General features: G+C 65.7%; 110 protein-coding genes, 2 tRNA genes and 9 pseudogenes (2 of these 121 only partly in view). 73 read left to right on the top strand and 48 right to left on the bottom strand.

The genetic code is table 11. From position 1 onward, the window contains the following. From gspL to LRS12_RS17795, 5 genes and pseudogenes are all read left to right on the top strand, one after another. Positions 1-628, top strand: the 3' portion of a protein-coding gene (gene gspL / locus LRS12_RS17815; protein WP_257845840.1) for a type II secretion system protein GspL. Its footprint begins 449 nt before the window's first position; the window shows 628 of its 1,077 coding nt (coding positions 450-1,077); its start codon lies beyond the left edge, outside the window; the stop codon is at positions 626-628. Between the two features lie 10 nt (positions 629-638). After that, positions 639-1,136, top strand: a complete 498-nt coding sequence (locus tag LRS12_RS17810) for a type II secretion system protein M (RefSeq protein ID WP_257845839.1) — start codon at positions 639-641, stop codon at positions 1,134-1,136. An 11-nt stretch (positions 1,137-1,147) separates the two neighbouring features. Beyond that, positions 1,148-2,608: a type II secretion system ATPase GspE gene (gene gspE / locus LRS12_RS17805; protein WP_257846182.1), complete on the top strand. Its 1,461-nt coding sequence runs from the start codon at positions 1,148-1,150 to the stop codon at positions 2,606-2,608. Between the two features lie 89 nt (positions 2,609-2,697). Next, a pseudogene (locus LRS12_RS17800) lies at positions 2,698-3,131 on the top strand (type II secretion system F family protein); the annotation flags it as partial. A 15-nt stretch (positions 3,132-3,146) separates the two neighbouring features. After that, positions 3,147-3,830: a type II secretion system F family protein gene (locus LRS12_RS17795; protein WP_374581694.1), complete on the top strand. Its 684-nt coding sequence runs from the start codon at positions 3,147-3,149 to the stop codon at positions 3,828-3,830. Positions 3,831-3,903: 73 nt separating this feature from the next. On the opposite strand, the gene LRS12_RS17790 is transcribed toward LRS12_RS17795, so the two are convergent. After that, entirely contained in the window at positions 3,904-4,593 is a 690-nt protein-coding gene (locus tag LRS12_RS17790) for a hypothetical protein (protein ID WP_257845837.1), read from the bottom strand. 77 nt (positions 4,594-4,670) lie between these two features. On the opposite strand from LRS12_RS17790, the gene LRS12_RS17785 reads away from it, so the two are divergent. The 5 genes from LRS12_RS17785 to LRS12_RS17765 are packed head-to-tail and all read left to right on the top strand — an operon-like array spanning position 4,671 to position 7,654. Beyond that, the gene (locus LRS12_RS17785; RefSeq protein WP_257845836.1) at positions 4,671-5,723 is read left to right on the top strand and encodes a penicillin-binding protein activator; all 1,053 of its coding nucleotides are present in this window, start codon (positions 4,671-4,673) and stop codon (positions 5,721-5,723) included. Continuing rightward, complete coding sequence (locus tag LRS12_RS17780; RefSeq protein ID WP_257845835.1) at positions 5,720-6,139, top strand: type II secretion system protein J; 420 nt, start codon at positions 5,720-5,722, stop codon at positions 6,137-6,139. The genes LRS12_RS17785 and LRS12_RS17780 overlap by 4 nt, the downstream gene beginning before the upstream one ends. Further along, the gene (locus LRS12_RS17775; protein WP_257845834.1) at positions 6,070-6,336 is read left to right on the top strand and encodes a type II secretion system protein GspJ; all 267 of its coding nucleotides are present in this window, start codon (positions 6,070-6,072) and stop codon (positions 6,334-6,336) included. Before LRS12_RS17780 ends, LRS12_RS17775 begins: the two co-directional genes overlap by 70 nt. Further along, positions 6,333-7,208, top strand: a complete 876-nt coding sequence (locus LRS12_RS17770) for a general secretion pathway protein GspK (protein ID WP_257845833.1) — start codon at positions 6,333-6,335, stop codon at positions 7,206-7,208. Before LRS12_RS17775 ends, LRS12_RS17770 begins: the two co-directional genes overlap by 4 nt. A gap of 47 nt (positions 7,209-7,255) precedes the next feature. Continuing rightward, complete coding sequence (locus LRS12_RS17765) at positions 7,256-7,654, top strand: MerC domain-containing protein (RefSeq protein ID WP_257845832.1); 399 nt, start codon at positions 7,256-7,258, stop codon at positions 7,652-7,654. Between the two features lie 44 nt (positions 7,655-7,698). On the opposite strand, the pseudogene hutU reads toward LRS12_RS17765, so the two are convergent. The 4 genes and pseudogenes from hutU to hutI all read right to left on the bottom strand — a co-directional run bounded on the left by hutU (position 7,699) and on the right by hutI (position 12,828). Then, a pseudogene (hutU, locus tag LRS12_RS17760) lies at positions 7,699-9,358 on the bottom strand (urocanate hydratase). Continuing rightward, positions 9,355-10,155: an N-formylglutamate deformylase gene (hutG, locus tag LRS12_RS17755; RefSeq protein WP_257845831.1), complete on the bottom strand. Its 801-nt coding sequence runs from the start codon at positions 10,153-10,155 to the stop codon at positions 9,355-9,357. Before hutG ends, hutU begins: the two are co-directional and overlap by 4 nt. Continuing rightward, a complete protein-coding gene (gene hutH, locus LRS12_RS17750; protein ID WP_374581512.1) occupies positions 10,152-11,645 on the bottom strand; it encodes a histidine ammonia-lyase in 1,494 nt (497 codons plus the stop codon). The genes hutG and hutH overlap by 4 nt, the downstream gene beginning before the upstream one ends. Next, positions 11,642-12,828: pseudogene (gene hutI, locus LRS12_RS17745) on the bottom strand (imidazolonepropionase). Before hutI ends, hutH begins: the two are co-directional and overlap by 4 nt. A gap of 46 nt (positions 12,829-12,874) precedes the next feature. Between hutI and LRS12_RS17740 the strand changes: the two are divergent. From LRS12_RS17740 to LRS12_RS17725, 4 genes are read left to right on the top strand one after another with little or no spacing between them, the layout of a single operon-like run. After that, a complete protein-coding gene (locus tag LRS12_RS17740; RefSeq protein ID WP_257845830.1) occupies positions 12,875-14,218 on the top strand; it encodes a formimidoylglutamate deiminase in 1,344 nt (447 codons plus the stop codon). Continuing rightward, positions 14,215-14,910: a UTRA domain-containing protein gene (locus tag LRS12_RS17735; protein WP_257845829.1), complete on the top strand. Its 696-nt coding sequence runs from the start codon at positions 14,215-14,217 to the stop codon at positions 14,908-14,910. Before LRS12_RS17740 ends, LRS12_RS17735 begins: the two co-directional genes overlap by 4 nt. 20 nt (positions 14,911-14,930) lie before the next feature. Further along, positions 14,931-15,197, top strand: a complete 267-nt coding sequence (locus LRS12_RS17730; protein ID WP_257845828.1) for a DUF6356 family protein — start codon at positions 14,931-14,933, stop codon at positions 15,195-15,197. Positions 15,198-15,201: 4 nt separating this feature from the next. Continuing rightward, positions 15,202-16,557 carry an FAD/NAD(P)-binding protein gene (locus LRS12_RS17725; protein WP_257845827.1) on the top strand — a complete coding sequence of 452 codons (1,356 nt, stop codon included), beginning with the start codon at positions 15,202-15,204 and terminating at the stop codon, positions 16,555-16,557. Here the strand turns inward: LRS12_RS17725 and LRS12_RS17720 are convergent, their stop codons facing one another. The 3 genes from LRS12_RS17720 to LRS12_RS17710 all read right to left on the bottom strand — a co-directional run bounded on the left by LRS12_RS17720 (position 16,558) and on the right by LRS12_RS17710 (position 18,751). Continuing rightward, positions 16,558-17,157, bottom strand: coding sequence for an alpha/beta hydrolase (locus LRS12_RS17720; RefSeq protein WP_257845826.1), 600 nt, complete (start codon positions 17,155-17,157; stop codon positions 16,558-16,560). 109 nt (positions 17,158-17,266) lie between these two features. After that, positions 17,267-17,343: transfer RNA gene (locus LRS12_RS17715), tRNA-Pro, on the bottom strand. Positions 17,344-17,452: 109 nt separating this feature from the next. Further along, on the bottom strand, positions 17,453-18,751 hold the full coding sequence (locus LRS12_RS17710) for an FAD-dependent oxidoreductase (protein WP_257845825.1): 1,299 nt from the start codon (positions 18,749-18,751) through the stop codon (positions 17,453-17,455). Positions 18,752-18,873: 122 nt separating this feature from the next. Between LRS12_RS17710 and LRS12_RS17705 the strand changes: the two genes are divergently transcribed. Continuing rightward, positions 18,874-21,438 carry a glycoside hydrolase family 2 protein gene (locus tag LRS12_RS17705; RefSeq protein ID WP_257845824.1) on the top strand — a complete coding sequence of 855 codons (2,565 nt, stop codon included), beginning with the start codon at positions 18,874-18,876 and terminating at the stop codon, positions 21,436-21,438. A 56-nt stretch (positions 21,439-21,494) separates the two neighbouring features. Here the strand turns inward: LRS12_RS17705 and rpoD are convergent, their stop codons facing one another. The 13 genes and pseudogenes from rpoD to purM form a co-directional block, all read right to left on the bottom strand. Then, positions 21,495-23,519, bottom strand: a complete 2,025-nt coding sequence (rpoD, locus tag LRS12_RS17700) for an RNA polymerase sigma factor RpoD (protein WP_257845823.1) — start codon at positions 23,517-23,519, stop codon at positions 21,495-21,497. Between the two features lie 53 nt (positions 23,520-23,572). Then, positions 23,573-25,422, bottom strand: a pseudogene (dnaG, locus tag LRS12_RS17695) (DNA primase). Between the two features lie 55 nt (positions 25,423-25,477). Then, positions 25,478-26,117 (bottom strand): annotated as a pseudogene (locus tag LRS12_RS17690) (phosphoribosylanthranilate isomerase). Positions 26,118-26,232: 115 nt separating this feature from the next. Beyond that, complete coding sequence (locus tag LRS12_RS17685) at positions 26,233-27,795, bottom strand: M17 family metallopeptidase (protein ID WP_257845822.1); 1,563 nt, start codon at positions 27,793-27,795, stop codon at positions 26,233-26,235. Between the two features lie 56 nt (positions 27,796-27,851). Then, positions 27,852-28,370 carry a GNAT family N-acetyltransferase gene (locus tag LRS12_RS17680; protein ID WP_257845821.1) on the bottom strand — a complete coding sequence of 173 codons (519 nt, stop codon included), beginning with the start codon at positions 28,368-28,370 and terminating at the stop codon, positions 27,852-27,854. 99 nt (positions 28,371-28,469) lie between these two features. After that, positions 28,470-29,141, bottom strand: coding sequence for an orotidine-5'-phosphate decarboxylase (gene pyrF / locus LRS12_RS17675; protein ID WP_257845820.1), 672 nt, complete (start codon positions 29,139-29,141; stop codon positions 28,470-28,472). Further along, a complete protein-coding gene (locus LRS12_RS17670; protein WP_257845819.1) occupies positions 29,138-29,485 on the bottom strand; it encodes a hypothetical protein in 348 nt (115 codons plus the stop codon). Before LRS12_RS17670 ends, pyrF begins: the two co-directional genes overlap by 4 nt. 64 nt (positions 29,486-29,549) lie before the next feature. Continuing rightward, a pseudogene (locus tag LRS12_RS17665) lies at positions 29,550-31,843 on the bottom strand (patatin-like protein). Next, the gene (locus LRS12_RS17660) at positions 31,843-32,544 is read right to left on the bottom strand and encodes an endonuclease/exonuclease/phosphatase family protein (RefSeq protein WP_257845818.1); all 702 of its coding nucleotides are present in this window, start codon (positions 32,542-32,544) and stop codon (positions 31,843-31,845) included. The pseudogene LRS12_RS17665 and the gene LRS12_RS17660 overlap by 1 nt, the downstream one beginning before the upstream one ends. Before the next feature lie 43 nt (positions 32,545-32,587). Then, positions 32,588-32,788: a hypothetical protein gene (locus LRS12_RS17655; RefSeq protein ID WP_257845817.1), complete on the bottom strand. Its 201-nt coding sequence runs from the start codon at positions 32,786-32,788 to the stop codon at positions 32,588-32,590. Positions 32,789-32,884: 96 nt separating this feature from the next. Continuing rightward, positions 32,885-33,262 carry an MmcQ/YjbR family DNA-binding protein gene (locus tag LRS12_RS17650; protein WP_257845816.1) on the bottom strand — a complete coding sequence of 126 codons (378 nt, stop codon included), beginning with the start codon at positions 33,260-33,262 and terminating at the stop codon, positions 32,885-32,887. After that, a complete protein-coding gene (gene purN / locus LRS12_RS17645) occupies positions 33,259-33,780 on the bottom strand; it encodes a phosphoribosylglycinamide formyltransferase (RefSeq protein ID WP_257846179.1) in 522 nt (173 codons plus the stop codon). The genes LRS12_RS17650 and purN overlap by 4 nt, the downstream gene beginning before the upstream one ends. Before the next feature lie 75 nt (positions 33,781-33,855). Continuing rightward, positions 33,856-34,950, bottom strand: coding sequence for a phosphoribosylformylglycinamidine cyclo-ligase (purM, locus tag LRS12_RS17640; protein ID WP_257845815.1), 1,095 nt, complete (start codon positions 34,948-34,950; stop codon positions 33,856-33,858). Positions 34,951-35,084: 134 nt separating this feature from the next. Here purM and LRS12_RS20145 point away from each other — a divergent pair, with 134 nt between their 5' ends. The 3 genes from LRS12_RS20145 to LRS12_RS17625 are packed head-to-tail and all read left to right on the top strand — an operon-like array spanning position 35,085 to position 40,620. Further along, a complete protein-coding gene (locus LRS12_RS20145) occupies positions 35,085-36,911 on the top strand; it encodes a DnaA ATPase domain-containing protein (RefSeq protein WP_308223055.1) in 1,827 nt (608 codons plus the stop codon). An 11-nt stretch (positions 36,912-36,922) separates the two neighbouring features. Beyond that, a complete protein-coding gene (locus LRS12_RS17630) occupies positions 36,923-39,115 on the top strand; it encodes an RNA degradosome polyphosphate kinase (protein WP_257845814.1) in 2,193 nt (730 codons plus the stop codon). A gap of 35 nt (positions 39,116-39,150) precedes the next feature. Beyond that, positions 39,151-40,620, top strand: a complete 1,470-nt coding sequence (locus LRS12_RS17625) for a Ppx/GppA family phosphatase (RefSeq protein ID WP_257845813.1) — start codon at positions 39,151-39,153, stop codon at positions 40,618-40,620. 88 nt (positions 40,621-40,708) lie between these two features. Here the strand turns inward: LRS12_RS17625 and LRS12_RS17620 are convergent, their stop codons facing one another. Both LRS12_RS17620 and rnd read right to left on the bottom strand, forming a co-directional pair. Next, positions 40,709-40,993, bottom strand: a complete 285-nt coding sequence (locus LRS12_RS17620) for an I78 family peptidase inhibitor (RefSeq protein ID WP_257845812.1) — start codon at positions 40,991-40,993, stop codon at positions 40,709-40,711. After that, on the bottom strand, positions 40,990-42,168 hold the full coding sequence (gene rnd, locus LRS12_RS17615; RefSeq protein ID WP_257845811.1) for a ribonuclease D: 1,179 nt from the start codon (positions 42,166-42,168) through the stop codon (positions 40,990-40,992). The genes LRS12_RS17620 and rnd overlap by 4 nt, the downstream gene beginning before the upstream one ends. A gap of 98 nt (positions 42,169-42,266) precedes the next feature. On the opposite strand from rnd, the gene aspS reads away from it, so the two are divergent. The 4 genes and pseudogenes from aspS to LRS12_RS17595 all read left to right on the top strand — a co-directional run bounded on the left by aspS (position 42,267) and on the right by LRS12_RS17595 (position 47,293). Continuing rightward, positions 42,267-44,066, top strand: a complete 1,800-nt coding sequence (gene aspS, locus LRS12_RS17610) for an aspartate--tRNA ligase (protein WP_257845810.1) — start codon at positions 42,267-42,269, stop codon at positions 44,064-44,066. Between the two features lie 124 nt (positions 44,067-44,190). Further along, positions 44,191-44,964, top strand: a complete 774-nt coding sequence (locus LRS12_RS17605; protein WP_257845809.1) for a polyphosphate kinase 2 family protein — start codon at positions 44,191-44,193, stop codon at positions 44,962-44,964. Between the two features lie 66 nt (positions 44,965-45,030). Then, a pseudogene (locus LRS12_RS17600) lies at positions 45,031-46,420 on the top strand (L-serine ammonia-lyase). 93 nt (positions 46,421-46,513) lie between these two features. Then, on the top strand, positions 46,514-47,293 hold the full coding sequence (locus LRS12_RS17595; protein ID WP_257845808.1) for a DUF1206 domain-containing protein: 780 nt from the start codon (positions 46,514-46,516) through the stop codon (positions 47,291-47,293). On the opposite strand, the gene greB is transcribed toward LRS12_RS17595, so the two are convergent. From greB to LRS12_RS20140, 4 genes are read right to left on the bottom strand one after another with little or no spacing between them, the layout of a single operon-like run. After that, the gene (gene greB, locus LRS12_RS17590; RefSeq protein WP_257845807.1) at positions 47,290-47,778 is read right to left on the bottom strand and encodes a transcription elongation factor GreB; all 489 of its coding nucleotides are present in this window, start codon (positions 47,776-47,778) and stop codon (positions 47,290-47,292) included. The two genes, LRS12_RS17595 and greB, sit on opposite strands and share 4 nt — an antisense overlap. Beyond that, positions 47,775-48,188: a GNAT family acetyltransferase gene (locus LRS12_RS17585; RefSeq protein ID WP_257845806.1), complete on the bottom strand. Its 414-nt coding sequence runs from the start codon at positions 48,186-48,188 to the stop codon at positions 47,775-47,777. Before LRS12_RS17585 ends, greB begins: the two co-directional genes overlap by 4 nt. Next, the gene (locus tag LRS12_RS17580) at positions 48,185-49,807 is read right to left on the bottom strand and encodes a lytic transglycosylase domain-containing protein (protein WP_308223054.1); all 1,623 of its coding nucleotides are present in this window, start codon (positions 49,805-49,807) and stop codon (positions 48,185-48,187) included. The genes LRS12_RS17585 and LRS12_RS17580 overlap by 4 nt, the downstream gene beginning before the upstream one ends. Before the next feature lie 32 nt (positions 49,808-49,839). Continuing rightward, complete coding sequence (locus LRS12_RS20140) at positions 49,840-50,199, bottom strand: hypothetical protein (protein ID WP_308223053.1); 360 nt, start codon at positions 50,197-50,199, stop codon at positions 49,840-49,842. Positions 50,200-50,270: 71 nt separating this feature from the next. Here LRS12_RS20140 and dapA point away from each other — a divergent pair, with 71 nt between their 5' ends. The 6 genes from dapA (at position 50,271) to LRS12_RS17550 (ending at position 57,271) form a co-directional block, all read left to right on the top strand. After that, complete coding sequence (gene dapA, locus LRS12_RS17575) at positions 50,271-51,152, top strand: 4-hydroxy-tetrahydrodipicolinate synthase (protein WP_257846177.1); 882 nt, start codon at positions 50,271-50,273, stop codon at positions 51,150-51,152. Positions 51,153-51,298: 146 nt separating this feature from the next. Further along, positions 51,299-51,781, top strand: a complete 483-nt coding sequence (gene smpB, locus LRS12_RS17570; RefSeq protein ID WP_257845805.1) for an SsrA-binding protein SmpB — start codon at positions 51,299-51,301, stop codon at positions 51,779-51,781. Position 51,782: 1 nt separating this feature from the next. Next, complete coding sequence (locus tag LRS12_RS17565; protein WP_257845804.1) at positions 51,783-52,355, top strand: DUF2062 domain-containing protein; 573 nt, start codon at positions 51,783-51,785, stop codon at positions 52,353-52,355. Positions 52,356-52,411: 56 nt separating this feature from the next. Beyond that, positions 52,412-54,454 (top strand): M13 family metallopeptidase, encoded by a 2,043-nt coding sequence (locus LRS12_RS17560; RefSeq protein ID WP_257845803.1) that lies wholly within the window; start codon positions 52,412-52,414, stop codon positions 54,452-54,454. Positions 54,455-54,492: 38 nt separating this feature from the next. Further along, on the top strand, positions 54,493-56,880 hold the full coding sequence (locus LRS12_RS17555) for a response regulator (protein WP_257845802.1): 2,388 nt from the start codon (positions 54,493-54,495) through the stop codon (positions 56,878-56,880). A 40-nt stretch (positions 56,881-56,920) separates the two neighbouring features. Next, entirely contained in the window at positions 56,921-57,271 is a 351-nt protein-coding gene (locus LRS12_RS17550) for a response regulator (protein WP_257845801.1), read from the top strand. A gap of 4 nt (positions 57,272-57,275) precedes the next feature. Here LRS12_RS17550 and LRS12_RS17545 read toward each other — a convergent pair whose 3' ends face one another. Both LRS12_RS17545 and LRS12_RS17540 read right to left on the bottom strand, forming a co-directional pair. Further along, positions 57,276-57,794, bottom strand: a complete 519-nt coding sequence (locus LRS12_RS17545; protein WP_257845800.1) for a phosphoribosyltransferase — start codon at positions 57,792-57,794, stop codon at positions 57,276-57,278. Further along, positions 57,794-58,804, bottom strand: a complete 1,011-nt coding sequence (locus LRS12_RS17540; RefSeq protein WP_257845799.1) for an adenosine deaminase — start codon at positions 58,802-58,804, stop codon at positions 57,794-57,796. The genes LRS12_RS17545 and LRS12_RS17540 overlap by 1 nt, the downstream gene beginning before the upstream one ends. A gap of 171 nt (positions 58,805-58,975) precedes the next feature. Here LRS12_RS17540 and recA point away from each other — a divergent pair, with 171 nt between their 5' ends. The 8 genes from recA (at position 58,976) to LRS12_RS17500 (ending at position 69,294) form a co-directional block, all read left to right on the top strand. Further along, the gene (gene recA, locus LRS12_RS17535; protein ID WP_308223052.1) at positions 58,976-60,046 is read left to right on the top strand and encodes a recombinase RecA; all 1,071 of its coding nucleotides are present in this window, start codon (positions 58,976-58,978) and stop codon (positions 60,044-60,046) included. 309 nt (positions 60,047-60,355) lie between these two features. After that, positions 60,356-60,820: a GNAT family N-acetyltransferase gene (locus LRS12_RS17530; RefSeq protein ID WP_257845798.1), complete on the top strand. Its 465-nt coding sequence runs from the start codon at positions 60,356-60,358 to the stop codon at positions 60,818-60,820. A gap of 81 nt (positions 60,821-60,901) precedes the next feature. Continuing rightward, positions 60,902-61,540 carry a glutathione S-transferase family protein gene (locus LRS12_RS17525; RefSeq protein WP_257845797.1) on the top strand — a complete coding sequence of 213 codons (639 nt, stop codon included), beginning with the start codon at positions 60,902-60,904 and terminating at the stop codon, positions 61,538-61,540. A 25-nt stretch (positions 61,541-61,565) separates the two neighbouring features. Then, positions 61,566-62,876 (top strand): dicarboxylate/amino acid:cation symporter, encoded by a 1,311-nt coding sequence (locus LRS12_RS17520; protein WP_257845796.1) that lies wholly within the window; start codon positions 61,566-61,568, stop codon positions 62,874-62,876. Beyond that, positions 62,873-64,123, top strand: coding sequence for a Xaa-Pro peptidase family protein (locus tag LRS12_RS17515; protein ID WP_257845795.1), 1,251 nt, complete (start codon positions 62,873-62,875; stop codon positions 64,121-64,123). Before LRS12_RS17520 ends, LRS12_RS17515 begins: the two co-directional genes overlap by 4 nt. A 322-nt stretch (positions 64,124-64,445) precedes the next feature. Then, complete coding sequence (gene alaS, locus LRS12_RS17510; protein ID WP_257845793.1) at positions 64,446-67,103, top strand: alanine--tRNA ligase; 2,658 nt, start codon at positions 64,446-64,448, stop codon at positions 67,101-67,103. After that, entirely contained in the window at positions 67,078-67,455 is a 378-nt protein-coding gene (locus LRS12_RS17505; protein WP_257845792.1) for a hypothetical protein, read from the top strand. Before alaS ends, LRS12_RS17505 begins: the two co-directional genes overlap by 26 nt. Positions 67,456-67,473: 18 nt before the next feature. Next, positions 67,474-69,294: a DUF885 family protein gene (locus LRS12_RS17500; protein WP_257846175.1), complete on the top strand. Its 1,821-nt coding sequence runs from the start codon at positions 67,474-67,476 to the stop codon at positions 69,292-69,294. A gap of 4 nt (positions 69,295-69,298) precedes the next feature. Here LRS12_RS17500 and LRS12_RS17495 read toward each other — a convergent pair whose 3' ends face one another. Then, positions 69,299-71,077 carry a cation:proton antiporter gene (locus LRS12_RS17495; RefSeq protein ID WP_257845791.1) on the bottom strand — a complete coding sequence of 593 codons (1,779 nt, stop codon included), beginning with the start codon at positions 71,075-71,077 and terminating at the stop codon, positions 69,299-69,301. Positions 71,078-71,124: 47 nt separating this feature from the next. Between LRS12_RS17495 and LRS12_RS17490 the strand changes: the two genes are divergently transcribed. After that, positions 71,125-72,318: an FAD-dependent oxidoreductase gene (locus LRS12_RS17490; RefSeq protein ID WP_257845790.1), complete on the top strand. Its 1,194-nt coding sequence runs from the start codon at positions 71,125-71,127 to the stop codon at positions 72,316-72,318. Positions 72,319-72,382: 64 nt separating this feature from the next. On the opposite strand, the gene LRS12_RS17485 is transcribed toward LRS12_RS17490, so the two are convergent. Beyond that, positions 72,383-73,606, bottom strand: coding sequence for an NADP-dependent isocitrate dehydrogenase (locus LRS12_RS17485; RefSeq protein ID WP_257845789.1), 1,224 nt, complete (start codon positions 73,604-73,606; stop codon positions 72,383-72,385). 146 nt (positions 73,607-73,752) lie between these two features. Here LRS12_RS17485 and LRS12_RS17480 point away from each other — a divergent pair. Both LRS12_RS17480 and pssA read left to right on the top strand, forming a co-directional pair. Continuing rightward, positions 73,753-74,485 (top strand): annotated as a pseudogene (locus LRS12_RS17480) (phosphatidylserine decarboxylase). Between the two features lie 10 nt (positions 74,486-74,495). Then, on the top strand, positions 74,496-75,287 hold the full coding sequence (pssA, locus tag LRS12_RS17475; protein ID WP_257845788.1) for a CDP-diacylglycerol--serine O-phosphatidyltransferase: 792 nt from the start codon (positions 74,496-74,498) through the stop codon (positions 75,285-75,287). Here the strand turns inward: pssA and LRS12_RS17470 are convergent. Continuing rightward, positions 75,232-75,447 (bottom strand): hypothetical protein, encoded by a 216-nt coding sequence (locus tag LRS12_RS17470; RefSeq protein WP_257845787.1) that lies wholly within the window; start codon positions 75,445-75,447, stop codon positions 75,232-75,234. The genes pssA and LRS12_RS17470 overlap by 56 nt on opposite strands. 278 nt (positions 75,448-75,725) lie before the next feature. Between LRS12_RS17470 and rpsB the strand changes: the two genes are divergently transcribed. The 21 genes and pseudogenes from rpsB to LRS12_RS17365 all read left to right on the top strand — a co-directional run bounded on the left by rpsB (position 75,726) and on the right by LRS12_RS17365 (position 93,205). Beyond that, positions 75,726-76,568, top strand: a complete 843-nt coding sequence (gene rpsB / locus LRS12_RS17465) for a 30S ribosomal protein S2 (RefSeq protein ID WP_257845786.1) — start codon at positions 75,726-75,728, stop codon at positions 76,566-76,568. A gap of 103 nt (positions 76,569-76,671) precedes the next feature. Further along, entirely contained in the window at positions 76,672-77,607 is a 936-nt protein-coding gene (tsf, locus tag LRS12_RS17460) for a translation elongation factor Ts (protein ID WP_257845785.1), read from the top strand. Positions 77,608-77,750: 143 nt separating this feature from the next. Then, positions 77,751-78,455 (top strand): TonB-dependent receptor, encoded by a 705-nt coding sequence (locus tag LRS12_RS17455; protein WP_257845784.1) that lies wholly within the window; start codon positions 77,751-77,753, stop codon positions 78,453-78,455. A gap of 104 nt (positions 78,456-78,559) precedes the next feature. After that, the gene (gene pyrH / locus LRS12_RS17450; RefSeq protein WP_257845783.1) at positions 78,560-79,291 is read left to right on the top strand and encodes a UMP kinase; all 732 of its coding nucleotides are present in this window, start codon (positions 78,560-78,562) and stop codon (positions 79,289-79,291) included. A gap of 29 nt (positions 79,292-79,320) precedes the next feature. Further along, positions 79,321-79,878 (top strand): ribosome recycling factor, encoded by a 558-nt coding sequence (gene frr, locus LRS12_RS17445; RefSeq protein WP_257845782.1) that lies wholly within the window; start codon positions 79,321-79,323, stop codon positions 79,876-79,878. A gap of 68 nt (positions 79,879-79,946) precedes the next feature. Next, a pseudogene (gene uppS, locus LRS12_RS17440) lies at positions 79,947-80,614 on the top strand (polyprenyl diphosphate synthase). Beyond that, positions 80,614-81,393: a phosphatidate cytidylyltransferase gene (locus LRS12_RS17435; protein ID WP_374581691.1), complete on the top strand. Its 780-nt coding sequence runs from the start codon at positions 80,614-80,616 to the stop codon at positions 81,391-81,393. The pseudogene uppS and the gene LRS12_RS17435 overlap by 1 nt, the downstream one beginning before the upstream one ends. Beyond that, complete coding sequence (locus LRS12_RS17430) at positions 81,393-82,550, top strand: 1-deoxy-D-xylulose-5-phosphate reductoisomerase (protein WP_257845780.1); 1,158 nt, start codon at positions 81,393-81,395, stop codon at positions 82,548-82,550. Before LRS12_RS17435 ends, LRS12_RS17430 begins: the two co-directional genes overlap by 1 nt. Continuing rightward, positions 82,547-83,683: an RIP metalloprotease gene (locus tag LRS12_RS17425; RefSeq protein ID WP_257845779.1), complete on the top strand. Its 1,137-nt coding sequence runs from the start codon at positions 82,547-82,549 to the stop codon at positions 83,681-83,683. Before LRS12_RS17430 ends, LRS12_RS17425 begins: the two co-directional genes overlap by 4 nt. Positions 83,684-83,754: 71 nt before the next feature. Further along, positions 83,755-86,511, top strand: a complete 2,757-nt coding sequence (gene bamA / locus LRS12_RS17420; RefSeq protein WP_257845778.1) for an outer membrane protein assembly factor BamA — start codon at positions 83,755-83,757, stop codon at positions 86,509-86,511. Continuing rightward, positions 86,511-87,122 (top strand): OmpH family outer membrane protein, encoded by a 612-nt coding sequence (locus LRS12_RS17415; RefSeq protein ID WP_257845777.1) that lies wholly within the window; start codon positions 86,511-86,513, stop codon positions 87,120-87,122. The genes bamA and LRS12_RS17415 overlap by 1 nt, the downstream gene beginning before the upstream one ends. After that, a complete protein-coding gene (gene fabZ / locus LRS12_RS17410) occupies positions 87,119-87,598 on the top strand; it encodes a 3-hydroxyacyl-ACP dehydratase FabZ (RefSeq protein ID WP_257845776.1) in 480 nt (159 codons plus the stop codon). The genes LRS12_RS17415 and fabZ overlap by 4 nt, the downstream gene beginning before the upstream one ends. A gap of 99 nt (positions 87,599-87,697) precedes the next feature. Next, the gene (gene rpmE, locus LRS12_RS17405) at positions 87,698-87,928 is read left to right on the top strand and encodes a 50S ribosomal protein L31 (protein WP_257845775.1); all 231 of its coding nucleotides are present in this window, start codon (positions 87,698-87,700) and stop codon (positions 87,926-87,928) included. A gap of 121 nt (positions 87,929-88,049) precedes the next feature. Then, positions 88,050-88,376 carry a PilZ domain-containing protein gene (locus LRS12_RS17400; protein WP_257845774.1) on the top strand — a complete coding sequence of 109 codons (327 nt, stop codon included), beginning with the start codon at positions 88,050-88,052 and terminating at the stop codon, positions 88,374-88,376. A gap of 68 nt (positions 88,377-88,444) precedes the next feature. Continuing rightward, entirely contained in the window at positions 88,445-89,161 is a 717-nt protein-coding gene (gene ccmC / locus LRS12_RS17395) for a heme ABC transporter permease CcmC (RefSeq protein ID WP_257845773.1), read from the top strand. Continuing rightward, positions 89,158-89,289 (top strand): heme exporter protein CcmD, encoded by a 132-nt coding sequence (ccmD, locus tag LRS12_RS17390; protein ID WP_257845772.1) that lies wholly within the window; start codon positions 89,158-89,160, stop codon positions 89,287-89,289. Before ccmC ends, ccmD begins: the two co-directional genes overlap by 4 nt. Further along, positions 89,286-89,720, top strand: coding sequence for a cytochrome c maturation protein CcmE (gene ccmE, locus LRS12_RS17385; RefSeq protein ID WP_257845771.1), 435 nt, complete (start codon positions 89,286-89,288; stop codon positions 89,718-89,720). Before ccmD ends, ccmE begins: the two co-directional genes overlap by 4 nt. Continuing rightward, positions 89,717-91,654: a heme lyase CcmF/NrfE family subunit gene (locus LRS12_RS17380; protein ID WP_257845770.1), complete on the top strand. Its 1,938-nt coding sequence runs from the start codon at positions 89,717-89,719 to the stop codon at positions 91,652-91,654. The genes ccmE and LRS12_RS17380 overlap by 4 nt, the downstream gene beginning before the upstream one ends. Next, positions 91,651-92,178, top strand: coding sequence for a DsbE family thiol:disulfide interchange protein (locus tag LRS12_RS17375; protein ID WP_257845769.1), 528 nt, complete (start codon positions 91,651-91,653; stop codon positions 92,176-92,178). The genes LRS12_RS17380 and LRS12_RS17375 overlap by 4 nt, the downstream gene beginning before the upstream one ends. Then, complete coding sequence (locus tag LRS12_RS17370) at positions 92,175-92,552, top strand: cytochrome c-type biogenesis protein (protein WP_257845768.1); 378 nt, start codon at positions 92,175-92,177, stop codon at positions 92,550-92,552. Before LRS12_RS17375 ends, LRS12_RS17370 begins: the two co-directional genes overlap by 4 nt. Further along, positions 92,552-93,205 carry a tetratricopeptide repeat protein gene (locus LRS12_RS17365; RefSeq protein ID WP_257845767.1) on the top strand — a complete coding sequence of 218 codons (654 nt, stop codon included), beginning with the start codon at positions 92,552-92,554 and terminating at the stop codon, positions 93,203-93,205. Before LRS12_RS17370 ends, LRS12_RS17365 begins: the two co-directional genes overlap by 1 nt. Before the next feature lie 2 nt (positions 93,206-93,207). On the opposite strand, the gene cmk is transcribed toward LRS12_RS17365, so the two are convergent. Next, positions 93,208-93,846 carry a (d)CMP kinase gene (gene cmk / locus LRS12_RS17360; RefSeq protein ID WP_257845766.1) on the bottom strand — a complete coding sequence of 213 codons (639 nt, stop codon included), beginning with the start codon at positions 93,844-93,846 and terminating at the stop codon, positions 93,208-93,210. Then, positions 93,843-95,177, bottom strand: a complete 1,335-nt coding sequence (gene aroA, locus LRS12_RS17355; RefSeq protein WP_257845765.1) for a 3-phosphoshikimate 1-carboxyvinyltransferase — start codon at positions 95,175-95,177, stop codon at positions 93,843-93,845. The genes cmk and aroA overlap by 4 nt, the downstream gene beginning before the upstream one ends. 110 nt (positions 95,178-95,287) lie before the next feature. On the opposite strand from aroA, the gene LRS12_RS17350 reads away from it, so the two are divergent. The 4 genes from LRS12_RS17350 to LRS12_RS17335 all read left to right on the top strand — a co-directional run bounded on the left by LRS12_RS17350 (position 95,288) and on the right by LRS12_RS17335 (position 97,562). Beyond that, entirely contained in the window at positions 95,288-95,608 is a 321-nt protein-coding gene (locus LRS12_RS17350; RefSeq protein ID WP_257846174.1) for a TIGR02300 family protein, read from the top strand. 60 nt (positions 95,609-95,668) lie between these two features. Further along, positions 95,669-95,745 (top strand) — tRNA-Ala (locus LRS12_RS17345). Positions 95,746-95,978: 233 nt separating this feature from the next. Then, positions 95,979-96,587 (top strand): helix-turn-helix domain-containing protein, encoded by a 609-nt coding sequence (locus LRS12_RS17340; RefSeq protein WP_257845764.1) that lies wholly within the window; start codon positions 95,979-95,981, stop codon positions 96,585-96,587. A gap of 216 nt (positions 96,588-96,803) precedes the next feature. Further along, positions 96,804-97,562 (top strand): sce7726 family protein, encoded by a 759-nt coding sequence (locus LRS12_RS17335; protein WP_257845763.1) that lies wholly within the window; start codon positions 96,804-96,806, stop codon positions 97,560-97,562. On the opposite strand, the gene LRS12_RS17330 is transcribed toward LRS12_RS17335, so the two are convergent. Together LRS12_RS17330 and LRS12_RS17325 are read right to left on the bottom strand one after the other, a co-directional pair. Further along, a complete protein-coding gene (locus LRS12_RS17330) occupies positions 97,559-98,629 on the bottom strand; it encodes a beta family protein (RefSeq protein WP_257845762.1) in 1,071 nt (356 codons plus the stop codon). The two genes, LRS12_RS17335 and LRS12_RS17330, sit on opposite strands and share 4 nt — an antisense overlap. Further along, on the bottom strand, positions 98,619-99,017 hold the full coding sequence (locus tag LRS12_RS17325) for a hypothetical protein (protein ID WP_257845761.1): 399 nt from the start codon (positions 99,015-99,017) through the stop codon (positions 98,619-98,621). The genes LRS12_RS17330 and LRS12_RS17325 overlap by 11 nt, the downstream gene beginning before the upstream one ends. Before the next feature lie 201 nt (positions 99,018-99,218). On the opposite strand from LRS12_RS17325, the gene LRS12_RS17320 reads away from it, so the two are divergent. Then, a complete protein-coding gene (locus LRS12_RS17320) occupies positions 99,219-99,560 on the top strand; it encodes a nucleotidyltransferase family protein (RefSeq protein ID WP_257845760.1) in 342 nt (113 codons plus the stop codon). A gap of 44 nt (positions 99,561-99,604) precedes the next feature. Here the strand turns inward: LRS12_RS17320 and LRS12_RS17315 are convergent, their stop codons facing one another. The 7 genes from LRS12_RS17315 to LRS12_RS17285 all read right to left on the bottom strand — a co-directional run bounded on the left by LRS12_RS17315 (position 99,605) and on the right by LRS12_RS17285 (position 102,323). Further along, a complete protein-coding gene (locus tag LRS12_RS17315) occupies positions 99,605-99,856 on the bottom strand; it encodes a hypothetical protein (RefSeq protein WP_257845759.1) in 252 nt (83 codons plus the stop codon). Positions 99,857-99,877: 21 nt separating this feature from the next. Next, positions 99,878-100,399 carry a hypothetical protein gene (locus LRS12_RS17310; protein ID WP_257845758.1) on the bottom strand — a complete coding sequence of 174 codons (522 nt, stop codon included), beginning with the start codon at positions 100,397-100,399 and terminating at the stop codon, positions 99,878-99,880. Continuing rightward, positions 100,396-100,791 carry a hypothetical protein gene (locus LRS12_RS17305; RefSeq protein WP_257845757.1) on the bottom strand — a complete coding sequence of 132 codons (396 nt, stop codon included), beginning with the start codon at positions 100,789-100,791 and terminating at the stop codon, positions 100,396-100,398. Before LRS12_RS17305 ends, LRS12_RS17310 begins: the two co-directional genes overlap by 4 nt. Positions 100,792-100,975: 184 nt before the next feature. Further along, positions 100,976-101,275: a hypothetical protein gene (locus tag LRS12_RS17300; RefSeq protein WP_257845756.1), complete on the bottom strand. Its 300-nt coding sequence runs from the start codon at positions 101,273-101,275 to the stop codon at positions 100,976-100,978. Next, the gene (locus LRS12_RS17295) at positions 101,272-101,478 is read right to left on the bottom strand and encodes a hypothetical protein (RefSeq protein WP_257845755.1); all 207 of its coding nucleotides are present in this window, start codon (positions 101,476-101,478) and stop codon (positions 101,272-101,274) included. The genes LRS12_RS17300 and LRS12_RS17295 overlap by 4 nt, the downstream gene beginning before the upstream one ends. Beyond that, entirely contained in the window at positions 101,475-101,720 is a 246-nt protein-coding gene (locus LRS12_RS17290; protein ID WP_257845754.1) for a hypothetical protein, read from the bottom strand. The genes LRS12_RS17295 and LRS12_RS17290 overlap by 4 nt, the downstream gene beginning before the upstream one ends. Before the next feature lie 3 nt (positions 101,721-101,723). Continuing rightward, positions 101,724-102,323, bottom strand: a complete 600-nt coding sequence (locus LRS12_RS17285) for a hypothetical protein (protein WP_257845753.1) — start codon at positions 102,321-102,323, stop codon at positions 101,724-101,726. On the opposite strand from LRS12_RS17285, the gene LRS12_RS17280 reads away from it, so the two are divergent. Together LRS12_RS17280 and LRS12_RS20450 are read left to right on the top strand one after the other, a co-directional pair. Continuing rightward, complete coding sequence (locus LRS12_RS17280; protein ID WP_257845752.1) at positions 102,310-102,651, top strand: hypothetical protein; 342 nt, start codon at positions 102,310-102,312, stop codon at positions 102,649-102,651. The two genes, LRS12_RS17285 and LRS12_RS17280, sit on opposite strands and share 14 nt — an antisense overlap. Positions 102,652-102,934: 283 nt before the next feature. Next, positions 102,935-103,174: a multiprotein-bridging factor 1 family protein gene (locus LRS12_RS20450; RefSeq protein ID WP_374581469.1), complete on the top strand. Its 240-nt coding sequence runs from the start codon at positions 102,935-102,937 to the stop codon at positions 103,172-103,174. On the opposite strand, the gene LRS12_RS17275 is transcribed toward LRS12_RS20450, so the two are convergent. Continuing rightward, a complete protein-coding gene (locus LRS12_RS17275; RefSeq protein WP_257845751.1) occupies positions 103,171-103,440 on the bottom strand; it encodes a hypothetical protein in 270 nt (89 codons plus the stop codon). The two genes, LRS12_RS20450 and LRS12_RS17275, sit on opposite strands and share 4 nt — an antisense overlap. Positions 103,441-103,663: 223 nt before the next feature. On the opposite strand from LRS12_RS17275, the gene LRS12_RS17270 reads away from it, so the two are divergent. The 5 genes from LRS12_RS17270 to LRS12_RS17250 all read left to right on the top strand — a co-directional run bounded on the left by LRS12_RS17270 (position 103,664) and on the right by LRS12_RS17250 (position 108,713). Further along, positions 103,664-105,124: a hypothetical protein gene (locus LRS12_RS17270; RefSeq protein ID WP_257845750.1), complete on the top strand. Its 1,461-nt coding sequence runs from the start codon at positions 103,664-103,666 to the stop codon at positions 105,122-105,124. Then, entirely contained in the window at positions 105,121-107,667 is a 2,547-nt protein-coding gene (locus LRS12_RS17265; RefSeq protein ID WP_257845749.1) for a hypothetical protein, read from the top strand. The genes LRS12_RS17270 and LRS12_RS17265 overlap by 4 nt, the downstream gene beginning before the upstream one ends. 158 nt (positions 107,668-107,825) lie before the next feature. After that, positions 107,826-108,101 (top strand): hypothetical protein, encoded by a 276-nt coding sequence (locus tag LRS12_RS17260; RefSeq protein ID WP_374581464.1) that lies wholly within the window; start codon positions 107,826-107,828, stop codon positions 108,099-108,101. Next, positions 108,098-108,391, top strand: a complete 294-nt coding sequence (locus LRS12_RS17255) for a hypothetical protein (RefSeq protein WP_257845748.1) — start codon at positions 108,098-108,100, stop codon at positions 108,389-108,391. The genes LRS12_RS17260 and LRS12_RS17255 overlap by 4 nt, the downstream gene beginning before the upstream one ends. A gap of 1 nt (position 108,392) precedes the next feature. Next, positions 108,393-108,713 carry a hypothetical protein gene (locus LRS12_RS17250; RefSeq protein ID WP_257845747.1) on the top strand — a complete coding sequence of 107 codons (321 nt, stop codon included), beginning with the start codon at positions 108,393-108,395 and terminating at the stop codon, positions 108,711-108,713. Between the two features lie 7 nt (positions 108,714-108,720). Here the strand turns inward: LRS12_RS17250 and LRS12_RS17245 are convergent, their stop codons facing one another. Genes LRS12_RS17245 through LRS12_RS17235 form a run of 3 tightly spaced genes read right to left on the bottom strand, consistent with a single transcriptional unit; the run spans position 108,721 to position 110,458 of the window. After that, complete coding sequence (locus LRS12_RS17245; RefSeq protein ID WP_257845746.1) at positions 108,721-109,518, bottom strand: hypothetical protein; 798 nt, start codon at positions 109,516-109,518, stop codon at positions 108,721-108,723. Beyond that, positions 109,515-109,799, bottom strand: coding sequence for a hypothetical protein (locus LRS12_RS17240; protein WP_257845745.1), 285 nt, complete (start codon positions 109,797-109,799; stop codon positions 109,515-109,517). The genes LRS12_RS17245 and LRS12_RS17240 overlap by 4 nt, the downstream gene beginning before the upstream one ends. 14 nt (positions 109,800-109,813) lie before the next feature. Then, positions 109,814-110,458: an SOS response-associated peptidase gene (locus LRS12_RS17235; protein ID WP_257845744.1), complete on the bottom strand. Its 645-nt coding sequence runs from the start codon at positions 110,456-110,458 to the stop codon at positions 109,814-109,816. 534 nt (positions 110,459-110,992) lie between these two features. Here LRS12_RS17235 and LRS12_RS17230 point away from each other — a divergent pair. Continuing rightward, positions 110,993-111,523 (top strand): hypothetical protein, encoded by a 531-nt coding sequence (locus LRS12_RS17230; RefSeq protein ID WP_257845743.1) that lies wholly within the window; start codon positions 110,993-110,995, stop codon positions 111,521-111,523. Positions 111,524-111,648: 125 nt separating this feature from the next. Here the strand turns inward: LRS12_RS17230 and LRS12_RS17225 are convergent, their stop codons facing one another. Beyond that, positions 111,649-111,787, bottom strand: the 3' portion of a protein-coding gene (locus LRS12_RS17225) for a hypothetical protein (protein ID WP_257845742.1). The gene runs 47 nt beyond the window's last position; 139 of the gene's 186 nt are visible here — the last part of the coding sequence; its start codon lies off the right edge, out of view; the stop codon is at positions 111,649-111,651.

Below are 111,787 nucleotides of genomic sequence, written 5' to 3'. Positions count from 1 at the left end.
ATTCGCGATGCCGAGCGCGCTGATCGGTTCGGCGTGGGAGCGGGCGGGGCGTCCGCGCATCTGGACCACCGGCCCGGTTCCGGTCGGCGAGCTGCCGCAGAGTCCTTGGACGGGTGGCGGCGGGGGGCTGGCCGAGCGGCTGGCGAGTCCCGCGATCGATTTGCGGCAAGGTCCTTATGCGCGCCGCGCGACGGCAGGGAGCAGCTGGAGAAAGCGCCTCGCGTGGATCGCGGCGGCGGGGATTGCGGCGCATGTCGTGATCGCGGCGGCGGATGTGGTGATGCTGCGGGTGATCGCGGAGCGGCGGGCCGACGATGTGCGCACCGCGGTTGCGCAGGCTGCGCCGGGGGCCAATCTGTCGGGCGATCTTGAGGCGAGCGTCGTCGGAATGCTGCCGGTATCGGGGCCACCGCCGGGTCGTCTCATCCCGCTTGTCACTGCCGCCGCGCGGGCGCTCGCGCCGCTGTCGAGTGCGGTGACCGCGCGGGCGATGCGGTTCGAGGGGGCACGCTGGTGCTCGATCTCGAGCCCGGCGCGCCTGATCTGCCCGATCGCATCCGCGCGGCATTCCGCGCGGCGTCGGTTCCGGCGCAAATTTCGGCAGGGGCCGATGGTGCAATTCGCGTGACGGTGACGGCATGAGGATCGAACGTTCGCCGACCATCGACGCGGCGCTGGTGAGGCTCCAGCTGTGGTGGAGTGGCCTTAGCCCGCGCGAACGCGTGCTGGTCGGCACGCTGGGTGCGATCCTAGCGGCGGCGATCCTCGTCTTCGGCATTGTCCAGCCACTGCAGGCGGCACGGGCGGAGGCGATCGCCGATATCCGCAGCCATGAAACGCTGGCGGCGCGGGTGCGTGCCGCGGGGACGTTGGTTGCGCCGGGCACCCAGCCCAGGCTCAGCGACGGCCCGCCGATCGAGGCAGCACAGGTGGCAGCGAGCGCAGCGGGCCTTACCGTGACGCTTACCCCCGGCGGCGCGGGCGCGACCGGGCAGGTGGCCGAGGCCAGCTATGAAGCCGTGGTCGGCTGGATCGCGACGGTCGAGCGCACCACGATATTGCGCGCGCGGCGGGTCGAGATGACCAAGGGTGGCGCGCCCGGCCGGGTCGTCGCGAGCGTGGAGTTCGGCCAGTGAACGCCGTGACGATGGGCGTGCCGACGCTTCCCTATAGCTATGCGCGCAACCATGGCGTGGTGCTGCGCGTGGGAACGGGCGGCTTGGAATGCCTCCACCGCAGCGATGCGGGGCTGGATGCATTGCTCGAGGTACAGCGGATCGCGCCCGGCATCCATTTCGTCGCGGTCGCCGACGCCGAGTTCGACCAGGCGCTCGCCGCCAGCTATTCGGGCAGCGCCGGGGCTGCGGCAGAACTGGACCTTGGCGGCATGGACCTTGCCGCGCTCGCCGACAGTGCGGCGGCGGTCGACGATCTGCTCGACTCGCGCGACGATTCACCGGTGATCCGCCTGATCAACGCGCTGTTGCTGGAGGCAGTGAAGGAAGGGGCTTCGGACGTGCATGTCGAGACGCAGGAAAAGCGTGTCGTCGTGCGCTTTCGCATCGACGGCGTGTTGCGCGACAAGCTCGAGCCGCGCCGCGAGCTCGCACCGCTGCTGGTCAGCCGGATCAAGGTGATGGCGAAGCTCGACATTGCCGAGAAGCGCGTGCCGCAGGACGGGCGCGTGACGCTGCGCATCGGCGGGCATGACGTTGACGCCCGTGTATCGACCATTCCGACCCAGCATGGCGAGCGGGTGGTGATGCGCTTGCTGGAGAAGGGCTCGCTCAAGCTCGACATGGAGGCGCTGGGGATGAGCGCGCGCGACCGGGCGGTGTTCGCGCGGTTGCTCGAACGGCCGCACGGGATGCTGCTGGTCACCGGTCCCACCGGGTCGGGCAAGACGACCAGCCTCTATGCCGCGCTCCAGCGGCTCAATGACCGCAAACGCAACATCATGACGGTGGAAGATCCCATCGAGTATGAACTTGCCGGGGTGGCGCAGACTCAGGTGAATGCGCGGACGGGCATGACGTTCGCGCGGGGACTACGCGCGATCCTGCGGCAGGACCCGGACGTTATCATGGTCGGCGAAATCCGCGATCAGGAGACCGCCGAGGTTGCGGTGCGATCGGCGATGACCGGGCATTTCGTGCTGTCGACGCTGCACACCAACAGCGCGGTCGGATCGGTCACGCGGCTGATCGACATGGGGGTCGAGCGCTACCTGCTCGCACCGATGCTGGTCGGTGTGGCGGCGCAGCGGCTGGTGCGGCGGCTGTGCCCCACTTGCCGGACACAGGATATCGCGAGCGATGCCGATGCGGCGCTGCTCGGCGGCGCGCTGAAGGCGGGCGACCCGGTGTGGCGTGCGGTCGGGTGCGAGGCATGCCATGGCGACGGCTATCGCGGGCGCGCTGGCCTGTACGAGGTGGTCGCGGTGGACGACGTGTTTCAGGCGATGATCCATGACGGCGCGTCGGAAGCGGAGATTGAGGCGCATGCGCGGCGCGAGAACCCGTCGCTGCTCGACGATGGCGTGGACAAGGTGAGGTCCGGGGTGACGACGGTCGAGGAAGTCGCGCGGGTGGTGAGGGACGAGGGCTAGTGGCCGCCTTCGCCTATCGCGCCGCCGACCGGACCGGCGCGCAGAAAAAGGGTGTCGTCGAGGCCTCGAGCCCCGCTGCGGCGCGCGCGATGCTGCGCGATCAGGGGCTGTTGCCGCTGGCGGTCGAGGCGGCGGGCGAACGGCGGTCGGTCGGGAGCATCCAGCTGCCCCGGCTCGGCCGCTCCGGCATGAATGCGCGCGAGTTGGCGACGGCAACGCGGCAGATTGCCACCCTGGTCGGATCGGACATTCCGGTCGAGGAAGCGCTGCGGCTCGCGGCGAGCCAGTCGGAAACGCAGCGCGTGTCGGCAATCCTGATGGAGGTGCGCGGCGCGATCCTCGACGGGCGCAGCTTTGCGAGCGCGCTGTCGACGCATCCCAAGACCTTTCCCGAATTCTACCGCGCATCGGTCGCGGCGGGGAGGCGTCGGGGAAACTGACTGACGTGCTCGGCCACCTCGCGCATTTCGTCGAGAACCGTCAGGCAAATGCGCAGAAACTGCAGCTGGCACTGCTCTATCCCGGACTGCTGGCGACGGTGTCGCTGGGCGTGATCGTGCTGCTGCTGGTCTATGTCATCCCGGATATCGTCAATGTGTTCGTGTCGCGCGGGACCGATCTGCCGCTGCTGACCCGCGTGCTGATCGCGGTGTCGGGCTTTTTGCAGGATTGGGGGCTGTATATCCTGATCGCGGGATTGATCGGGATTGTCCTGTTCAACCGCTGGGCGGCAATCCCGGCGAACAAGTTGAGGGTGCATCGCGGCTTTACCGAGCGCTGGCCGTTCAGGCGCTTCTCCCGCCAGCATAACGCCGCGCGCTTCGCCGGGAGCCTCGCGACCCTGGTCGAAAGCGCGGTGCCGCTGGTCGAGGCGCTGCACGCCGCTGCAGCGGTGACGCCGAACCTGTGGGTGCGCGATCGCGCACTCCATGTCGCGGCACGGGTGCGCGAAGGCATAAGCCTGCGCGCGGCGATGGCCGAAGCCGGGGTGTTCCCGCTGATGCTGACCGCGATCGTCGCCTCGGGTGAGGCATCGGGCAAGCTCGGCCCTGCGCTGTCGCGTGCCGCGGATGAACTCGACCGCGAGCTCGACGCGGTGACGACCGCGCTGGTGGCGCTGGTCGAGCCGATGGTGCTGCTGCTGATGGGCGGCATCGTGCTGATGATGGTGCTGGCGATCCTGCTGCCGATCATCAATCTGAACGATCTGGTGACGTTGTAAGGCGGACTTGCCCGCCCAGTGCTCGTCACCCTGAACTTGTTTCAGGGTTCACCGCTTCCGGGGTGACCCGTCGCTAGTGGCACGGTGGATGCTGAAACGAGTTCAGCATGACGGATTGGGGAGGGGGAGCGCTTAAAGCTCCCCGGCGATGCTCGCCCCGGCGGGTAGCCCGGCGAAGGGCAGGATGCGCGCGCCTTCGGGCGTCATGCGGATCGTGAGCTGGCCGTCCTCGCTGAGCGTCGCGGTCATCAGGATCTGGCGACGCTGGGTGCGGGGGGGTGAGGCGGATCTGGGTGGTGGTGCCGATCTTTTCGGAAGTCAGCAGTAGCGGGGGGACGGGAACTGCTGCGCCACCGCCCTTGGGCGTGCAGGTGCCGGCGTCGGTGGTGAGGCGGCCGTCGATGCCCTGGCTGGAGCCGCCGACCGCGATCCGGTCGAACTCGAGCTGCATGACCATGTCGCAGGTGAAGGGGAGATTGGGCTGAAGCGCCTGAAGCAGCGCGGCGTGGCTGCTGCCGCTGACCTTGTCGAGCACGGTGCTGGAGAAGCCCGCCAGCGCGCGACCGCCCATGTCGGTATCGGGGCCGGTCGCGGTCCAGTCCGCCGCGAACCCGAGGCTGGTGAGCGAGCGCAGCGGCGCCCAGTGCCACTCGAACTTGCTGCCGCCCGAAACGCCGACCTCGCCATTCCACACCGTTCCGGCGACGCCGGTGCGCCACGGGCGGTTCTTGACGAACACGCTGGCGGGCATGGTCGCGACCATGGCGAGGGCATAAGCCGCTATGCCCAGCACCACGAAGACGGTAAGACGCCGCCGAGCCGACCAGGATGCCCGTGACAATGCCGCCGATTCGACGCCGTGCGCTACTGACCGCTCTGGGATCGGGGCTGATAGTGCCGTCGGCATTGGTCGCTGGTCCCTCTGTCTTCGCGGCCGACAAGGTCAAGCGTGACAAGCGGCCGGTGGCGTTGCTGCTGCCCCTGTCGGGGCCGCGTGCCGCGCTGGGCCATAGCATGCGTCAGGCAGTGTTGCTCGCTGATTCTGGGCCGGAAATCACCGCTTATGATACCGGCGGGACGCCCGAGGGTGCGGCGCTGGCGGCGCGCAATGCGCTCAAAGCCAAGGCTGCAATGATCCTGGGGCCGGTGACTGCCGAGGAGCTCAACGCGGTGACGACGGAGGTGGCGCGGCGGGTGCCGGTGATCGCCTTTACCAATAACGCGGTCGCGCGCGGGCCAGGCAGTTTCGTGTTCGGGATCACCCCGGCCCAGGTGACCAGCGCGGTGCTGCGCTATGCCCGATCGCGCGGGGTGCGCAGTGTCGTGGTGGTCGATGACGGATCGCCGTGGAGCGTTGCGGCGGCGCTGGCGGCGGGGAAGATGCAGAGCGAGGTCGGGCTGGACGTGCGGTCGCTGACTGTGGTCGAGGGACAGCCTTTGCCGGCCGCAGGCGATGCGCCCGATGCGGTGTTGCTGCCGGGGAGCGGCGAAGCGGTGCTGGCGGCGGCGCGCAACCTGAAAGGGACCGGCGTGCAGCTGCTCGGCACGGTGCAGGCGCTCGACCACCGGCCTTCTGCGCTCGAGGCACTGGACGGTGCGTGGATCGCCAGCCCCGATCCGGCGGCGTTCGGACGCTTTGCGGGCGAATACCGATCGCGTCATGGCGATACGCCGGGGGCGCTGGCGGCGCTCGCCTTTGACGCGGGCGGGGTGGTCAAGACGTTACGCGACAAGGGGTCGCTGGACGAGGCGGCGCTGCTGGCGGAGACGAACTACACCTGCGTGACTGGCAATGCGCGGTTCCGGAGTGATGGCAGCGTGGCGCGCGAGCTGGCGATCCTGGTCGCCGGGGCACAGGGCTATGCACCGGTGGCGGTGAGCCTGGGGGCGTGAACGCGCCTATGCCGTCGCCCCGGCGGAGGCCGGGGCCGCTAGAGGCATCGCAGGACGACCCATCGGGCGGCCCCGGCCTGCGCCGGGGCGACGATGGGTTTACGTTGCTCGAACTCATCATCTCGCTGGGGTTGTTCGCGCTGATCGCGGTGGCGGGGCTGACGTTGCTCAACAGCGTGATGACGACGCAGGAGCGGACCGAAGGGCGGCTCGACCGGACGGCGGCGATCCAGCGGACGATGTTCGTGCTGCAGAGCGACCTCGATCAGATTACGCGCGGCGCGGTGAGCGGTGGGGGAGCAATGTCGCCTTTACGCGTGTCGCTGCGGGAATGGGCGGGCCGCCGGTGCCGCTGCGCTATGCCGCGACCGGGGGCGCCTTGGTCCGTGCCGCGCCGCAGCCGCAGCTGTTGCTGACGGGGGTGAGCGGCGTGCGCTGGCGCTTTCTCGACGGACAACGCTGGGTCGATCGCTGGCCGCCGAATGCGGAGCGCAAGGACGAGTGGCCGCGCGCGGTGCAGGTCGAGATGCAGCTGGCGGGTGAGCGCGGGCCGCAGGGGACGCTGCGTCGCGTGGTGGCGCTGCCGGTCCGGCCGCAGGATGAACCGCAATGACCCGGCGCGACGACGAGCAGGGCATGATCCTGGTCAATGTGCTGATGTTCGTCGCTATCGCCAGCGGGCTGGTGCTGCTGATGATCGGACGCGAGGAGCTGGCGCTCGACCGGGCGCTGCGCAGTCGCGAGGCGGCGCGGGCGGCGGCGATCGTGCGCGGGGGCGAGCTGTCGGCGCTTGCCGCGCTCCAGCGCGATGCGCTGGCCGCGCCGCAAGTGGACCATGCGGGCGAGGAGTGGGCGTCGATCGGGGCCAATGGCGCGACGATCGACGGGGGCACGTTCGATTTGGCGGTCAGCGATGCCGAGGGGCGGTTCAACGTCAACATGCTGCGCAGCGGTGACGCGGTCCCGGTGATCCTGTTCCAGAAGCTCGCGCGGATCGCCGGGCTGGACGAGCAGCATACGGTTGAGGCGATCGCCTATATCCGAACGCAAGGGCCGGTCAGCGATGTGCGGCCGATCCGGCTGATCCCCGGCGCGGACCCGGCGGCGATTGCGCGGCTGGAGCGGATGGTGACGGCGCTGCCCGGCAAGACCACGATCAACCTGAATGCCGCGGATCAGGAGCTGCTGGCGTTCCTGATCGGCGATCCGGTCGCGGCCGAGCGGATCGTCGCGATCCGCAAGCGCAACGGGCAGATCACGTTGCGCGACCTGTCCGATCTCAAGGTCAGCCAGCCGCCGGGGACGGCGTTCAGCTCCAACACCTATTGGACGCGGGTGCGCGCGAAGATTGGCGATACGACTCAGCAGGGGGCAACGCTGATCCAGCGGCGGCGGACGCCTGAGGGCAAGGTTGAGACTGTGCCGGTGGCACGCTGGCGCAACGCGGCGGTGCCGCCCGAGGCTCCAGCGCTCGCGGGCGGTTGAAATTTATGTGATAAAGTATCATTTGCCCGCGAGCGAAGGAGTTTGCGATGCGGGCAATGGTGGCGAAATGGTTTGACGGACTGGCGGTTGGCGCTTCGGCGCTGTGCCTGATCCATTGCCTGGGGCTGCCGTTGCTGATCGCCGCCTTGCCCGCGCTGGCGGGGCGGCTCGATCTGGGCGAGGGGTTTCACCTTGGCGTGCTGGCGTTTGCATTGCCGGTCAGCGCGGTCGCGCTGGTCGACGGATGGCGGCGGCATCGCGGGCTGACGCCGTTGTTCGTCGGGGCCGCCGGTCTGGCGCTGTTGGCGGCGGGGCTGGCGTTCGAGGAGTGGGTTGCGGTCGAAACGGGTGTGACGGTGGCGGGGAGTTTGTTGCTGGCCGGGGCGCATGTGGCGAACTGGCGGGGGCGGGGTTTGGTCGCCCCCTCGGCACCTCGGTCTCGGTGAGACTTCGCGGCCCCACCCCAACCCCTCCCCTGAAGGGGAGGGGCTTATAGGATCCCCGGCAGGTCTAGTCCCATCTCCCCGGCGCAGGTCTTGGCGATTTCATAGCCCGCGTCGGCGTGGCGCATCACGCCGGTTGCCGGGTCGTTCCATAGCACGCGCTCGAGCCGTTTCGCCGCTTCAGGGGTGCCGTCGGCGACGATGACCATGCCGCTATGCTGCGAATAGCCCATGCCGACGCCGCCGCCATGGTGGAGGGAGACCCAGGTTGCGCCGCTGGCGGTGTTGAGCAGGGCGTTGAGCAGGGGCCAGTCGGATACCGCATCGCTCCCGTCCATCATCGCTTCGGTCTCGCGATTGGGGCTGGCGACCGATCCGCTGTCGAGATGGTCGCGACCGATGACGATGGGGGCTTCGAGTTCGCCGCTCGCGACCATCTCGTTGAATGCCAGTGCAAGGCGATGGCGGTCGCCTAAGCCCACCCAGCAGATGCGCGCGGGCAGCCCCTGGAACGCGATGCGCTCGCGCGCCATGTCGAGCCAGTTGTGGAGGTGGTGGTTGCCGGGGAGTAGTTCCTTCACCTTCTGATCGGTCTTCCAGATATCCTCCGGGTTGCCGGACAGCGCCGCCCAGCGGAACGGGCCGATACCGCGGCAGAACAGCGGGCGGATATAGGCGGGGACGAAGCCGGGGAAGGCGAAGGCGTCGGCGACGCCCGCGTCCTTCGCGACCTGACGGATATTGTTGCCATAGTCGAAGGTGGGCACGCCCATTTCCTCGAACGCGAGCATTGCGCGGACATGGGTGGCCATCGAGGCGCGGGCGGCGGCTTCGACCTCGTGCGGGGCGGTTTCGCGCTTGGCAAACCACTGGTCGAGCGTCCAGCCGGCGGGAAGGTAGCCGTTGATCGGATCATGTGCGCTGGTCTGGTCGGTGACCATGTCGGGGGCGAATCCCGCGCTTGACCAGTTCGGGGAGCACTTCGGCGGCGTTGCCGAGCAGGCCGACCGAGATGGGTGTGTCCGATGTGTGAATGATTTCAAGCGCTTCGTCGATGCTGTTTGCAGAGCGATCGAGGTAGCGGGTGCGCAGGCGCATCTCGATGCGGCTCGGCTGGCATTCGATCGCGAGGCATGACGCGCCCGCCATCGTCGCCGCGAGCGGCTGTGCGCCGCCCATGCCGCCGAGGCCGGCGGTGAGGATCCAGCGGCCCGACAGATCGCCGCCATAATGCTGACGCCCGGCCTCGACGAAGGTTTCGTAGGTGCCCTGAACGATGCCCTGGGTGCCGATATAGATCCACGACCCCGCAGTCATCTGGCCGTACATCGCCAGCCCCTTGCGGTCGAGTTCGTGGAAATGCTCCCAGGTTGCCCAATGCGGCACGAGGTTGGAATTGGCGATCAGCACGCGCGGGGCATCGGGATGCGTGCGGAACACGCCAACCGGCTTGCCCGACTGGACGAGCAGGGTCTGATCGGCGTCGAGGCGGCGGAGCGTCTCGACGATCTTGTCATAGGCTTCCCAGTTGCGCGCCGCCCGGCCGATCCCGCCATAGACGACGAGGCTCTCGGGCGCTTCGGCAACATCCGGGTCGAGATTGTTCATCAACATGCGCAGCGCGGCTTCGGTGAGCCAGCTTTTTGCGGTGCGATCGGTGCCGGTGGGTGCCTTGATGCGGCGGCTATTGTCGGTGCGGGTGGTCATGCTTGGGCTTTCGCGAAGTCGATGGCGGCGGTGAGGATCGGGCGAAGCGTGGCGTGTGCCTGCGCGGCGTGGATGCCATCCCAGCGTGGCGGCCAGTTGGCGGCGGGCACTTCCTCGACATAGGTGCGCATCGCCAACTCCATCTGGATGGCGTGGACGCCCTTGTCGGGTTCGCCGTAATGGCGGGTGGTCCAGCCGCCCTTGAAGCGGCCGTCGACGACATGGCTGCGTTGCTGATCGGTACAGATCGCGGCGATGGCGGCGGCGAGTTCGGGGGCGCAGGCCGCGCCGCTGTTGGTGCCGATGTTGAATTCGGGCAGGCGTCCGTCGAACAGTTTGGGCACCACGCTGCGGATCGAATGCGCTTCGTAGAGAACGATGGTTGGGTGAAGCGCGCGGAGGCGGTCGATCTCGGCGCGCAGTAAAGCGTGATAGGGGTCGAAATAGGCGCTGCGGCGGCGCGCGATTTCGGCGTCGTCGGGTTCCTTGCCCGGGTGGTAGAGCGGGTCACCGTCGAACGTCTCGACCGGGCAGAGGCCGGTGGTGAACTGGCCCGGATAGAGTGTCGCGCCGCTGGGATCGCGGTTGACGTCGATCACGGTGCGCGAGGTGGTGGTGCGCACGATCGTCGCGCCGAGCTTGAACGCAAAGGCGTAGAGCTGGTCGACATACAGATCGGCGTCGTAGCGCGCGCGGTTGAGCGAGACGAGCGACGGGGCGATGTCGGCGGGGATTTCGAGGCCCGCATGCGGGATGCTGACGATCAGCGGGCCTTCGCCCCGGACGGTGACGATCATCCCGTAACTCCCGGCAGATCCGCGCCCAGCGCGCCGCTGGTGACCAGCGCCGTCGCCAGCGCCATGTCGGGGGCGAAGTGGCGGTCGTCCTCCAGATGCGGCACCTGATCGCGGAGCAGCGCGCGGGCGGCTTCGAGCGGTTCGCTGGAGGTGAGCGGCGAATGGAAGTCGCAGCCTTGGGCCGCAGCAAGATACTCGATTCCGAGGATGTGCGAAAGGTTGGCGGTCATGTCGAGCAGGCGGCGGGCACCGTGCCCGGCCATCGAGACATGATCCTCCTGATTGGCGCTGGTCGGGATCAGATCGACGCTGGCCGGGTGAGCGCGCTGCTTGTTCTCGCTGACCAAAGCGGCGGCGGTGACCTGCGGGATCATGAAGCCCGAATTGAGCCCGGGGCGGGGGGTCAGGAAGGCGGGGAGGCCCGACAGCGCCGGATCGACCAGCATCGCGATGCGGCGTTCGGCGAGGCTGCCGATCTCGCAGATCGCCAAAGCGAGCATGTCGGCGGCGAAGGCGACCGGTTCGGCGTGGAAATTGCCGCCCGACAGTGCTTCTCCGGTGTCGGAAAAGATAAGGGGGTTGTCAGTAACGCCATTCGCCTCGATCGCCAGTGTTGCGGCAGCCTGACGGATCAGGTCGAGACATGCGCCCATCACCTGGGGCTGACATCGCAGGCAATAGGGGTCCTGCACGCGCTCATCGCCCTCGCGGTGTGAGGCGCGGATCGCGGAACCTTCCATCAGCCCGGCGAGCGCCTGTGCGACCTCGATCTGGCCGCGATGGCCGCGCACCTGATGGATGCGGGGATCGAACGGGGTGTCGGAGCCCTTGGCCGCCTCGGTCGATAGCGCGCCGGTGACGAGCGCGGCGCGGAACAGCTTTTCGGTCTCGAACAGCGCGGCGAGGGCGTAGGCGGTGCTGAATTGCGTGCCGTTGAGCAGGGCCAGCCCTTCCTTCGGCCCGAGGGTGAGGCCGCCGAGCATGGTGCGGGCGGGGATGCGACGCGGGCCCATCTCGACCTCCCCCACGCCGATCATCGCGGCGGCGAGATGGGCGAGCGGGGCGAGGTCGCCGCTCGCGCCGACCGATCCCTGTGAGGGGATGATGGGGGTGATGCCGCGGTCGAGCATGTCCTGAAGCATCGCGATCGTCTCGGGCTTCACGCCGCTTTGCCCCTGGGCGAGGCTGGCGAGCTTGAGCGCGATCATCAGGCGCACGACGGGCGCTGGCATGGGGTCGCCGACGCCCGCCGCGTGGCTGAGCACGATGTTGCGCTGGAGCGTTTCGAGGTCTTCGTCGCCGATGCGGACGCTGGCGAGCTTACCGAAGCCGGTGTTGATGCCATAGACGGGCTCGTGGCGGGCGAGGATGGCCTGTACCGCATCGGCGCTGGCCGCAACCTTAGGGTGGCAGGACGGGTCGAGCGGGGCGGGTTCGCCGCGATAGATGGCGTTCCAGGTGCTGAGCGGGGTGTTGCCGGGCGTAATCATTGGCCTGCAAATACTCGGGAATGGAGGGGTTCGCGCCGATGCGATAGACCAGCTCGGCGGGGTCGGAGATGTTCCAGATGGCGAGATCGCACGGGCTGCCGGGCTCGAGGACGCCAAGCTCCAGTCCAAGCGCATGGGCCGCGTTGATCGTGACGCCGCGCAGGCATTCCTCGACCGTGAGGCGGAAAAGGGTCGCGCCCATGTTCATAGCCAGCAGGATCGACGCCATCGGGGAGGTGCCGGGGTTGCAGTCGGTGGCTAGAGCGATCGGCACGCCGGCGTCGCGAAGTGTCTGAACCGGCGGGCGGCGTTCCTCGCGGGTGAAGTAGAAGGCTCCGGGGAGCAAGGTGGCGATGGTCCCTGAACGCTTCATCGCGGCGATACCGGCGTTGTCGAGATGCTCGAGATGGTCGGCCGACAGCGCGCCATGGCGGGCGGCGAGCGCAGCGCCGTTCAGGTTGGAGAGTTGTTCGGCGTGGAGCTTTACCGGGAGGCCATGGACCACGGCGGCGGCGAAGACGCGACCGGTCTGTTCCGGGGTGAAGCCGATGCCCTCGCAAAAGGCGTCGACCGCGTCGGCAAGGCCGACGGTGGCGGGGATGATCTCGCGGCACACCAGATCGACATAGCCATCGGCGTCGCCGCGATATTCGGGCGGCACGGCGTGGGCGGCGAGCAGGGTTGTGCGGACGCGGATGTTGCGCACGTCACCGAGGCGGCGGGCGGCGCGGAGCATTTTGAGTTCGTCGTTCAGGGTCAGGCCGTAGCCGGACTTGATCTCGACCGTGGTGACGCCCTCTGCGATCAGCTGGTCTAGCCGGGGTAGGGCGGTGGCGATCAGTTCGTCCTCGCTCGCCGCGCGGGTCGCGGTGACGGTGGAGAGGATGCCGCCGCCGGCGCGGGCGATCTCTTCATAGGTCGCGCCCTCCAGCCGTGCCTCGAACTCCTTGGCGCGGTTGCCGGCATGGACGAGATGGGTGTGGCAATCGATCAGTCCGGGGGTGATCCAGCGGCCGTCGCAGTCGATGATCTCGGCGGCGTCGGGAGCTTCGGCACCGGGGCCGACATAGCTGATCGTATCGCCGGTTGCTGCGACCGCACCATGCTCGACAACGCCCAGCCCGCCGCCGGTCATCGTCGCGAGACGGGCGTTGCGCCAGAGTTTGTCTGCGGGAGTCGCCATGCGTTTAGTGTTGGACAGTGCGGTCATTATGTCTAGACATATTCGCATGGCGCTTTGGTTCGAAACTGCGTTGCTGGATCATGGCTGGACCGATCGGGTCCGGTTGACGCTGGCGGGCGGGCGGATTGAGCGGGTTGAGGTCGGGGTCGATCCTGAGCGCGGTGACGAGCGGCACTTCGCGGCGTTGCCGGGGCTGCCGAACCTGCACAGCCACGCATTCCAGCGCGCGATGGCGGGGCTGGCCGAGGTCCGCGGGGCGTCGAACGACGACTTCTGGTCGTGGCGGGAGTTGATGTACCGCTTCGTGGCGCGGATCGGGCCGGAGCAGTGCGAGGCGATTGCGGCGCTGGCCTATGCCGAGATGCTGGAGAGCGGCTTCACCCGGGTCGGCGAGTTCCATTACCTGCATCACGCCCCGGATGGGTCCCGCTATGCCGATGTCGCCGAGATGAGCGGGCGGATCGCGGCGGCGGCGGAGATCGCCGGGATCGGCCTGACTCTGCTACCGGTGTTCTATGCGCATGGCGGGTTTGGCGGACAGCCACCGGGCGCGGCGCAGGCGCGGTTTATCAATGATGTCGACGGCTTTGCCGATCTGGTCGACCGCGCTGGAGCGAAGCTGTCGCATGACGGGGTGATCGGAATCGCGCCGCACAGCCTGCGCGCGGTGACGCCCGACGAGCTGGGTGCGCTGCTGCCGATTGCCGATGGCGGGCCGGTGCATATCCATATCGCCGAGCAGGTGAAGGAAGTGGACGACTGCATTGCGTGGAGCGGGCGGCGGCCGGTACGCTGGTTGCTCGACGCGGCACCGGTCGATGCGCGCTGGACGCTGGTGCATGCCACGCATGTCGATCCGGGCGAGGTCGCCGAGCTCGCGGCGCGCCGGGCGGTGGCGGGGCTGTGTCCGATTACCGAGGCCAATCTGGGCGACGGGCTGTTTCCTGCGGGCGCATTTCTCGATAGCGGCGGGGTGATCGGCGTGGGGAGTGATTCCAACGTCCGGATCGATGCGGCGGAGGAGTTGCGGTTGCTCGAATATGGCCAGCGGCTGACCCTGCGCGGACGCAATCAGCTGGCGAGCGATGTGCAGCCATCGACCGGGGCGCGGTTGTTCGACGTCGCCGTGGCGGGGGGTGGGCAGTCGCTGGGTGTCGAGACGGGCCTTGCCGCAGGACGCCCGGCCGACATCGTATCGCTCGATCGCAATGACCCGGCGTTCGAAGGGCGCAGCGGCGACGCGCTGATCGACAGCTGGATCTTCGCCAGTCGCCGCCCGATCGACAGCGTGTGGCGCGGGGGCGTCAAGCAGGTCGAGGGTGGACGGCACCGGCATCGCGATGCGATCGAGGCGCGTTACCGCGTGGCGCTCCGGGAATTGCTCGCATGAGCGTCGAGGCGCGCATCCGCAGCGAGATCGAGGCACGCATCCGATCGGGCGAATGGACTCCCGGAACGCGGGTGCCGACCGAATATGAGCTGATGGAGGCGTATCGCTGCGCCCGCGCCACCGCAAACAAGGCGCTGAGCCGCCTCGCGCGCGAGGGGCTGATCGAGCGCAAGCGGCGCGCGGGAAGCTTTGTCGCGCCGCCCGCGATCCGCACGCCGGTGGTAGGCGTGCCCGACATCGCCGCGCTGATCGCCGATCGGGGTGAGGCGTATCGCTGGGAGCTGCTGACGGTGAATTTGCACCGCCGCGCGCCGGCGGGCTTCCCGGTACGCGGGTCGGGCAGCGGCTGGCTCGTGCTGACCGGGGTGCATCATGCGGGCCGCGCGCCGTTCGGGTGGGAGGAGCGCTGGCTGGACCTTGCCGCCGCGCCGGGGGCGGCCGAGGCGGATTTTTCGGCGACCGCGCCGGGCAGTTGGTTGCTCGCCAACATCCCGTGGACCGATGCGCGGCACCGGATCGCGGCGGTCGGGGCGAGTGCCGAGGCGGCAGGGCGGCTCAAGCTCAAGGAAGGCGCACCCTGCCTTCAGGTCGAGCGCTGGACGTGGCGCGGCAAGGCACCTGTCACATTTGCGCGCCAGATCTTTCCGGGCGAGCATTATCAGCTGGTCGAGGATTTCACGCCGCGCGGGTAGCGGCATGCACGGAGACGAAGATGTTCAACCGCCTGTTCCTGAGCCACCCACGCGACGTCGGCGAAAGCTATGGCGAGCATTTCGCGACCGCAGCGGGGTTTGGCGTGCGGATGGTCGTGGGTGGCGTCGCGTGCATCATCCACGCGCTGATCCCGGCGCTGTTCGTGCGCACCGCGAGCGACACGGTGAAGTCGCTCTATGCGACGATGAAGGCGCGGCAACCGGCTTTCGCCAAGGAACGACCGGCGTTCGAAGCGCCCGAATGGCAACTGGATTACGAGATCTAGCGGCGTGCGGATCGAGCATGTCGCGATCGTCGGCGCAGGCTTTTCGGGGACGCTGCAGGCGATCAACCTGTTGCGGCACAAGGGGCCGCGCGCGACGCTGATCGAGCGGGCGGCGACGCCGGGGCTGGGGCTGGCCTATGGCGCGGCGCATCCCAGCCATGTGCTCAACGTGCGCGCGGGGAATATGAGCGCGTTTCCTGACCAGCCGGGGCATTTTGCCGACTGGCTGGCGGCGCGCGGGGTTACGGATGCGGGCAATGCGTTTGCGGCGCGGGTGACCTATGGAGAATACCTGCGCGAGCTGCTCGACGCGGCGGTTGCCACCAGCGGGGACAGGCTGAGCGTTGTGCGGGGCGAGGTGACTGCCTTGGATCAGCCGGCTGATGGCGTTGCGCTGGCGATGGCGGACGGAAGCGTGATCGCGGCGGACGCGGCGGTGCTGGCGGTTGGCAATCTGCCGCCACACGACCCGCCAGGGCTCGACCCCGCGGCGTTGCCGGAAGATCTCTACAAGGGCGATCCCTGGGCGGGAGATATCGCCGACGGGCTGAGCGATTCCGACACGGTGCTGGTGATTGGTACCGGGCTGACGATGGTAGATGTCGCGCTGATGCTGGAGGCCCGCGGCTTTGGCGGGCGAATCGTCGCGCTGTCGCGGCGCGGCCTGCTGCCCCGGCGGCATGAGAGCGGCGCGGCATGGGACAAGATCGACGAGCGGCCCGCGACGGTCGCCTCGGCGTTGGTGCGTCGTGTGCGGGCGCGGGCTGCGGAGATCGGATGGCGCAATGCGGTGGACGAACTGCGCCCGTTCACTCAGCCGATGTGGGCCAATGCCAGCGCAGCAGAGCGCGGGCGATTCCTGCGGCATCTGCGGCCGTGGTGGGACGTGCATCGCCACAGGCTCGCGCCGCAGGTTGCCGACCGGCTAGTAGCGATGGAGGCACGTGGGCAACTGCGGGTGGTGGCCGGGAAGACGTTAGGCTTTGACCCGGTCGATGGTGGGGTGACGGTGAACTGGCGACCGCGCGGTCAAGGGAATGCAGAGGTGATGCAGGTCCGTCGCGTAGTCAATTGCACCGGGCCGCTCGGCGATCTGGGGCGTACTATCGATCCCCTGCTCGTCGCACTGCGGGAGTGCGGAGCGATCCGCCCGGACGCCGCGCATCTTGGCATCGACGTCAACGGTGCTGGCGAGGTGATCGGCGCGGACGGATGCGCCAATCGCCGCATCTTCGCGCTCGGCCCGATGACGCGCGGAGCGTTCTGGGAGATCGTCGCTGTACCGGACATTCGCCGCCAGACCTGGGATGTCGCGCGGCGGCTGTCCAACGCGCACTGGGTGGGCGGCGAGGGGCTCTAACTACTCCCCGCGCAGTGCCATACCGCGGTCGATATCGCGCGCGACGACGGCGGCGGTCATGCGCGACAAAAGCCGTTGTGCTGCCTGCCAAGCGCCTGGCGCACGGTGGCGGTCGGCGATCATCAGGCGGCTGCCCCAGCCGTCGATCAGATCCTGCATATCCCCGGGCGCGGCGACACGGTTCCGCGCGGTGACCACCATCGAAGGGAAGGGAAGCACGACGCCGGGAGAGGCGAACAGTGCGCCGGTTTCCCCGGTCGGTGCGACCGGATCGAACAGCAGCGCCCCCGCTACCCGATCGGCATAGTGGCGCGGCGAGAGGCGCGCCCACCACGCGGCGGCCGCACATCCGACCCCTTCGGCAACCATCAGCACCGCGCGGTCAGCGTGCAGTACGGCATCGTCGATGCGGCTGGCCCAGACATTGCGGCGCGACGCATCGCGCGCGTCGAGCGCTACGTGGTTGTCCCCATGGAGCGGCCAGCCCAGCCGGTCGCTCCACACGGGTGCCCCGGCATGGCGGTCGGCGATGGTGAGCACCGAAAATCGCGATGTGGGGGCAGCTAGGGTCAGCGCGGTCATCTGCGGAAGGTCTCCCATTCGAACGCAAAACGCTCTGGCGCGCGGCAATGTTGCATGGTGCGCGCACGAGATCGCGATAGCGGTTCTTTCCGCCAGGAAACTATTCCTACTGCTGCGATAGGTGAAATGGTCGGGGAAAGAGGATCTGAACCTCCGGCCCCTGCCTCCCGAAGGCAGTGCTCTACCAGGCTGAGCTATTCCCCGACTGAGCGGCGAAGTCCTTGTCAAAGGCCCCGGGTGGGCAGACCGCGTCGCTTGGAGGCGCGCCTATAACCGGCGCCATCTGGCCTTGCAAGCGCCCCTGCGCGCTTTTTTACCCGCCGCGCGCCTCGAGCATCCCGGCGACGCTGGTGAACTTCTCACGCGGGGAATCGGTGCGCGCCGCGGCGATCTCGGCAGCGTCGATCTTTTGCCAGTCGCGGAAGGTGACGACATCGACGTTGCGCGATGCAAGCAGCGCGTCGAGGCCAGGGCGCCCCGCCTTGCCACTGCCGCCGGGCGCGTCTTCGGCGATCTTCTCGGCGATCGCGAAGCCGTCGGGGCGGTTGGTGCCGATCGTGCCGGTCGGCCCGCGCCGCGCCCAGCCGACCGCGTATAGGCCGGGCAGGATGCGCCCCTCGTCATTGGCAAATCGACCGGCGCGATCGTCATAGGGCACGCCTTCGATCTTGGGGGTGCGGTATCCGATACACGAGACGACGAGACTGGCAGGTACCGCATAGGTTTCGCCGGTTCCGACCGCCGCGCCACGTTCGTCGAGGCGGGTGCGCTCGACGATCACCCGCTCGGCGCGGCCATCGCCCTCGATTCGGATGGGCTGCGCGAAGAAGTCGAAGATGATGTGCACCGGCTTGTCGACGCTGGCGGCGGCGAAGTTGCGCAAATGCGTCACTGACTTGCGGTGGCCGGGTTCGAGCATTGCGTCGTCGAGAAGCGGCGGAAAGTCGGCGGCATCGACCACGGGCGCGGCGCGCGCCAGCTCGGCCAGTTCACCCAGTTCCTTGGGCGTCATCGCGATCTGGTGCGGGCCGCGCCGACCGAGCAGGGTGATCGTCTCGATCCCCGAACTGGTCAGCGCGTCGAGCGCAGGAGAAACGATGTCCGATCCCGCAAACTCCGCGCGCGTCTTGGCGAGCAGGCGCGCGACGTCGAGTGCGACGTTACCGTTGCCGATCACCACCGCACCGGGGCCACCCAGCGGCGGGTTGAGTTCAGCGAAGTCGGGATGGCCGTTATACCAGCCGACGAACGCCGCCGATCCGGTCACGCCGGGCAGGTCCGCGCCGGGGATTTCGAGCGGGCGGTCGAACGGCGCGCCGGTCGCGAGGACCACGGCGTCGTACAGGCCCATCATCTCGGGGATGGTGACGTCCTTCCCGACCGTGACATTGCCGACGAAGCGGACATTGTCGGTGAGCGCGACTGCTTCATAGCGGCGCGAGACGCCCTTGATCGACTGATGGTCCGGCGCGACGCCGCTGCGGATGAGGCCGAAGGGGACGGGCAGCCGGTCGATGATGTCGACCCGGACATCCTCCCCGAACTGCTTCTGGCATGCCTCTGCGGTGTAATAGCCCGCCGGCCCCGATCCGATCACCGCGATATGCCGCATGCCCGGTCCTTATTCTGTTGTGGGTGGGAGGCTAGCGGCGAATTGCGGAAGCGCAAGCGGGCCGCGTTCGATGGCGCGCAGCAGGGCTGGTTTCGGGAATGTAACCGGTTTAGCTTCGTGCGATGCGCATCCTCTCCGCCTGCTTCGCCCTGATTGCGATCCTGCTTTCCGCCTGTGCACCGACCGCCAGGCCAGGGGAGCGGGTGCGCGTGGTGACAGCGTTGACTGAAGAATGGCGGTTCCTCGATGGCCCGGCGTCGGTTGCGCAGGCGAGCAGCCCGGAGTTCGACGACAGCGCGTGGAAGCCCGTCTCGTTGCCGCATAGCTGGAACCGGCTGGGCGAATATCGCACGACGCGCAGTCGACCTGCCGACGATCGGCAGGGCGAGGGGTGGTATCGTCTCAAGATCGATGGTGTGCGGCTTCCGCGACGCGACCGGCACGTGCTGGCGTTCGAGGGGGCGGGCAACGTCGTCGATGTGTGGGTCAATGGTGTGCATGTGGGGCGGCATGCCGGCGCATTCTCGCGCTTTCGGTTCGACATCACCGATCATCTGAAGCGCGACGGCATCAATGTGATCGCGGTGCGCGCCGACAACAGCAAGCCGGCGCCGGGCAGCGTCACCGAACATGTCGCGCCGCTGCTGGGGGATTTCTTCATTCATGGGGGACTGTACCGGCCGGTATCGCTGGTCAGCGTTGACGCGGCGCATATCGACCTGATGGATCATGGCAGCTCGGGCGTGTTCGTTCGGACGGCGTCGGTCAGTGCCGAGCGTGCCGAGCTTGAGTTGAGGATCAAGACCGACGTACCGCGCGGCACCGATATCCGCACCACCGTGACCGACCGGGACGGGCGCATGGTGACGGCAAGCCCGATCGAGAAGGTGATCGAGGGACGCAATACTCATCGCCAGTCGCTCGCCATCGCGCAACCGCGGCTATGGGACGGCCGGCGCGATCCGCACCTTTATACCGCGCGGGTCGAACTGCTGCGCGGCGGCCAGGTGGTGGACCGTGTGGACCAGCGGTTTGGCGTGCGCAGTTTCCGCGTCGATCCGGCGCAGGGTTTCTTCCTCAACGGCCGCCACATGCCGTTGCAGGGCGTGTCGCGGCATCAGGACATGCTCGATCAGGGCTGGGCGCTCAGCCGTGCCGATCACGAACGCGACATGCAGCTGATCGAGGAGCTGGGCGCGAACACCGTCCGCTTCGCCCATTATCAGCATGCGCAGGAATGGTTCGGTCTTTCGGACGAAAGCGGGATGATCGTGTGGGCGGAGATCCCGTTCGTCAACAAGGTGTCGTTCGGCGACATGCCGGCAAGTCCGGAGTTCACCGCCAACGCGCGCCAGCAGCTGATCGAGATGATCCGCCAGCATTACAACAGTCCGGCGGTGGTCACCTGGGGCATCGGCAACGAGATGGACATCGACCTGGCCTTCAATCGGCTGGGGCCAAAGGCCGATCCGCGCCCGCTGCTCGACGAACTGCATGCACTGAGCAAGGCGGAGGACCCCGATCGCCCTACCGTGCTCGCCGATTGCTGTGAAGCGACGCCGGGGGACAAGGCACCGTACCTGCCGATTTCGACCGGTCACGCCGATCTGGTCGGTTATAATCGGTACTTCGGTTGGTACTATGGCAAGCCCGCCGATCTGGGGCCGCACCTCGACGCGATGCACAAGCGACACCCCAAGGTTCCGATCTCGGTCAGCGAATATGGCGCGGGCGGGGCGACCAGCCAGCATAGCGACAATCCGGAAGGCGGCCCGATCAGTTCGGGCGGACGGCCGCATCCCGAGGACTATCAGGCCTGGTTTCACGAGCAGAGCTGGCCGCAATTGAGGGCGCGCCGCTATGTCTGGGCGAACTGGATCTGGAACATGTTCGATTTCTCGTCGCCGATCCGGCAGGAGGGGGACGCGAGCGACATCAACGACAAGGGGCTGGTGACGTTCGACCGCGCAATCCGCAAGGATGCGTTCTTCTATTACAAGGCGAACTGGTCCGACGTGCCGGTGCTGCACATAGCGCAGCGGCGCTATGTGGAGCGGGCCTATCCGGTCACCGATGTGCGGCTGTACAGCAATGCGGCCACAGCGCGGCTGATCGTGAATGGCCGCGATCTGGGCGAACGGCCATGCAAGGGTGGCATCTGTGTCTTCGCCGCAGTGACGCTGGATGCGGGGGCGAACCGGATCGAAGCGCGCGCGGGTGCCCTACGCGACAGCGTCGAATGGCGCGCGCCTGATGCCGCGGCGGGCCTGGCGATGAACGTCGGAAGTCTGACGGGCTATGTCGACGTGACTGGGCAGCGGGTGGGATCGGACAATTGGTTCATCGGCGGCGCGGCGAAGCGCCCCGGCAATGCGCTGCGCAAGACGCTTGCCGCGCGGGTCGATACACCGTCGCTCGACGGATATCGTGACGGCGCATTCCGCTATTCCATCCCCGTTCCAAACGGTCGGTGGCGCGTGACGCTGCTGCTGGGCAATCCCGACGACAAGGCATCGCGGCGCTATGGCGTCGATGTGGAGGGAAGGGCGGTGCTTCGCGACGTGAGCGAATTGCCGGCCGGCCTTACAAAGCGCGCGTTCGACGTCGATCTGCGCGATGGCGTGCTCGACCTCAACTTCACGGGTCAGGCTGCTCTGTTCGGCATTGAGGTGCGCCCGGCGAGCTGACCAAAAAAAGGGGCCGCTCTTTCGGGCGGCCCTTTCGATAATCCGGCTTGTACCCCTTACTGGTCGAGGAACGAGCGCATCTTGCGGCTGCGGCTCGGATGCTTGAGCTTGCGCAGCGCCTTGGCCTCGATCTGGCGGATGCGCTCGCGGGTCACGCTGAACTGCTGGCCGACCTCTTCGAGCGTGTGATCGGTGTTCATGCCGATGCCGAAACGCATGCGCAGCACGCGCTCCTCACGCGGGGTCAGGCTGGCGAGCACGCGGGTGACCGTTTCCTTGAGGTTTGCCTGGATCGCGGCGTCCACAGGGATGATCGCGTTCTTGTCCTCGATGAAGTCGCCGAGGTGGCTGTCTTCCTCGTCGCCGATCGGCGTTTCGAGGGAGATCGGCTCCTTGGCGATCTTCATCACCTTGCGCACCTTCTCCAGCGGCATGGAGAGGCGTTCGGCCATCTCTTCCGGGGTCGGTTCGCGGCCCTGTTCGTGCAGGAACTGGCGGCTGGTGCGGACGAGCTTGTTGATCGTTTCGATCATGTGGACCGGGATGCGGATCGTGCGCGCCTGATCGGCGATCGAACGGGTGATCGCCTGACGAATCCACCAGGTCGCATAGGTCGAGAACTTGTAGCCGCGGCGATACTCGAACTTATCGACCGCCTTCATCAGGCCGATATTGCCCTCCTGAATGAGGTCCAGGAACTGCAGGCCGCGATTGGTGTATTTCTTGGCGATCGAGATCACGAGGCGGAGATTGGCCTCGACCATCTCCTTCTTGGCGATACGCGCCTCGCGCTCGCCCTTTTGCACCATGTTGACGATACGGCGGAATTCGCCGAGCGCCATGCCGGTCTGCTGGCTGATCTCCGACACTTCGACCCGGATGCGATCGACGGCGGCGGCTTCGTTCTCGACGAACGCCTTCCACTTCTTGTCGAGGCCGGCGACCGATTCCAGCCAATTTTCGTCCATCTCATGATCGACATAACGATCGAGAAAGTCCTTGCGGCTGACCTTGTGCCGCTCGGCGAGGCGCAGCATCTGGCCGCCCAGCGCGGTCAGGCGCCGGTTGTAGCTGTAGAGCTGATCGACCAGATATTCGATCTTGGCGTTGTGGAACTGGACGCTCTCTACCTCGGCGGTCAGTTCCTCGCGCAGCTTGTGGTATTTCTTCTCGTCGCCCGACGAAAGCTCGCCGCCCGCCGCCATCGCGTCGAGCCGGTTCTGCTGGATCTTGCTGAACTTCTTGTAGATCGCAGTGATGTTGGCAAAGCGCTCAAGCGCCTGCGGCTTCAGCGTCTCTTCCATCTGGGCGAGGCTGAGGGTGTTGTCCTCTTCTTCCTCATCCGAGATGCGCGGTGCGCGCCGCTCGGTCAGTTCGTCATCCTCGTCGGCGGGGGCCTCTTCGGGCTCTTCCTCTTCCTTGAAGCTGGCGCCGGCGGTCTTTTCACTGATCTCGCCCGAATCGTCGTCCTCGGCGCCCTCGACCTGCTCGGCCGACGGACCCTTGGACAGCATCGCGTCGAGATCGAGGATCTCGCGCAGCTGCATCGTGCCTTCGTTGAGCGCGTCGGACCAGCCGATGATTGCGTTGAAGGTGATCGGCGATTCGCACAGGCCGAGGATCATCGTGTCGCGACCGGCCTCGATCCGCTTGGCGATCGCGATCTCGCCCTCGCGGCTGAGCAGCTCGACCGCGCCCATCTCGCGAAGATACATGCGGACGGGGTCATCGGTGCGATCGACGACCTCCTTCTTCTTCGCCATTTCAAAGGCGGGTTCGTCGTCCTTGCCCTCGGCATCGACCTCGTCGGGCGTGTCGTCCTCGGGCTGGTCGTCCTCGCCGACATCCTCATTTTCGACGACGTTGACGCCCATGTCGCTGAGCGCGGACATGACGTCTTCAATCTGTTCGGAGGTGAACTGGTCCTGGGGCAGCATCTCGTTGAGCTGGTCCACGGTGATGTAACCGCGCTTTTTCGCGCGGGCGACCAGCTTCTTGATCGAGCCTTCGTTGAGATCGATCAGCGGGGCGTCACCAGATTCCGTGGGTTCCGCACCGTCTGCCATATTTGCCTTAGCCATCGACTGCCTTTGAAATCATATGGCGGCAATTATACGCCGCCCTAATCACCTAATTACGTCTCGTCCGCAAGCATCAGATTGGCGAGCCGCATTTCCAGCTCTGCCTTGCGTCGAACCAGGGCCACCTGACGCTCGAAAGCCTCGTCGCTGAAACGCGCCTGAACCGCCGCAGTTGCCTCCGCCAGCGCCGCCTCGACCTGAGGCCGTGCCGCCAGTACCGCAATCGCTTCGCCGAGGTCGAGCGCGGCCCGTCCCGCGTCCCATTCCTTCTGGGTGAAGGTGAAGGGAAGCTGGTCGGCGCGCAGCAACTCCGCTGCCTGTGAATCGAAACCGGACGCCGCCAATATGGTACGAAGGCGTGCGGTATCAAGCGCCCGGTCCTCCAGCGCGACATCGACCACCGCCTCGAACAGTCGGCCAAGGGCGCCGTCGGCATGGGCGAGGCTGGTCAGCGTTTCGACATGGCGGGCAATCTCCGCCGGGTGGCGGATCAGCCCCGCGAGCACGGCTTTTGCCAGTACCCGGTCGATCCCGCCTGCGCCGACCGCCTGAAGCGCGGGGCCGGGGGGCGGTTCGGGTGGTTGCCAGCGCTGACCGGGCTTGAACGGGCCGCGGCTTTGGGTTCGCGGCGTGAAGGCGCGTGGGGCCGGGGCGAAGTGCTCGTCGACGCGGCGGCGGAACTCGTTGATATATTCGTGGCGGACATTGCCGTCCTGAATCGTGGCGGCGAGATCGGACAGGCGACGCTTGAGCCCGGCGCGGGCTTCGGGCGTATCGACCGGCTCGGCGGCGAGTTCGTGTTGCCAGAGGCGATCGGCCAGCGGCTGGGCCGAGGCGAGCAGCGCCTCGAACGCCTGGGGTCCCGATGCGCGGACGAGATCGTCGGGGTCCTGACCCGGGGGCAGGGTGACGAAGGCGAGGCTGCGGCCCGGTTGGAGCAGGGGGAGGGCGCGATGCGCGGCGCGGATCGCCGCCTTTTGCCCAGCATTGTCCCCGTCGAAGGAGAGATAGGGGATGTCGGCCATCCGCCACAGCCGTTCGAGCTGATGCTCGGTCATCGCGGTGCCGAGCGGGGCGACCGCCTCGCCGAACCCGGCTTGGGCCAGCGCGATCACGTCCATATAGCCTTCGACTGCGATCACCCGGTTGGCCTTGCGCGAGGCGGCGGAGGCGCGGTCGAGATTGTAGAGCGAGCGGCCCTTGTCGAAGAGCGGGGTTTCGGGGAGTTGAGATATTTGGGCTCGCCCTCGCCGATGATCCGCCCGCCAAAGCCGATGACGCGACCGCGCGCATCCTTGATCGGGATCATGAGACGGCCGCGGAAGCGGTCATAGGGCTCCTTGCCTTCGACCTGGATCAGCAGCCCGGCTTCGACCAGCATGGCGTCGCCATAGGATTTGAGCGCCTCGCGCAGCTTCGTGCGCGAATCCGGCGCATAGCCCATGCCGAACGTCCGCGCGGTCTCGGCGGTGACGCGGCGGCGCTCGAGTAGCGCGCGCGCCTCCGCCCCGGCGATGCCGTGGAGCTGTTCGGTGTAGAATTTGGAGGCGTCGGCCATAACCTCGTGCAGCCCCTTGGCGCGCTCCGCCCGCTGCGCCGCGCGCGGGTCCGCCTCCGGCATGTCGAGGCCGGCGGCCTGCGCCAGCTCCTTGACCGCATCGATGAAGGGCAGGCCGTCATGCTCGGTCATCCAGCGGATCGCATCGCCATGCGCGCCGCAGCCGAAGCAGTGGTAGAAGCCCTTTTCGTCGTTGATCGTGAACGACGGGGTCTTCTCGTTATGAAAGGGGCAGCACGCCTTGTACTCGCGTCCCGCGCGCGTGATCTTCACGCTGCGCCCGATCAGGGCGGACAGGGTGGTGCGGGCGCGCAGCTCGTCGAGAAAGGCGGGGGTCAGACTCATGGGGCTGAATCGGACATGCCGAACCCCGGCCCGGGTCGCAAGCGCGGCGGACGGCCTAGAGCGATGCGACGGTCTTCAGGAAGGCGGCGATCCTGGCCGCGTCCTTCACTCCCGGCGCGCTTTCGATGCCGGAGGAGACGTCGACCAGCCGTGCGCCGCTGATCGTAACGGCTTCGGCGACGTTGGCGGCGTCGAGGCCGCCGGACAATGCCCAGGGCAGCGGGTGGTCGAAGCCCTGAAGCAAGGTCCAGTCGAAGCGGAGACCCATGCCCCCGGGGGAGCTTTGCGTCCTCGGGCACCTTGGCGTCGTAGAGGATGCGCTGGGCCGCGCCGCGAAAGCTGTGCGCGGCGTCGAGATCGGCGCGGGTCTTGACCGCGACGGCGGCCCAGACGGGCAGGCGGGTGCGCGCGCCGATCGCGGCGGCACGCTCGGGGCTGGCACGGTGGAGCTGGATCGCGTCGAGCCGGGCGGCGCGAATCGCCTGATCGAGCAATGCGTCCTCGGGATCGACGAATACCCCGACCCGGCCGGCGCCATCGGGCACGCGTGCGGCGAGCGCGGCGGACTGGTCGAAGGTGACGTGGCGTGGGGAGGGGGGGAAGAAGACGAAGCCGATATGGCTTGCCCCGCCCGCGACTGCGGCGTCGAGCGTCGCGGCGGTGGACAGGCCGCAAATCTTGGCTGAGACGGGCATCGCGGCTGGCAATCGGCTGCGCGGGGCGCTTTGGCAAGCGGAAGTTGGGGCGTGATGCCCTGAGCTGTCCGCAATCCTCCCCCGCGCGGGGAGGATCGTTAAGCCGCTTGCCGGTCTACCGCTCGAATTCTCGGACCAGTGCGTCGAACAGGCGGACGCCATAGCCGCGCGCGCCCTTGGGTATCGTTGGGAGTGATTCCTCGGCGCCATCGACCCCGGCCATGTCGATATGCGCCCAAGGCGTCGGCTGGGGCGTGAGGAAGCCGATGAAATGCGCGCCGCGCCCCGCGCCGGGGCCGGACTTCGTAGTGCCGTTGGCGATGTCGGCGACCTGTGACTCCATGTCCTTCGCGTAGCTGGGGTGGAGCGGAAGCCGCCAGACCGCCTCGCCCGATGCGGTCGCGGTAGTCTGGACACGGGCGGCCAGCGCTTCGTCGCGGGCGAACAGGCCGGCATAATCGTCGCCCAGCGCGGTGCTGACTGCGCCGGTCAGCGTGGCGAGATTGACCAGGGCAGCGGGCTTGAACCGTTCGATTGCGTATTGGTTGGCGTCGACGAGGACCATGCGGCCCTCGGCGTCGGTGCTGATGATCTCAATCGTCTGGCCGTTCATCGTGCGCACCACGTCGCCGGGGCGCGAGGCGTTGCCGCCGGGCATGTTTTCGGCCAGCGCAGCGATGCCGACTACGTTCGCCTTCGCGCTGCGCTTGGCCGCTGCCAGGACACTGCCCATGACGGCGGCGGCGCCGGCCATGTCGCCCTTCATCGCCCCCATGCCCGAGCCGGGCTTGAGGCTGATCCCGCCAGTGTCGAAGGTGATGCCCTTGCCCACCAGCGCGAGCGGAGCGGCATTACCGGCGCCAGTATATTCGACGATCAGCATCCGTGCTGGATGGCGCGATCCGGCGGAGACCGAGAGGATCGATCCCATGTTGCGGCGGCGCATCTCGGCTTCGTCTAGGACGGTGATGCGCACATTGGGCACACCGGCGAATTGCGCACGAACGGCGGCGACGAAGCTGTCGGGCGTCTTGGCGTTGGAGGGGAGGGTGATGAGGTCGCGGGCCATACGCGCACCATCGGCGACACCGGCGAGCTCGCGCGCATATGTCGCCTCTCCGCTCGTCGCCACGATGGTCAGCGGCTGAACGGCGGGGGCATCGACGCTGCTCTTGAGCTTGTCGAAGCGATACTGACCAAGGCTGGCTCCGAGCGCGACATGCGCAGCAGGGTCGGTGGCGGCGCTCGACAGGGTGCCGGCGAGGATTGCGACTGGCTGGCGATTGTCGCGGGTCTCCTGCGCGGCACGACCCCCGAAATCGGCGAGCGCGGCGGCATCGAGCTGGCCAGCGGGTACGCCGATCAGGACGATACGGTGGTAGCCGCCGACGCCGTAGAGCGAGAGCGTCTTGTCGGCGGCAGCCTTGAACGCGGCAGTATCGACCGCGCTGGTGACGGCAGCGCGGAGCGCGGTGGGGACGTGGCTGAGGTCGCCCGGTCCCGCCATCGGGATGACGAGGACCCCGTCGGCGGGGGCGGTGGCGGCGAAGCGGATCGGCCGTTCGGCGCTGTTCTGCCGGTCGCTGGCGCTGACCCCGGTGCCGATCGCGGCGCGCTCCGACTGGGCGAGCGCGGGGGTGGTGGCTAGAATCGTGGCGGCAAGCAACAGGACACGCATCGGCAACAACTCCCTGGTCGGTGTAATATGGTCACATGGTTAACCGGCTAGGGCGATCAGGGCAATTGTCGTTGGTCGAACAACGGTTTGACCAGCACGGTCATAGTCAGCGGGGGATCGACCAGGACCGGGAAGGGGCGGGTCTCGCCCGAGCGGGTGTAGCCGTGGCGTTCGTACCAGGCGATCAGTTCGACGCGACGGTCGATCACCGTCATCTCGATCCGGTCGGCGGCGAAGCTGTCGCGGGCAGTGGCTTCGGCGGCTGCGATCAGCTGCTTGCCGATCCCGCGTGCCTGGATTTCGGGGTCGACGCAGAGCAGGCCGAGATAGGCGAGGCCGTTGCCCCGGCTGGCGACGTTGACGCAGCCGAGGATGGTGTCGCCGTCGAGCGCGATCAGCAACCGGCTGTTGCCTTCGATCAGCGTCGCGAGCGTGTCGAGATCGGTACGCGCGTCGCTGAGCATGTCCGCCTCATGCGTCCAGCCCTGGCGCGCGGAATCGCCGCGATAGGCGCGCTCGACCACGGGGTGGAGGCGGGGGAGGTCGGCGGCGGTGGCGGGGCGGATGATGGTCATTTCTACTCCATCACTCCGGGCTCGATCTGCGGTCCCGTTGTCCTCGCGACGAGGGAGAAGAAGCTGGGCCCCGGGTCGAGCCCGGGGCGACGAATGCGGTCAGAGCGTCGCCTCGATCTCGCGTGCGGCGAGGTCAGGGTCTTCGGCTTGCGTAATCGGGCGCCCGATGACGAGGATCGAGGCGCCGGCGTCGAGCGCGGCGCGTGGTGTGACCACGCGCTTCTGGTCGCCGATCTGGCCGTTCGACGGGCGGACGCCGGGGACGACGAAAAAGCCGTCCTTCCAGGCGGCATGCGCGGCCTTCACTTCTTCGCCCGAGCAGACGATACCGTCGACGCCGGCCGACTTGGCGAGTTCGGCGAGGCGAACGACCTGTTCGTGCGGGTCGGGCGACAGGCCGATCGAGGTGAGGTCATTGGCGTCGAGGCTGGTGAGCATCGTCACCGCGACGACCTTGGTCCCCGTCGGTGCCGCGGCCTTCGCATCCTCCAGCATGGCGCGGCCACCCGCTGCGTGGACCGTGATGATCGCGGGTTCGAGCGGGCGGAGCGCCTGAACCGCCTTGCCCACGGTATTGGGGATGTCGTGGAATTTGAGGTCGAGGAAGATCGGCAGGCCGATGTCCGCCATTTCGTGCACGCCGTGGCGGCCATTCGCCATGAAGAATTCGAGGCCGAGCTTGATCCCGCCGACATGGTGGCGGACGCGGGTGGCGATCGCCTTTGCGCGGGCGATGTCGGGGGTGTCGAGGGCGACGTAGATCGGGCTCATGGCATGACCAAAGGCGGAGCGGAAGGCGTTTCAGCGGCTGCTTCGAGGTCCCCGGGATCGCCCGCCACGACGGGCGCGGGCGGCACGGCGGGAGCCGGGCGGAGATCGTCGACGGTGCGCTCCAGCATCGCGATCCGGCTGCGCATCCGCCAGCGGACGGTGTGGTAGATCGCCAGCATGGGCAGCAGCCCGCCGAGATAGACGACGAACAGCAGGAACGGCAGATTTACGTCAGCGATCAGGCCGCTCCACAGGTGAATCTCGACCGGATGCCAGTTGGTGACTGCGAACGCGGCCGCGAGACCGAGAAGCAGGAACCAGAACAAAGCCTTCAGAAACTGCATCCGCCGCGATCACCCTGTTACCTTGGACCCCCGTCTTAGGACGCGGGGGAGCGCTTGGCCAGACTCAGCCGATTTCGGCGCGCAGCTGGGCGAACAGGCCGGGCACGGCCTTGAGCCGCGGCTCCTCCTCGTCGAGGATCGCGTGGAACAGTTCGCGCTTGATCGTGGTCACGCGGCCGGGTGCGAGGCGCGCACCGGGGGACAGGGTGGAGAGGATAATATCCACCAACCGGTCGGCTCCGTGGAGGCGGCCCCAGAGATAGTCATTCTCACGATAGGCCCGGCTGAAAAAGGCACCGAAATTGTTGAACTGGATGCCCTTGAGCGTCGCTTGCGCGCCGCCGCTGCGGATCGCTGTGGCGTCGTCGGGCGAGATGCGGTCGACGCGGACCGGGTCGAATTCGTTAAGTCCCTCGCCGCGCAGCAGCGGGAGAGTGGCGATGTCGAAGAAGGGGAAGCCAAGATAGGCGAGCAGCATCGGGCGGCGCAGGTCACGCGGTAATTGGCTGAGTCCTTCGGACAACCGCGCATCGGTATCGTCGTCGAGCGTGCGCAGGTCCATTCGTGCGGCGAGTTCGTCCATCAGCGCGCCAGCGTTGCAGTCGGTCGCGCGGATCGATTCGCGCATACCGAGGAACGGGTCGGCGCGCTGACATTCGAGATAGCCGGCCAGCGATTCGTAGATCGCGGTGCGGATCGGCATCAGTTCGGCGCGGCTGTTGTCCTGGTCCAGCTCAGTGGCGCGACGGGCCAGCAGGCGCAGGCGACGGATGCGAAAGCCGAGATCGTGGGCGCGGAGCAGGTCGAGCGTCGCAGGGCTGGCGGAGGCGGGATACTCGACCCCGAAATCGTCCGCGCCGCGCCGGTCGATTTCCGCGCCGATCGCGGTCCGCATTCGGTGCCAGCGATCCGAACCGTGCAGGTCGGCGATCTGGTTGAGATGCGTGGCGATCCGGTCTGCGACACCCTCGACCTTGAGCAACCCGTAGGCGGCGTGCCCGTAACCGGCACGCGATGCCGCCGCCTGTTGTGCGCGCTTGCGCCAGCCGGCGAGGCGCTTGGGCGTCGGATAGTCGAGAAACAAGGTGTAGCCGAACAGCGATTCGACCTGAGCCTCGACCTCCGCGCGGATGCGTTCGATGATGGTCAGCATCCGCTCGATCTGTGCCGAGCGCTGGCTGAGCGATTCGAGATTGTCGCGGATCGGCTGCTGGCGCGGCAATTCGGACAACGCCCCGATGATCGTTCGGAAAAAGCCGGGGCTTTCCTGCGTCGTCTCTCGCGACATACCGATGCTGAGCCCGGGCGTCGGGTCGATGAACACGAAGCGCCGGTCGATCTGGCGGCGGGCGGGCCGTTCGCGCAGTGCGTCTATTGCGGGGCGGAACGGGGCGTTGGCGAGCACCGACCCGTCGATCAGTGGGGCGGTATCCGCCACACCCGCGGCGAACTGGCGGGGCAGAGCGTGTTCGAGAAAGGAACTGCGTCCCGGCCATTGGGTGCCGCGTTCCGCGAGCACGGCATCGACCTCTGCGACTGTCGCGGGCGGAAATGCACCGGGAAAGCTGGACGTGGCGCGCGCCGCAAAGGCCAGTTCCGCATGGTGCCCCAACGTACCGCCGTCATGGCCATGGTCGCTGAACGAGAAGACTAGGCGGTGCTCGGTTTCGACCACTTCGGGCGGGGAATTGAGGCGAAGCCGCTCGGGATGGCCGCGAAAATCGGTAACGGTGACGAACAGGTCTAGGGGCTGTCCCTCTGGCAGAAGGCGTTGACCGGCCGGCGAGTCGCGCATGGTCTCCAGCGCGTCGAGCAGCATGTTCATCAACTGCTTGCCCCCGAAGGGCGGCTCAAACCAGCGCGAGCGCACGAAACGCTCAAGCTTGCTGCGCACCTCTGCCCGCGCGGCTGGCTCCACCGTGCTGTCGACCGCCGAATCGCGCCCGGCGAGCATCCAGGCGATCGGCATCGCCCAGATTTTTGCAAAACGGTGCGACGGGCCGTGGTCGGGATTGAGCAGTGCCTCAACATCCGCGATTTCGAGCCACAGGTCGGTCAGCGGGTCGAGCGATTGGCCGCTGGTCACCGCCTGCGCCAGGAACACGCCGTTAATCCCCCTGCGCTGGCCCCGGCCACGATATCGACCATCACCCGCAAATTGGTCGCGGTGTCGTCGGCTATCGATTCAAGTAGCGCATGATAGACCTTTTCGCTGGCCCCGCTTGCGGGTTCAAAATCGCGATGCGCGCGGCTGGCGCGGGCAAGGTGCCAGATTTCCTTGGTGATGCCGTGCATGTAGATGGCAAGGCTGATCCCGCCGTAGCAGACCAGCGCGAGGCGGAGTTCCTTGTCCTGCACTAGACCCTACCGCTCCGCACTTCGGCCCATACGGGCAGGTGATCCGATGCGGTGCGCGCGGCGGCGCTGTCGTTGACGCCACAATCGGCGATGCGGAGGTCGCGCGACACCATGATCCGGTCGAGCCGGGCGATCGGCCGGCGCGCGTGGAAGGACCGGCCGGTTGGCGCGAAAGCGAAATCCTTACCGAAATCGCGCAGGCAGCCGGATTGCGCGCTCCAGTCATTGAGGTCGCCCATCATCACCGTCGGCATCGCCCGTTCGCTCGACGAGAGATGGGTGAGGATTGCGTGCGCCTGCCGCCGCCGCCACAGTCCCGACAGGTCGAGGTGCATTCCGACGATTCGCAGCACTTCGCCCCGGATCCGCAAGTCCGCCATCACTGCGCCGCGCGGCTCCAGTGCGGGCAGGTGAATGATCTCACAATCGAGGATCTGCGCGTCCTTGCGCACCAGGATCGCATTGCCGTGCCAGCCCATTGATCCCGAGCGGACCCCGAACGATACCGCCTTCCAGGGGCTGTGCTCATCGAGCATGTGGGGGGTGATGACCCCCTGCCGCTGGCCAAATCGACGATCGCATTCCTGCAGCGCGACGACGTCGGCATCGATCTCGCGCAGCACTTCAAGCGTGCGCTCGGGCCGGCGGCGACGATCGGTGCCGATCGCCTTGCGCATATTGTAGCTGGCAACCTTCAGCATCGGTCCTGTTTGGGACGCGTAACGATCAGAGGCAAGCGCGCGATCAGCGGGTGAGCGGCGGCATCGCCATTGGCGGCTGGGTGCGTGCCTCGGCGGCGGCTTCCTGAAGGCTGCGCGCGGTGGCCTCTGCCGCATCCGGAGTCATCGCAATGGCGACTCCGTCCGGGCCGTCGAGGAGGACGAGGCCCGCTTCGGCGCTGGCAACGCCCGATTTTCGATGTGGTTCGCGTCCATGCCCGTGCATCGCCCCGACTTTCCCAATTATTCGCGCTAATCGCGCAGAACGCGTGGTTTCCGCAAAATATCCCGGAATTTTCAGGGGTTTTTGTAGCGTTTCGGGTCACCGCCCGCCTGCTTCGAGCAGGCGGCGCGGGGCGATCAATTCCCAGCTGATCGCGACCCGGTCGCCGACGCGGTCCCAGTCGGTGTCCGGACGGTCGAGATGGATGCCGATCCAGCCCGATGGGCCGAAATAGGGCGGGCGGTAATAGAGGCCCGGCTCCATCTCGATCAGCATCGCCTGTTCCTCGGTCCCGCTGGTCTTGACGATCGCCGCGGTGACATTGTCGCCATGATGGGCGTGCCAGAAATAGGCGAACATCTTGCCTTTGGTGATGAAAAACGCTGGCATGCCGTGGGACAGCTTCTCATCGGCTTCGGGAAGGGCGAGCGCGATGGCGCGAAGCTTATCCAGCGCGGCGCTCGCCTGAGGGGTCATCTGCTGAGCCATTCCGCGACAATGCGGGGATAGAGCTTGTGTTCCTCCGCCAATACCCGTTCGGCGAGTGTTTCGGCGGTGTCACCGGGGCGGATCGGGACTTTGGACTGGCCTAGCACCTCGCCGCCGTCGAGTTCCTCCGTGACGAGGTGGACCGAGCAACCGCCATGGCTGTCGCCCGCGTCGACGGCGCGCTGATGGGTGTCGAGGCCCTTGTAGAGGGGGAGCAAGGAAGGGTGGATGTTGACGATCCGCCCGCGCCAGCGCGCGACGAAATCGTCGGAGAGGAGGCGCATGTATCCGGCAAGGGCGATGGCTTCGACGCCAGCGCTGCGCAGCGCGGAGTCGATCGCGCTCTCATAGTCCGCCTTGGCAATGCCCTTGGGGGATTGGGCGAAGGTCGCGATGCCCTGTTCGGCTGCCCATGCCAGACCGGCGGCGTCGGGCTTGTCGGACGCGACCAGTGCGACGATGTAGGGCGCGTCGGGCAGTCGGGCGGCTTCGGCCAGCGCCTGCATGTTCGATCCGCGACCAGAGATCAGGATGCCGAGCTTGCGTTTCACCCATGCCTCTCCCGCTTGCGGGAGGGGAGATCATGCATTGTGCGTCGCTTCCCAGTCCGCACGGGCGCTCCAGGTTTCGGCGCTGCCCGAAACGGTGCAGCCGCGCTGGCCTTCGACGATGGTGCCGATGCGGTGGACGGTCTCGCCCGCCGCTTCGAGTTCCGCCGCGACGGCGTCGGCCTGATCCGCTGCGACCACCGCGATCATGCCGATGCCGCAGTTGAAGGTGCGCGCCATTTCCTGTGGCTCGATATTCCCCTGCGCTTGCAGGAACGCCATCAGGCGCGGTTGGGCCCAGCTATCGGCATCGACCCGGGCGTGGCAGCCCTCGGGCAGGACGCGCGGGATATTCTCGAGCAAGCCGCCGCCGGTGATGTGCGCGAGGCCGTGGATCGTGCCCTTGCGAAGTTGCGGAAGCAGACTCCGCACATAGATGCGGGTCGGGGCCATCAGCGCGTCGAGCAGGATCACCTCCTGATCGAACAGTGCGGGGCGGTCGAGCTTCCAGCCCTTGTCCGCAGCGAGGCGGCGGACGAGCGAATAGCCGTTGGAGTGCACGCCGTTGGAGGCAAGGCCGAGGATCACGTTGCCCGGTGCGATCTTCTTGCCGTCGAGCAGCTGGTCGCGCTCGACCGCGCCGACGCAGAAGCCGGCAAGGTCATAGTCGCCATCGGCGTACATGCCCGGCATTTCGGCGGTCTCGCCGCCGATCAGCGCGCAGCCGGCCTGTTTGCACCCCTCGGCGATCCCCGCGATGACGCGCTCGGCGACGCCGTTGACCAGCTTTCCCGTCGCGAAATAGTCGAGGAAGAAGAGCGGTTCGGCGCCCTGCACTACAAGGTCGTTGGCGCACATCGCGACGAGGTCGATGCCGACGCCATCGTGCGAGTCGTGGTCGATCGCGAGCTTGAGCTTGGTGCCGACCCCGTCATTCGCCGCGACCAGCAGCGGATCGGTAAAGCCGGCCGCCTTGAGGTCGAACAGGCCGCCGAACCCGCCGAGATCGGCGTCGGCACCTGGGCGACGGGTGGAACGGGCGAGCGGGGCGATGGCACGGACCAGCGCATTGCCGGCGTCGATCGAGACGCCCGCCTGGGCGTAGGTATAGGACTCGGGGTCGGTCATGGGAGGCGCGTAGCCACATCGCGCTTGGATTTCCACGTCCTCTTCGCCAAAAGGGCGCGGAATGTCACTTCGTCCTTCCCCCGCCATCGCCGCGATCGGCATCGCAGCCCCTGCTCGCATCGGCCGGATTCGCCGTGGCACAGTCCGGAAAGGGAGCGGCCAAGGCCGATGCGGGGCAGGAGGCTGGTAGCAGTTCGGGCAGTTTCGAGGTCAGCGGCGTCGACGTCGATGTGCGGGGCAAGAGCGCGGAGGCGGCGCGGCTCGGCGGGTGGCGACTGGCACAGCGGCGCGGCTGGTCGATGCTGGCGAAGCAACTGACTGGTTCGCCTTCGACCCTGTCCGATTCGGCGCTCGACGGACTGGTGACGGGTATCGTCGTCGAAAATGAGCAGATCGGTCCGAACCGCTATGTCGCGCGGTTGGGCGTGCTGTTCGACCGCAATCGCGCCGCGTCGATCCTGGGCGTCGGCGGCACGTTGATGCGCTCGCCCCCGATGCTGCTGGTGCCAGTGCAGGTGTCGGGCGGCGCGCATCGCGTGTTCGAGGGGACCAGCGCCTTTGCCGAGGGCTGGGCGCGGTTTCGCACGGGGAACAGCTCGATCGACTATGTTCGTCCCAATGGGACCGGCCCCGACCGGCTGCTGATGAATGCGGGACAGGTGGCGCGGCGAGGGCGTGGCTGGTGGCGCGCGATCCTGGACCAATATGGCGCGACGGATATCCTTGTACCGACGGTCGAGCTGCGGCGGAGCTATCCTGGAGGACCGGTCACCGGTATCTTCACCGCCGGGCATGGGCCGGACAATGTCCAGCTGGCGCAATTCGTGCTGCGGGTGAATGACGGCAACGCGATCCCTGCACTGATCGACGCGGGCATCGCGCGGATCGACAAGGCGTATCAGGACGCGCTGCGCGCCGGGATACTGAAGCCCGATCGACTGCTCGTCACCGAACCGCCGCGCCCCGAGGTACCGGTCGAGGAGACCGGCGAGGAAGAGCTGATCGACACCGGCGAGAGCCCTGCGGTCGCGACCGGGGCGAGCTTTACCATCCAGTTCGACACGCCGACGGTCGGCGCGCTGACCGGGGGCGAGGCCGCGTTGCGCGGCGTGCCCGGGGTCAGTTCCGCGATCACCACCAGCACCGCGCTGGGCGGAGTGTCGCTGATGCGTGTGACCTATGACGGCAGCCAGGCATCGCTGCGCGCGGCGCTGGAGGCGCGCGGGTGGCAGGTTCAGGAGGGGGGCAGGGGTGCTGCGCATCCGTCGCGGCGGCGGATCGCCCACGCCCGCTCAACCTTCGGTGCCGATTGCCGAAGCGGGGAACAGTATCAGCGAATGAGTCAGCTCTCCCTGCCGCTCGCCCGGCCGGCCGGCGCACGCGAAGACAGGTTCCTGATCGGCAGATCGAACGCCCGGGCGGTGCAGATGCTGGAGCGCTGGGCAACTTGGCCGGTCATGACCGGAATTATCACCGGTCCGCGCAAATCGGGACGCAGCCTGCTGGCGCGCACGATGGTGAAGCGCAGCGGCGGGATGATGATCGACGACGCCGATCGCGCGGACGAAGTGGCGCTGTTCCATGCCTGGAACACGGCGCAGGCCGAACACAAGCCGCTGTTCCTGGTCGCCGAGCGCGCGCCGCCGGGCTGGACGGTGCGGCTCCCGGATCTACGGTCGCGATTGGGAGCGAGCGTGATCGCGCAGATCGGCCCGCCCGACGATGCGCTTGGGCATGACCTGTTGGCGCAATTGATCGACCGTCACGAACTTGTCGCGCCGCCTGATGTAGTGGCGTGGATCCTGCGGCGGATCGAGCGGACGCACCTTGCGATTCTGCGCACCGCCGAAGCGCTGGAGGAAGATGCGAGTCGCCGCAGCAACCGGCGCTTGTCGATTCCGACGGCGCGCGCCACATTGACCGCGGCGGGGCTGCTTCGCGAGCCTGACGCCCAACCCTGAAACGAGGCCCGATGACCCGCGCGCATGCCAAAGCCGACTCGACCCGTGCCGAGGGTGGCGAGGTTCCATCTGCGGCGGCATTTGCCGATGCGCGCTATTTCAACCGCGAGCTGTCCTGGCTGGCGTTCAACCGCCGGGTGATGGAGGAGGCGCGGAACCCGGCCCATCCGCTGCTCGAACGGCTGCGCTTCCTGTCGATCTCCGGCTCCAACCTCGACGAGTTTTTCATGGTCCGTGTCGCGGGGCTCAAGGGCCAGCAGATGCAGGAGGTCGAGGCGCATTCCACCGACGGCCTGACCCCGGCGCAGCAGCTGGCGGCGATCGTTTCCGATGCGGCGGATCTGGTCGATAGCCAACAGGCGGTGTGGCAGGATATACGTGGCGAACTGGCCGAGCGCGGGATCGAGGTGCTCGACGGCGAGGGGCTGACCGGCGAGACCGCAGCTTGGCTGGAGGAGCATTTCCGCCTTCAAATCTTCCCGATTCTGACCCCGCAGGCACTTGATCCCTCTCACCCGTTCCCGTTCATCCCCAACAAGGGGCTGAGCGTGATCTTCGACCTCGTCCGCACCAGCGATGGCGAGGCGGTGCGCGAGCTGGTGCTGCTGCCCGCCGCGACGCCGCGCTTCGTGCGCGTGCCGGGGGACACGGCGCGCTACATCGCGGTAGAAACGCTGGTGAAGCGGTTCGCGCCGGTGCTGTTTCCGGGCTTCGAGATTCGCAAATCGGCGACGTTCCGGGTGCTGCGCGACAGCGACATCGAGCTGGAGGAAGAAGCCGAGGATCTGGTCCTCTACTTCCGCACCGCGATCAAGCGGCGACGGCGCGGGCGTGTGATCCGGCTCGAGATGGAGGAAGGGATCGATTCTGGTCTCGAGGCGGTGTTGAAGGATGAGCTGAGCGGCAGCGAGGCGTTGCTGACCGAGACCGGCGGGTTTCTGGGCAATGGCGATTTGGCGCTGATCGTCGAAGAGGATCGCCCCGACCTTAAATTTCCGCCCTTCGTCGCGCGCTTCCCCGAACGAATCCGCGAGTATGACGGCGATTGCTTCGCGGCGATCCGGGCCAAGGACATCGTGATCCACCACCCCTATGAATCGTTCGACGTGGTGCTGGCGTTTCTGCGCCAGGCGGCGAGCGACCCGGATGTGGTGGCGATCAAGCAGACTCTGTACCGCGCGGGCAAGCAATCGGCGGTGATCCAGGCGCTGATCGCCGCAGCCGAGGCGGGCAAGTCGGTCACCGCAGTAGTCGAGATCAAGGCGCGGTTCGACGAGGAACAGAATCTGCTTTGGGCGAGCGCACTCGAACGCGCGGGCGTTCAGGTCATCTATGGCTTCACCAACTGGAAGACCCACGCCAAGGTGTCGATGGTGGTGCGGCGCGAGGGCGACGGTTTCCGCACCTATTGCCATTTCGGGACCGGCAATTACCACCCGATCACCGCGCGCATTTACACCGATTTGAGCTTTTTCACCGCCGATCCCCGGGTCGGGCGCGATGCGGCGAAGATCTTCAACTACGTCACCGGCTATGTCGAGCCGCAGGGGCTGGAGCTGCTGTCCGTCTCGCCGCGCCATCTGCGCGAAAAGCTGATCGAACTGACCGATCGGGAGATTGCCAACGCGCTGGCGGGCAAGCCGGCGGCGATCTGGGCGAAGATGAACAGCCTGGTCGATCCGGTGATGATCGAGAAACTGTACGAGGCGAGCAATGCCGGGGTCGAAATCGACCTGGTGATCCGTGGCATCTGCTGCCTTCGCCCCGGCATTGCTGGCATGTCGGAGCATATCCGGGTCAAGTCGGTGGTCGGGCGCTTCCTGGAGCACAGCCGGATTTGGGCGTTCGGTAATGGCAAGCCGCTGCCCAATGACGGGGCCTTGGTCTATATCTCCTCGGCCGACTGGATGCCGCGCAACTTCGACCGGCGGGTGGAGTTCATGTTGCCGATCATCAATCCGACGGTGCACGATCAGGTGCTGGACCAGGTAATGGTGGCGAACCTGATCGACACCGAACAAAGTTGGGAGTTGCAGCCCGATGGCCGCTATGTCCGCGACGATCCCGGCGCCAAGCCGTTCAACCTGCATCGCTACTTTATGACGAACCCGTCGCTGTCGGGTCGCGGTGCAGCGCTGGAGGCGAGCGGCGGGGCGGTGCCCAAGCTGTCGCTGCGTCGCTGGCGGGCGGAGCGTGGCGGGTGAGCGTCACGTCGCTCTTGCAGCGCAAGCCGCGCGCCGTGACCGTAGCAGAGGCCCAGCGCACCGCGATCATCGACATCGGGTCGAACTCGATCCGCCTGGTCGTCTATGATGGGTCGGCGCGACTGCCCGCGACCCTGTTCAACGAGAAGGTGATGGCAGGACTGGGTCGCTCGCTGGCACAGACCGGGGCGATCGACGACGATGCCTTGGTACTGGCGACGACAGCGCTGGCGCGCTTCTCAAGCCTGGCGCGCGAGATGGAGGTGGATTCGCTGCGTACCGTGGCGACGGCGGCGGTGCGCGATGCGAGCAATGGCGAGCGGTTGCTGGAGATTGCCAGGGCATTGGGCCTGAAGGTCGAGTTGCTGTCGGGCGAGGCCGAGGCGCTGGCGGCGGGCTATGGCGTGCTTTCCGGGATTCCGGAGGCGGACGGGATCGTCGGCGATCTGGGCGGTGGATCGCTGGAGCTGGTTCGGGTCGTCGCGGGGACAGTGACCGATCGCGTGTCTTTCCCGCTCGGCGTGTTGCGGCTGGAGGCAATCCGGTCGCAGGGCAAGGGGACGCTCGACAAGACCGTCGCCAAGCTGCTCGACGAGGCGGGGTGGAGCAAGCGCGGGGAGGGATTGCCCTTTTACCTCGTCGGCGGGTCGTGGCGCGCGCTGGCGCGGCTGGACATGCATCTGACCGGCTATCCGCTGCCGGTGATCCACGAATATGCGATGCCCGCCGCGACGGTGACCCGGTTGCAGCGAACGATCCAGCAAATGGGCAAAAGCCGCATCCGATCGGTGCCGAACCTGTCGTCGGGGCGCGTCGCGACGCTGGAACATGCCGCCGCGTTGCTGGGATCGCTGATGAAGCATCTCGGCAGCAGTGAGACGGTGGCGTCCGCGTTCGGGCTGCGCGAGGGGCTGCTGTATGGCGAGTTGTCGATCGCGGAGCGCCAGGCCGATCCGCTGATCGTCGCTACGCGCGACGAGGCGCGGCGATCGGGGCGGTTTCCCGAGCATGGTGACCTGCTCGATGCGTGGATCGCGCCGTTGTTCGGTGACGATGACGAGTCGCTGGTGCGGCTGCGCCATGCCGCGTGCCTGCTGGCGGACGTGGGCTGGCGCGCGAACCCGGAGTTCCGGGCGGAGCGCGGGACCGAGATCGCGCTGCACGGCAATTGGGTCGGGATCGACGCGCGGGGGCGGGCCTTGCTCGCGCAGGCGTTGTTTACCTCGCTGGGAGGTGGTCTGGAGTCACCTGCACCGGTGGGACAACTTGCCGCGCCCGACGCGCTGGAACGCGCGCGACTGTGGGGGCTGGCGATGCGGCTGGGTCAGCGGCTGTCGGGCGGTGTCGCCGGGCCGCTGCGGAGGTCGCGGGTCGCGGTCGATGGCGAACTGCTGCAGCTTCATTTGGGTGAGGATGATGCGGCGCTGTATGGCGAGGCGGTCGAGAAGCGTCACCGCGCGCTCGCCGGGGCGCTGGGGCTGACGGCGAGTGTGGCGTTGGGATAGGTCCTGTGCTCCTGCGGAGGCAGGAGCCTAGAGCCGCACGGGAATCGCTCAGCTACTCTGGGCTCCTGCCTTCGCAGGAGCGCATGTGCTACCCGCAGCGCAGCGCCTTGATCGTGTTCACATCGTCCAACTCGACGTTCAGCCGGTCGGAGCGATAGTCCATCGTCACCGCCATGCCCGGCTTGATCACGCGGACGATGCCCGCGCCCGAGCGTTGCTTGGCGCGCTCGATCACCTGCGGCTTGGCTTCGCGACCAACCAAGGGCTGGACGCGGTCGGCATTGCATTCGCGGATACCGGTACCGGGTGCCGGGCGCTCGTAGCTGCACGCGGCGAGGCTCAGCGACAGGGCGATCAGGGCAGCAGCTTTCATGGATTCGGCTCCTCGGTACGCGTCATCTTGAGCTTTCCGTTACGCACGGTGAACCCAAGCTGACCCTCGACGAGCGCGAGCGCGTCGCGGCCGAATTGTTCGAAGCGCCAGCCATTCAGGATCGACAGCCCTTCGCGCTGGCCGGCCGCGAGCGCCTCGAGATCGTCGGAGCGGGCGAGCAGGCGGGCGGCGACATTGATGTCGCGTGCGCGGATCTTGAGCAGCAGCTTGAGCAGGTCGGCGACCAAAGCGCCTTCCTTGCCCAGCGGAAGCTTGCGGTCGTCACGCGCGGGCATTTCGTTGGCGGGCATCGGCTCGGCATTTTCGAGCGCGGCCATCAGGCGACCGCCGATATCGTTGCCGCCCCAAGTGGCGGACAGGCCGCGCACCTTGGTCAGGTCGCTCTGCTTGCGCGGCGGATTGCCGGCGAGGTCGGCGATCGTCTCGTCCTTGACGATGCGGCCGCGTGGCAGGTCCTTGCCCTGCGCCTCGCGCTCGCGCCATGCCGCCAGCGCCTTGAGGCGACCGAGCACTTCGGGTTTGCGGCTGGAGATGCGGATGCGCTGCCACGCCTTGTCGGGGTCGCTGCGATAGTTTTCGGGATCGCCGATCCGCTCCATCTCCTCGTCCAGCCAATCGCCGCGACCGGTTTTCTTGAGCTTCGCGAGCATCTTGGGGAAGATTTCGGAGAGATAGGTGACGTCGCAAATCGCGTAATCGATCTGGCGCTTGTCGAGCGGGCGGCGCGACCAGTCGGTGAAGCGCGCGCCCTTGTCGACGGTGATGCCGAGATAGGTTTCGACGAGGTTGGAATAGCCGATCTGCTCGCCCTGACCCAATGCCATCGCCGCGATCTGGGTGTCGAACAGCGGGTGCGGGGTCTTGCCAGTGAGGTTGTAGACGATCTCGAGATCCTGGCCGCCGGCGTGGAAGACCTTGAGCACATCCTCATTGTTGACGAGCAGGTCGAGCAGGGGGGTGAGGTCGAGTCCCGGCGCCATCGGGTCGATCGCCGCAGCCTCATTGGTGTCGGCGATCTGAATCAGGCACAGCTCGGGGTAGAAGGTGTTTTCCCGCATGAACTCGGTATCCACCGTGATGAACGGCTGCTGCGCGAGGCGGGTGCAGAGGTTGGCGAGCGTCGCCGAGTCTTGAATCAGGCCGTGAATATGCATCGCAGGCCCATAGCCAAGCCCGCGCGGGTTGACAAAGGGGCGTGTGAGAAGGATGCGCGCGGCCTGTTATTTTCACCAGAAACCGTTGGAAACCGCTCATGCACGCCTATCGCACCCACACTTGCGGCCAGCTGACCGCCGATCAGGTCGGCGAAAACGTCCGCCTGTCGGGCTGGATCCATCGCAAGCGCGACCATGGCGGCGTGTTGTTCGTCGATCTGCGCGACCATTATGGCGTGACGCAGATCGTGTGCGACAGCGACTCGCCGGCGCTGCCGGTGCTGGAGGGGCTGCGCGTCGAATCGGTCGTGACGATCGATGGCGTGGTGAAGGCGCGCAGCGAGGCGACGGTGAACGCCAACCTCGCCACCGGCGCGATCGAAGTGTTCGCCAAGGGCGTGACCGTCCAGTCGTCGGCGCAGGAGCTGCCGATGCCGGTGTTCGGCGACAGCGACTATCCCGAGGAAATCCGCCTGCGGAACCGTTTCCTCGACCTGCGTCGCGAGGGGCTGCACGCCAACATCATGCTGCGCAGCCATGTGATCGCGAGCCTGCGCCGCCGGATGATCGAGCAGGGCTTTACCGAGTTCCAGACGCCGATCCTGACCGCGTCGTCGCCGGAGGGCGCGCGCGACTATCTGGTGCCGAGCCGCGTGCATCCGGGCAAATTCTATGCGCTCCCGCAGGCACCGCAGATGTTCAAGCAGCTGCTGATGGTCGCGGGTTTCGACCGCTATTTCCAGATCGCGCCGTGCTTCCGCGACGAGGATGCGCGCGCCGACCGCAGCCCGGGTGAATTCTATCAGCTCGATTTCGAGATGAGCTATGTCACGCAGGACGATGTGTTCGCGGCGATCGAGCCGGTGCTGCACGGCGTGTTCGAGGAATTCGCGAACTGGCAGGGCAAGGGGCGCACCGTCAGCCCGCTGCCGTTCAAGCGCATCCCGTACCGCGAATCGATGCTGAAATATGGCAACGACAAGCCCGATCTGCGCAACCCGATCCTCATTTCCGATGTCAGCAGCCACTTTGAAGGCTCTGGTTTCGGGCGCTTTGCGTCGATGGTCGCGGCGGGCGACGTGGTCCGCGCGATCCCCGCGCCAAACACGGCAGAGAAGAGCCGCAAATTCTTCGACGACATGAACGCATGGGCGCAGGCCGAGGGCTTCCCGGGCCTGGGCTATGCGACGCAGAAGGATGGCGTGTTCGGCGGCCCGATCGCCAACAACCACGGGCAGGAGGGCATGAAGGCGATTGCCGACGCACTTGGCCTCGGCCCGAATGATGGCATCTTCTTCGCCGCGGGCAAGGAGGCTCAGGCCGCCAAGCTGGCGGGCCTCGCGCGCACCCGCGTTGGCGAGAGCCTCGAGCTGATCGACAAGAGCCGGTTCGAATTCTGTTGGATCGTCGACTTTCCGATGTTCGAATATGACGAGGACGCGAAGAAGATCGACTTCAGCCACAACCCCTTCAGCATGCCGCAGGGCGAACTGGAGGCGCTGGAGACCAGGGACCCGCTCGACATTCTCGCGTGGCAGTATGACATCGTGTGCAACGGCATCGAACTGTCGTCGGGCGCGATCCGGAACCATCGCCCGGAGATCATGTACAAGGCGTTCGAGATCGCCGGGTACAGCCAGCAGGACGTGGACAGCAATTTTGCAGGCATGATCAATGCGTTCAAGTATGGCGCACCGCCGCATGGTGGATCGGCTCCGGGCGTCGACCGCATCGTGATGCTGTTGGCGGATCAGCCGAACATCCGTGAGGTCATCGTCTTCCCGATGAACCAGAAGGCGGAGGATCTGATGATGCAGGCCCCGTCGCCGGTCAGCGAGAAGCAGCTCAAGGAACTGCATATCCGGCTGGCTCCGCAGGCGCTGGACAATAAGGGCTGAGCTAAATCCCCGCCAAGCTCCCCTCCCGCTTGCGGGAGGGGCTGGGGGAGGGCATGTTCGAGGACATGCCCAGCCCTCAACGCACAGGCCCTCCCCTGACCCCTCCCGCAAGCGGGAGGGGAAATTGAAGATTGACCTCTCGGATTTCGAGGAGGGCGACGAGGTCGATGACTATCATGACCGCCTGAAGGCTCTCCAGGAGCGCCTCAGCCACATCCAGACCGCGCATATCATCCACAAGCGCCGTGCGATCATCGTCTTCGAAGGGTGGGACGCGGCGGGGAAGGGCGGGATCATCAAGCGGCTGACCGCCGAATGGGACCCGCGTTATTTCGAGGTTTGGCCGATATCCGCGCCGACGCCCGAGGAACTGGCGCACCATTTCCTGTGGCGCTTCTGGCGGCGGCTGCCGGCGCAGCACAATATCGCCGTGTTCGACCGCAGCTGGTACGGTCGCGTGCTCGTCGAGCGGGTCGAAGGCTATGCGAGCAAGGCCGAATGGACGCGCGGCTATGACGAGATCAATGATTTCGAGGCGCAGCAGGCCGAGACCGGCGCGACGCTGATCAAGATCTTCATCCACGTGACCCAGAAGACGCAGGACAAGCGCCTGCGGGAGCGGATCGAGAGCCCGTGGAAGCGGTGGAAGACCGGGCTCGACGATTATCGGAACCGCGCGCGGCGGGCCGACTATCTCGATGCGATGCACGACATGTTCGCGCGGACCAACACGAAGCAGGCGCCGTGGATCGTGGTCGACGGGAACGACAAAAAGGCGGGGCGGATCGCAGCGCTGACCGCGATTGCCGACGCGCTGGAAGCGTGCGTGCCGATGGAGCCGCCCGCGCTTGACCCCGCAGTGGAGACGGCGGCGCGCGAGGCAGGGGTGATCGACTGAAGCGGTGGACGGAAAGGCGGTTCGGGCGTAGGTCGCCGTAAACGATACGATATGATCGAGAGAGTGATGCTGGACCCCAATAGCGCGCCCACGCTTGACCGTGCGCAGGCGACGATCGGCATCGCCGACCTGTTCACCATCGGCATCGGGCCGTCGAGCTCGCACACCGTGGGACCGATGCGCGCGGGGTTCGCCTTTGCCGAGGCAGCGCTGGATCGCGGGACGCCGGTATCGGTGTCGTGCGAGCTGTTCGGGTCGCTGGCGCTGACCGGCAAGGGCCATGCGACCGATGTGGCGGTGATGCTGGGGCTGGCCGGGTTTCTGCCCGAAAGCGTCGATCCCGATGCCGTGCCGACCATCGTCGAGACAATCCGTGTCGAGGCACAGTTGAAACTGGCCGGGCATGTTCCGGTACCGTTTGTCGAGGGGACGCACCTTGTCTTTCGTGGCGACCGGTTTCTGCCTGCGCATCCGAACGGAATGCGCTTCGTCGCGCACTATGCGCAGGGCGAACCCTATGAGACCTTCTGGTACTCGATCGGCGGCGGCGCGGTGGTCGAGGGCGGCTGTGAGCTGCCGCAGAGCAATGTGCGGCTGCCCTTTGCCTTTTCGTCCGGCGCGGAACTGCTCGCGGTTGGCGACGCGGAGGGCAAGAGCATCGCCGATATCGTCCGGGCCAATGAATCCGCGTGGCGCGACGATGCCGAGACCGATGCGTTCGTCGACTCGCTGCGCGCGGCGATGTCGGCATGTATCGAGCGCGGGATGCGCGGCGAGGGGAGCTTCCCGGCGGTCTGAAGGTCAAGCGGCGCGCGCGCGACTTGCACCAGCGGCTGATCGCGCGCGGGCCTCGCTCCGATCCGTCGCTGGTGTTCGACTGGGTCAGTCTGTGGGCGCTGGCCGTGAACGAGGAGAATGCGGCGGGTGGTCGCGTCGTCACGGCACCGACCAACGGCGCGGCGGGGGTGATCCCGGCGGTGCTGCGTTACTACGAAACCTTCTGCGCCAGCCCGACCCCGGCGGGATCGCGGACCTTCCTGCTGACGGCGGCAGCGATCGGGTTCCTGTACAAGAAGCGGGCGTCGATCTCTGCCGCCGAGATGGGGTGTCAGGGCGAGGTCGGGGTGGCGTGCTCGATGGCGGCCGCTGGGCTGGCGGCGGCACTAGGCGCAACCAATGCGCAGATCGAGAATGCCGCCGAGATCGGGATGGAGCACAATCTGGGCCTGACCTGCGACCCGATCGGGGGCTGGTCCAGATCCCGTGCATCGAGCGCAACACGATGGGTGCGATCAAGGCGATCAACGCCGCCTATCTGGCGATGCACGGCGATGGCAGCCACATCGTAAGCCTCGACGCGGTGATCGAGACGATGCGCCAGACGGGGGAGGATATGCGGTCGAAGTACAAGGAGACCGCGCAGGGCGGGCTGGCCGTGAACGTGGTGGCGTGTTGAGCACCGGCGCCTGATCGCCCAATTTCAAACAATCGCGTTCGGCTAGGAACGCCAGCCCACCCGGTCCGTTTGCACGCGATCGGGAGAGGTTCGATGACTGCCAGCGCACGCCTGACAACACTGACGCGGATCGGATTTGCGACGCGCGGCGTGTTGTACGCCGTTATCGCGTATCTGGTAATCCGCACCGGCCGTGCCGAGGACCCAGGCGGGGCGCTTGAGTATCTGAGCGACGGCTCGGGGAAATTTCTCCTCGGCGTGATGGCCGCAGGATTGCTGGCCTACGGCATCTGGCGACTTGCCGATGCCGCACTCAATATTGAAGATCACGATGCAGACAAAAAGGGCGTGGTGGAGCGCGTGGGTGCAGGGCTCAGCGGTCTCGTGCATCTGTTCCTGACCTGGCAGGCGGTCCAATTGATGCAGGGCGTGTCTTCCGGCGGCAATGGCGTGCAGGAGAGTGCGCGCACCGCGCTGACCTTTCCCGGGGGCGGCATCGCGATCCTGCTGGTCGGAGCGGTCGTATTACTGGTCGGCATCGTTCAACTGGTCAGAGCTGCGAAGGGTTCGTTCCTGCGTCACCTTGAGCCCGAGATGGCGAAGCGGACATGGGTGGCATGGAGCGGACGCGCGGGTTATGCGGCGCGGGGTGTGGTGTTCCTCATTGTCGGCTATTTTCTGGTGGCGGCCGGATTTGATGCCTCGTCCAGCGAGGTCGGCGGCATGGATGCAGCGCTCGCATGGATTGACAGCCCGGTCGATATGATTGTCGCGCTCGGCCTGTTCGGATTTGCCGTCTTCAGTCTGGTCGAGGCACGGTGGCGGGTGCTTCAGTCGGTGCCCGTCGAACGACTGACCAAAGCCAGGCTCTAGGCCGAGGTCGGGTAGTCGATTTCTACGACCTCATATTCCTTTTCCCCCGCCGGGAGCATGACGCGGCGCAGGTCGCCCACGGCAGCGCCGCGTAGTGCGCGGGCGAGGGGGGAGTTCCAGCCGATGCGACCTTTGCCCGCGTCCGCCTCGTCGTCGCCGGTCAGGGTCAGGGTGCGGTGGTTGTCGTCCTCGTCCGCAATGGTGACGGTCGCGCCGAACCAGACTTTCGATTGATCTTCCTGCCGCGCCGGATCGACGACCTTGGCCGCCTTCATCCGCTTCGCCAGCCAGCCGAGCCGCCGGTCGATCTCGCGCAGCCGCTTGCGGCCATAGATATAGTCGCCATTCTCGGACCGGTCGCCATTGCCCGCAGCCCAGGCAATCGTCTCGACCAATGCCGGACGTTCGGTGCCGAACAGCATGTCATATTCGGCCTTGAGCGCGGAATAGCCCGCCGGGGTGATGTAGTTCGGACGGTCGTTCAAAGCTGGCGGCCCATGCTGATTCGTGGCTCGACCGCATAGCCCATATGCGCCCAGAAGGCGGCGGCGTCGTGGTTGGTGTCGCGCACCTGCAGATTCACCTTGGTGCAGCCTAGATCGGCCAGCGCGGTTTCGGCGGCGCGGATCAGCGCGCGCGCGATGCCGCAGCCGCGCGCGCGGGGATGCACCGCGAGCTTGTAGAGCCAGCCGCGATGTCCGTCATAGCCCGCCAGGATCGTGCCGAGGACATGCCCGTCCTCCTGCGCGACGAGCAGCAGGTCGGGCTGAATTGCCAGCTTTTGCGGGATCGCGACGGGGGCGTGGCTGTGCGGCGGATCGTCGGGAAAGACGGTGCGCCACAGCGCGTCCACATCCGTGAACTGCGCCTCCTCATAAGGGTGGATCGCGATCACCCCGGGCGGTTCTTGCCCAGATACCAGCTGATCCGGTGCGGCCCGCGCGAGCGGGAGCGCTGGGGGTGCAGCATATCGTACACCACGGCGTTTTCGAGCACGCGGTGCACGTAATTCTTGGTCTCGAAGATCGGAATATTCTCGACCCACACCAGCATATCGACGCCGGGCAGGCGTGGATCGCCATTGGCGCGGATCCACTTGTTCACATTGCCTGGCCCGGCGTTGTACGCCGCGACGGCGAGCGGGTAGCTGCCGCCATAATAATTGAGCATCCGCTGGATATAGCTGGAGCCGAGCCGGATATTGTAATCGGTATCGACCGTCAGAGCAGCGCGGTCGTAGCTGAGACCGAGTTGTCCGGCGACCTCGCGCGCGGTGCCGGGCATCAACTGCATGATCCCGCGCGCGCCGGCATGGCTGACCGCCGCCTTGTCGAACTGGCTTTCCTGCCGCGCGATGGCGTGGATGATCGTGAAATTGGCCTCCTGACCCGGCGGGACCGGAACAGAGGGGTAACCGGCGACGGTATAGTCGGTCAGGCCGTTGAGCAGTGCACTGCGTCCAACCATGACACCCAGATCGGGGCGACCGATGGTGCGCGACAGCTCGGTGGCGAGGACATGATCCTCCGCGCTGGTCGCATCTGCGGCGATCTGGCGCAGGAAATAGCCCTGATCCTCTGCGCGGCCCAATGTTCCGAGCATCTGCGCGGCGCGGACCACTTCGCGATTGTAGAAGGCTGTGCGCGCGGCGGGGCTGACCTGGCGGAAATCGACCGGCGGGGGTGCCTTCAACTCGCGACCGATCCGTTCGGCGGCGAGCTGGCCGTAGAACAGGTCCGAAAAGGCGGCGGCGCGTTCGTAATAGGCGCGCGCTACTGCAGCCTGCCCGGCGGCTTCGGCGGCGCGACCGGCCCAGTAAATGCCCTTGGACTGGGTGGTGGGCGTGCGCGATCCGCGCGAATAGCGGTCGAACATGCCGACCGCCTCTGCCGGCCTGCCCAGCTTGTGCATTGCGACCGTGCCGGCCAGCCAGACGAGGCTGGTGTAATCGTCGCGGATGCCCAGACCCATGTCCGACACGTCGGTGCCCGGCGCGAAGGCATCATCCACCTGGCTCGCAATGGCATAGGCCAGCGCAAATTGACGGTCGGATTCCGCCGCGCGCGCGTTGGTCAGCAGCACCTCATACCATTTCTCGACATTGCCGGGGCGGCTGTCGAGGCTGCGGGGTCGAGCGAGCAGCGAGCGGGCCGAGCCGCTCGCGCCATTGTTGCGATACCAGCTCGCACGGTCGGCGATGAAGCCGGGATCGCGCGCACCCGGCGCCTCGACTGCAACAGCGCGCGACTGTGCGTCGGGGGAGCTGGATTTGAGCGCCAGCCGCGCCTCAAACAGCGCGCGGCGTTGCGGAGAGGTATAACCGATATGGCGGGCGGCGGCCGTGCGGGCGTCCTGCCACAATAGCGCGTCCATCCGCGCATCATGATCGTCCGGGGACAGGGCAGATGCAAATGCGCCAAGGACTGCGGTCTCGTCGGTCGGGCGGAGTACGCCGCTGCGCCAGGCGCGGCGCGCCTGCTCGACCGCTTCGGCCCGGCGGCCCGAGATTGCCAACGCTTCGGCAAAGCGGATGCGCCCTGCCGCGGTTACCGGGGGAAGCGCTCGAAGAAGCGTACCGCGAGCGAGGGCGCGTCGGTACCCGCGCCCAGCGAAGCCTCGGCAGCCGCGCGGCGGCTGGTCTCGCCGGGCCAGCCGGGGTGCGCGAGCATGAAATTGGCATAGTCGCTGAACGGCCAGCGATCCGACTGTTGCAGCCGCTTCCACTGGTCGATCGTATATTGAATGCTGGACGCAGAAGGAGGCGGGGCGGCAGGCAAGACCTGCGCCGCGACCGCAGCGAACTGCGCTCTATACCATTCGGCTCCGTCCTGCACGACCTGGGACGAGACCGCGACACCCGATACGCCGGCGAGCAAGAGCCCGCTCTTGAATACAGAAGCAAGCATGCTGGACATGATACGCAATCGCCCCCTATTGGCCACCCCGAATTTCCGACGATTGGGGCATTTTGACGCATATGTTCTCCGGCTCGATCCCCGCACTCATCACGCCATTCCGTAACGGCAGCTTCGACGAGGCTGTATTCCGGGATTTCGTCGAGTGGCAGATCGCCGAAGGATCGTCGGCTCTGGTCCCCGTCGGCACCACTGGCGAGGCAGCCACCTTGTCGAAGGACGAGCATTTCGAGGTCGTGCGCGTGTGCGCGGATCAGGTGCGCGGGCGCGTCCCCGTAATCGCGGGGGCAGGGTCGAACGACACCCGCGTGGCGATTGGCAACGTCCAGGCGGCGAAGGAAGCCGGCGCCGACGCGGTGCTGATGGTCCCGCCCTATTACAACCGCCCGAGCCAGGAAGGCATCTTCCAGCATTTCGCGGCGGTCGCCGCCGAATGCGACCTGCCGATCATCCTCTACAATGTCCCCGGGCGCACCGTGACGGATATCCAGCCCGAAACGGTGATCCGGATCGTTCAGGCGTTCCCGGACAAGTTCGTCGCGATCAAGGACGCGACCGGCGACCTTGCCCGCGTGTCGAAGCACCGTGCCGCGCTGCGCAATGGGCTTGCCCAGCTGTCGGGCAATGACGAGACCGCGCTGGCGTTCAACGCGATGGGCGGGGTGGGGTGCATCTCGGTCGCCGCCAATGTCGCGCCGAAGCTGTGCGCGCAGTTCCAGGCGGCGTGGGCCGAGGGGAACACCGCCATCGCGCTGGCGCTGCACGACCGGCTGTTCGCGCTGCACCTCGCGCTGTTCACCGATGCCTCGCCAGGGCCGGTGAAGTACGCCGTCAACAAGCTGAAGCCCGAGATTTCCGCCGAACTGCGCCTGCCGATGGTCGCACCGAGCGATGCGAGCAAGGCGGCGGTCGATGCGGCGATGGCGGCGGCGGGGTTGATCTGACGCGATTGTCCTGCTGCGAAAGCAGAAGCCCAGGCGTCGCCGGGGTCGTCCTTAGTAACTCTAGGCTCCGGCGTTCGCAGGAGCACTGACAGAAACTGAAGCCATCGCTTCCCTTTCTCCTTCAGCACCCCTACATCGCGCGTCCCATGGCACGCCCTCGTCCCCTAGAATTCGACAAGAAAAAGGTCGTCGCGGAGAACCGCAAGGCGCGCTACGAATATTTCCTCGAGGAATTTTTCGAGGCGGGCATCGCGCTGCAGGGGACCGAGGTGAAGTCGCTGCGATTCGGCGAGGGGTCGATCGCGGAGAGCTATGCCGAGGTGCGCGACGGTCAGGCGTGGCTGGTTAACGCAAATATCCCCGAATTTTCGCACGGAAATCGCTTCAATCACGAGCCCAAGCGTCCCCGTAAATTGCTCCTTCATCAACGGCAGGTAGAAAAGCTGCATGGCGCGGTCGCGCGGGAGGGCATGACGCTGATCCCGATGTCGATCTACTTCAACGGTCGCGGCCGGGCGAAGGTCGAGCTGGCGCTGGCGAAGGGCAAGAAGACTCACGACAAGCGCGAGTCGATCAAGGAACGGGACTGGAAGCGTGAACAGGGGCGGATCCTCCGCGATCGCGGGTGACATGAAACCGAATCGCCTCAGCGCATGGTGGCACCGCAACATGCCAACCCGCGAGTCGATCGAGCAGATCCGCTGGCTGCGTCCGGTGGCGCACCGCGTCCTCGCCCCTGAGTTGTGGCGGTTCACCCGCCGGTCGGTGCCGCGTGGCGTGGCGCTGGGATTGCTGGTCGGTATCTTCCTGTTGATCCCGGGCCTGCAGATCGCGGGCGCGGCGATGCTTGCGCTGCCGTTCCGTGCCAACGTGCCGATTGCTGCGGCGATGACCTTCCTCAGCAATCCCGCGACGACGCCGTTCATTCTCTACGGATCGGTCTATACCGGCAATGCGATGCTGGGGCGGAGCGCCGACGTGTCGGGCTTCATGGCGCTGATCGAGCATCATGCCGGGGTCGGCGAATGGCTGAACTGGCTGTTCTCGCAGGCAGCACCGGCGTTGGTGATCGGCCTATTGGTGATTTCGGTCGCGTCTGCAGCCGCAGGCTATGGCCTGTCGATCTTCGCCTGGCGCGCCTGGGTTGCCCGCAAGTGGCGCAAGCGTGTGGCCCTCCGTAATAAAGTTTCGTCGGAGACTTGATCGGGCGTATCATCGGCGTAAGACACGGGCGTTTTCCAATGTCCGAAGGGTAGCCGATGCGTCTCCTCCTGATCCCCGTCCTGCTTGCCGGAACCGCGCTGGCGAGCGGCTGCAGCCCGTCCACCAGCGCTGACGCGCCTACGGCAGCACCGGCGGCCAAGCCGCAACTCGGGAGCTTCGGGTTCGACGTGGCCGGGATGGATCGCAGCGTTGCACCGGGCGAAGACTTCTACGCCTTCTCGAACGGTGTTTGGGCAAAGAACACGCCGATCCCCGCCGACAAGTCCAACTATGGCATGTTCACCGCGCTCGACGACCTGTCGAAGCAGCGGGTGCGCGGTATCCTCGACGAGGTGAAGGACGATCCCGCCAGCATGGTCGGTCGTGCCTATTCGAGCTATCTCGACACCGCGACCGTCGAGGCGCGGGGTCTTGCGCCGATCCAGCCGTGGCTGGGCAAGATCAAGGCGCTCGACAGCAAGGCGGGCTATGCCGCGCTGGTGGTCGAGGGCGCGAAGATGGGCGTGCCAGGGCCGTTCGGCGGCTATGTCGGGCAGGACGACAAGATCCCGACCCAGTATATCTTCAGCATGTATCAGGGCGGCACCGGCCTGCCCGATCGCGACATGTATCTGCTCGACACCCCGAAGATGGTGGCGAACCGTACCGCCTATCTCGGCTATCTCGCCAAGATGCTGACGCTGGCGGGTGAGGGCGATGCCGAGGCGCGCGCCAAGGCGATCCTTGAGATGGAAACGAAGATCGCCAAGGCGCAGTGGACTCGCGAGGAATCGGGCGACGCCGCCAAGACCTATAACAAGTACACGCTGGCGGAGACCGCACAGTTCAGTTCGGAGATGGTCGACCTGCCCGCGATCTTGCGCGGGCTAAGCCCCAAGATCACCGAAGTCCTGATTGCTCAGCCGAGCGCGTTCAAGAGCATTTCGGGCATCCTCAATGACGCGCCGCTGGCGGTGGTGAAGGACCAGATGCTGGTGCGCAGCCTGGGATCGCTGTCCGACTATCTGCCCGATGCGGTGTCGAACACGCAGTTCGCGTTCTACGGGACGACGTTGCAGGGCACGCCGCAGCGCGAGGAGCGCTGGAAGCGCGGCGTGAGCTTTGCCGAAGGCGCGCTGGGCGAGGAGCTGGGCAAGGAATATGCCGCACGCTACTTCCCCGCCGAATACAAGGCGGAGATGAACAAGCTCGTCGCCAATGTCCTCGACGCGATGGGGCGCCGCATAGACTCGCTCGACTGGATGCAGCCGCAAACCAAGCTGCGCGCCAAGGCGAAGCTCAAGAATTTCACCGTCAAGGTCGGCTATCCCGACAAGTGGCGCAGCTATGCGGGGCTGGAGGTCAAGTCGGACGATTTGTTCGGCAACGCCGTGCGCTCCAACCGCTTCGACTATGCGTACATGCTCGACAAATTGGGCGGGCCGGTGCGCAAATGGGAATGGGGAATGCTTCCCCAGACAGTGAACGCCTATGCCAATTTCGGCATGATGGAAGTCGTCTTCCCCGCCGCGATACTGCAACCTCCCTTCTTCGATCCCAAGGCGGATCCGGCGATCAACTATGGCGGTATCGGTGCCGTCATCGGTCACGAGATCAGCCACCATTTCGACGATCAGGGCGCGAAGTATAACGAGAAGGGCGAATTGTCCGACTGGTGGACGCCGCAGGACGTCAAGGCATTCGAGGCGGCCGGCAAGGCGCTGATCGCGCAATATGACGCCTATGAGCCGTTGCCGGGCGAGCATGTGAAGGGTGAGTTCACCCTGGGCGAGAATATCGGCGATCTCGCCGGCCTCACCATCGCCTATGATGCTTACAAGCATTCGCTCGGCGGCAAGGACGCGCCGGTGATCGACGGCTTCACCGGCGACCAGCGCTTCTACCTCGGCTGGGCGCAGGTGTGGCGGCGCAATTATCGCGAGGCGAATTTGCGTCAGCGGTTGCTGACCGACCCGCACAGCCCGTCGATCCAGCGCGCCTGGGTCGTCCGCAACCTCGACCCCTGGTACGGCGCCTTTGGCGCAAAGCCGGGTGAGAAGCTGTATCTGGACCCGGCAAAGCGCGTCCGCGTCTGGTGAGCGCTTGACGCTGTGCCAGTGGGGCGGGAAAGGGGGCCATGGCCGCCACTTCCGCCCCGACTGACGACTCCCCCGGACTGACCGGCCCGTTGATCACCGCGATTGCGGCCGGAGCGGTGGCGGGTGGCGTGGTGCTGTGGGCGATCGACTCGCTTCCGGTGGCGGCAGGCTTCTTCGCCGCCGCCGTGCTGATCGCGCTGGCTGTCACGCTGCTGCGTCGCCCTGCGACCGCCGCCGATGACGCGGTTGAGAGCGCAGCAGTCGACTGGTCGCTCGCCAATATGCTCGCGTCGATCTGCAGCGATGCGATTGCGGTGACCGATCGCGCCGGGCGGCTGGTTTGCGCGAATGAACGATTCGGGACGCTGTTTCCCGGCTATCCCGCCCCTCCGGCGGTGGTGATAGGTGACTGGGCCGCATCGCAACTGGGCAGTGCGGGCCGTGCGGCATGGCGCGACGGCGAGGCGTCGAGTGGATCGTTCGACGCAGCAGGGACGAAGCTGACCGCGCATGTCACCCGCGTAGGTGATTCGATGCTGATCTGGCGCTTCGCGGGCGCCGATGCGGTCGATCTGACCAAGCAGGCGCAGGCGCTGGTTGCGGGAAAATCGGGCGACCGGCTGGGTCAAGCCGGGATCATGATGGCGTTGATCGGCGCCGATGGCCGCGTGCGCGCAGCGAACCGTGTCCTCCGCCTCCGCGCGGCGGGCGACGAGATGGCGATGATCGAGGGACGGGACATCACCCGGTTCCTGATCACCGACAATCGCGGCACGGTGCGGTTCGAGCGCGAGGGGCTGTCAGGGACGCCGATCCGGGTCTTGGAAATTCCCTTCCTCGATGGTGATGCGACGCCGATGCTGGTCGCGCTGCTCGACGAGGAATATGCCCCGGCGCAGGAAATGGGCGAGGAATCGACCGCGCATGTCCGGTCGCTGATCGCGCTGCTGCCGACGGGAATTGCGCTGGTCGGCGCGGACGGTCGCTTTGCCTATATGAACGATGCGTTCGTGCGGGCGGCGCATGTGAACACCGACGCACCGCCGCTCTATCCCGGCGATCTGGTGGTGCGCGAGGACAAGAGCATTCTGGCCGATGCCGTGCGGCGCTTTGCCGCGGGCGCGGCGCATTCGATGGATCTGACCGTCCGTTTCGCCCCGGCGGCTGAGGAGGCGGTGTCGCTGTCGATCGCGTCGGCCCGCGGGCTGGGCGATGCGGCGGTGCTGCTCAGCCTGCGCGATGCGGGCGAGGAGGGGCAGCTCAAGCGGCAGGTGGCACAGGCGACCAAGATGCAGGCGGTCGGCCAGCTCGCCGGCGGCGTTGCGCACGACTTCAACAACATTCTGACCGCGATCATCGGTCATTGCGACCTAATGCTGATGCGCCATGCGCCGGGCGACAGCGATTATGACGATATCCAGCAGATCCTGCTCAATTCCAATCGCGCGGCGGCGCTGACCCGCCAGCTGCTCGCCTTTTCGCGGCAACAAACGCTCCGGCCACAGGTGCTGCAGCTGCCCGACATCATCTCCGAAGTGTCGAACCTGCTCAAGCGGCTGCTGGGTGAGACGGTCGAGCTGGTGGTCAATCACGGGCGAAACCTGGGCCCGGTGCGCGCCGATCCGGGGCAGCTGGAGCAGGTTGTCGTCAACCTCGCCGTCAATGCGCGCGACGCGATGCTGGCCAAAAATCCCAATGGCGGCGGCACGCTGACGATCGAGACGCTGAGCGTCGCGGCGCGTGAGGTGCGGGCGATGGACGACGACGTCCTGCCCGTGGGCGACTATACCGCGCTGCGCATTTCCGACACCGGATCGGGCATCCCGGCCGATGTGCTCGCGCATATCTGGGAGCCGTTCTTCACCACCAAGGAAGTGGGGAAGGGGACTGGCCTGGGCCTGTCGACCGTCTATGGCATCATCAAGCAGTCGGGCGGGTTCATCTTCGCGGAGAGCGCGCCGGACAAGGGGGCGGTCTTCACCATCTACCTGCCCGTCCACAACGCGCCCGAACCGGCCGCGCAGCTCAATGCGCCCAAGCCGGTGCAGGGCGACTTGTGGGGGAGCGGCACGATCCTGCTGGTCGAGGACGAGGCAATGGTGCGCGCGGTCGCAGAGCGCGCGCTGGCGCGGCAGGGCTATACCGTGCTGACCGCCGAGAATGGCGAAGCGGCGCTGGAACTGCTCGAAAAGAGCGGCAAGCCCGACCTTCTCATCAGCGACGTGGTGATGCCGACGATGGATGGACCGACGATGGTCCGTCACGCGCGCAAGAAATACCCCGACCTCAAGATCATCTTCATGTCGGGCTATGCCGAGGAGCAGTTGCGCAAGTCGATCGACATCGACAAGGTCGCATTTCTGCCAAAACCCTTTTCAGTCCAGCAACTTGCGGAACTGGCACGTTCGGTAATGACCGCAAAATAGCACTCGACCGGCGAGCGATAGTGCGGCACATGCTGGCGAAATGAGCGCACCGCAACGCATCCTGATCGTCGAGGACGAACCCCTGATCGCCATGATGATCGAGGATTTCCTCGACATGCTGGGCAAGGAACATGCCGGCACTGCGGAGAGCGTGGCGGCTGCGCTGGAGATCGTCGCGGCAGGCGGCGTCGATGCCGCGATCCTCGACGTCAATCTGGCGGGGGGTGAGCAGAGCTGGCCGATCGCCGATGCGCTCGCAGCGCAGGGCGTGCCCTTCATCCTCGCCACCGGCGGCAGCGGCGACATGGTGGCCGAGGCATATCGCGACCGTCCGGTACTCGCCAAGCCGTTCACCATGGACGCGGTCGAACAGGCGCTCGCCGCGCTCTGATCCTTCAGGCGATGCGGTCGGGTAGTTCGGCGGCGTCGGCTTCGATTGCGGAGTCCGGGGCGACGGCTTCCCAGGGGAAGATGAACCAGTCCTTCGTCACCGACCTGTCGATGGTCCGCGCCGCGTATTCAACGCGCTGATGAGACGTGACATTGTCGAGCAGTGTCGCGAAACGCACGTTCGTCGCATTCGCCCCCGCCGTTGCCAGCCCTTCGCGCAGCCGCCCGATCGTCGCACCGCTGTCGTTGATGTCGTCGATGAACAACAGCCGGGCGCCGTCGCGCGTCCGTTCCGCGAGCCGGGCAAGGGCGGGGGCGGCGAGATCCTCGTTTCGCGCGCTGTAATCGACCGACAGCATCGGGCCGATGATCGCGTGGCTGAGATAGACCGCCGGAATCAGCCCGCCGCGCCCAATGCCGATCAGATAATCGGGCTGCCAGTCCGGATCGGCGCGTACCGCATCGGCCAGTGCCAGCACATCGGCGACAAACTGTTCATGCGGGATCGGGGTGAAGACTGGCATCAGTTCGCCGCCACATAGGCGTCGAGCCGGGCGACGTGCGCCGCCTTCTCCGCCTCGTCGAGGAACGATCCGGTGAAGCTGTTGCGTGCCAGCTGGACGATCTGGTCGCGCTTCAGCCCGCGTGCGGCGGCGACCGCGCGGTAATTGTCGGCGACATAGCCCCCGAAATAGGCCGGATCGTCCGAATTGACCGTCGCGCGCAGCCCTTCCTCCAGCATCCGGTCGAGCGGGTGGTTCGTCATATCGTCGACCACGCAAAGCTTGAGGTTTGACAGCGGGCAGACAGTGAGTGTCATCCCTGTGTCGGCAAGGCGGCGCACCAGCGCCGGGTCCTCCAGGCTGCGATTGCCATGGTCGAGCCGGTCGACGTTGAGCAGGTCGAGCGCCTGCCAGACATAGTCGGGCGGTCCTTCCTCCCCGGCATGTGCGACCCGCTTCAGCCCCATGGCACCTGCCGCCGCGAATACGCGCGCGAATTTTTCGGGCGGGTGGCCGAGTTCGGACGGATCGAGCCCGACCCCCTCAATCCGGTCGAGCCACGGCTCGGCTGTCCTGAGTGTCGCGACTGCCGCCTCCTCGTCGAGATGGCGCAGGAAGCAGAGGATCAGCTTTGAGGTGAGGCCGTGCCGTCCCTCAGCATCGCGCATGGCGCTCAGTAGCCCGTCGGCGACCACCTGAAACGGAATGCCGCGATCGGTATGTGTCTGGGGATCGAAGAAAATTTCGGCATGGACCACGCCATCCGCCGCCGCGCGTCCGAAATAGGCGTCCGCGAGGTCGTAGAAATCCTGCTCGACACGCAGCACGTCCGCGCCGGCATAATAGATGTCGAGGAAGTCCTGGAGGTTGGAAAAGCTGTACGCGGCACGCACCGCCTCCACACTGTCGAACGGGATGGCGACGCGATTGCGCTTCGCCAGCGCGAACATCAGCTCGGGTTCAAGGCTTCCCTCGATATGCAGATGCAGTTCGGCCTTGGGCAGGCCGGCGATGAAGTCAGGAGCGATCATCGGTGGAGGATCGCGCGATTGGAAGGGTAGGGCAAGGTGTTTGGATGCTGCGACGAAAATGAGAACAAAAAAGATCGTTCCGCACTTGTTCCATCGGAACATATGTTGTACGACGCGCTTCAGGCAATGGTTGAACGCAGGCCGCAAAGCCTTTAGCGACGGAGACTTCTCATGGCAGCTTCCCTCAAGGTGATCGACGGAAAGATGGGCATTTCTCCCGACAAGCAGAAGGCGCTCGACGCGGCGCTGGCACAGATCGACCGCGCGTTCGGCAAGGGCAGCGCGATGCGGCTCGGCTCCAAGGAGACGATGCAGGTCGAAGCGATTTCGACCGGCTCGCTCGGGCTCGACATCGCTTTGGGCGTCGGCGGCCTGCCGCGTGGTCGCGTGATCGAGGTCTATGGTCCGGAAAGCTCCGGCAAGACGACGCTTGCCCTGCATGTGATCGCCGAGGCGCAGAAGAATGGCGGCGTCGCCGCGTTCGTCGACGCGGAGCACGCGCTCGACCCGGTCTATGCCAAGAAGCTGGGTGTCAATATCGACGAACTGATCGTATCGCAGCCCGACACCGGCGAGCAGGCGCTCGAGATCGTCGACACCCTGGTGCGTTCGAACGCGATCGACGTACTCGTGGTCGATTCGGTTGCGGCGCTTGTTCCCCGTGCGGAAATCGAAGGCGAAATGGGCGACAGCCACGTCGGCCTTCAGGCGCGCCTGATGTCGCAGTCGCTGCGCAAGCTGACCGGTTCGATCAGTCGCTCGCGCTGCATGGTAATTTTCATCAACCAGCTGCGGATGAAGATCGGCGTGATGTACGGCAATCCGGAGACCACGACCGGCGGCAATGCGCTCAAATTCTACGCTTCGGTTCGCCTCGACATCCGTCGCACCGGCGCGATCAAGGATCGCGACGATGTGATCGGCAACTCCACCCGGGTGAAGGTGGTGAAGAACAAGGTCGCCCCGCCGTTCAAGCAGGTCGAGTTCGACATCATGTATGGCGAGGGGATTTCGAAGATCGGCGAGATTCTCGACCTCGGCGTCAAGGCGGGGCTGGTCGAAAAGGCCGGCGCGTGGTTCAGCTATGACAGCATCCGGATCGGCCAGGGGCGTGAGAATGCCAAGACCTTCCTCAAGGAAAATCCGGACGTTTGCGACAGGCTCGAGCGGGCGATCCGGACCCGTACCGAGCAGGTAGCCGAAGAGATGATGGCCGGCCCGGATGCCGAGGACGACCTCTGATTCCACAGTAAGCGCGGCTAAACAGTCGTTAACCAGTTTCGGGCAGCAATGCCTGTTGCGGGCCGTACCGGATCGACAGGTCGGTGGCGGTCAAGGGACCAGTCTCCCATTGGAAGGCCCGGCGTGGCGTGCGCCGGGCCTTTCCTGTGTCGGGCCCAGTGCTTCATCCCGGATTATGCGCCGCGTGCTCCAGCTCGTGCCGCAGTCGCGCCACATGTGGCTTGGCTCGTTCGGCCGGCTGCGTTCGCAAAGCCGCGCATTCTCACCTTGCGGTTGCAGGCGTGCTGATGTGCGTGGCACACTGGCCGCATGGCCGAGCTCAGCTTTCAGGTACAGGTGCGTCGCGCGGTCGAACGTGATTACCCGGTCTGGGCGGAGATGCTTGCAGCGCTGCATCCGGGGCAATCGCCCGAGGCTTTTCTCGCCGAGATCGGCGAACTGCTCGCGTTACCCGAGCCTTATGTCGCGTTCCTCGCGTTCGACGATGCGGGTCAGGCGTTGGGAATGATCGATGCACGTTTGCGCAATTATGCCGAAGGTGCACCGCGATTCCATGCGGCCTATGTCGAGGATCTCTGGGTCAGCCCGGATGCGCGAGGACGCGGGGTCGCGAGCGCGCTGCTCGCGGCGGTCGAGGACTGGGCGCGGGAGCAAGGGGCTGACTGGCTGGGATCGGATACCTCTCCGGACAATGATGCCAGCCGGGCATGGCACAAGGCTGCGGGTTTTGCCGAGGTCGAGCAGCTCGTCGTGTTCGGCAAGCCGCTCGGCTGACGGTCGGCCGCAGGCCCGATTGCCGCTGGTCATTCTGTCTCAGCCGAGACAGATTCGCGTAAACCAAGGGGGCACCCGTCGATGATTACCGTCCACCATCTCGAAAATTCGCGCTCGCAGCGGGTGCTCTGGCTGCTTGAGGAGCTTGGACTTCCCTATGAAATCCGCCGCTACCGGCGGAACCCGAAGACCATGCTGGCCCCGCCGGAGCTTCGTGCGGTGCATCCACTGGGCAAGTCGCCGGTAATTGTCGACGGTGATCCCGACGACGCCCCGCGCATCGTGGCGGAGACCGGCGCGATCATCGAGTATCTGGTCGAGAAGGCCGACGGTCAGCTCGGCCCGCCTGCGCATCGCGACTCGGCGCTTCGTTACCGGCACTTCATGCATTATGCCGAGGGTTCGCTGATGCCGCCGCTGCTGGTCAAGCTGGTGCTGATGCGCGTGCCAATTTTCGGCAAGGCGGCGCAAAAGCGTATCCAGCCGATGATCGACGTCCATCTCGACTTCGTCGAATCCGAACTGGCGAGCCGTCCCTGGTTCGCGGGCGATGCGATGTCCGCGGCGGATGTGATGATGAGCTTCCCGCTCGAAGCAGCGCGGGCGCGAGGGGGGCTCGATGCCACTCGCCCGGCGACGATCGCGTGGATCGACAAGATCCATGCACGCCCCGCCTATCAGACGGCGCTCGCCAAAGGCGGTCCCTATGCCTATGCCTGAGCGCGCAACAAAATAAGGGGTAAGCATGTCGGGCGCAGAGGCGATTACGGAGGTGCGGCGCGAATCGACGCTGCAATGGCAGATGCTGGGCGGCTTCGTGCTCGGGCTGACACTCGGCCTGTTCGTCCATTTTGCGGCGACCGATGCGGCGTGGGTCAAAACCGTGACGACGTATGTCACCGGCCCGATCGGCCAGGTCTTTTTGCGTCTGTTGTTCATGCTGGTGATTCCGCTGCTGTTCTCCGCGCTTGTCGTCGGCATAGCCGAGATGGGCGAGATCGCGGCGCTCAAGCGCGTCGGTCTGCGCACGCTGGTCCTCACCGTCTGCGTTTCGACCATCGCGGTGATCGTCAGCCTGTTACTGGTAAATCTGCTCCAGCCCGGCGCCGGGGTGGACCGGGTCGAGGCTCAAGCATTGCTCGCCGCATCGGGCGACAGCGCCGGCGCGATCCTCGATCGCACCGCCAGCACCCCGACCGGGGTCGATGCGATCCTGAACATCGTTCCGATCAATGTCGTCGCGGCAATGAATGCGAACGACATCCTCGCCATCATGTTCTTCGCCCTGTTCTTCGGCATCGGCATCCTCCTCACCGCCGACCGGCCGCAGGTGCAGACGCTCAAGCGCGGCATCGAGGGGATTTTCGAGGTGTCGATGCGCCTGATCGGTCTCGTCATCCGGCTCGCGCCGATCGCCGTGTTCTGTTTCTTGTTCAACCTGGCCGCGCTGTTCGGCTGGGAATTGCTGGTGCGGTTGCTCGCCTTTGTCGGCGTAGTGCTGGCGGCGCTTGGTACACAGATGTTCGTGATCTTCCCGATCCTGCTGCTGCTGCTCGCGCGCAAGAGCCCAATCGCCTTCTTCCGCGAAACGCAGGAGGCCAGCGTGATGGCCTTCTCCACCGCGTCGTCCAACGCGACGCTGCCCACGGCACTGCGCGTGGCCGAGACCAAGCTCAAGCTCCCGCCCAAGATCTCACGCTTCGTGCTGACGATCGGCGCGACGGCCAACCAGAACGGCACGGCAATGTTCGAGGGGGTGACGGTGATCTTCCTCGCGCAGTTCTTTGGCGTCGACCTGACATTGGGGCAGCAGATCACGGTGATGCTGGTGTGCATCCTTGGCGGCATCGGCACGGCCGGGGTCCCGGCGGGATCCTTGCCGGTGATTGCGCTTATCCTTGGCATGGTTGGCGTGCCACCGGCGGGGATCGGACTGGTGCTGGGCGTCGACCGGTTTCTCGATATGTGCCGCACCGTGCTCAACGTGATCGGCGACCTGGTGCTCGCGACGATCGTGTCGGCGGGTGAGAAGGAGACGCCGGAGCCTGTGGCATGAGGTTGACCCGGCGCGGGTTGATCGCAGCTGGGGCGCTGGCGCCGATCGGGTTTTCCGCCGTGGCGCGGGCAGCGCAGCCCGACCTGTCGGCGCTTCAGCCGATCACCGGCGATGCGGTGCCGATCGGCCGCGAAGAGCGCGCCGCCCGGCTTGGTCGCGCGCAGGCGCTGATGAAGGCGAACGGCATCGGCGCGGTGCTGATCGAGCCGGGGGCGAGCCTGCTCTATTTCACCGGGGTGCGCTGGGGGCGGAGCGAGCGGCTCACGGCGGCGGTGATCCCGGTCGAGGGCGATCCGATCATCGTCACGCCGTTTTTCGAAGAGCCATCGGTCCGCGAGTCGCTCGGCATTCCTGCGGAAATCCGGGTGTGGCAGGAGCATGAGGATCCGTTCGCGGTGGTCGCCGGCTTCCTGCGCGAGAAGAAGCTGCTCGGTCGCCCGCTGGGGATCGAGGAAACGGCGCGCTTCTTTGCGGTCGACGGCATGTGGCGCGCGCTCGCGGGCGTGAAGATCGTGTCGGCCAACCCGGTCGTGCGCGGGTGCCGGATGTTCAAGACGCCGGCCGAGATCGCGCTGATGCAGAAGGCGGCGGACGTGACGCTGGCCGCCTATCGCTGGACCTACCCCCGGATCGAGGCGGGGATGACCCCGGCCGACATCGCCGCGCTGATGACCGCGGCGACGGTGAAGCTGGGCGGGCAGGTGGCGTTCAACCTGATCCTGCTGGGCGAGGCATCGGCCTATCCGCACGGCACCGGCAAGCCGCAGCGGGTGGTGAAGGGCGAAGTCGTACTGATGGACTGCGGCGCGCGGGTTCATGGCTATGAAAGCGATATCAGCCGCACCTTCGTCCATGGCGCGGCGAGTGCGGAGCAGCGCAAGGTGTGGGAACATGTCCGCGCCGGGCAACAACGCGCCTTCGCCGCCGCGCAGCTCGGCGTTCCGGCGGGCCGCGTCGATGATGCGGTGCGTGGATGGTATGCGGCCTTGGGCTATGGTCCAGACTACAAGCTCCCCGGCCTGTCGCACCGTACCGGCCATGGCATCGGCATGGACGGGCATGAGCCGATCAATCTGGTGCGTGGCGAGATGACGAAGCTGGCTCCGGGCATGTGCTTTTCGAACGAGCCGGGGCTGTATCTGCCGGGCAAGTTCGGCGTGCGGCTGGAGGATTGCTTCCATATGACCGCGGCGGGGCCGAAATGGTTCAGTGTGCCGCCGGGGTCGATCGAGGACCCGATCGGGTGACTTATGAGGAAGCCTACAAGTGCCTCCCTATCTGATCTCGAAGGCCGGGGTCTGCGGGTCGCAGAACGCCGCTTTGACGATCGCCACTTTGGCAATTTCGGGATCGCCTTTCGGCGAAGAGGCTGGAAACACACGCTGATAAATGACCGTGGACAATTGGTCTGCGAGTCCCGGACGTGGTTTCGGCGGCGCGTCCAGACATTGGCCGATGACCTAGGTGCGGTGTCGTGCGCCGAACTGCGTGGAGTGCTGGATAACTTCCAATCACCCTGATCGAACCGTTTCGCTTGAGCGAACGCCTCGGCGCGCTTAAGTCGCGCAAATGACCTCGACCAACGATATTCGCCGCAGCTTCCTCGACTATTTCGAGGGCCATGGCCATGCCCGTGTCCCGTCCGCGCCGCTGGTGCCGCACAACGATCCGACGCTGATGTTCGTCAATGCGGGGATGGTGCCGTTCAAGAATGTGTTCACCGGCCTGGAGACGCGGCCCTACACCACCGCGGCGTCGAGCCAGAAGTGCGTCCGCGCGGGTGGCAAGCACAACGACCTCGACAATGTCGGGTACACCGCGCGGCACCATACCTTCTTTGAAATGCTCGGGAATTTCTCGTTCGGCGACTATTTCAAGGAGCAGGCGATCACCCATGCGTGGACGCTGCTGACCAAGGAATGGGGGCTGCCCGCGCACAAGCTGACCGCGACCGTCTATCACACCGACGATCAGGCGTTCGATCTGTGGAAGAAGATCGCGGGCCTGCCCGAAGAGCGCATTATCCGGATTGCGACCAAGGACAATTTCTGGGCGATGGGCTCGGACGGGCCGTGCGGACCGTGTTCGGAAATCTTCTACGACCATGGCGACCATATCTGGGGCGGCCCTCCGGGCAGTCCGGAGGAAGATGGCGACCGTTTCGTCGAGATCTGGAACCTCGTCTTCATGCAATATGTGCAGGAAGCCGACACGATCATCGGCGAACTGCCCAAGCCGAGCATCGACACCGGCATGGGGCTGGAACGCGTCGCAGCGGTGCTGCAGGGCGTGCATGACAATTACGACACCGACACGTTCAAGGCGCTCATCGCAGAGAGCGGGGCGCTGACGCATTCGGCGACGACCGGCGACAATCAGGCGAGCCATCGCGTGATCGCCGACCATATCCGTACCTCTGGCTTCCTGGTCGCCGACGGTGTGCTGCCGGCCAATGAGGGGCGCGGCTATGTGCTGCGCCGGATCATGCGCCGCGCGATGCGTCATGCGCATATCCTGGGCGCGAAGGAGCCGTTGATGCACCGGATGGTGCCGAGCCTGGTGGCGGAGATGGGCGGTGCCTATCCCGAACTGGTTCGCGCCCAGCCGCTGATCGAGGCGACGTTGTTGCAGGAGGAAACCCGGTTCCGCCAGACGCTGGCGAACGGGCTCAAGCTGCTCGACGAAGCGACGGGATCGATGGGCGAGGGCGATACGCTGCCCGGCGAGACCGCGTTCAAGCTCTACGACACCTATGGCTTCCCCTATGACCTGACCGAGGACGCGCTGCGTCCGCAGGGGATGAAGGTCGACCGCGACGGGTTCGACACGGCGATGAAGCGGCAGAAGGATGCCGCGCGCGCCGCGTGGAAGGGCTCGGGCGCCAAGGCCAGCGACGATGTGTGGTTCGACATCGCCGAGGAGCTGGGGAGCACCGAATTCACCGGCTATTCGGCGACCGAGGGCGAGGGGCAGGTCGTGGCGCTGGTCAAGGACGGCGTGCGCGTCGACCGCGCCGGTGCCGGCGATGAAGTCACGATCCTGACCAACCAGACGCCTTTCTATGGCGAGAGCGGCGGCCAGATGGGCGACGCCGGCACGATCGGCAACGACAATGCCGAGGCGATCGTCAGCGATACGTCGAAGCCGCTTGGCCGGCTGCACGCGCATCAGGCGACGTTGGCGCGCGGCGAGATCAAGGTCGGCGACACGGTGAAGCTGGCGATCGACGTGTCGCGCCGCGATGCGATCCGCGCTAACCATTCGGCGACGCACCTGGTCCATGCGGCGCTGCGCAACCGGCTGGGCGGGCATGTGACGCAGAAGGGGTCGTTGGTCGCGCCCGACCGCTTCCGCTTCGACTTCTCTCACCCGACTGCGCTCAGCGCTCAAGAGATCGCGGATGTCGAGGCCGAGGTGAACGCCGAAATCCGCGCCAATGAGACGGTGGGTACGCGGCTGATGACCCCCGACGACGCAGTCGCGGCGGGCGCGTTGGCGTTGTTTGGGGAAAAGTACGGCGATGAGGTTCGCGTGCTGTCGATGGGACGGCTGACCGATAAACATTATTCGGTCGAGCTGTGCGGCGGCACCCATGTCCGCGCGACCGGCGACATCGGCGTGTTCAAGATCGTCAGCGAAAGCGCGGTCGCGGGCGGCGTGCGCCGGATCGAGGCGCTGACCGGCGAAGCGGCGCGCTCTTGGCTGAACGATCGCGATGCCAAATTGCGTGAGGTGGCGGCGACGCTCAAGACCTCACCCGACGAGGTGAGCGCGCGCGTTGCCGCTTTGGTCGAGGAACGCCGCAAGCTGGAGCGCGAGCTGGCCGAAGCCAAGAAGGCACTGGCGCTGGGCGGCGGCGGGGCTGCTGCTCCGGCCGGGCCGGAGCAGATCGGCGGCGTGAACTTCGTCGGCCAGATCCTCGACGGGCTCGATCCCAAGGCGCTGCGCGGTGCCGTGGACGAGGCCAAGGGGCGGATCGGTTCAGCTGTGGTAGCTTTTGTCGCGGTAAATGAAGGGCGTGCAGCGATCGCGGTGGGTGTCACCGACGACCTGACCGGCACCTTCAGTGCCGTCGAGCTGGTCAAGCGTGGTGTTGCCGCGCTGGGAGGGCAGGGCGGCGGTGGGCGACCGGACATGGCGCAGGGTGGCGGACCCGAGGGCGGCAACGCCCAAGCCGCGATCGATGCAGTCAAGACGGCGCTTGCCGAGGAGAAAGAAGCTGCGTGATCATGTCCTGAAGGCCGCCGCAATCGCAGCGGCCCTCATCATCGCCCCCGCCGCCACGGCGCAGGGTAAATTGCCACCCTATCCCGAGGCGCTGAACTGCGCCGCGCTGACCCATGCCGCCGCCAAGATCGGCAAGGGCACGCCGCAGGAATCGGTGCTGTTCGATCACCTGATCTATTGGGGCATGGCCACCGCCGATGCCGGTCGCGCTGCGGGCAAGTCCGGCAAGGTGGTCGACGCCGAAGTGGCCGCACAGTCGGCTCAGCTGGAGCCGAAGCTGCGCGCGCAGGATGGTGCGACCGCATCGGCGCTGGCCGCGTGCGTTGCGCGTGTCCCACCTCTCGACAAGTAATCCGGAGACTCCATGACCCTGCGCCGCCGTTCGTTCGTCCAGTCCATCGGCGCGGCAGCGCTGGCCACCAGCATTCCGGCCACTGCGCGCGCGGCGGGTGAGGCCAAGGCGGGGGCAGGAGATGCGGCGCTGCGCACGCTGCTCGACCGGATCTTCAACGACCGGCTGACCGAGAGCCCCGAGGGGGCGACCGCGCTGGGGCTGGATACCGGAAAGAATGCCGCGCTCAAGTCGCAGCTGTCCGGGCGGAGTGCGGCCGATGAGGCGCGCGATCTGGCGCGGGCGAAGCGCGAGCTGGCGGCGATCAAGGCGATCGATCCGGCGACGTTGGGTGAGAATGCGCGGCTGGACTATGACGTGGTCACCTACCAGCTTGAGCGCAGCGTCGCGGGGCGGGAGAAGTTCACCTATGGATCGGCGGGCGGGCGATATGCGCCCTATCGGCTGAGCCAGCTGACCGGTGCGTACCAGGATGTCCCCGATTTCCTCGACAACCAGCACCGGGTGAAGGATGCGGTCGACGCCGACGCCTATCTCGCGCGGCTGGAGGCGTTTGCGACGGTACTCGATCAGGAAAGTGAGCGGCAGCGAGCCGACGCCGCGCGTGGGGTGTTCGCGCCCGACTATGTGCTCGACACGACGCTCAAGCAGTTCGCATCGCTGCGCGACAAGGCGGCGAGCGAGACCGGGATGGTCACCGGATTCAAGGCGAAGCTGGAGACCGCCAAGCTTCCGCCCGAGCGGGTGGCGCAGGCCGAGAAGGTCGTCGTAGAAAAGGTTTTCCCCGCGCTCGATCGCCAGCGTGCATTGATCACCGAACTGCGCGGCAAGGCCACGCACGACGCGGGCGTGTGGCGGCTGCCCGATGGCGCGGCCTATTACACCGCAGCGGCAGAGGCGGCGACGACCACGCGGCTTACGGGCGACGAGATCCACCGCATCGGGCTGGAGCAGGTTGCGGAGATCAGCGCGCGGATCGACACGATCCTGAAGGCGCAGGGCATCACGAATGGCGCCGTAGGCGCGCGGCTGGTCGCGCTCAACGAGCGGCCTGATCAGCTGTTCCCCAACACCGATCCGGGCCGCGAGGCGCTGCTTGAGGCGCTCCGCGCGCAGGTGAAGGCGATGGAGAAGCGCCTTCCCGAACAGTTCGCGACCCTGCCCAAGGCCCCGGTCGAGGTGCGCCGCGTGCCGCCGGCGATCCAGGCGGGGGCACCGGGCGGCTATTATCAGGCCGCGACGCTCGATGGCTCGCGCCCCGGCATCTATTACATCAACCTGCGCGACACGTTCGACCGGCCCAAATTCGGGCTGGCGACGCTGAGCTATCACGAAGCGGTGCCGGGACATCATCTTCAGGTGATGCTGTCGCTCGAATCGCAGGATATTCCGCTGATCCGCCGTCGTGGCGGGTTCAGCGGCTATAGCGAGGGCTGGGCGCTCTACACCGAGCAGCTGGCGGACGAGATGGGGATGTATGAAGGCGATCCGCTGGGGCAGGTCGGCTATCTCCAGTCGCTGCTGTTCCGCGCGACGCGGCTGGTGGTCGACAGCGGCATGCATGCCAAGCGCTGGAGCCGCGAGAAAGCGACCGACTATTTCATCGCGACCACCGGCATCGCGCGCGGCCGCAGCCAGGGCGAGATCGATCGCTACACCGTCTGGCCGGGGCAAGCGTGCAGCTACAAGATCGGCCACACCGTGTGGGTCGAGCTGCGCGATGAGGCCAAGGCGAAGGCCGGGGACAAATGGGACCCGCGCCACTTCCACGACGTGCTGCGCAAGGGCGCGATGCCGCTTGATGTGCTGAAGCGCGTGGTGCGGAGCCGGATGGGGTAGGGGGCTAGGCCTCCGCCTCCTTCTGTCGCACGCGCCGGATGCGCGGTTCGCGTTCCAGTCCTGCGGCTTCCTTGATCGACTTGCGCATCTCGTCGCGCTTTTCGTGGATCGACGCGATCACCGGGCCGACTGCGACGCCTAGGTCGACGAGTGCCGCCTCCGCCAATTGCAGCGAGCTTTCGAGCGTTTCCGGCACTGCGTCGGTTGCGCCGGCCTTGTAGAGCTCGGCGGCGTGGGCCGCGTCGCGCGCGCGGGCGATGATCGGGATGTCGGGGACCCAACTGCGCACACGGCGGGTGAGGCGCACCGTCAGCACGGGGTCGTCCATGGTCAGGATCAGCGCCTTGGCATGGCCGAGGCTCAGCCGATCCACCAGCTCGCTGCGGGATACGTCGCCGAACATCACCGAATAGCCCTCACGCCGGGCCGCCGCGACGCCATCGATATCGGCGTCGACCGCGACATAGGGTTTGTCATGCGCGCGCAGCATGTCGGCGACGGTGCGCCCGACGCGGCCAAAGCCGATCACCACCGTGCCGCCCGGAACAATGTCGGGGTTCGACGCCTCGTCCAGCGTCGGATCGCGCTCCTCGATCTTGCGCGCGGCATAGCGGCCCGCGGTAGCGAGCAGCGGCGTGATCGTCAGGCCGATCGCGGTGACGGTGGTCCAGAAGGCGGCGGTCGAGGGCTGGATCAATCCCGCCGCTGCGGCAACGCCGAGCACGATCAGCGTGGTTTCTGACGGGCTCGCCATCAGCACGCCCGCTTCGGCTGCGGTCCCGGTGCGCGCGCCCGACAGTTTGAGCAGTGCAATGGTGACGCCAACCTTGATCGCCATCACGCCGATGATCGCGGCGAGCAGCAGTGCCCAGTCCTGCATGATCATGCGCAGGTCGAGCCGCATGCCGACGGTGATCAGGAACACGCCGAGCGCCAGCCCCTTGAACGGCGCGGTGATCACCTCAACCTCGCTGTGATAGTCGGTTTCGGCGATCAGCACGCCCGCGAGCAGCGCCCCGACGATCGGCGACAGGCCGACCACGGTCGTGGCGAGGCTGGCGGCGATCACGACCAGCAGACTGGCCGCAAGGAACAATTCGGGCGACTTGGTCCGTGCGGCCTGAGCGAACAGACGGGGCAAGAAAAAGCGGCCGCCGATGAACAGCACCGCGACCACGATCCCGCCACGCAACAGGGTCATCATGAAGTCGCCGAACGCCGCGTCGCCCGCCGCCGGAGCCAGCGCGCCGAGCAGAAAGACGATGGGGACCAGCGCCAGATCCTCGAACAACAGCATCGCGAAGGCGGATTTGCCCACCGGACTGGTGGTCCCCGCAATCGGCAAGACCAGCGCGGTCGAGGACAAAGCGAGCGCAAGGCCAAGACCCAGCGCGCCGGACCACGCCTGACCCATCGCATACAGCCCGACGCCGATCAGCAATGCCGCACCGAGCAACTCCGCCACGCCCACGCCGAACACCAGCCCGCGCAACGTCCACAATCGCTTGAACGACAGCTCCAGCCCGATCGAGAACAGCAGCAGGATGATGCCGAACTCCGCGAAGGGCTCGATCGAATGCGGGTCGGTGATGGTGAAATAGAAGAGCCAGGGAAACTGGCTGACCAACTGTCCCAGTCCCGCCGGCCCGACCAAGGCGCCGACCAGGATGAAGCCGATCACCGGGCTGATCCGGAAACGGGTGAAGGCCGGGATGACGATCCCCGCGGCGCCGAGGATGACGAGCGCGTCGCTGAAACCGCTGTTGGACAGGTCTAGGGCCATGACCTACCCTAGCGGGCGGCGAAACGCTTTGTCACCGGGCTTGTGCAATGCGGTACGATATATGTGTGGCGGGCGGCGGCCCGGCGGGGATGATGGCTGGGCTATTGTTCGCGCGCGCCGGATTGAAGACGGTCGTGCTGGAAAAGCATGGCGACTTCCTGCGCGATTTTCGCGGGGATACGGTTCACCCGTCAACGCTGAACCTGTTCGATGAACTGGGGCTGCTCGACGCGATGCTGGCGCGACCGCATGACCGGGTCGAGCGGATCGGCGCGGTGGTCGGTGGGCAAGAGTATCGCATCGCCGATTTCCGCCATTTGCCGGGTCGTGGCCGGTTCATCGCGATGATGCCGCAATGGGAGTTTCTGGACTTTGTCGCCGATGCGGCGCGCAGCTTTCCGACGTTCGAACTGCGGATGAACGCGCGGGTCGATGGGCTGGTCGAGCGCGATGACCGGGTCGAAGGCGTGCGGCTGGCGGGTGGCGAGACGGTCGAGGCGCGGCTGGTGATCGCGGCGGACGGGCGCGGATCAGTGCTGCGCGCTGCGGCGGGGCTGCCGCTACGCGATCTGGGGGCGCCGATCGACGTTTTCTGGTTCCGCGTGCCGAAGGCGCGGACCCCCGACAACCGGACCCAAGGCTATATCGACCGGGGCGAGATGATCGTCGCGATCGATCGTGGCGACTATTTTCAGGGCGCGCGGGCGATCGCCAAGGGTGGCGCGGAAGCCGTGCGGGCGCGCGGGATCGCCGACTTCCGTGCTGACGTCGCCGCGACGGCGCCGGTGATGGCAGAGGGGATCGATGCGTTAGCCGGATGGGACGACATCAAGCTGCTCAGCGTGTCGCTGGACCGGCTTGAGCGCTGGTCGCGCCCCGGTCTTCTCGCAATCGGTGACGCTGCGCATGCAATGTCACCGGTGGCGGGCGTCGGGATCAACCTCGCCATTCAGGACGCGGTTGCCGCCGCCAATATTCTCGCCGCGCCGATGGTGCGTGCAGCGGACCCCGATCCGCTGCTGCCGCAGGTCCGGCAGCGGCGGATGTTCCCGGTCCGGGTGATTCAGGCGATGCAGCGACTGGCGCATGAGCGCGTGATCGGCGCGGCGCTGCGCGGAACGCTGCGACCACCCGCCGCGCTGCGCCTGCTTGACCGTGTGTCGCTGCTGCAGCGCATTCCAGCGCGGGTTATCGGGTTGGGCCTGCGGCGCGAGCATATCCGGTCGCCGCGCTCGAACTGAGCACAATGAAAGGGCCGCGTCCCTGGAGGAACGCGGCCCATTTCCTTGCCGACGGCAGTAAGGCTTACGCCCAGGTCGCCATCTCGGTTTCGAGGTTCTGGCGGATCGCCTCGAAGAACTGCTCGGTGGTCATCCACGGCTGGTCCGGGCCGATCAGCAGCGCGAGGTCCTTGGTCATCTTGCCGCTCTCGACGGTCTGGATGCAGACGCGCTCCAGCGTTTCGGCGAACTTGGTCACTTCGGGCGTGTCGTCGAACTTGCCGCGGAACTTGAGGCCGCCGGTCCATGCGAAGATCGACGCGATCGGGTTTGTCGAGGTCGCCTTGCCCTGCTGATGCTGGCGATAGTGGCGGGTGACGGTGCCGTGCGCCGCTTCCGCCTCGACCGTCTTGCCGTCGGGCGAGAGCAGGACCGAGGTCATCAGGCCGAGCGAGCCGAAGCCCTGTGCGACCTGATCCGACTGGACGTCGCCGTCGTAATTCTTGCACGCCCACACGAACTCGCCGCTCCACTTGAGCGCCGACGCGACCATGTCGTCGATCAGGCGATGCTCATAGACGATGCCGGCGTCCTTGAACTTCTCGGCAAAGCCTTCGGTCTCGAACACTTCCTGGAACAGGTCCTTGAAGCGCCCGTCATAGGCCTTGAGGATGGTGTTCTTCGTCGACAGATAGACCGGCCACCCGAGGTTGAGGCCGTAGTTGAACGATGCGCGCGCGAAATCGCGGATCGAATCGTCGAGATTGTACATCGCCATCGCGACACCCGAACCGGGGAAATTGAACACCTCCCGGTCGATGACCTGGCCGTCGGCACCCTCGAAGACGAGGCGCAGCTTTCCGGCGCCGGGGACCTTGAAGTCGGTCGCGCGATACTGGTCGCCGAATGCGTGACGACCGACGACGATCGGCTTGGTCCAGCCGGGGATCAGGCGCGGCACGTTGCTGATCACGATCGGCTCGCGGAAAACCACGCCGCCCAGGATGTTGCGGATCGTGCCGTTGGGCGACTTCCACATTTCCTTGAGGTTGAATTCCTCGACGCGCTGCTCGTCGGGGGTGATCGTCGCGCACTTCACACCGACGCCGTATTGCTTGATCGCGTTAGCGGCGTCGATCGTGATCTGGTCGTTGGTCTCGTCGCGCTTCTCGACGCCGAGATCGTAATATTTCAGGTCGATGTCGAGGTACGGCTTGATCAGGCGTTCACGGATCCATTCCCAGATAATCCGGGTCATTTCGTCGCCGTCGATCTCGACGACTGGGTTCTTCACCTTGATCTTCGCCATGCTCGCTTTCCTGTTCATCTGGGAGGAAGGGGTTTGGCGGTGCGTCTAGGAGCAAGCGCGCGTGCGATCAAGCATTGGCGGATAACGGTATCGCCACGCCGCCACACAGGATTGTGTTGCGCGGATGACACAGCTAGACCCCGCCCATGTCCTCACTCGAAACCCCGCCCGCCGTCACCAACACCGTCAAGTGGCGCTTCCCCTCGGTCCATCCGGAGGGTCGCAAATATGTGCTGATCTCTGCGGCGATCACCACGCTGTTCCTCTTCGCGATCTGGGACGAGCTTGGATTTGCGCTGATTGGCCTGACTATCTGGGTTGCCGCCTTCTTCCGCGACCCAATCCGCGTGACCCCGCAGGGGGAGGGGGATGATCATCTCGCCCGCCGATGGTTTGGTGACGATGATCGAGCGGGTGCCGGTGCCGCGGGAAATCGCCGGGCCGGAAGGGTTGAACGAAACGACCCGTGTGCGCGTTTCGATCTTCATGTCCGTATTCGACGTCCATATCAACCGCACCCCGATGGCCGGGACGATCCGCCAGGTCGTCTATATCGCGGGCAAGTTCCTCAACGCCGATCTTGACAAGGCAAGCGAGGAAAATGAGCGCCAGCATTTCGTGATGGAGACGCATGACGGAACCCGTGTCGGATTTACGCAGATCGCGGGCCTCGTCGCGCGCCGCATCGTGACTTTCGTCAAGCCAGGCGACATCGTCGCGTCGGGGCAACGTTTCGGCCTGATCCGCTTTGGCAGCCGGGTCGACGTGTTCCTGCCCGACGATTATGCGCCCCAGGTCGCGCTTGGCCAGCGTTGCCTTGCCGGCGAGACGCTCGTCGGGCTCAAGGGCGGACGCGCGGCAGAGGGCGTCGCCCAGTGAGGCGTCCTCGATGAGCCTTCGTCCCCGACCTCTGCGGCGTGGCATCCCGCTTCGCGCGATCGCGCCCAACGCCATTACCGCGCTGGCGCTTTGCTCCGGGCTGACCGGGGTTCGCTACGCGATCAGCGAGAATTGGGAACGGGCGGTCCTGATGATCCTGATCGCCGCATTGCTTGACGGGATCGATGGACAGGTGGCGCGCATGGTGCGCGGCGAGAGCAGGTTCGGGGCAGAACTGGACAGCCTGTCCGATGCGATCTCGTTTGGCGTCGCGCCGGCGTTGATCCTGTATCTTTGGGCGTTGATGTACGCGCCCAAGGTCGGCTGGATCGTCGCATTGCTCTATGCCGTATTCTGCGCATTGCGGCTTGCCCGGTTCAATGCGCAGATCGACAGCGATGCCCAGCCGCGCAAGCTGGCCGGCTTCTTTACCGGCATACCGGCACCGGCGGGTGCCGGGCTCGCCATGCTTCCACTCTATATCTGGCTGTGGAGCGGCGAGGAGCTGGCGCGTTCGCCCTGGATCGTCACCCCCTGGGTCGCATTTGTCGGATTGCTGATGGTGTCGAGCCTGGCCACCTACTCGTGGAAATCGCTGCGCCTGCGCCGGAACGTCCGGTTCGAGGCGCTGGTGATGGTTGCAATCCTGCTCGCCGCGCTGGTCACGGTGCCCTGGCAGACGCTGACACTGGTGTGCATCGCCTATCTCGCGACGTTGCCCTTCAGCATTCGCGCCTATCGCCGGACTATGCAGCCGCTCGCAGCGGTGTCGGCACCCGGCGCGGTGCCGCCCGCGGCATAACGCGAACACGCGCGGCATTAACCGGGGCGGGGGCGGGCACCGTCTTACCCAGCATCAGTGCGCGCATGTAATCGAGGCGAGGCGCAATCGTGACGAACATCGCCCAGATCGACACGGCAAACGCGGTGGTGAACAGCAGCGCGGCAAGAACAGCAACCATATCGGCCTCCCGAATCCTGATAAGCGACTGGAATCGTTATGATTCTCGACGCCTGGCGACGGGCAAAGGTTCCTTGTCCGCCTGTTGAACCCTTTATGTTCCGTTAACGTTCCGCATGTCAAGCGACGCGATCCATTTTTGTTCTCTTGCGCTCCGCCGCAATCTCGACTAAGCGCGCCGCCTCACCCCCGCATGGGAAGCAACATAACCCGGTGCTGCGGGCCTTTTGGCTCACGGTCACTCGCTTCCCAGAGGCTCAACCGGAAGGACTTATCCCTATGGCGGCTCCAGTCGTCTCCATGCAGCAGTTGCTCGAATCGGGCGCACACTTCGGTCACCAGACGCATCGCTGGAACCCGAAGATGAAGCCGTATATCTTCGGCGACCGCAACGGCGTGCACATCATCGACCTGTCGCAGACCGTCCCGCTGTTCGCGCGCGCGCTGGACTTCATCAGCTCGACCGTCGCTTCGGGCGGCAAGGTGCTGTTCGTCGGCACCAAGCGCCAGGCGCAGGACGCGATTGCCGAAGCAGCGCGCAAGTCGAACCAGCATTTCGTCAACCATCGCTGGCTGGGCGGCATGCTCACCAACTGGAAGACCATCAGCAACTCGATCAAGCGCCTCAAGACGCTCGAAGAGCAGCTGTCGGGTGACACGCACGGCCTGACCAAAAAGGAAGTGCTGAACCTGACGCGCGAGAAGGACAAGCTCGAGCTGTCGCTCGGCGGCATCCGCGACATGGGCGGCGTTCCCGACATCATGTTCGTGATCGACGCGAACAAGGAAGAGCTGGCGATCAAGGAAGCCAATACGCTCGGCATCCCGGTCGTCGCGATCCTCGATTCGAACGTCTCGCCCGACGGCATCGCATTCCCGGTTCCGGCGAATGACGACGCCAGCCGCGCGATCCGCCTGTACTGCGAAGCCGTCGCCATCGCGGCGACCCGCGGCAACAACCAGGCGCAGATGAGCAGCGGCGATTTCGGCGCGGCCGAAGTTCCGCCGGTCGAAGCCGCCATCGTCGAGCCGGCCCCGGCCGTCGAAGCCGAGCCGGAAGCTCCGGCCGCATCGACCGACCCGGAAACCGCAGCCGAGGGCGAGCGCCAGATCGACGCGTAAGCGCTGTGGTCATCGAACCGTAATGGGGGCGGGGCAGGGCGTTTAAGCTTTGTCCCGCCCGCACCATATTTGAAGCAAACCGCTTAGACACGAGGAATTAGACATGGCCGAGATCACTGCAGCAGCCGTCAAGGAACTGCGCGAGAAGAGCGGCGCCGGCATGATGGACTGCAAGAAGGCGCTGACCGAGAATAACGGCGACATCGAAGCGGCCACCGACTGGCTGCGTTCGAAGGGCCTGGCCGCCGCTGCCAAGAAGTCCAGCCGCACTGCGGCCGAGGGTCTGGTCGGCGTCGCCGTCGCGGGCACCAAGGGCGTGGCCGTCGAGGTCAACTCGCAGACCGACTTCGTCGCGAAGAACGAAATCTTCCAGGGCTTTGTCCGCGAAGTGACCGGCGTTGCGCTGGAGCAGGGCATCGATGACTTCGAGGCGCTGAAGGCTCAGGCGATCACCGGCGGCACCATCGACGAAGTGCTGGTCGCCAACATCGCGACGATCGGCGAGAATCAGGTGCTGCGTCGCGCGAAGAAGGTCGAAGTGACCAACGGCGCGGTGATCCCGTACGTCCACAACGCTGCCGCCCCGGGTCTGGGCAAGATCGGCGTGCTCGTCGCGCTCAGATCGGACGCGGGCGTCGACGTTCTGGAGCCGCTGGGCAAGCAGATCGCGATGCACATCGCCGCTGCCTTCCCGCTGGCGCTGTCGATCGAAGACCTCGACCCGGAGGTCGTCGAGCGTGAAGCCGCGATCCTGCGCGAGAAGAACGCCGACAAGATCGTCGGCAAGTCCGAAGAGGTCGCTGCCAAGATCCTCAACGGCCCGGTCGAGAAGTTCAAGAAGGAGAACGCGCTGCTCACCCAGGCGTTCGTCATGGACGGCAAGACCCCGGTCGGCGACGTGATCGCCCAGGCGGGCAAGGACGCCGGCGCGTCGATCAAGTTGGTCGACTACGTCCGCTTCCAGCTCGGCGAAGGAATCGAGAAGGAAGAGAGCGACTTCGCGGCGGAAGTCGCGGCGACGGCGGCTGCGGCTGGCTGATCGCACGACCCTGAGGGAAAAGGAGGGCGCGGCCATCGCTGGCCGCGCCCTTTTTGCTGGGGCCGCGCCGCCCAATCTCACGTGATTGACTCCGGGAAGTTCGGCGCAGAAGCTCTTAAACAACACGGATCGGGGAGGGGGCGATGATCAAGGCAGTTCTGGCGATTGCTGCGCTGGGCGTGGCGCTTCCCGTGGTGGCGCAGGACCTTGCGTCGCAAGAGGTCGTGGTCACTGGCAGCCGGGTCGAGCAGGATAGCTATGAGCGCGACATGCCCGCGGTAGGCCTGCGCCGGACCGCCGACTTTCTGGTTCAGGAAGTCGCAATTCGCGGTGACACGCGCGATCCCAAGCTGCGCGGGACCGAAATCCGCCAGATGCTGGCCCGCGCGGTCGAGATGGCGGGAAAGCATGGCGTCCAGCTGGCGTTCGGCGACTATATCTTGACGCCGCTGACCGTTGCCAATCTCGACGAGGTCACGCTGTCCAACGACAATCGCCCTGACAGCCAGAAGGTCGAATTTCTGGTCAAGGCACCGCTCGGCGGCAAGGAGAGCGGAGCGAGCGCGGAAAAGCGGATCGAAGCCTATGTCGATGCCGTTCCCGAGGTCGGCCGCGCACAGATGGACATCAGCGGCGATTCGTCGCTGTCGATCGTCGGGCCGGACCAGTACCGGCTTCAGATTGCCGAAAGCGTGATGGCCGACGCCCGCAGTTTGTCGGAGCGGATGGGCGCGGGATATGCGGTGACGATCGAGGGGCTGAATATGCCGGTCCTGTGGACACGGGCGGGGCCGTCCGATGTGCTGCTCTACATCCCGTACAAGCTGGTGATCGTCCCGAAGCGCTGACTGGTCGTTCGCGTCGCATCGGTGGCGGTTTCCCCGCTTGGCTTCCCCCGCGCCCGCGCCTAAGGTCCGCGCCGCTCCCAACCCCCGACAGACATTAGGGCCAGATGACCGCGCCACGCTTCAAACGCATCCTCCTCAAACTCTCCGGCGAAGTGCTGATGGGGCAGGGGCAGTTCGGCATCGATCCCGCCACCTGCGAGCGCGTCGCGCGTGAGGTGAAGGCGGCGACCGAGGCGGGGTATGAGATCTGCATGGTCGTTGGCGGCGGCAATATCTTTCGCGGGCTGGCTGGCGCGGCGCAGGGGTTCGAGCGGGCGAGCGCCGATTATATGGGCATGCTCGCCACCGTGATGAACGCGCTGGCGATGCAGAACACGCTCGAGCGGCTGGGCGTCGATACCCGCGTCCAGTCGGCGATCCCGATGGCGTCGGTCAGCGAACCCTATATCCGGCGCAAGGCGATGCGGCATATGGAGAAGGGTCGCGTGGTCATCTTTGCCGCGGGCACTGGCCTACCGTTCTTCACTACCGACACCACCGCCGCGCTGCGCGCCGCCGAGATGAATTGCGACGCGCTGTTCAAGGGCACCAGCGTCGATGGCGTGTACAATGCCGATCCCAAGAAGGTCGCCGATGCGACCCGCTATGAGGAACTGACGTTCGATCGCGTGTTGGTCGACAATTTGAAGGTCATGGACGCGACGGCGGTGGCCCTGTGCCGCGACAACGATATCCCGATTGTCGTGTTCAACATTCGCGACGAAGGCACGTTGGAAGCGGTCTTGCGTGGCGAGGGCACCTCGACCATCGTCCGCAACCAGCCCGTATCCGCTTAAGTTAAGACAGAATAAGAGGAATCTGACCTATGGCCGCATATGACAAGGCCGATCTGGAGCGCCGGATGAACGGCGCCGTCGAATCGCTCAAGCATGATCTGGGCGGACTGCGGACCGGTCGCGCGAGTACCACGCTGCTCGAGCCTGTGACGGTCGAGGTCTATGGATCGCATATGCCGCTCAATCAGGTCGCGACGGTGTCGGCGCCCGAGCCGCGCATGCTGTCGGTGCAGGTGTGGGACAAGTCGAATGTCGGCCCGGTCGACAAGGCGATCCGGTCCGCCGGGCTTGGTCTCAACCCGATCGTCGACGGGCAGAATCTGCGCTTGCCGATCCCGGACCTGACCGAGGAGCGCCGCAAGGAACTTGCCAAGCTGGCCAGCAAATATGCGGAGAACGCCCGCATCGCGGTGCGCAACGTGCGCCGCGATGGGATGGACAGCCTGAAGACCGACGAGAAGAAGGGCGAGTTCGGTGAGGATGACCGCAAGCGCCACGAGGGCGAGGTCCAGAAGCTGACCGACGCCACGATTGCGGAGATCGACGCTGCTGCGGCGGCGAAGGAAAAGGAAATCCTCGGCAAGTGACTGCGGCCTCCGCGCCTCTTCCGGCTGGCCCGGAAGGCGGGGCCGTTCCCCGCCACGTCGCCATCATCATGGACGGCAATGGTCGCTGGGCGAAGGCCCGGCGGCTGCCGCGCATCGCCGGGCACAAGCAGGGCGTGGAGGCGGTGCGTCGCGTGTCCAAGGCGGCGCGCGAGCAGGGGGTCGAGGTGCTCACGCTCTATGCGTTCTCGTCGGAGAATTGGCGGCGGCCCGAAGAGGAAGTGCGCGACCTGATGGGGTTGCTGCGCCATTTCCTGAAGAACGAACTCAAGGATCTGGTCGCGGAGAATGTGCGGCTGCGCGTGATCGGCGATTACCATGCCTTGTCGGGTGATCTCGTCGCGATGATCGACGAGGCGATCGCGCGCACGTCGGTCAATAGCGGCGCGACCCTGGTTATCGCGCTCAACTATGGCGCGCAGGCGGAGATCGTCGCAGCGGCGCGGCGGCTGGCGGCGTCGGCCAAGGCAGGTGAAGTCGCCCCGGAAGCAATCGATGAGGCGATGTTCAGCGATGCGCTGACCACCCATGACCTCCCCCGCTCGACCTGTTGATCCGCACGTCGGGCGAGCAACGGCTGTCCAACTTCCTGCTGTGGCAGGCGGCCTATGCCGAATTGCTGTTCGTCGAGACCTTGTGGCCCGATTTCGACGGCGACGCGCTGGCCGATGCGATCGCGCAATTCGGGCGGCGTCAGCGCCGGTTCGGAGGGCTGTGATCGACGTTCCGCCCCGGAAGAACGCTGATCTTGGCACCCGTGCGGTAGTTGGGATCGCGTTGATCGTCATCGCCGCTGCGGCGTTGTGGTTCGGCGGATTCGCCTTCTGGCTGCTGGTAACGCTGGGCGCGCTCGTGATGATCCATGAATGGGGTGGGCTGCACGGTGCGAGCGCAGAACAGAAGCGACTCGCGCAATATGCGTTGATGGTCCCCCTCGCAATCCTTTCGCCGCTCGCCGCAGGGCCCGGCTTTCTCGCGCTGGGGCTGACATTGGGTGCGGCCTTCTTCCTTGCCAGCGTGACGCGCAGCGGAGCGCAGGGGGCAGGCGCGATTTATGTCGGCGTGCCGGTGCTGGCGCTGATCTTTCTGCGCGAGCAGTCCAACGGGCTCATGCTGGCATTCTGGGCGATGGCGCTGGTTTGGGCATGCGATATCGGCGCATATTTCGCCGGACGCGCAATTGGCGGGCCGAAGCTGATGCCGGCGGTCAGCCCCAACAAGACCTGGGCCGGACTTGCCGGGGGCGTCACCGCCGCCACGGGGTTCGGGTTGCTGCTGACGCTCTGGGAACTGCCGATGGCGCTTGCGCTCGCGACGCCCCTGCTTGCGGTGGTCGCACAGGCGGGCGACTTGTACGAAAGCCATCTCAAGCGTCGGGCGGGGGTCAAGGATTCGGGGACTGTCCTGCCGGGACATGGCGGCGTGCTCGACCGGCTGGACGGGCTGGTCCCGGTCGCACCGATCGCCGCCCTGCTCGTGTTGATCCAGGGACTTTGATGAAGACCGTTACCATTTTGGGCGCGACCGGGTCAGTGGGCACTTCGACGCTCGACCTGATCGAGCGAGAGCCGCTGGCATTCGAAGTCGTCGCCCTCACCGCCAATTGCGACGTCGAGCGGCTGGCCGCGGCGGCAAAGCGCGTACACGCGCGAACCGCAGTGGTAGCCGACGCAAGCTGCCACCAGGCGTTGAGCGATGCACTCGCCGGGACCGGGATTGCCGTTGCTTCCGGTCCCGACGCGGTGTGCGATGCCGCGCGGATGGAAGCGGACTGGACGATGGCGGCGATCGTCGGGACCGCCGGGCTGAAGCCGGTATTGGCAGCGCTGGAGGGCGGCAAGGCGGTCGCGCTGGCGAACAAGGAGTCGTTGGTTTCGGCTGGCGAAGTCGTAATGCAGGCCGCTGCGGCCACCGGCGCGACACTGCTTCCGGTTGATTCCGAGCATAACGCAGTATTTCAGTGCCTTGAGACGCAGAATGCGGATCGCGTCTCACGCATCATCCTGACCGCGAGCGGCGGGCCATTCCGCGAACGGTCTCTTGCCGAGATGCAGGGGATCACGCCCGAACAGGCGGTGGCGCACCCCAACTGGTCGATGGGCGCGAAGATCAGCGTCGATTCGGCGACGATGATGAACAAGGGGCTGGAGTTGATCGAGGCGTACCACCTGTTCCCGGTGACGCCCGAGCAGCTCGACGTGATTGTCCATCGCCAGTCGGTGATTCATTCGATGGTCGAATATGTCGACGGATCGGTGCTGGCGCAGTTGGGCTCGCCCGATATGCGCGTGCCGATCGCGCACGCGCTCGCCTGGCCACGACGGATGGAAACGCCGTGCCAGCGCCTTGATCTTGCCACCATCGGGCGACTGGATTTCGAAGCGCCGGACTATGAGCGCTTCCCATGCCTCAGGCTGGCGCGCGAGGCGCTGGCGGCGGGCGGGGCGCGTCCAGCGATCTTGAACGCGGCGAACGAAGTCGCGGTTGCGGCGTTCCTGTCGCGACGGATCGGATTTCTTGAAATTGCCGCAATCGTCGCGGATACCCTTGATCGCTATGACCCGGCCGCGCCGGAAACGCTCGATCAGGTGCTGGCGATCGACGCGGAGGCGCGGATTTTGGCGGGCGAGCGTGTGAAGGACTGCGTAGTTTGACCGAAAACCCCGGTTTCTTTCTCTACCTGATCGCCTTCATCCTGATCATCGGGCCGCTCGTGTTCGTGCATGAGCTGGGTCATTACGCTGCCGGTCGCTGGTTCGGGATCAAGGCAGAAGCATTTTCGGTCGGTTTCGGGCGCGAAGTGGCCGGGTTCACCGACAAGCGCGGGACACGGTGGAAGTTCGGGTGGCTGCCGCTGGGCGGTTACGTCAAGTTTGCGGGCGACATGAACCCGGCGGGACAGCCCAGTCCAGAGTGGCTCGCGCTGCCTGCGGCGGAGCGTGCCCAAACCTTTCAGGCCAAGCCGCTGTGGCAGCGCGCGATTGTCGTCGCGGCGGGGCCGATCACCAATTTTGTCGTCGCGATCGCGATTCTCGGTGCGTTTGCGGGCGTCTATGGCGAGGCGAAAATGCCAGCCGTGGCGGGGGCGATCCAGCCGAACACGCCCGCAGCGAACGCAGGACTAAGGCCCGGCGATCGATTCGTTGCGATCGGCGGGCGGCAGGTCGAAACATTCGAGGACCTGATGCACTTCACCTCGCTGCGTGCGGGATTGAAGGTGCGGATCGACTATGTGCGCGACGGCCAGCCTGCGAGCACCGAGGCAGTGATCGGCCGCCGGGTCGAGAAGGACCGGTTCGGGAACGAGACAAGCCGAGGAATCCTGGGCATCGCGCCGAGTGGCGAGGTGATCCGTACGCCTGTCGCCTGGTGGCAGGCACCGGTGGTCGGATTCAACCGCACCGTGTCTCTGGTCGGGACGATGATCGACGGTCTGGGTCAGCTTATCTTGGGTCGCGTTCCGGTAAGCGAGCTGGGCGGGCCGTTGCGAATCGCCAAATATTCCGGCGAGATGCTCTCGCTCGGGTTTGAGCAGTTCGTCATCATGGCCGCGCTCATCTCGATAAATCTGGGGTTCATTAACCTGCTGCCAGTCCCGGTGCTGGATGGCGGCCATCTTCTGTTCTATGCGGTCGAAGCGCTGCGCCGGAAACCCGTCGAGCCTGAGGTGATGGAATGGGCATTTCGCGGCGGGATGATTGCGATACTGGCGTTGATGCTGCTGGTTACATTCAACGATCTGGGCGCATTTGGCGTGTGGAGAAGCCTGGCCGGGTTGATCGGCTGAACCGGTTGGGGCAGGGCGTGCATACGGACGCATGCTTCCGACCAAAATCTCTTAAATCCGACTGGGGTGGGATGGTGACGGCACTCAAGGTTACGAAATTCGGCGCGCGCGCCTCCGCGGTCCTGATGGCCGGCACGACGTTGTTCGCGCTCGCCACAGCCGCGCAGGCCCAGCAGGCGCCAGCCTCCGCTCCGGCCGCGCAACAGCCCGCCCCGGCCCCCGAGGCGCTTGAGACGCGGACCATTCGCACATTGCGGGTCGACGGCACCCAGCGGCTCGAGCCGGAGACGGTGCTGTCCTACACGCGCCTGCGTGTCGGCCAGACCTACACCACCGAAAGCCTCGACCAGGCGATCCGTGACGTGCTGGCAAGCGAATTGCTTGCCGACGTGACGATCGAGGGCGTTGAGTCGGGCGACATCGTACTGCGCGTGCGCGAAAATCCGGTGATCAACCGCGTCATCCTTGAGGGCAACAAGCGCCTGAAGGACGACAAGATCGTCAAGGAAATCAAGCTCGCTCCGCGCCAGATGTTCACCCGCACCGCAGTGCGGGCGGACGTCGCCCGGATCATCGAGCTGTATCGCCGCCAGGGCCGTTTCGCCGCGAGCGTCGAACCAAAGATGGTCAGTCTCGACCAGAACCGCGTCGACGTGGTGTTCGAGGTGCGCGAAGGCCCCAAATCGCGCGTCCGCCAGATCAACATCATCGGCAACGAGCAGTTTTCGGACGGCAAATTGCGCGGTGAAATGGCGACCAAACAGTCGCGTTTGACCAGCATTTTAAGCTCCAACACGAGCTACGACCAGGACCGACTGGCCTATGACCAGCAGAAGCTGCGTCAATTCTACCTGACCCAGGGTTATGCCGATTTCCGCGTCGTTTCGGCGGTCGCGGAGCTGACCCCGGACAAGCGCGACTTCATCATCACCTATGTGATCGAGGAAGGGCCACGCTACAAGTTCGGGCCGGTCACGGTCGACAGCAACATCCGCGACTTCGACGACACCGCGCTGGCCAAGGGCCTGGCGATGAAGGAGGGCGATTGGTACAACGCCAAGCTGGTCGAGGACACAATCGACCAGCTGTCGGAGACGGCGGGCGCGTTCGGCTACGCCTTTGCGAATGTCAATCCGGACTTCAATCGCGATCGCGAAAAGTTGACGATGACGATCAACTTCAACATCGCCGAGGCGCGCCGCACCTATGTCGAGCGGATCGACATCACCGGCAATACCCAGACGCAGGACAAGGTGATCCGCCGCGAAATGCGCCTGGCCGAGGGCGACGCCTTCAACACCTTCCTGGTCAAGCGTTCGCAGGACCGCATCAACTCGCTCGGCTATTTCAACGAGAAGTTCGAGATCGAGCAGAAGGAAGGGTCGGCACCCGACCGCGTGATCCTGACTGCCAATGTCGAGGAGAAGTCAACCGGCGAGCTGACGCTGTCGGCGGGCTTCTCGAGCCTCGAGCGGTTCATCTTCCAGGGCTCGGTGCGCCAGCGCAACTTCCGCGGCAAGGGGCAGGACCTGCGCCTGTCGGCCGACTATTCGAGCTACTCGAAGTCGGTCGAGCTGGGCTTCACCGAACCGTATCTGTTCGACCAGAATGTTGCGCTGGGCGGCACGCTGTTCCGCCGCGACTATAATTCGTTCAACTATCTGGGCACCGATCGCCGCACCACTTACGAGCAGGTTTCGACCGGCGGCCAGGTGGTGCTCGGCGTGCCGCTGACCGAATTCTGGACGCTGTCGGGCCGCTATTCGCTCACCCATGACGCGGTGTCGCTGGACGAGAACACCTTCTTCACCAACGGTGCGTGCGATCCGCTCAAGGCCGGTCGCTATCTCTGCGAAGCGCTGGGCAATCGCTGGACGTCTGCGGTCGGGTTGTCGCTGATTTACGACAGCCTCAACAGCCGTCTGCGTCCGACCCGCGGTCAGCGGCTGGTGCTGGGCACCGATTTCGCGGGTCTTGGCGGCGACGTGAAGTATCTGCGCGGTCGTTTCGATGCCGACAAATACTGGAACATCGGCAGCGGCTTCATCTTCTCGGCGGGGCTTGAGGGCGGCTATATCCACAGCCTCGAGGATGGCGCACCCGGCGTCGATCCGGTCCGGATCACCGACCGCTTCTTCCTGGGTGAGCCGCAGTTCCGCGGGTTCGATATTCGCGGCGTCGGCCCGCGTATTCAGCGCATCGGGTTCACCGGAACCGTGGCGAGTGGCAATCAGACGCTGATCGTCGACGAAGACCAGATCTTCGACGACGCGATCGGCGGTCGCGCTTACTATCTCGGCAAGCTTGAGCTGGAAATCCCGCTGGGTGCAGGCGCGCGCGAGATGGGGATTCGCCCGTCGATCTTCCTCATGGCGGGTGCCAATTGGGGAGTTCGCGCGCCGAACAAGACGGCGAACTTCGCACAGGCGACGGACGGCGCGGGCAACCCGTTGTTCAACGCCGACGGATCGCCCTCGCTCTTGCCGATCGAGACGCCGCAGTTCGACGGGAACGGAAACCCCCTCTTTGCGGTTCCGATCACCGACAGCGTCGCGCCGGGGCAGCTTACGACCTGTAGTGTCGGTTTCGCTGCGACGTTGGGCGGGGCGTGTTCTGGGACCTCGATCAACACCCGGTACAACCTCCAGACCGATCCGTTCCTCGAACGATTCCTCGGCAACTCGCCCAAGCCCCGCCTGTCGGTCGGCGTCGGCGTCAACTGGAACTCGCCGTTCGGCCCGCTGCGGCTCGATCTGGCACACGCTTTCCTGACTCAGGAAGGCGACGATACGAAACTCTTCACCTTCAACGTAGGGACTGCATTCTAATGCGTAATACCAAGACCATTCTCGCGGTGATCGCCGCTGCGGGCGCGACGTTCGGCGCTGGCGCCGCCGCCGCGCAGGCGCTCGTCGACACCAAGGTCGCGATCGTCGATGTCGAACGCATCATGAGCAGCTGCACCGCCTGTACCGCCGCAGCGACTCAGCTCCAGGCGCAGCGCACCCAGTTGCAGCAATATGCGCAGCAGCAGGGCACGCCGCTCCAGACTGAGGAAACCGCGCTTCAGGCCGCGCTCAAGGCAGCAAATGGCAAGCCCGATGCAGCGCTTACCGCACGTATCCAGGCGTTCCAGCAGCGCCAGCAGACCGCGCAGCAGCAGTTCAGCGAGCGTCAGCAGACGTTCCAGCGCAACGTCCAGTATGTGAACCAGCAGGTTGCACAGCGGATGGTGCCGGTTATCGAGCAGATTTCGCAGCAGCGCGGCGCGCATATCGCGATGGCGAAGGATTCGGTGCTGTATGCGGCGACCAACATCGACATCACCGATGCGGTCCTCGCCGCGCTGAACCAGCAGCTGCCGAGCGTTCAGACCGTCGCTCCGCCGCCGCAGCAGCAACCGGCACAGCCGACCCAGCCGGCACCCACCGGCCGGTGAGCGACGCCGCCGAAGGAAAGGCCGCGATCGGCCCGCTCGACGTGACACGGGTGATGGCGGCTCTTCCGCACCGCTATCCGATGTTGCTTGTCGATCGGGTCGAACAGCTGATCCCCGACGAGCGCATCGTCGCGATCAAGGCGGTGTCGATCAACGAGGAGTTCTTCCAGGGGCATTTCCCCGGAAGGCCGATCATGCCCGGCGTCCTCCAGGTGGAGGCGCTGGCGCAGGCGGCGGGTGTGCTCGCGGTTGAGAGCCTCGGCCTCGCGGGTACCGGCAAGCTGGTCTATTTCATGTCGATCGACGGCGTGAAGTTCCGCAAGCCGGTCGAGCCGGGCGTGCTGCTCCGGCTTGAGGTTGAGTTCGTCCAGAAGCGTTCGCGCATCTGCAAGTTCTCCGGCAAGGCGTATCTGGGCGACGACCTGGCCACCGAGTGCGAATTTACCGCGATGATCGCCGATCCACCCTCGGCCTAAACCGCGCTGCCCACCATATTGCATTCTGACGCGGTGCCGTGTAACGCGCCGCGTCCGCTGCCGGTCGGAAACCGGTGGCTAATCCAGAAGGAATTTTCCGTGAAGGCCGATACGCACCCCGATTATCACATGATCAAGGTCCAGATGACCGACGGTACCGTGTACGAGACTCGCTCGACCTGGGGCAAGGAAGGCGATGTGATGCAGCTGGAAATCGATCCGTTGGCGCACCCGGCCTGGACCGGCGGCCGCGGCCACCTGCTCGATAGCGGCGGCCAGGTCGCGCGCTTCAACAAGCGTTTCGGCGGACTCTCGCTCTCCAAGAAGTGAGCGTTACGGGCGCTGCGCCCGGTCGAACCCGATAGAGCGGCCCGTCCCGGACCCCGGGGCGGGCCGTTTGCGCTGGAAAGCCGTTAACGCGGCATTAGCCATCGTCGCCTAGGTTTGGCGCATGGTTTCGACGGGCAAACGCAGCATCACCGCAGAATTCGAACCGGCAGTGCTCGGCCGCCGCCGCGCGCCGCGTGCGCCGGTGTCGCTCGACGCCAAGGTCGGCCGCGGTGGTCTCGACCGCGCACTGTGCAAGGTGGTCGACCTGTCGACCCACGGTGCCAAGATCGAGACCTACTCGGCCGTGCGCCGCGATTCGATGATCTGGCTGACGCTGCCGCATGTCGGCCACTGGGCGGCGCGCGTGGTGTGGTCGAACGACTTCGAAGCCGGGCTGGAGTTCCAGATCCCGCTCAGCGAGGACGAGTTCGAACTGCTGGTTTCCTGAAGAGGCGCGCAAACCCGCACATCCTGTTTGGACTCGTCGGCGTTTCCGCTTAAGAGCGGCCAAACGCCGTGATCCATGCACTCGCCAACCCCACGCGCTTCCTCAAGATCGCGCGCCCGCTGACGCCCATCCTGTTCTGGAGCGGGTTGCTGCTGACGCTTGTCGGTGCCTGGGGCGGCTTGACGCAGACGCCGCCCGACTATCTGCAAAAGGAAAGCGTCCGCATCCTCTACATCCATGTGCCGAGCGCGTGGCTGGGGATGGGGGGGTGGAGCGCGCTGGCAATTGCGTGCTTTGCCTATCTGGTGTGGCGGCATCCGTTGGCGATGGTTGCGGCGCGTGCGACGGCGCCCGTCGGGGCGATGTTTGCCGCGCTATGCCTGATTACCGGGGCGATCTGGGGGCGGCCTACCTGGGGTACGTGGTGGCAATGGGACGGGCGGCTGACGTCGATGCTGTTGCTGTTCTTCATCTATATCGCGTGGATTGCGCTTGAACGTGCCGACCGCGAGCGGGGCGGGGACGGGCGCATTCCGGCGCTGTTCGGGATCGCAGGAACGGTACTGCTGCCGGTGATTCGCTATTCGGTAGTGTGGTGGAACACGTTGCATCAGGGGCAGAGCCTGACGCTGACCAAATCGACGATCCATGATTCGATGCTGTGGCCGCTGCTGCTGACGCTCCCCGGTTTCTCTCTACTGTTCGGCGGCATCGTCCTGATGCGGATGCGTGCAATCCTGGCGGAGCAGCGCGTCGAGGCGCGGATGCGGCGGATGACGGCATGAACCACTGGCCGTTTATTATTGCCGCCTATGCGGTTGTGACGCTGGGCATTGGTGGTCTGTCGCTGGCAAGCTGGGTTGGGATGCGCCGCGCCGAAGCCGCTTCTGAAGCATTGAGGGACCGGCGATGAAGGCGAAGCACCAGCGATTGATCCTCGGGCTGCTCGCACTGGCCGCGATCGGCGGGGCGAGCGGGTTGGCGCTGTCGGCGCTGCGCGATCAGGCTGCGTTTTTCTACACCCCCAGCGACCTCGCCACGAAAGCACCCCAGCCAGGCAAGGCGGTACGACTCGGCGGCATGGTGCAGGCGGGCAGTATCAAGAAGCTGGCCGACGGGATCACCATTTCCTTCATCGTCGCGGACAATGGCGGGACAGTGCCGGTGCGCTTCACCGGCGTCGCCCCGGACCTGTTCAAGGAAAATTCCGGCGTCGTGGCCGAAGGCAAGTTCGAGGCGGACGGCAGCTTTACCGCCGACAATCTGCTCGCCAAGCATGACGAACGCTACATGCCGCCCGAGATCGCCGACAAGATGCCCGCGCCCGGGAACATGGGGCGATGATCGCCGAAGCTGGGCTGGCGGCATTGTGGTTCGCAGCGGCATTGGCGCTGCTCCAACTGGTCGCGGCGGCGCTGGGGTTGCGGCTGCATTCGAGCGCGTCGGGGAATGACCTGATCGCGGCGGTCCGTCCGGTGGCAATCGTTCAGGGGCTGCTTGCCGCACTGTCCTTTGCGCTGCTCATCACTCTGTTCGTCCAGTCAGACATGTCGGTATTGCTGGTTGCGCAGAACAGCCATTCGGCCAAGCCGATGCTCTACAAGGTGGCGGGCGCATGGGGGAACCATGAAGGCTCGATGCTGCTCTGGGTCACCGTGCTGGCGCTGTCGGGCGGAGCGATTGCGTTGCTGGAGCGGCAGCTTGATCGCGCGACGCTGACCGCGACTTTGGGCGCGCAGGCGGCGATTGCATTGGGCTTCTATGCTTTCCTGCTTATCGCTTCGAACCCGTTCACCCGGCTCGATCCGCCGGCGCTGGACGGGCTGGGTCTCAACCCGCTGTTGCAGGATCCCGGTCTCGCCTTCCACCCGCCGACGCTGTATTTCGGCTATGTCGGCCTGTCGGTGGCCTTTTCCTTCGCGGTGGGCGCGATGCTGACGGGGGTGGTCGGCCCGGCGTTCGCGCGCGCGATGCGGCCCTGGGTGCTTGCGGCCTGGGTGTTCCTGACGATCGGCATCACGGCAGGCAGCTATTGGGCCTATTATGAGCTGGGCTGGGGCGGCTGGTGGTTCTGGGATCCGGTCGAGAATGCGTCGCTGATGCCGTGGCTTGCCGCGACGGCGCTGCTTCATTCGGTCAATGTCCTGGCGGCGCGCGACGGGCTGCGCGCCTGGACGCTGATGCTTGCGGTGGTCGCCTTTTCGATGTCGATGCTCGGCACCTTTCTGGTCCGCTCGGGTATTCTGACGAGCGTCCATGCCTTTGCGGTCGATCCGACGCGCGGGTCGTTCATTCTGGTGCTGCTCGCACTCTACATCGGTGGAGCGCTGCTGCTGTTCGCGTTGCGGGCAGGTACGATCCGGGCCGGGCAGGGGTTCGATCCGCTGAGCCGCGAGGGCGGACTGGTGCTCAACAACCTGTTGCTGACCGTCATTCTCGGCATTGTGCTGATCGGTACCCTGTATCCGATCGTTGCGCAGGCGATGGGCGAGCAACTCTCGGTCGGGCCGCCCTTCTTCAACAAGACTGCCGGGCCGATCGCATTGCTGCTGGTCGCGGCGATGGCCGTGGGGCCGCTGCTCAAATGGCGGCGCGACAATGCCAATGCGGTGCTGGGCAAGCTGACCGTGCCGGTCGCTGCGGCTATGCTGGCGATGGCGGCAACCTTCGTATTGGCACCCGGCACCGGGTGGATGGAGATCGTTGCGCTGGGGCTTGCCGCCGGTCTGACGATCGCGAGCTTCGCGCCGCTGTGGAAGCGTAACCTGCTGCGTACGCCGCTTTTCACCTGGGGCATGGTGATCGCGCATTTCGGTGTCGCAGTCAGTCTCGCCGGGATGGCGATGGACAGTGCCTTCACCAAGGAGCGGTTGGTCGCGGCAACCTATGGCCAGCCCTATCAGGTCGGGCCGTGGCGCGTGGTGCTTGATGGGGTGGGCCCGGCGATCGGCGACAATTGGTCGGCGATCGAGGGGCGGGTGACTGCCCGCCGCGATGACGGCCCGGCGATCCTGCTGCGGCCGCAACGCCGCTTCTACGCATCGCCCCCCACCGACACCGCCGAGGCGGCGATCCGGACCCGCTGGGACGGGCAGCTTTATGCCGTGCTGGGGGAGCAGGATGCGCAGGGGCGCTGGCAGCTGCGGCTGTGGTGGAAGCCGTTCGTGACCTTGATCTGGTTCGGCGGCGGGCTGATTGCGCTCGGCGGCGCGTTGTCGCTGTTCGGGCGGCTGTTCCGCGAGCGGCGCAATGCGCGGCGGCGGGAGGAGGCGGAATGAGCCGCTGGAAGCTGTGGCTGCCGCTGATCGGTTTTGCCGCGCTGATTAGCGTCGCGATCTTCGGCCTGCGCGGACCTGGTGAGGCGGTGGTCAAGTCGGCTTTGGTCGGCAAGCCGCTGCCCGAGTTCGCCCTGCCCGCGATGGTGCAGGGCAAGTCGGGCCTGACCCGCGCCGACCTTGCCACCGGCAAGCCGCGTCTGCTCAACGTCTTTGCCAGCTGGTGCGTACCGTGCATTGCCGAGGCACCGCAGCTCATGAAGCTCAAGGCCGCCGGGGTGCAGATCGACGCGGTCGCGATCGCCGACACGCCTGAGGCGGTGGCGACATTCCTGTCGCGACATGGCGACCCCTATGCGCGGGTCGGCGACGACCGGCAGCGCGCGGTACAGATCGGACTCGGCTCGTCGGGCGTTCCGGAGACCTTCGTGATCGACGGGCAGGGGCGGATCGCGATGCAGCATATCGGCGATATCCGCGAGGATGACGTGCCGAAGCTGCTCGCGGCGTTGGAGGCCGCGCGATGAGCCTGATCCTCGCCATTGCCCTGGCCGCAGGGGCACCCGCCGATCTCGGCTACACACAGCTGCCCGATGCGCGGCAGGAGCAAGCTGCGGCGGACCTGATGTTCGAGCTGCGCTGCCTGGTGTGCCAAGGCCAGTCGATTGCGGACAGCGACGTGTCGATGGCCGCCGACATGCGCCGCGTTGTGCGCCAGAAGATCGCAGCGGGAGAGAAGCCCGACGATGTCCGCGCGTGGCTGATCGAACGTTATGGCAGCTATGTGACCTATGACCCGCCATTGAGCTGGGCCACAGCGCCTTTGTGGTTCACACCGTTGCTGTTGCTCGCGCTGGGCCTCTGGATCGCGCGCGGCAGTTTCCGCAGGAGGCGCGGCTGATGGGATGGGTGATGCTCGCGCTGGTTGGGGCGACCGCGTTCGGACTGCTCGGACTGTTCGGCGCGCCGCGCGCCCTGTGGAGCTTTGGTGCGGCGGCACTGATGCTCGGCGCGACCGGTTATGCGCTTCAGGCGAAACCTGGGCTCGCGGGGGCACCAGCGGCGAGCAAGAAGGCTGCGGTCGATGACGAGGGCGTAGCGCGGATGCGCGAACTGCGCGGAGCGATGTTTGGGCGCTTCACCTCGCTCGATACCGCATTCTTCCCCGCCGACGCGCTGATCCGCACCGGAAATCCCGATAGCGCGGCGCGGATGATGCTGGGCGCGGTGCGACAGGAGCCGCAAAATGCGGCGCTGTGGACATGGCTTGGCATGACGCTGGTCGAAGCGGATCAGGGGACGATGTCGCCCGCTGCGGGGCTCGCATTTCGGCGTGCGACGACGCTGGCCCCCGGGCATCCCGGGCCGTTCTTCTTCTATGGCATGGCGCAGGCTCGAGCAGGGCAGCCGGAGGCGGCGGTACCGCTATTGCAGCGTGCCTATCAGTTCGCGCCTGAGCGTGCGGAGTATCGTGCGGACATCGCCCGCGCACTGATCCAGATCCAGATGCTCGCGGCGATCCGTGCGCGGGCAGCTCAGGCCCCCGCACAATAAGGTCAGCGCGCTGCTGCCTTTTGCGCCAGTTGCGCCTCGACCAGCTGGATCGCCTTTTGCACCGCCGCCTCGATCGACAGAAAGCTGGTGTCCAGCACGGCAGCATCGGGTGCGGCGATCAGCGGCGCTTCGGTGCGCTTGCTGTCGCGTTCGTCGCGGGCGCGGATATCGGCGAGGACCCGGTCGAGGCTAACCCCTGATCCGCTCTTGCGCAGTTCGGCATGGCGGCGGCGTGCGCGGATCATCGGGGTCGCCTTGACGAACAGCTTGGCGTCGGCGTCGGGGGCGATGACCGTGCCGATATCGCGCCCGTCCAGGATCGCCCCGGCGGGTTGCACTGCGAATCGTTTTTGCCGCTGAAGCAAGGCGGCGCGAACCAAAGGGTGCGCCGAAACGATCGAGGCGGCCTTGCCGACCTCATCGGTGCGCAGCCATTCATCGGCGAGCAGCAGGTCGTCGAAACTGGTCGCCGCGACCGCGTCGGCCTCCTGTGTTGGGTCCTGTTCATCGCGCAGTACCGTGGCGGCAACCGCGCGGTAGAGCAGGCCGGTATCGAGATAAGGCAGGGCGAAATGGCGCGCCAGCGCGCGGGCGATGGTGCCTTTGCCGGAAGCTGCGGGTCCGTCGACGGCGATGATCATGGCTGGTGGTCGGTCAGTCGGTCGAGAGTGGGGAAAAAGCCCGGATAGCTGGTCGCGACCGGGCTGGCATCGTCGATCGTCACCGCATCGCGCGCGCCGAGTCCAGCCACCGCCATGCTCATCGCGATACGATGATCCAGTTTTGAGGCGATCTGTGCGCCGCCGGGCAGCAGCTCGCCGCCATTGCCGTGGATGGCGAGGCCGTCCTCATACTCCTCAAGCTGGACCCCATTGGGTTCGAGCGCGGCAACCATCGCCGCGATTCGATCCGATTCCTTGACGCGCAACTCCTCCGCCCCACGCGCGACGGTGCGCCCGCTGGCGAACGCCGCGGCGACGAACAGCACCGGGTATTCGTCGATCATGCTGGGGGCGAGGTCGGGCGGCACCTCGATTGCGGTGAGCGGGGCGTGGCGGACCCGAAGATCGGCGACCGGCTCGCCGCCCACGTTGCGCGCGTTCAGCTCGGTGATGTCGGCGCCCATCATTTTGAGCGCGGTGATGATGCCCGTGCGAGTCGGGTTCAGCCCCACATTGGCGATGACGATATCGGAGCCTGGGACGATCGACGCGGCGACCATCCAGAATGCGGCGGACGAAGGGTCGCCGGGGACGGTGATCTGCTGCGGCTTCAGCTCCGCCTCACCGCGAATCGCAATGATGCGGCCCTGAGGCGTTTCCTCGACCGTCAGCTCGGCACCGAAGCCGCGCAGCATCCGCTCGCTATGGTCGCGGGTCGGCACGGGTTCGATCACGCGCGTGACGCCCGGCGTATTGAGGCCTGCGAGGAGCACTGCTGACTTGACCTGGGCCGAGGCGACAGGGAGCGAATAGTCGATGGGCACCGCGGGGCAGAGGCCGCGCATGGTGAGCGGCAGGCGACCGCCGGGGCTCGACGTGAACTCCGCGCCCATCGCCGAGAGCGGATCGATCACGCGGCCCATCGGGCGCTGCGACAGCGATGCGTCGCCGGTGAAGGTCGCGGTGATCGGATGGCTGGCGACCAGGCCCATGAGGAGCCGGGTAGACGTGCCCGAATTGCCCATCTCCAGCGCGGTCTGCGGCTGGAGCAGCCCGCCCACGCCGACGCCGGCGACGTGCCAGATGCCGTCCGCATCGCGCTCGATCTGCGCCCCCATTGCCCGCATTGCCGCAGCGGTGGCAAGGACGTCTTCGCCCTCCAGCAGCCCTGTGATCCGACTCTCGCCGACCGCCAGCCCCGCGAACATCAGCGACCGGTGGCTGATCGATTTGTCGCCCGGAACGGTGACGCTACCGCGCAGCGGGCCGCGAGCGGAAATGGCGAGGGGGAGGATAGAATGCGCACTCATCGGCGGCGGCTTTGACAGGGGGCTTGCGCTATGGCAAGGCGCGCGCCACTTCACGGGGACAAGTTTCCCGTCATCCCTGTAAATTCGAACGAAAAGGCATGGAACGCCACATGGTGAAGCCGGAATGGGGCACGAAGCGGAGCTGCCCGAAATGCGCGACGCGCTTCTACGATCTGACCAAGGATGAGCCGGTCACCTGCATCAGCTGCGGCTATGCGTGGGAACCGGAGCCGATTCTGAAGTCGAAGCAGCCGCTGCCGTTTGAGGCGGCCAAGGCCGACATCGAAAAGGTGAAGAAGGACGATACAGACCTTGGTGACGAGGATCTGGACATCGACGAGGACGCCGAGGGTTCGCCCGACGATGACGTCGATCTGGGTGGCGACGACGACCTGGGCGTCGATACCGGCGACAGCGACGAAGAAACCTGAGAAAAAGCGGTTGCACACCGCGCGATGGCTGCTAAAGGGCATCGCCTTCCCGGAACGGATGGGGCCGTAGCTCAGCTGGGGAGAGCGCTGCAATGGCATTGCAGAGGTCAGGGGTTCGATCCCCCTCGGCTCCACCAATCCCCCTCGCCAAAGTCTTGAGTTTACTCGACTAAATGGCGAGGGGTCGGGAGCGATCCCACAGAAGTTCCCACGTCGCTCCTTCGTTCGTGTTGGACGCCAGTGAACATTCTTGGGCAAATCCACTGCCGACGCCGGTAGCCGAATATTCACCGATCCGCGCCAATCGTGACCCGGCACAATGTCCGGAGATCACGTGAGCGCCTTCCAACCCATCTCACCTCGCGCTGCTGTGCAGCTGCTAGAGGACGCCGACACCGGCCTTGATTGTGCGCAGCTGCTAGCCGACCTGGCGGAAGCCGGGCGGGTGAAGGGCTATGCGCGCCTAGTCGAGGTTAGTGGCGTCGGGCGCCCGACGAGCGAGGTGCGCGACGGGCGGATCGATCGTGCCGTCTGGAAGCGCATTGTCGCCGAAGACAAGGTCGCCAGCATCTATTCGACGGGCTCAGTCCGCTTGGGCGGCGATACTGATCCGTCCGGCGCGATCAGCGTGCTGGGCATTCGGTTCGACGAGAAATCGGTCAAAGCGGCGGCGGTCGAGCATGGCCGTTCGAAACCAGCATCTTTGCCAGCTGAGCGAACGGCGAAGCCGGTAGTCCAAGTCCATCCCGCCGAGCCCGTTGCGGAGGTGGTGCAGGCTGTCGCGGTCGAGGAACGACCCCGGCGCATATTGCCTGACGACGCCGTCGCTATGTCGGTCGATGAGGCGTCAGCGGCTCTCGGTATCAGCAGGGGCACGGTCTATAAGCTGATGGACACAGGCACGCTGGAGTCCAAGAAGGTTGGCGGCCGCCGACTGGTTTCAGCCGCGAGCGTTCGCGCGCTGCTGACGCAATCCTAGCGGGTCAGAGGTCGCGCACCGAGCGACGGCGGGAGCGTGCTGGCGTGGCGCTCAAACAGCGTGAACTAAGCTGGAACAGGCTGTGACGTATCGATGAACGCGCGGCGAGCATCGATGCTGGCGATGTCCCTGCCTTACTGTTGCCTCTTGAGTTGGTGAGTTTAGAATGTATCGGCCACTCGATCGTTACAGTGGGATGCGATAGGGCGCGGCAGGATGCAAACGGAGGCACGGCCAGAAGCTCGCTTGAAAGCAGCGGTCATCGACCGCCTGTTTTCCAGTGCGCATGTCGATCAGGACTCAGTGCTCGTTAGCGAAATGGTCGTGGAGAACTGGGCGCGCCGAGCCGACGTGGTGTTGGCGAATGGCAAGCTATGGGCTTTCGAGATCAAGTCCGAACTAGACAGCCTTGCGCGCTTGCCTGGCCAGATCGAGGTGTTCTCGCGCAGCTTCGAAAAATTTGTGGTCGTCGTGGCTGCGAAGTTCGAGGACGCTGCCCGTAACTTGATCCCGGAAGGTGTCGGCCTGTGGGTCGAGATGGCGGATGGTTCGTTGCGCGAGAGAGCGCGACCGAAGATCAATACTCTCTCGAAGTCGGCAGCAATCCGGATGATGACGGCGAGCGAATTACGCCGGCTGCTCGCCTGCAACGGCTCTGCTGGCATCGCGGCGTTTCCACGCAGCGAACTTGAACGGCTCGCTTCTTATCTGCCAGCATCGGATCTGGCGAATGCGGCGCGAGACGCGATTAAGCGTCGGCACCGCGCCCGACACGCCAGCTTCTGCGACGCTCGTTCAACTACAGGCACCCTGTCGGCGCTGACAAGCCTCCGTCGGCGTGATAGCCGCTTGCCCGGCGTTGCCTTGGAACAGCCCAGCATATGCATGCCACTACCGCCAGTTGCGGTGCCGCTCCATCATCCCGCGATCGTCATCGCTCCAGCCGGTCCGGTTCTTCGGCGCATCAAGCGCTAGAAGTCGTCTCCATCCCCATCTTCCTCGTCAAGATCAGGGTCGCGGAGGGACAAGGTGTGCTGACGCTCTAAATGCATATTCACGCGCGCAGCAATCCAGTTCGCGGGTGATCCAAAGCCGGGAGGCACCTCGCCGGTAGATGCCGTATCGCGGATCATCTTGGCGCCCCAAGATTGGCTGGCAAAGGGAATGTCCCAATCGGGCAAGGCCACAATTGCTTTTGCGCACGCGACGTATCCCCCGTCGTCATCACGCCGACGCTCGTAGTGCCAGCGAAGATCTAAGCAGTAATCGATGCGGGGAACGAACCGACTGATCATCGGCTCGAAGGGCACGGGGTAGATTGAGCCGTGGTCTCCATAAATGGCGACGTTGTTGCCGCCGATATGCCAATGGAAGTCGCGTTCGATGATCTCGAGGCTGCCCCGAGTATCACCGTAAGCGGACACCGCCTTTGGATAGCTGGACGACATTATGGCGATGCGTGCGGCGGCATCGATCGTGCGCAAAGCTGTGATAACCCTGAGGCATTCGTTCTCGCGAGGCTCAAGCGATCCCCGCACATAACCGAAGTCCAGCACCACCAGCATGTTGTTCACGTCGTCAACGGCGCTCATGGCTGCCTGCAATGACGGCAAGTCCTGGGCCGGGTGTCGAGATCGGACAACCACGACACCATAGTCCCGCTCGAGCTTCCGAACCTGCTGGATGAAGGGTCGTTCAGGCGTGCCATCGCGCAAGAGAGCGACAGGCACCGCTTGGGGGGATTGCGATGCAAGCCCGCGCCAAGTCGCATAGGCATCGTCCGGATTGCACAGACCCTCAAAGCCCGCACATGATTGCCCCGGGAAACTATTTAGATCGAGGAAGAACGGACCGCCCACGGTTTCGGCGATTGTCGCCAACACTCGGTCGGGCTGGTCGATCCTGCCCAACTTGCCCAACGAGACGAGCGGGATGAGCGCCGACTTGGTATCCGTGCGAAGCTGACGAAACCCCTTCAGCTCCGCTTGCCGGGACCGGATGGCCGGAAGATACTTGATCGCGTCCAGATTTTCAGGCGTCACCAGCCGGCTCCTCAGGTTCGTCTTTGCGCCGCGGAACTCGCGGGGGCGCTGTGGTCGGGGCGGTTCCCATCAGATCGAGCACCGATCGGACGGCAAGAGAGATGTTATTGGACGTCGCACTCCACTCAGCGGCCTGCCCGCGCGTGTCCTTCAGCTCGGTTTCGAGCTCGACGATTCGGGTCCGTTGAGCCGCTAGGTTCTTTCGCTGCGAACCAATGATCGCGCCAAGGACGACGCTGATGGTCGTTGAGGTGCCGATCGCAACGCCGGCGAGTATCAACGGCTCTGTCCACAGCAAGGCGACGACACCCACCACGCCGAAGATGAACCCGCCCACCGCCAGGGTCGCGCCCAGCCAAGTTGTCTCTGATAGGTCCGGTGCGCGCACGCCCGACACTGCCCCCTCGAATCACCCTGCTACATCCTGCAAACTTTCGACAGGATAGGAAGAGCGAGTGCGACCAGATTGGGGCGACTCTCATCATTCTGCTGAAGCGACCACCCGCAGGGTGGGAGCTCAGCAGCTGGTTTCGCCACCTCGCGGGGGGCAGCGCTTGCTTCAAGGCAGCCTCGTCATGATGATAGGCGCATGATCAGGGGTGTCCCCACAATCGTCGCGGACTGCTTGGTGCGTTGGGCGGCAAACACGCCGCAGGTCGAGCGGATGTGGCTCTTCGGCTCGCGGGCGCGAGGCACGCACAGAATCGACAGCGACATCGACCTGGCCGTCGAGCTTGTGGGCTGGGACAGCGACGATCCAGACAAGCAGGGCGAAGCGCTGGCCGACTGGATCTTCAATGCCGACGACTGGCGTCATCAGCTACGCGGCATCACGCCGCTGAACATCGACTTGAACCCAATGTCGCTCGAGGACCAGCGAGTATGGCCAGCTGTCCGGCGTGAGGGCGTGATGGTGTTCGAGCGTGGATAGAAGGCGAACGACCTACCCTTAAAGCATCAGAGCCGCAGCCGGGTTCAGCTGCCTGCCAGCTTCTTCTCCGGATCGAGACCTACGGCACGCCTGAACCGCGCCATCGTGCTTTGCACCGAACGCCCACCGCGCAGGTCAAGCATGGCCGACGCTAGGTGCAGGCGAACGATCGGCGGCAGCTCCTTGTCGTCGGCAGCCGCGCGAAGCACCTGCATCGCCTCGTCAGGTTCCATCTTGCCGCTGAATCGCTTCTTCATTTCAGCGAACTGCTGCTGGGTGACCGTGTTATCGACCATGCCCGTCTCCCACTGGTTGCGTCATCGCCGCAGCTTCGACGTGCTGATGTGTTTAGGGCGCCAGCAGATAACCTCGGCTTCCCTGCGATCACCCTTCAGCGCCACCATGTCAGACTTTGCGATGGTCGCTCGGACCAGCAGCGCCTGATCATCCTGCTGGTAGCGGTGGAGGAAGGGGAAGCGTTCAGCTTGGTCACGCTCCAAGCTCCAGCTGAGGCCCCACTTGTTGTTCCGATAGCAGCCGCGATAGACGGTGAGCTGATCCGGCAGAGCTTCGAAGGCAGCCCGTTCCTCTGCGGTCATCATCTCGTTGCGCCATAACCCTGGCTCGTCCCGCGTATCTCCGAATGGCGTGTCTAGCAGATCATCGCTCAACAGGCCGATGTTATCGCAGGTTGTCCACTCTTCGCCCAGCAGCGTCATCCAGTCGCCATCCTCCATCCGCCACGCAATCTCGATCACCATGCCGAGGCGGTTGTAGCTGTTGGCGAATCTTACATGCTCCCGGCCCTGCGCCAGCGTCATCGGTGAGAAGTCGGTCATGACACGAACATCGCTTCGACGATGGCTTGCATCAACACCCCGCGCGGCACCGGCACGTTGACAGTGGTATAGCCGCTGTTGTTCGCCCGCCGCTGACCGTAAAGCCCTGCCCATTGACGGCCATGCTGACGCCAAGCCCGCTGAAGTGCCGGCACCGGTAGCAGGACGCATGTCGCGGCCGGCGCATGAGCATAGGCGATGAAGTCGGCAGCCAAGGGCTTCTGCACCCAGCCGGGCAGTTTGCGGGTTTCGTCGGACCAGCGCTCTAGCAGCACGTCGGGCCAATCTTCGGTGCGGATCTTCTCGTCCACAGTGAAGGTGCGACCGCAGGCCAGGGTCAGCAGTCGGTCGATACCGCCGCGCTGCGCCCAACCATCCTGATCTACGGCCACCGCACTGACCAGCGTGGGAAATGCCCGCCGATATATTGGCAGCCACCATTCGTCCCCGAACCGCTGGGACAGCGCCAGGCTATCCTTGAAGCGGTGGACACGCTGATAACCCGTCGCTCGGGGTTGGTGAGCGACGGGTTGCGAGGTCAGAAGCCGAGGGGGTGTCGGCTCCCAATGTCCTGAGTTAACTGAGACGGTCGTCCTCCTTGTCGTGTTCGTCCTCCCCCGGGTCGCTGATCGGACAGCCCGGCCCGCCCATGCCCCGAGGCCTGCCGGTCCAATGCTCGTCCTCTGCGTTGCCGGTATCCAGCTCGTCACCATCGGGTTCGAAGTCAGGGTCGCCGTCCTGCTCGTCCATCTGCTCGATCGCGCGTTCCACCAGTCGATCGAGCGCCACGCGGGGCAGGCTCGGGATGGCGGATAGCAGCATGTCGATGGGCAGCGCTTCCGGCTTGCCGTAGCGGATATGCAGGGACGCGTTCATGCCCTGCCCTCCCGCGCTAGCGCCCGGTTGATGCGGGCGACTGTTGCTGGCCGAAGTGTACGCCCGCCCTGCACGTCGTGGATCAGCCGGGGATCGCCGACCGCTTGCCGACCGAAGCGGCTGAGCGGGATGTCGTGATCATTGCAATAGCGAGCCAGGACGCTGGCGATCTGATGCGCGGGCATCGTGCTGGTGATCGTCATGCGAACACCTCCCCGGCTCGCGCCGCGATCTCAGCCTTCACGGCATTCATGCGCTCGGGCCGTCCGACCAATTGCGCCATCATGAAGGTCAGGTCCTGGGCGAACACGCCGGCGGTCAGGAAGGCGATGCGCTCGCCGGTATGGACATAGCCACCCCCAAGCGTTGCGAAATCCGACAGCCATTGAGCGGGGTCGAAGGTGAGGACGGCTGAAGCCACCCCGTCGTTCGTGGTGGTCTGCATTGCTCAGTCCTCCACCACGCCAGTGCGCAAGCGGCGACGCTGAAAGACGCGGTTTGCGCCTTCCTGGAAGGCCGTGCCGATCGTCCCGTGGTCGTCGGGTAGCTCACACGCCATGAAGTCGAACACAGCTTCTAGCGCCGTCTCAACCGTATCCCATTCCAGTTCCTTGCCGCCCTCGTTGGATGAGAGCAGGTCATACGCGTTGAGCGCATGATACTGTAGGACCATCGCCTCGGCCCAAGTCATCGGCACTTGAAAGAGGGTGGCGTTGGCGACGGCATTTGCCTCTCGACAACTGGCCTTCATAGCTCGCTCAAGCGCGAAGCGCTCGGTATCGCCTTTCGGCAAAGCACGCTCGGCATCTTCGATGGCGCTATATTCGGCCTGGGTCTGCTCCCACCGCTGGTGCAGCGCCATGAGGGGCGAAACAGGTTCGTTGACCACAAGGGCGAGGAACTCGGTCCCGACCGCCATGATGTCCGCCACCGTGCCGATGGTTGCGGCCTCGGTTTCCGCTTCCTTGATGGACGCGGCCTCGATGGTCAGCCGCCAGCCGGTCAGGTGCGGCGAAGTCCACGCGATGCGATTGATGATCTTGGCCATCGCTCAGCCCTCCCCCGCGCAGCGCGAGTATCGCATAGGCGATGCACTTCGCGTCGAAGTCGAGGTCAGGCAGGATGCTGCGCAGGACGCTGGCGTCCTCGCGCGCGATCATGAACTCGGTTGCGCGAGTCTGACAGTGGCCCCAGCCGCTCGAATGGTTGAGGGCGATCCACAGCTTGATTTCCGATGCGCGGATGCTCTTGTCGGCATGGTCGGCGACCGCCTGTTCCAGAGCGCTCACAGCGTTCCAATGCCGGATAGAAGCGGCCTCATCGTCAATGTCGAGGGCTTCGATCTTCAGCAGCTCGGCCTTGGTAGCAGACCATAGCCGCTCGATCTGGGGGCTGGCCGTTGCTTGCGCTGCATGGGCAGCGATAAGTCCGGCAGCCGCAATGCTGCCGATTGCGCCGAACGCGGCGCGTCGGGTAGTAGGTTTCATAGTCGTGTCCCTTCTAGTCCAAGGGTTGCGATCAGGCTCGACGCGGTGTTCCACCACCTCGTCGGGCCGTTATCTCATTAGGATAACGAAAAGCGTTATGAGTGACGATTTCCGTTGAGTCAACGCTTATCGTTAGGTTGCACCAAAACCGTTGGCGTGGCATGACTTTCCAATGATCACTGCGCCCGTCTGTCGCGCCGCTCGCGCACTGGTCGAAATGAGCCAACAAGAGCTTGCTGACGCCGCCGGTGTGGGACAATCGACCGTGCGCAATTTCGAGGCAGGTCGGTCTGTCCCGATCGGGAATAATCTCGTTGCTATCCAATCAGCGCTCGAGCGAGCCGGCGTCGAATTCTTGGCTGCCGACACGCCGGTAGAAGCCGGCGGTGTCGGAGTGCGCCTTCGGTCCTAGCGGTTACTGCCCGGCAGCTTCGTCTTGATATAGCGTGCTGCAGGGAAGTGGATCGCGCTGTGGCAGGGGATGCAGAGCGCCCGCATGTATCGCCACTTGGTGCGATCAGGATGCCCGTGCGGCAGGTCGTGGTGAGCTTCTTTCGATGGTCGGATGCCGCAGCCTTGGCAGATCGGGTGAGCGTCGAGAAACAGGCCGTTACGCTTCTGGCGCGAGTTCGGCCAAGCGGTCCGCTGCTTCGCACGCCATGCAAGGGTGTTGCTCATGTCATTTTTCCTCTCAGTGGTTGATCCAACCACCACTGCCCAGATCACTAGCGCCCGTAGGGCGCGTTCTTCTGAATGGCCTTGTCGATAGGCCTGGAGTGCGACCATCGTCGTAAACTGTCCGGCAAGCATGGCGCGGTAGCAGTGGCTCATGGCCGGGACGGAGGCACAGCGTAGAGTCACAGAAGGCCGGCGGATCACGTCAGGCTTCAGAAACGCCCGCGTGCGTGACGCTCAATCGCTGCCCCTCGGCTGGCGCCATCTGACCGCCGTGGACGTCGCATTGCTGAAGGAAGCGTTGGCGAAGGCCGCCGCGCCAGATGCCGATCTGCGAACCTTGGAAGGATGCCTGCTGGCCTGGGCGACCCTGGCGACGGGCCGACACCCGGCCCACTTGCTGGCGCTGTCTATGCGGATGGCGCGCAAGAGCGAGCGGTTAGCGGCTGGCGTGCCAGGACTGGTGTCGATCGATGGCCGGTGGGGATGGTGGCTGCTGGCCGCAGCGCCGCCCGGTCAGCGCAATGCGAGCGACCTGATGTGCCCAACGTCGCCGGGGCTGTATCTGCCCGCCACCAAGGCAATCGCCGAATTAGCTGGGCGCTGCGTGGCGATGCGGAGGAGGCAATCGGCCGGTCGCGTGAACGTGTCGGGGGCGCCAATTCCGCTGTTCACATTCGGAGATGCCCTGCTAGCCAACGTCACGGCCATACTGGCCGCGCGTCACCCGTTGAGCGCACAGCGAGCACGACGCGCCACCACCACACCTGAAGCTCTCGCGCGGTGGCTCCCAGCGGAAATGTTGGGGGCGGCTGGCGGTGACGTGGTGACCGCTTCGATCGCGGGCGGTCGCGTGCTTGGTCAAGGTCAAACCGCGATCTTCTATGGCGCCGTCCGCCACGAACATCTCGTCGACAGATACCGCGCTGCGATTGCACCCATCGATCAGCTGTCGCATCGCGAGGTGCCGGCGCAGTTGGTTGGCGCGCACCTGGGGGATCGTCTCACGCCTTCCGACGAGACAGTCCGATCCCTCATTGCTCGCTTGGCCAGCGGTTTAGGGGATCCGGCGCTGGACGCGGCCGAAAGTCACGAGGCTATGCTCGCCTATACGGTGGCGCTGCTCGGCTTCGCGCTGGCTCACCGTGGCAACAGCGGCACCGTCCCCAGCGCCCGTGATGTCGACGCGGGCACACGGCTGGTCTGGATCCACGACAAGGCAGTATCCGGCGCGCCGACTCGTCGGCTGGTGTGGGTGTGCGACACTGCGATGACCCAGCTTCGCCGATACGATGAACATCTGGATCAACTCCACGGTCGAGTGTCGCCCATCGCCGCGCAGGCGATTACGGCACTGCGCGAGCGATCGGGGCTGCCGCTGTTCAGCATGATGTCCGGCCGCGTCGTGTCGCTCACCGTCGCGCAAGCCTTCCGACGCGCTTTTAGCGGTCAGGGATTGCCTAAAAATGCCGGACGGCACTGGCTGCGCGCGCGGCTAGTGGGACGGTGCAGCACCGAATCCCTCCACGCCCTGTTCGGTCATGGCCCGAGCGGTGACGGCCCCTGGGACGCCCACAGCGCCCTGGACCCGGCTGCTTATCGTGCTGATCTGGCCCAGGTGATCGACCCGGCGCTCTCGACGATAGGCTGGACCGTCCGAAGCCCGTGGGCGGAGTGCCGACGATGAACATGATGGCCGCGATCGAAGTCGATGCCGGCACGTCCTGCGATTGGCGCATGGGCGAGATGATCTGGTCAGCTATCCGTTTCGGGGGTCTGCTGGATCAGCGGGACTGGCCGTCTTGGGCAGTTGGCGTGCAGCGGGACATTGCGGTCGTTGGCCCCCTCATTTCGGTGGAATTGACACACGCGGGCAACCGCGGGGCAGGGCGATGGTTCGCGGACCCGATTACTGCGGTGCTGATAGCTCGGTGGCATCGCGAGGGGCTGTTGTTGCCCGAGGCGGCGGATGCGGAAAGCTGCCTTGCGCTGTTCCTGGCGACGCGCGGCGAGCGAATAGAACAGGTGGCATTGACCAGCCGCAGGGCATGGGAATTCAGACTGCCCGGCCTGCTGCTGGCCTATGCCAGCGGCGATGTCCCGGCGACGTCGGTGCGTCGTTCAACGTGGGAGCGGGTCGTCTATGGCCCCTCGACGCCCGACGAGCCGATGGCCAGCGCGGTAGCGGAAGTCGAGCGAGCCCCGGCTGCGGCTTGGATTCGCGACGAGCTTACCTTGCTGCGCAAGGCTGCTCGTGCGCCCACATATCTGCGGGGGCGGCGCGCTGCGGTCTATCGAAAGGCAATGGCGGCTGGCCAAGTCGAGGCGCTGGGCGCTTCGCCGAGCCCCATCCGGACAGCCCTGCGGCAGTGGGTGGCATCCGCGCTGCGACATGAGAGCGGTCGCGCGTCAAAAGGCTATTCGCCCTCGACCGCCGCGGGCTATCTGCGCACCCTCGCCGAGGTGTTCGACGGCTGGGACGATTGCCCGCTGACGACTGACGCGCGGCTGGTCGCGGACCATGTTCTTGCGGCGCTATTGGCAAGGGAGGGCCGCCCTCAGGTCGAGGCAGTGAAGGCGATGCGATCCTTCCTGAGCTTCGCGAACATCCACCGGAGCGATCCGGTAGAAGTCGGGCTGGACGAAATCGGCATCGATCAGGTTTTTCACGCCGATCTAGTTCTGCCCGACGCTTACGACCGGGCGAGGGCGGCGCTAATACGGATGGGCGATGCCGACGCGGCGGACTTGCTGACGCTGATGTTTCGTGCCGGGCTCCGGCTAGACGAAGCGGTCGCGCTGCGCGCGGGCGATGTCTGCATCCACGGTGATCGCGTCGAACTGATCGTCGAGGCGAACGACGAGCGCGCCCTGAAGACCAAGACCAGCCGCCGCATCTTGCCCCTCGACGTGCTGCTGGAGCCATTCGAGCTAGAAAGCCTGCGGGACCGCGCTTCGGCTCGACAAGCTGCCAGCTTCGTTGATGGCGAAGCATGGCTATTCGGCCACGACCTGGCCATCTCGCCGCCAGACCGGCATCCGATCGCGCGGCAACTGGACCGGGTGATCGCTGTGGCGGCTGGTAGCGGGCGGGTCGGCCACAATCACCTGCGGCACAGCTTCGCATCGTTCCTTCTTGCCACACTTCTGTTGCCGCAGGATGTCGCCCGGCCGGCGGTGCCGGATCGGCTTGGCCCCGTGGTGTCCCCAGAACGCTTTCAGCGCGTTGCCGACAGGCTGCTGGGCGATCAGCGGCTGGGGGCAGGGGCATTGCACGCGGTCAGCCAATTGATGGGGCATACCGGACCGCGCACGACCCTGCGTCACTATTGTCATTTGCTCGATCTGAGCTTGGCCCTGCACTGCTCTCGGCCTTCAGCGATGGGCATGGCCGACAGGGGCTGGCTCCATCACTTGCTCGACGTCGGACCCGACGCGGCCCGCAAGGCGAACTCCCGCGCGGCAGTGCCCACCAGATCGACATCGGCTGGTGTGCGGCCGATCGCCGTCCGGCCTTGCCCAACAGCCATGCTGGGCGGCACGCCAGACGCCGGTTCAATGATCGCTGACAGCCAGCTGCTCGGGGCTGGGGTGAAGCGGCTGACACGCGACCTGTCGCGCAAGCTGGCTGCGCACATGCTGGAGATCGAAGCCCCGTCCAGACGGGTGGCAACGCGAGGATCTGGCAGCCGCGGCACTACCCATGAAGCGGTCAAGCGGCGGAAAGGGGCAGACGGGTATCGGGTGCCGTGGCGGCGGCTGGACATGGCTGGGCAGGGGACATTGCCCGCGCTGCCACCTGGGATAGAGTATGCGCGCTTCGTCGATCGGCTATTGCACCTTTCCCGACGCCCCGTCCGTGCGGAGCGGGAAGCACTCGCGTTGGTCGTCGAACGGTTCCGCGCCGGCCGCTCTGATATTCGGCTTCGGCGTCTGCGCGATGCCGAGGCGTTCGTGCGGCTGCTCGGTGTGATGGGCTTAGATGTCGGTGAGGTGCGGTTGTTGCTGACCAGTGGTCGCGGTCGCGGCGCGACGTCGGATCACATTCACCGCTTCCTCGAAGATAGAAGCGCCATGCCGCAGTTGGCGGGGCGGGGTAGATGGCGGGGTTCGCTGGTCGTCCGGCTGCAACCGCAGGGACTCGACCATCCGATTTTAGCGGTGAAGGCGGCCAGGTTCGCTCTGGCGGCGCTACATGCCGATGTGATCGCTACCGGCCGCCGCGACTGATTTCCCGCATCAACATACTCGGATCATCAATCTCTCATCCGCCATGGTTAACTGTCCTCTGCGCTGCCCATAGGCGCGGTTGAGCTGCGCAATTGCGCGTCTACCCTGCGCAATTGCGCACCTTGGCGGCGCAACGACGCAAGTCGGCATCTTGCCGGATGTTCCCGAATCGTTCTACCCAGCGGATAAGCCGCTGCGGCGGTGATTCGGACATCGATGGAGCATCAGCATGCAGCACGATCTGCAGCTGCGCGCGGGCTGCGCGCGCGATATACGACGCCTGCTATCCCTGCGACGAGTGGGCGCCAGTTGGTTTCGACGAGGCCGAGCGGCTGGGGACGATCCACTATCGCCAAGCGGTGGACGGGGCGATGCAGTCTCGATCGGTATTCGCCAGTGCCGGCCAGCTCGAACTGTTCGGCGAGGCGGCATGAGGCGCAAGGGCGAGCGGAAGCTGCAGAAGACCTGGCCCCCTTACGCGGTCGAGGCGATCCGGCATATGATTGCCACCGGGACCGACTGGCTCCAGGCGTGGATCATGCAAGCATGCACACCGCTCGATCGGCTGGCCCGCGCCAGCAAGGTCGATTGGGAGCGGGTGCACGACATCTGCGCGGGCGCGGCTCCCACCCGAGATGAGCTGATTGCCTTCGCTGCCGTGTGGAATGTGGACGTCGAGGTCGTCATCTCAACCATGCCGGATCCGCCGGCGCTGCTCGACTGACGTGGCGCGCTTCAATTCGGACGGGACGCGACAGCCGACCAACCTGTTCGAGTGCGCCGCGTGGCATATCGCTATACAGGTGATCTGCCGCCGCCCTCAATGCCGCCGCGTCGCCGTGTTCGATCCTCACCAGCTATGGTGGCTGTTCGAGCGCAAGCATTGGGACATGCGGTTGGGCGAGGTGAACCGGAAGCTACGGTGCAGCGCGTGCAAGGCGGGCGGAACAATGAGCTTGCTGAGAGGCGAGGCAAAGGCCACGGTGTCGCTGCCTTGGCCGGACGAGCGGGAATGGAAGCGGGCAGTCAGCCGGTTTCGCGCCTGAGCAACCGCTAAAACATTGCCAGCACTGGGGCCCAAACTGGAGCCGACGCTATCGCGGTGCCCAGCGACCCGCCGATCGCGCCCTCAATGATGGTCTTCAGGGACTTGCCAGCGGCCGCAACGATTGAAGGATCCGGCTCGTCGAGGAGCTGCGCCTCTATCGTGGCTACCTGCGCGTCGGCTTTACGACGTTGAGTGGGATCGAGGTCAAGATCGCCAACGTGTCGCTTATAAAGCTCGACAATCGCTTGCAGATCGTTTGCCGAATAATTCGAAGTCTGAATGCCTATGCCCCCGGCTGCGATGTGTTGCAGAGGTGAATTGTGCATGGAGCCGATGTTGTAGGTTACGGAGGAGGCCGACGCGTGTCCCGTCTGCACGGGCTTAAGGTCCTCGACATAGGATGCCAGGTCTCGATTGAACGGCACGATCACAGAAGCAGTGATCTTCCTGATGTCTCCCACTATCTTCCGCCCGCTATAGTAATAGCGATGTGCCAAGCTAAGGAACCAATTCGGGCTTTGGGCTGCACGCTCGATCAAGTGAATTGCTATTCCAAGTTCTTCCTCACGCGCAGTCGGCCAGTTGAGGCGCGCGCTGCCCATCATGCCGCCCCCGTCGCTCGCGTTGTCAAGAAATTGATCGAAGTCTGCTTTGGACTTCAGATCTTCGATTATTGGCTTCAACTCGTCGGCATTCAGCGCCTTCGCCATGCGCTCAAGGGGGCGCTCGAAAGTGTTATAGTCCGCTGTCTGCAGATCCAGCACAGCATTGTTTACCTCGCGCAGCGCGGTCTTGATGGTCACGAGCCGCTCTCCTCAGCGGCCCGCCCAGCTGCGGCCCGATCAAGGATCGCTTGGCGATAGCGCTCCTTCAACTCGACCACGACGCCCTCGACCATGTCGTTCTTCGAGTAACTTCCAACTCGCTCGTCGATCGCAGTCTCCATCTGCTGGATTGCCAACTCGATGCTCTGCGGGTCATTCGGGTCGAAGCTGACACTCGTGATGTCCCCGTCGAGCGCCGCCACCGCCCGCTCCAATTCCTTCATCTTCCGGATCGCCTGATCCAATCCTTTGATCGGCATCTCTAATTTCCCTTTCAGAACAACGTCGCCGGGTCGGGTGCTGGCTTTCGCTTCACCCATGGCTCGCTGGTGCGCTCCATTTCGATCAGGTGATCCGGGAAGCATCGCTCCTGAAAGCCAATGATGTCGTCGAAGCTGCCGTGCAGCCAATGGTCGTATTCGTCCGCGTGCAGCAATACGGGCATGCGATCATGAACGGGACGGATCGCCTCGTTGCAGTCGGTCATCACACCTGAATACACCGCCCCCCACTCGGCGCTGTCACGCCACAGTCCGGCCCAGGCGAAGATCGGCGCGTCCTTTACGCTGAACCATGTGCGGGTCTTCGATCCCTTCGCGCCTTCCGCTTCCGCGAACCCAGTCACCGGGATCAAGCAACGCCACTCCGGCTTGCGAGCAAGGCCGATCCACATGCCCTTCCGCAGGTCCGCGATGTTATTCACCGGCTTCGGCTTCGCGGTCGGGCTCATCGTCTTCAGGCGGAGGGGAAAGCCCCACGTCATCGACTGCATGACGCGCTTGCCGTCAGCCTCGCGCACCACCATGCCCGGTGTGCCGGGATAAACTTCCTCGCCGGCGTTGGACTGAACCGGGTTAGCGACGCCGAAGTGCGCGGCGACTTCAGCGGCAGACTTGCGCACGGTATAGAGGTTGCACATCCCTCAATGCTAATCTCCGCGCTCCTCGAAGCGCAATGGCAAGATGTCGTAAGCATCCAGAGAATGTCATGGGTATGAAGAAGAAATCTCGTCCACCGCTGCCCAAGCCTTGCATCTTCTGCCCTAGGCCGAAGGGCAGCAAAGAGCATTTCTGGTCAGAGTGGATGCATGAGATATTACCACCCCCGCCACCAGAGAACCGGCATAATAGGTTGGTGTTCAAATACTCGCCCTTCGATGGACATTCGGAGAAAGGGCGGAGGGATACCCAAGGCGCGATTCACACCATCAAGCTGCGCGTTGTTTGCGCATCATGTAACAACGGCTGGATGAGCCAGCTGGAGGAGGAGGCTAGGCCCGCCCTGACGGCGTTAATAAGGGGGAGGAAACAACGCTCGATAGAGCAGCCCTCGACACGGTCGCGCAATGGGTCACGCTGAAGACGATGGTCGCAGAGCACAACGACCCTGACAGCGCGGTCACGCCTCGCGCTGACCGCATAGCCTTCAGGCAGACTCGGGCCATCCCCCTTATATGCGTATCTACGTTGGTTCCCACACCGTGCCGTTCGAGAAGTCCGCAGGCTTCTTGCGCAACAGTCAGGCGATTGCGCGCAGGAGTGAAGATGAACACTCGACGATTAAAAAGCTCGAAAGGATCAGGCGTGCGCTACGCAATGGCCCGCCACAACCATCGCCTCCACTTGGCGACGTTCCGAACAATATCCAGACGATCACCTTCTTCCTAGGTCACGTTTTTGTGCACATTACCTCGACCCGCGTGGACGGGTTCGCCATCGAGGACATAGCTCTGGTCCCGACGCTCTACGACACTGCGCGGATCATGCCTGCCCAAGCGGCTGAAATGACTTGGCCGCGCGACCCGAAATTCACCCTTGATCAGGTGAATGAAATAGGCGGACTGATGATGAAGGCGCTGGGTGCCCAAGATTACTATTGGATAAGACGGAATGTTCCGCTTCCGCATTCGGCGGTAGCAACGGCAGAGCAGCCGATATACACTAAGACAGCAGAGAGCGGATCCCAGCCCATCCGCCGGCAATGAACGAGCCAGCCAAGAGGGCGGTTAGAACCCAATATTCGAGCGCTTCCCCGATCCGCTTCAATCGCGAGTCCTCGTCCATGCTCAAGGCATGGCATGGCGGGGATGCTGTAGGAAAGTGCCGACGTTTACTGCAGCGGCGACCGCATCATGGCTTCCGCTCGCGCGGCAATGTCCCGCCAGAAACCAACGCCACCAAGGTCGCCGGCTGTCACCTGCTCGCCCACCCGGGTCGCTATATAGCGTGGCAGATCATCGCCGTGCTTC

The organism is Sphingomonas sp. J344 (genome assembly GCF_024700005.1).
GTDB lineage: Bacteria > Pseudomonadota > Alphaproteobacteria > Sphingomonadales > Sphingomonadaceae > Sphingomonas.
The sequence above is the reverse complement of the archived record's forward strand: the minus strand, read 5'-3'. Positions and strand labels throughout refer to the sequence as shown.

Excerpts from the sequence above, each read along its gene's own strand:
- LRS12_RS17810 (WP_257845839.1), top strand. The coding sequence starts at position 639 with ATGAGGATCGAACGTTCGCCGACCATCGACGCGGCGCTGGTGAGGCTC.
- gspE (WP_257846182.1), top strand. The coding sequence starts at position 1,148 with ATGGGCGTGCCGACGCTTCCCTATAGCTATGCGCGCAACCATGGCGTG.
- LRS12_RS17790 (WP_257845837.1), bottom strand. The coding sequence starts at position 4,593 with ATGGTCGCGACCATGCCCGCCAGCGTGTTCGTCAAGAACCGCCCGTGG.
- LRS12_RS17785 (WP_257845836.1), top strand. The coding sequence starts at position 4,671 with ATGCCGCCGATTCGACGCCGTGCGCTACTGACCGCTCTGGGATCGGGG.
- LRS12_RS17770 (WP_257845833.1), top strand. The coding sequence starts at position 6,333 with ATGACCCGGCGCGACGACGAGCAGGGCATGATCCTGGTCAATGTGCTG.
- LRS12_RS17765 (WP_257845832.1), top strand. The coding sequence starts at position 7,256 with ATGCGGGCAATGGTGGCGAAATGGTTTGACGGACTGGCGGTTGGCGCT.
- hutG (WP_257845831.1), bottom strand. The coding sequence starts at position 10,155 with ATGATCGTCACCGTCCGGGGCGAAGGCCCGCTGATCGTCAGCATCCCG.
- hutH (WP_374581512.1), bottom strand. The coding sequence starts at position 11,645 with ATGATTACGCCCGGCAACACCCCGCTCAGCACCTGGAACGCCATCTAT.
- LRS12_RS17740 (WP_257845830.1), top strand. The coding sequence starts at position 12,875 with ATGGCGCTTTGGTTCGAAACTGCGTTGCTGGATCATGGCTGGACCGAT.
- LRS12_RS17735 (WP_257845829.1), top strand. The coding sequence starts at position 14,215 with ATGAGCGTCGAGGCGCGCATCCGCAGCGAGATCGAGGCACGCATCCGA.
- LRS12_RS17730 (WP_257845828.1), top strand. The coding sequence starts at position 14,931 with ATGTTCAACCGCCTGTTCCTGAGCCACCCACGCGACGTCGGCGAAAGC.
- LRS12_RS17720 (WP_257845826.1), bottom strand. The coding sequence starts at position 17,157 with ATGGGAGACCTTCCGCAGATGACCGCGCTGACCCTAGCTGCCCCCACA.
- LRS12_RS17710 (WP_257845825.1), bottom strand. The coding sequence starts at position 18,751 with ATGCGGCATATCGCGGTGATCGGATCGGGGCCGGCGGGCTATTACACC.
- LRS12_RS17705 (WP_257845824.1), top strand. The coding sequence starts at position 18,874 with ATGCGCATCCTCTCCGCCTGCTTCGCCCTGATTGCGATCCTGCTTTCC.
- rpoD (WP_257845823.1), bottom strand. The coding sequence starts at position 23,519 with ATGGCTAAGGCAAATATGGCAGACGGTGCGGAACCCACGGAATCTGGT.
- LRS12_RS17685 (WP_257845822.1), bottom strand. The coding sequence starts at position 27,795 with ATGCGTGTCCTGTTGCTTGCCGCCACGATTCTAGCCACCACCCCCGCG.
- LRS12_RS17680 (WP_257845821.1), bottom strand. The coding sequence starts at position 28,370 with ATGACCATCATCCGCCCCGCCACCGCCGCCGACCTCCCCCGCCTCCAC.
- pyrF (WP_257845820.1), bottom strand. The coding sequence starts at position 29,141 with ATGAGCCCGATCTACGTCGCCCTCGACACCCCCGACATCGCCCGCGCA.
- LRS12_RS17670 (WP_257845819.1), bottom strand. The coding sequence starts at position 29,485 with ATGCAGTTTCTGAAGGCTTTGTTCTGGTTCCTGCTTCTCGGTCTCGCG.
- LRS12_RS17660 (WP_257845818.1), bottom strand. The coding sequence starts at position 32,544 with ATGCTGAAGGTTGCCAGCTACAATATGCGCAAGGCGATCGGCACCGAT.
- LRS12_RS17655 (WP_257845817.1), bottom strand. The coding sequence starts at position 32,788 with ATGCACGGGCATGGACGCGAACCACATCGAAAATCGGGCGTTGCCAGC.
- LRS12_RS17650 (WP_257845816.1), bottom strand. The coding sequence starts at position 33,262 with ATGACCCCTCAGGCGAGCGCCGCGCTGGATAAGCTTCGCGCCATCGCG.
- purN (WP_257846179.1), bottom strand. The coding sequence starts at position 33,780 with ATGCAGGCGCTGGCCGAAGCCGCCCGACTGCCCGACGCGCCCTACATC.
- purM (WP_257845815.1), bottom strand. The coding sequence starts at position 34,950 with ATGACCGACCCCGAGTCCTATACCTACGCCCAGGCGGGCGTCTCGATC.
- LRS12_RS17630 (WP_257845814.1), top strand. The coding sequence starts at position 36,923 with ATGACCCGCGCGCATGCCAAAGCCGACTCGACCCGTGCCGAGGGTGGC.
- LRS12_RS17620 (WP_257845812.1), bottom strand. The coding sequence starts at position 40,993 with ATGAAAGCTGCTGCCCTGATCGCCCTGTCGCTGAGCCTCGCCGCGTGC.
- rnd (WP_257845811.1), bottom strand. The coding sequence starts at position 42,168 with ATGCATATTCACGGCCTGATTCAAGACTCGGCGACGCTCGCCAACCTC.
- aspS (WP_257845810.1), top strand. The coding sequence starts at position 42,267 with ATGCACGCCTATCGCACCCACACTTGCGGCCAGCTGACCGCCGATCAG.
- LRS12_RS17595 (WP_257845808.1), top strand. The coding sequence starts at position 46,514 with ATGACTGCCAGCGCACGCCTGACAACACTGACGCGGATCGGATTTGCG.
- LRS12_RS20140 (WP_308223053.1), bottom strand. The coding sequence starts at position 50,199 with ATGCTTGCTTCTGTATTCAAGAGCGGGCTCTTGCTCGCCGGCGTATCG.
- dapA (WP_257846177.1), top strand. The coding sequence starts at position 50,271 with ATGTTCTCCGGCTCGATCCCCGCACTCATCACGCCATTCCGTAACGGC.
- smpB (WP_257845805.1), top strand. The coding sequence starts at position 51,299 with ATGGCACGCCCTCGTCCCCTAGAATTCGACAAGAAAAAGGTCGTCGCG.
- LRS12_RS17565 (WP_257845804.1), top strand. The coding sequence starts at position 51,783 with ATGAAACCGAATCGCCTCAGCGCATGGTGGCACCGCAACATGCCAACC.
- LRS12_RS17560 (WP_257845803.1), top strand. The coding sequence starts at position 52,412 with ATGCGTCTCCTCCTGATCCCCGTCCTGCTTGCCGGAACCGCGCTGGCG.
- LRS12_RS17555 (WP_257845802.1), top strand. The coding sequence starts at position 54,493 with ATGGCCGCCACTTCCGCCCCGACTGACGACTCCCCCGGACTGACCGGC.
- LRS12_RS17550 (WP_257845801.1), top strand. The coding sequence starts at position 56,921 with ATGAGCGCACCGCAACGCATCCTGATCGTCGAGGACGAACCCCTGATC.
- LRS12_RS17545 (WP_257845800.1), bottom strand. The coding sequence starts at position 57,794 with ATGCCAGTCTTCACCCCGATCCCGCATGAACAGTTTGTCGCCGATGTG.
- LRS12_RS17540 (WP_257845799.1), bottom strand. The coding sequence starts at position 58,804 with ATGATCGCTCCTGACTTCATCGCCGGCCTGCCCAAGGCCGAACTGCAT.
- recA (WP_308223052.1), top strand. The coding sequence starts at position 58,976 with ATGGCAGCTTCCCTCAAGGTGATCGACGGAAAGATGGGCATTTCTCCC.
- LRS12_RS17530 (WP_257845798.1), top strand. The coding sequence starts at position 60,356 with ATGGCCGAGCTCAGCTTTCAGGTACAGGTGCGTCGCGCGGTCGAACGT.
- LRS12_RS17525 (WP_257845797.1), top strand. The coding sequence starts at position 60,902 with ATGATTACCGTCCACCATCTCGAAAATTCGCGCTCGCAGCGGGTGCTC.
- LRS12_RS17520 (WP_257845796.1), top strand. The coding sequence starts at position 61,566 with ATGTCGGGCGCAGAGGCGATTACGGAGGTGCGGCGCGAATCGACGCTG.
- LRS12_RS17515 (WP_257845795.1), top strand. The coding sequence starts at position 62,873 with ATGAGGTTGACCCGGCGCGGGTTGATCGCAGCTGGGGCGCTGGCGCCG.
- alaS (WP_257845793.1), top strand. The coding sequence starts at position 64,446 with ATGACCTCGACCAACGATATTCGCCGCAGCTTCCTCGACTATTTCGAG.
- LRS12_RS17495 (WP_257845791.1), bottom strand. The coding sequence starts at position 71,077 with ATGGCCCTAGACCTGTCCAACAGCGGTTTCAGCGACGCGCTCGTCATC.
- LRS12_RS17490 (WP_257845790.1), top strand. The coding sequence starts at position 71,125 with ATGCGGTACGATATATGTGTGGCGGGCGGCGGCCCGGCGGGGATGATG.
- LRS12_RS17485 (WP_257845789.1), bottom strand. The coding sequence starts at position 73,606 with ATGGCGAAGATCAAGGTGAAGAACCCAGTCGTCGAGATCGACGGCGAC.
- pssA (WP_257845788.1), top strand. The coding sequence starts at position 74,496 with ATGAGCCTTCGTCCCCGACCTCTGCGGCGTGGCATCCCGCTTCGCGCG.
- LRS12_RS17470 (WP_257845787.1), bottom strand. The coding sequence starts at position 75,447 with ATGGTTGCTGTTCTTGCCGCGCTGCTGTTCACCACCGCGTTTGCCGTG.
- rpsB (WP_257845786.1), top strand. The coding sequence starts at position 75,726 with ATGGCGGCTCCAGTCGTCTCCATGCAGCAGTTGCTCGAATCGGGCGCA.
- tsf (WP_257845785.1), top strand. The coding sequence starts at position 76,672 with ATGGCCGAGATCACTGCAGCAGCCGTCAAGGAACTGCGCGAGAAGAGC.
- LRS12_RS17455 (WP_257845784.1), top strand. The coding sequence starts at position 77,751 with ATGATCAAGGCAGTTCTGGCGATTGCTGCGCTGGGCGTGGCGCTTCCC.
- pyrH (WP_257845783.1), top strand. The coding sequence starts at position 78,560 with ATGACCGCGCCACGCTTCAAACGCATCCTCCTCAAACTCTCCGGCGAA.
- frr (WP_257845782.1), top strand. The coding sequence starts at position 79,321 with ATGGCCGCATATGACAAGGCCGATCTGGAGCGCCGGATGAACGGCGCC.
- LRS12_RS17430 (WP_257845780.1), top strand. The coding sequence starts at position 81,393 with ATGAAGACCGTTACCATTTTGGGCGCGACCGGGTCAGTGGGCACTTCG.
- bamA (WP_257845778.1), top strand. The coding sequence starts at position 83,755 with ATGGTGACGGCACTCAAGGTTACGAAATTCGGCGCGCGCGCCTCCGCG.
- LRS12_RS17415 (WP_257845777.1), top strand. The coding sequence starts at position 86,511 with ATGCGTAATACCAAGACCATTCTCGCGGTGATCGCCGCTGCGGGCGCG.
- LRS12_RS17400 (WP_257845774.1), top strand. The coding sequence starts at position 88,050 with ATGGTTTCGACGGGCAAACGCAGCATCACCGCAGAATTCGAACCGGCA.
- ccmD (WP_257845772.1), top strand. The coding sequence starts at position 89,158 with ATGAACCACTGGCCGTTTATTATTGCCGCCTATGCGGTTGTGACGCTG.
- ccmE (WP_257845771.1), top strand. The coding sequence starts at position 89,286 with ATGAAGGCGAAGCACCAGCGATTGATCCTCGGGCTGCTCGCACTGGCC.
- LRS12_RS17380 (WP_257845770.1), top strand. The coding sequence starts at position 89,717 with ATGATCGCCGAAGCTGGGCTGGCGGCATTGTGGTTCGCAGCGGCATTG.
- LRS12_RS17375 (WP_257845769.1), top strand. The coding sequence starts at position 91,651 with ATGAGCCGCTGGAAGCTGTGGCTGCCGCTGATCGGTTTTGCCGCGCTG.
- LRS12_RS17370 (WP_257845768.1), top strand. The coding sequence starts at position 92,175 with ATGAGCCTGATCCTCGCCATTGCCCTGGCCGCAGGGGCACCCGCCGAT.
- LRS12_RS17365 (WP_257845767.1), top strand. The coding sequence starts at position 92,552 with ATGGGATGGGTGATGCTCGCGCTGGTTGGGGCGACCGCGTTCGGACTG.
- cmk (WP_257845766.1), bottom strand. The coding sequence starts at position 93,846 with ATGATCATCGCCGTCGACGGACCCGCAGCTTCCGGCAAAGGCACCATC.
- aroA (WP_257845765.1), bottom strand. The coding sequence starts at position 95,177 with ATGAGTGCGCATTCTATCCTCCCCCTCGCCATTTCCGCTCGCGGCCCG.
- LRS12_RS17350 (WP_257846174.1), top strand. The coding sequence starts at position 95,288 with ATGGTGAAGCCGGAATGGGGCACGAAGCGGAGCTGCCCGAAATGCGCG.
- LRS12_RS17335 (WP_257845763.1), top strand. The coding sequence starts at position 96,804 with ATGCAAACGGAGGCACGGCCAGAAGCTCGCTTGAAAGCAGCGGTCATC.
- LRS12_RS17320 (WP_257845760.1), top strand. The coding sequence starts at position 99,219 with ATGATCAGGGGTGTCCCCACAATCGTCGCGGACTGCTTGGTGCGTTGG.
- LRS12_RS17315 (WP_257845759.1), bottom strand. The coding sequence starts at position 99,856 with ATGGTCGATAACACGGTCACCCAGCAGCAGTTCGCTGAAATGAAGAAG.
- LRS12_RS17310 (WP_257845758.1), bottom strand. The coding sequence starts at position 100,399 with ATGACCGACTTCTCACCGATGACGCTGGCGCAGGGCCGGGAGCATGTA.
- LRS12_RS17300 (WP_257845756.1), bottom strand. The coding sequence starts at position 101,275 with ATGAACGCGTCCCTGCATATCCGCTACGGCAAGCCGGAAGCGCTGCCC.
- LRS12_RS17295 (WP_257845755.1), bottom strand. The coding sequence starts at position 101,478 with ATGACGATCACCAGCACGATGCCCGCGCATCAGATCGCCAGCGTCCTG.
- LRS12_RS17290 (WP_257845754.1), bottom strand. The coding sequence starts at position 101,720 with ATGCAGACCACCACGAACGACGGGGTGGCTTCAGCCGTCCTCACCTTC.
- LRS12_RS17280 (WP_257845752.1), top strand. The coding sequence starts at position 102,310 with ATGATCTTGGCCATCGCTCAGCCCTCCCCCGCGCAGCGCGAGTATCGC.
- LRS12_RS17285 (WP_257845753.1), bottom strand. The coding sequence starts at position 102,323 with ATGGCCAAGATCATCAATCGCATCGCGTGGACTTCGCCGCACCTGACC.
- LRS12_RS20450 (WP_374581469.1), top strand. The coding sequence starts at position 102,935 with ATGATCACTGCGCCCGTCTGTCGCGCCGCTCGCGCACTGGTCGAAATG.
- LRS12_RS17275 (WP_257845751.1), bottom strand. The coding sequence starts at position 103,440 with ATGAGCAACACCCTTGCATGGCGTGCGAAGCAGCGGACCGCTTGGCCG.
- LRS12_RS17265 (WP_257845749.1), top strand. The coding sequence starts at position 105,121 with ATGAACATGATGGCCGCGATCGAAGTCGATGCCGGCACGTCCTGCGAT.
- LRS12_RS17260 (WP_374581464.1), top strand. The coding sequence starts at position 107,826 with ATGTTCCCGAATCGTTCTACCCAGCGGATAAGCCGCTGCGGCGGTGAT.
- LRS12_RS17255 (WP_257845748.1), top strand. The coding sequence starts at position 108,098 with ATGAGGCGCAAGGGCGAGCGGAAGCTGCAGAAGACCTGGCCCCCTTAC.
- LRS12_RS17240 (WP_257845745.1), bottom strand. The coding sequence starts at position 109,799 with ATGCCGATCAAAGGATTGGATCAGGCGATCCGGAAGATGAAGGAATTG.
- LRS12_RS17235 (WP_257845744.1), bottom strand. The coding sequence starts at position 110,458 with ATGTGCAACCTCTATACCGTGCGCAAGTCTGCCGCTGAAGTCGCCGCG.
- LRS12_RS17230 (WP_257845743.1), top strand. The coding sequence starts at position 110,993 with ATGCGTATCTACGTTGGTTCCCACACCGTGCCGTTCGAGAAGTCCGCA.